This is a genomic window from Pedobacter terrestris (genome assembly GCF_052343045.1).
GTDB lineage: Bacteria > Bacteroidota > Bacteroidia > Sphingobacteriales > Sphingobacteriaceae > Pedobacter.
On the sequence record NZ_CP180264.1, the window covers coordinates 747,868 to 863,210 of the forward strand.

90 protein-coding genes (2 of these 90 only partly in view) are annotated in these 115,343 nt (G+C 38.6%); 30 read left to right on the forward strand and 60 right to left on the reverse strand.

Going from position 1 to position 115,343, the window contains the following annotated elements; translation table 11 throughout:
• Positions 1 to 39: the 5' end (the start) of an aspartate-semialdehyde dehydrogenase gene (locus ACJVDH_RS03280; protein ID WP_443946146.1), read on the reverse strand. Its footprint begins 951 nt before the window's first position; the window shows 39 of its 990 coding nt (coding positions 1–39); the start codon lies at positions 37 to 39; its stop codon lies beyond the left edge, outside the window.
• A 50-nt stretch (positions 40 to 89) separates the two neighbouring features.
• Here ACJVDH_RS03280 and ACJVDH_RS03285 point away from each other — a divergent pair, with 50 nt between their 5' ends.
• Complete coding sequence (locus ACJVDH_RS03285) at positions 90 to 2,693, forward strand: lamin tail domain-containing protein (protein ID WP_443946147.1); 2,604 nt, start codon at positions 90 to 92, stop codon at positions 2,691 to 2,693.
• 89 nt (positions 2,694 to 2,782) lie between these two features.
• Here the strand turns inward: ACJVDH_RS03285 and ACJVDH_RS03290 are convergent, their stop codons facing one another.
• From ACJVDH_RS03290 to ACJVDH_RS03355, 14 genes are all read right to left on the reverse strand, one after another.
• Positions 2,783 to 3,652, reverse strand: a complete 870-nt coding sequence (locus tag ACJVDH_RS03290) for a TIM barrel protein (protein ID WP_443946148.1) — start codon at positions 3,650 to 3,652, stop codon at positions 2,783 to 2,785.
• Between the two features lie 11 nt (positions 3,653 to 3,663).
• On the reverse strand, positions 3,664 to 4,554 hold the full coding sequence (locus ACJVDH_RS03295) for a hydroxypyruvate isomerase family protein (RefSeq protein ID WP_443946149.1): 891 nt from the start codon (positions 4,552 to 4,554) through the stop codon (positions 3,664 to 3,666).
• Positions 4,555 to 4,556: 2 nt separating this feature from the next.
• The gene (locus tag ACJVDH_RS03300; RefSeq protein ID WP_443946150.1) at positions 4,557 to 5,795 is read right to left on the reverse strand and encodes a nucleoside permease; all 1,239 of its coding nucleotides are present in this window, start codon (positions 5,793 to 5,795) and stop codon (positions 4,557 to 4,559) included.
• A gap of 97 nt (positions 5,796 to 5,892) precedes the next feature.
• Positions 5,893 to 6,573 carry a 3-keto-disaccharide hydrolase gene (locus ACJVDH_RS03305; protein ID WP_443946151.1) on the reverse strand — a complete coding sequence of 227 codons (681 nt, stop codon included), beginning with the start codon at positions 6,571 to 6,573 and terminating at the stop codon, positions 5,893 to 5,895.
• Positions 6,574 to 6,622: 49 nt separating this feature from the next.
• The gene (locus tag ACJVDH_RS03310; protein ID WP_443946152.1) at positions 6,623 to 8,080 is read right to left on the reverse strand and encodes a Gfo/Idh/MocA family protein; all 1,458 of its coding nucleotides are present in this window, start codon (positions 8,078 to 8,080) and stop codon (positions 6,623 to 6,625) included.
• A gap of 34 nt (positions 8,081 to 8,114) precedes the next feature.
• On the reverse strand, positions 8,115 to 8,498 hold the full coding sequence (locus ACJVDH_RS03315) for a c-type cytochrome (protein WP_443946153.1): 384 nt from the start codon (positions 8,496 to 8,498) through the stop codon (positions 8,115 to 8,117).
• 69 nt (positions 8,499 to 8,567) lie between these two features.
• The gene (locus ACJVDH_RS03320; protein ID WP_443946154.1) at positions 8,568 to 9,626 is read right to left on the reverse strand and encodes a sugar phosphate isomerase/epimerase family protein; all 1,059 of its coding nucleotides are present in this window, start codon (positions 9,624 to 9,626) and stop codon (positions 8,568 to 8,570) included.
• 5 nt (positions 9,627 to 9,631) lie between these two features.
• On the reverse strand, positions 9,632 to 10,789 hold the full coding sequence (locus tag ACJVDH_RS03325; protein ID WP_443946155.1) for a Gfo/Idh/MocA family protein: 1,158 nt from the start codon (positions 10,787 to 10,789) through the stop codon (positions 9,632 to 9,634).
• Positions 10,790 to 10,870: 81 nt separating this feature from the next.
• The gene (locus ACJVDH_RS03330; protein WP_443946156.1) at positions 10,871 to 12,571 is read right to left on the reverse strand and encodes a GMC oxidoreductase; all 1,701 of its coding nucleotides are present in this window, start codon (positions 12,569 to 12,571) and stop codon (positions 10,871 to 10,873) included.
• A 24-nt stretch (positions 12,572 to 12,595) separates the two neighbouring features.
• Entirely contained in the window at positions 12,596 to 13,180 is a 585-nt protein-coding gene (locus ACJVDH_RS03335; protein WP_443946157.1) for a gluconate 2-dehydrogenase subunit 3 family protein, read from the reverse strand.
• Positions 13,181 to 13,457: 277 nt separating this feature from the next.
• Positions 13,458 to 14,363 (reverse strand): TIM barrel protein, encoded by a 906-nt coding sequence (locus ACJVDH_RS03340; RefSeq protein ID WP_443946158.1) that lies wholly within the window; start codon positions 14,361 to 14,363, stop codon positions 13,458 to 13,460.
• Between the two features lie 49 nt (positions 14,364 to 14,412).
• A complete protein-coding gene (locus tag ACJVDH_RS03345) occupies positions 14,413 to 17,343 on the reverse strand; it encodes a TonB-dependent receptor domain-containing protein (protein WP_443946159.1) in 2,931 nt (976 codons plus the stop codon).
• 180 nt (positions 17,344 to 17,523) lie between these two features.
• A complete protein-coding gene (locus ACJVDH_RS03350) occupies positions 17,524 to 18,537 on the reverse strand; it encodes a FecR family protein (protein WP_443946160.1) in 1,014 nt (337 codons plus the stop codon).
• 96 nt (positions 18,538 to 18,633) lie between these two features.
• On the reverse strand, positions 18,634 to 19,194 hold the full coding sequence (locus tag ACJVDH_RS03355) for an RNA polymerase sigma-70 factor (protein WP_443946161.1): 561 nt from the start codon (positions 19,192 to 19,194) through the stop codon (positions 18,634 to 18,636).
• A 198-nt stretch (positions 19,195 to 19,392) separates the two neighbouring features.
• Between ACJVDH_RS03355 and ACJVDH_RS03360 the strand changes: the two genes are divergently transcribed.
• Together ACJVDH_RS03360 and ACJVDH_RS03365 are read left to right on the forward strand one after the other, a co-directional pair.
• Positions 19,393 to 20,337, forward strand: coding sequence for an NAD-dependent epimerase/dehydratase family protein (locus tag ACJVDH_RS03360; protein WP_443946162.1), 945 nt, complete (start codon positions 19,393 to 19,395; stop codon positions 20,335 to 20,337).
• Between the two features lie 164 nt (positions 20,338 to 20,501).
• Complete coding sequence (locus ACJVDH_RS03365) at positions 20,502 to 21,230, forward strand: YebC/PmpR family DNA-binding transcriptional regulator (RefSeq protein ID WP_443946163.1); 729 nt, start codon at positions 20,502 to 20,504, stop codon at positions 21,228 to 21,230.
• A 72-nt stretch (positions 21,231 to 21,302) separates the two neighbouring features.
• Here ACJVDH_RS03365 and ACJVDH_RS03370 read toward each other — a convergent pair whose 3' ends face one another.
• The 11 genes from ACJVDH_RS03370 to ACJVDH_RS03420 form a co-directional block, all read right to left on the reverse strand.
• On the reverse strand, positions 21,303 to 22,082 hold the full coding sequence (locus tag ACJVDH_RS03370; RefSeq protein ID WP_443946164.1) for a prolyl oligopeptidase family serine peptidase: 780 nt from the start codon (positions 22,080 to 22,082) through the stop codon (positions 21,303 to 21,305).
• A 64-nt stretch (positions 22,083 to 22,146) separates the two neighbouring features.
• Positions 22,147 to 24,447 carry a beta-glucosidase BglX gene (gene bglX, locus ACJVDH_RS03375; RefSeq protein WP_443946165.1) on the reverse strand — a complete coding sequence of 767 codons (2,301 nt, stop codon included), beginning with the start codon at positions 24,445 to 24,447 and terminating at the stop codon, positions 22,147 to 22,149.
• A gap of 21 nt (positions 24,448 to 24,468) precedes the next feature.
• A complete protein-coding gene (locus ACJVDH_RS03380) occupies positions 24,469 to 26,223 on the reverse strand; it encodes a family 43 glycosylhydrolase (RefSeq protein ID WP_443946166.1) in 1,755 nt (584 codons plus the stop codon).
• 15 nt (positions 26,224 to 26,238) lie between these two features.
• A complete protein-coding gene (locus tag ACJVDH_RS03385) occupies positions 26,239 to 26,640 on the reverse strand; it encodes a hypothetical protein (protein WP_443946167.1) in 402 nt (133 codons plus the stop codon).
• A 46-nt stretch (positions 26,641 to 26,686) separates the two neighbouring features.
• Entirely contained in the window at positions 26,687 to 28,045 is a 1,359-nt protein-coding gene (locus tag ACJVDH_RS03390; protein WP_443946168.1) for a glucoamylase family protein, read from the reverse strand.
• Positions 28,046 to 28,193: 148 nt separating this feature from the next.
• The gene (locus tag ACJVDH_RS03395; protein WP_443946169.1) at positions 28,194 to 29,666 is read right to left on the reverse strand and encodes a RagB/SusD family nutrient uptake outer membrane protein; all 1,473 of its coding nucleotides are present in this window, start codon (positions 29,664 to 29,666) and stop codon (positions 28,194 to 28,196) included.
• A gap of 11 nt (positions 29,667 to 29,677) precedes the next feature.
• The gene (locus ACJVDH_RS03400; RefSeq protein ID WP_443946170.1) at positions 29,678 to 32,689 is read right to left on the reverse strand and encodes a SusC/RagA family TonB-linked outer membrane protein; all 3,012 of its coding nucleotides are present in this window, start codon (positions 32,687 to 32,689) and stop codon (positions 29,678 to 29,680) included.
• Between the two features lie 259 nt (positions 32,690 to 32,948).
• Positions 32,949 to 35,831 (reverse strand): ligand-binding sensor domain-containing protein, encoded by a 2,883-nt coding sequence (locus tag ACJVDH_RS03405; protein ID WP_443946171.1) that lies wholly within the window; start codon positions 35,829 to 35,831, stop codon positions 32,949 to 32,951.
• Positions 35,832 to 35,950: 119 nt separating this feature from the next.
• The gene (gene trhO, locus ACJVDH_RS03410) at positions 35,951 to 36,898 is read right to left on the reverse strand and encodes an oxygen-dependent tRNA uridine(34) hydroxylase TrhO (protein ID WP_443947596.1); all 948 of its coding nucleotides are present in this window, start codon (positions 36,896 to 36,898) and stop codon (positions 35,951 to 35,953) included.
• 75 nt (positions 36,899 to 36,973) lie between these two features.
• Positions 36,974 to 39,427: a DUF5686 and carboxypeptidase regulatory-like domain-containing protein gene (locus ACJVDH_RS03415; protein WP_443946172.1), complete on the reverse strand. Its 2,454-nt coding sequence runs from the start codon at positions 39,425 to 39,427 to the stop codon at positions 36,974 to 36,976.
• A 90-nt stretch (positions 39,428 to 39,517) separates the two neighbouring features.
• Positions 39,518 to 41,965: a DUF5686 and carboxypeptidase regulatory-like domain-containing protein gene (locus ACJVDH_RS03420; RefSeq protein WP_443946173.1), complete on the reverse strand. Its 2,448-nt coding sequence runs from the start codon at positions 41,963 to 41,965 to the stop codon at positions 39,518 to 39,520.
• 226 nt (positions 41,966 to 42,191) lie between these two features.
• Between ACJVDH_RS03420 and kbl the strand changes: the two genes are divergently transcribed.
• The 4 genes from kbl to ACJVDH_RS03440 all read left to right on the forward strand — a co-directional run bounded on the left by kbl (position 42,192) and on the right by ACJVDH_RS03440 (position 45,575).
• Positions 42,192 to 43,379, forward strand: a complete 1,188-nt coding sequence (gene kbl, locus ACJVDH_RS03425; RefSeq protein ID WP_443946174.1) for a glycine C-acetyltransferase — start codon at positions 42,192 to 42,194, stop codon at positions 43,377 to 43,379.
• A 162-nt stretch (positions 43,380 to 43,541) separates the two neighbouring features.
• Positions 43,542 to 44,582 carry a phenylalanine--tRNA ligase subunit alpha gene (gene pheS / locus ACJVDH_RS03430; RefSeq protein ID WP_443946175.1) on the forward strand — a complete coding sequence of 347 codons (1,041 nt, stop codon included), beginning with the start codon at positions 43,542 to 43,544 and terminating at the stop codon, positions 44,580 to 44,582.
• 1 nt (position 44,583) lies between these two features.
• Positions 44,584 to 44,997, forward strand: a complete 414-nt coding sequence (locus ACJVDH_RS03435) for a hypothetical protein (protein ID WP_443946176.1) — start codon at positions 44,584 to 44,586, stop codon at positions 44,995 to 44,997.
• Between the two features lie 2 nt (positions 44,998 to 44,999).
• Positions 45,000 to 45,575: a TetR/AcrR family transcriptional regulator gene (locus ACJVDH_RS03440; RefSeq protein WP_443946177.1), complete on the forward strand. Its 576-nt coding sequence runs from the start codon at positions 45,000 to 45,002 to the stop codon at positions 45,573 to 45,575.
• Between the two features lie 20 nt (positions 45,576 to 45,595).
• Here ACJVDH_RS03440 and ACJVDH_RS03445 read toward each other — a convergent pair whose 3' ends face one another.
• From ACJVDH_RS03445 to carA, 5 genes are all read right to left on the reverse strand, one after another.
• On the reverse strand, positions 45,596 to 46,279 hold the full coding sequence (locus ACJVDH_RS03445) for an XAC2610-related protein (protein ID WP_443946178.1): 684 nt from the start codon (positions 46,277 to 46,279) through the stop codon (positions 45,596 to 45,598).
• Between the two features lie 51 nt (positions 46,280 to 46,330).
• A complete protein-coding gene (locus ACJVDH_RS03450; protein WP_443946179.1) occupies positions 46,331 to 47,290 on the reverse strand; it encodes a Fic family protein in 960 nt (319 codons plus the stop codon).
• A 102-nt stretch (positions 47,291 to 47,392) separates the two neighbouring features.
• Positions 47,393 to 48,538, reverse strand: a complete 1,146-nt coding sequence (locus ACJVDH_RS03455; protein ID WP_443946180.1) for an ABC transporter permease — start codon at positions 48,536 to 48,538, stop codon at positions 47,393 to 47,395.
• 93 nt (positions 48,539 to 48,631) lie between these two features.
• Positions 48,632 to 49,396 carry an ABC transporter ATP-binding protein gene (locus ACJVDH_RS03460; protein WP_443946181.1) on the reverse strand — a complete coding sequence of 255 codons (765 nt, stop codon included), beginning with the start codon at positions 49,394 to 49,396 and terminating at the stop codon, positions 48,632 to 48,634.
• A 186-nt stretch (positions 49,397 to 49,582) separates the two neighbouring features.
• Positions 49,583 to 50,695, reverse strand: coding sequence for a glutamine-hydrolyzing carbamoyl-phosphate synthase small subunit (carA, locus tag ACJVDH_RS03465; protein ID WP_443946182.1), 1,113 nt, complete (start codon positions 50,693 to 50,695; stop codon positions 49,583 to 49,585).
• A gap of 414 nt (positions 50,696 to 51,109) precedes the next feature.
• Between carA and panB the strand changes: the two genes are divergently transcribed.
• Both panB and ACJVDH_RS03475 read left to right on the forward strand, forming a co-directional pair.
• Positions 51,110 to 51,925: a 3-methyl-2-oxobutanoate hydroxymethyltransferase gene (panB, locus tag ACJVDH_RS03470; RefSeq protein WP_443946183.1), complete on the forward strand. Its 816-nt coding sequence runs from the start codon at positions 51,110 to 51,112 to the stop codon at positions 51,923 to 51,925.
• A gap of 116 nt (positions 51,926 to 52,041) precedes the next feature.
• Entirely contained in the window at positions 52,042 to 52,728 is a 687-nt protein-coding gene (locus ACJVDH_RS03475) for an RluA family pseudouridine synthase (RefSeq protein WP_443946184.1), read from the forward strand.
• Positions 52,729 to 52,736: 8 nt separating this feature from the next.
• Here the strand turns inward: ACJVDH_RS03475 and ACJVDH_RS03480 are convergent, their stop codons facing one another.
• From ACJVDH_RS03480 to ACJVDH_RS03570, 19 genes are all read right to left on the reverse strand, one after another.
• Positions 52,737 to 53,201: a hypothetical protein gene (locus tag ACJVDH_RS03480; protein WP_443946185.1), complete on the reverse strand. Its 465-nt coding sequence runs from the start codon at positions 53,199 to 53,201 to the stop codon at positions 52,737 to 52,739.
• 100 nt (positions 53,202 to 53,301) lie between these two features.
• The gene (locus ACJVDH_RS03485) at positions 53,302 to 54,729 is read right to left on the reverse strand and encodes a glycoside hydrolase family 30 protein (protein WP_443946186.1); all 1,428 of its coding nucleotides are present in this window, start codon (positions 54,727 to 54,729) and stop codon (positions 53,302 to 53,304) included.
• Between the two features lie 44 nt (positions 54,730 to 54,773).
• Positions 54,774 to 57,068: a glycoside hydrolase family 3 N-terminal domain-containing protein gene (locus tag ACJVDH_RS03490; protein WP_443946187.1), complete on the reverse strand. Its 2,295-nt coding sequence runs from the start codon at positions 57,066 to 57,068 to the stop codon at positions 54,774 to 54,776.
• Between the two features lie 54 nt (positions 57,069 to 57,122).
• A complete protein-coding gene (locus tag ACJVDH_RS03495; protein WP_443946188.1) occupies positions 57,123 to 58,547 on the reverse strand; it encodes a RagB/SusD family nutrient uptake outer membrane protein in 1,425 nt (474 codons plus the stop codon).
• Positions 58,548 to 58,558: 11 nt separating this feature from the next.
• Entirely contained in the window at positions 58,559 to 61,471 is a 2,913-nt protein-coding gene (locus tag ACJVDH_RS03500; protein WP_443946189.1) for a SusC/RagA family TonB-linked outer membrane protein, read from the reverse strand.
• 273 nt (positions 61,472 to 61,744) lie between these two features.
• The gene (locus tag ACJVDH_RS03505; RefSeq protein WP_443946190.1) at positions 61,745 to 63,607 is read right to left on the reverse strand and encodes a 7TM diverse intracellular signaling domain-containing protein; all 1,863 of its coding nucleotides are present in this window, start codon (positions 63,605 to 63,607) and stop codon (positions 61,745 to 61,747) included.
• Positions 63,608 to 63,759: 152 nt separating this feature from the next.
• Positions 63,760 to 65,073, reverse strand: coding sequence for a sensor histidine kinase (locus ACJVDH_RS03510; RefSeq protein ID WP_443946191.1), 1,314 nt, complete (start codon positions 65,071 to 65,073; stop codon positions 63,760 to 63,762).
• 23 nt (positions 65,074 to 65,096) lie between these two features.
• Positions 65,097 to 65,774, reverse strand: coding sequence for a response regulator transcription factor (locus ACJVDH_RS03515; RefSeq protein ID WP_443946192.1), 678 nt, complete (start codon positions 65,772 to 65,774; stop codon positions 65,097 to 65,099).
• A gap of 55 nt (positions 65,775 to 65,829) precedes the next feature.
• On the reverse strand, positions 65,830 to 67,038 hold the full coding sequence (locus tag ACJVDH_RS03520; protein ID WP_443946193.1) for an aspartate aminotransferase family protein: 1,209 nt from the start codon (positions 67,036 to 67,038) through the stop codon (positions 65,830 to 65,832).
• 28 nt (positions 67,039 to 67,066) lie between these two features.
• Positions 67,067 to 67,786 (reverse strand): LytR/AlgR family response regulator transcription factor, encoded by a 720-nt coding sequence (locus ACJVDH_RS03525; protein ID WP_443946194.1) that lies wholly within the window; start codon positions 67,784 to 67,786, stop codon positions 67,067 to 67,069.
• A gap of 248 nt (positions 67,787 to 68,034) precedes the next feature.
• On the reverse strand, positions 68,035 to 68,466 hold the full coding sequence (locus tag ACJVDH_RS03530; RefSeq protein WP_443946195.1) for a hypothetical protein: 432 nt from the start codon (positions 68,464 to 68,466) through the stop codon (positions 68,035 to 68,037).
• Between the two features lie 4 nt (positions 68,467 to 68,470).
• Complete coding sequence (locus tag ACJVDH_RS03535; protein ID WP_443946196.1) at positions 68,471 to 69,124, reverse strand: hypothetical protein; 654 nt, start codon at positions 69,122 to 69,124, stop codon at positions 68,471 to 68,473.
• A gap of 33 nt (positions 69,125 to 69,157) precedes the next feature.
• A complete protein-coding gene (locus ACJVDH_RS03540; protein ID WP_443946197.1) occupies positions 69,158 to 69,718 on the reverse strand; it encodes an RNA polymerase sigma factor in 561 nt (186 codons plus the stop codon).
• A gap of 127 nt (positions 69,719 to 69,845) precedes the next feature.
• Positions 69,846 to 70,805: a transketolase family protein gene (locus tag ACJVDH_RS03545; protein WP_443946198.1), complete on the reverse strand. Its 960-nt coding sequence runs from the start codon at positions 70,803 to 70,805 to the stop codon at positions 69,846 to 69,848.
• Between the two features lie 122 nt (positions 70,806 to 70,927).
• Entirely contained in the window at positions 70,928 to 71,773 is an 846-nt protein-coding gene (locus tag ACJVDH_RS03550) for a transketolase (RefSeq protein WP_443946199.1), read from the reverse strand.
• A gap of 57 nt (positions 71,774 to 71,830) precedes the next feature.
• Positions 71,831 to 72,295 carry a thioredoxin-dependent thiol peroxidase gene (gene bcp / locus ACJVDH_RS03555; protein ID WP_443946200.1) on the reverse strand — a complete coding sequence of 155 codons (465 nt, stop codon included), beginning with the start codon at positions 72,293 to 72,295 and terminating at the stop codon, positions 71,831 to 71,833.
• Between the two features lie 124 nt (positions 72,296 to 72,419).
• Positions 72,420 to 74,156, reverse strand: a complete 1,737-nt coding sequence (locus ACJVDH_RS03560; protein WP_443946201.1) for a M23 family metallopeptidase — start codon at positions 74,154 to 74,156, stop codon at positions 72,420 to 72,422.
• A gap of 3 nt (positions 74,157 to 74,159) precedes the next feature.
• Complete coding sequence (locus ACJVDH_RS03565; RefSeq protein WP_443946202.1) at positions 74,160 to 74,771, reverse strand: fumarylacetoacetate hydrolase family protein; 612 nt, start codon at positions 74,769 to 74,771, stop codon at positions 74,160 to 74,162.
• 78 nt (positions 74,772 to 74,849) lie between these two features.
• Entirely contained in the window at positions 74,850 to 75,332 is a 483-nt protein-coding gene (locus tag ACJVDH_RS03570) for a T9SS type A sorting domain-containing protein (RefSeq protein WP_443947597.1), read from the reverse strand.
• A gap of 231 nt (positions 75,333 to 75,563) precedes the next feature.
• Between ACJVDH_RS03570 and ACJVDH_RS03575 the strand changes: the two genes are divergently transcribed.
• On the forward strand, positions 75,564 to 77,522 hold the full coding sequence (locus ACJVDH_RS03575) for a KUP/HAK/KT family potassium transporter (protein ID WP_443946203.1): 1,959 nt from the start codon (positions 75,564 to 75,566) through the stop codon (positions 77,520 to 77,522).
• Between the two features lie 2,478 nt (positions 77,523 to 80,000).
• Here ACJVDH_RS03575 and ACJVDH_RS03580 read toward each other — a convergent pair.
• Positions 80,001 to 81,950, reverse strand: coding sequence for an amino acid permease (locus ACJVDH_RS03580; RefSeq protein WP_443946204.1), 1,950 nt, complete (start codon positions 81,948 to 81,950; stop codon positions 80,001 to 80,003).
• 281 nt (positions 81,951 to 82,231) lie between these two features.
• Between ACJVDH_RS03580 and ACJVDH_RS03585 the strand changes: the two genes are divergently transcribed.
• Positions 82,232 to 83,452, forward strand: coding sequence for an MFS transporter (locus ACJVDH_RS03585; RefSeq protein ID WP_443946205.1), 1,221 nt, complete (start codon positions 82,232 to 82,234; stop codon positions 83,450 to 83,452).
• A gap of 4 nt (positions 83,453 to 83,456) precedes the next feature.
• Here the strand turns inward: ACJVDH_RS03585 and ACJVDH_RS03590 are convergent, their stop codons facing one another.
• The 4 genes from ACJVDH_RS03590 to yihA form a co-directional block, all read right to left on the reverse strand.
• Complete coding sequence (locus tag ACJVDH_RS03590; RefSeq protein ID WP_443946206.1) at positions 83,457 to 85,868, reverse strand: TonB-dependent receptor domain-containing protein; 2,412 nt, start codon at positions 85,866 to 85,868, stop codon at positions 83,457 to 83,459.
• A 175-nt stretch (positions 85,869 to 86,043) separates the two neighbouring features.
• Positions 86,044 to 87,750, reverse strand: coding sequence for a M3 family oligoendopeptidase (locus tag ACJVDH_RS03595; RefSeq protein WP_443946207.1), 1,707 nt, complete (start codon positions 87,748 to 87,750; stop codon positions 86,044 to 86,046).
• Positions 87,751 to 87,814: 64 nt separating this feature from the next.
• On the reverse strand, positions 87,815 to 88,672 hold the full coding sequence (locus tag ACJVDH_RS03600) for a UbiA-like polyprenyltransferase (RefSeq protein ID WP_443946208.1): 858 nt from the start codon (positions 88,670 to 88,672) through the stop codon (positions 87,815 to 87,817).
• Positions 88,673 to 88,700: 28 nt separating this feature from the next.
• Positions 88,701 to 89,327, reverse strand: a complete 627-nt coding sequence (yihA, locus tag ACJVDH_RS03605) for a ribosome biogenesis GTP-binding protein YihA/YsxC (RefSeq protein ID WP_443946209.1) — start codon at positions 89,325 to 89,327, stop codon at positions 88,701 to 88,703.
• 166 nt (positions 89,328 to 89,493) lie between these two features.
• Here yihA and ubiE point away from each other — a divergent pair, with 166 nt between their 5' ends.
• The 14 genes from ubiE (at position 89,494) to ACJVDH_RS03675 (ending at position 103,726) form a co-directional block, all read left to right on the forward strand.
• On the forward strand, positions 89,494 to 90,225 hold the full coding sequence (gene ubiE, locus ACJVDH_RS03610) for a bifunctional demethylmenaquinone methyltransferase/2-methoxy-6-polyprenyl-1,4-benzoquinol methylase UbiE (protein WP_443946210.1): 732 nt from the start codon (positions 89,494 to 89,496) through the stop codon (positions 90,223 to 90,225).
• The gene (porT, locus tag ACJVDH_RS03615) at positions 90,222 to 90,992 is read left to right on the forward strand and encodes a type IX secretion/gliding motility protein PorT/SprT (RefSeq protein WP_443946211.1); all 771 of its coding nucleotides are present in this window, start codon (positions 90,222 to 90,224) and stop codon (positions 90,990 to 90,992) included. The genes ubiE and porT overlap by 4 nt, the downstream gene beginning before the upstream one ends.
• An 83-nt stretch (positions 90,993 to 91,075) precedes the next feature.
• Positions 91,076 to 91,834 (forward strand): SDR family NAD(P)-dependent oxidoreductase, encoded by a 759-nt coding sequence (locus ACJVDH_RS03620; RefSeq protein ID WP_443946212.1) that lies wholly within the window; start codon positions 91,076 to 91,078, stop codon positions 91,832 to 91,834.
• A gap of 106 nt (positions 91,835 to 91,940) precedes the next feature.
• Positions 91,941 to 92,387 (forward strand): GatB/YqeY domain-containing protein, encoded by a 447-nt coding sequence (locus ACJVDH_RS03625; RefSeq protein ID WP_443946213.1) that lies wholly within the window; start codon positions 91,941 to 91,943, stop codon positions 92,385 to 92,387.
• A gap of 169 nt (positions 92,388 to 92,556) precedes the next feature.
• Positions 92,557 to 93,321, forward strand: a complete 765-nt coding sequence (locus tag ACJVDH_RS03630) for an alpha/beta fold hydrolase (RefSeq protein ID WP_443946214.1) — start codon at positions 92,557 to 92,559, stop codon at positions 93,319 to 93,321.
• Positions 93,321 to 93,983: a CBS domain-containing protein gene (locus ACJVDH_RS03635; RefSeq protein ID WP_443946215.1), complete on the forward strand. Its 663-nt coding sequence runs from the start codon at positions 93,321 to 93,323 to the stop codon at positions 93,981 to 93,983. The genes ACJVDH_RS03630 and ACJVDH_RS03635 overlap by 1 nt, the downstream gene beginning before the upstream one ends.
• 9 nt (positions 93,984 to 93,992) lie before the next feature.
• Positions 93,993 to 94,874, forward strand: coding sequence for an NAD kinase (locus ACJVDH_RS03640; RefSeq protein ID WP_443946216.1), 882 nt, complete (start codon positions 93,993 to 93,995; stop codon positions 94,872 to 94,874).
• 2 nt (positions 94,875 to 94,876) lie between these two features.
• On the forward strand, positions 94,877 to 95,674 hold the full coding sequence (gene porG, locus ACJVDH_RS03645) for a type IX secretion system protein PorG (RefSeq protein ID WP_443946217.1): 798 nt from the start codon (positions 94,877 to 94,879) through the stop codon (positions 95,672 to 95,674).
• Between the two features lie 19 nt (positions 95,675 to 95,693).
• Entirely contained in the window at positions 95,694 to 96,434 is a 741-nt protein-coding gene (locus ACJVDH_RS03650) for an isoprenyl transferase (RefSeq protein WP_443946218.1), read from the forward strand.
• Between the two features lie 151 nt (positions 96,435 to 96,585).
• Entirely contained in the window at positions 96,586 to 99,132 is a 2,547-nt protein-coding gene (bamA, locus tag ACJVDH_RS03655) for an outer membrane protein assembly factor BamA (protein WP_443946219.1), read from the forward strand.
• A gap of 96 nt (positions 99,133 to 99,228) precedes the next feature.
• Positions 99,229 to 99,759, forward strand: a complete 531-nt coding sequence (locus ACJVDH_RS03660) for an OmpH family outer membrane protein (protein WP_443946220.1) — start codon at positions 99,229 to 99,231, stop codon at positions 99,757 to 99,759.
• Between the two features lie 57 nt (positions 99,760 to 99,816).
• Positions 99,817 to 100,401, forward strand: coding sequence for an OmpH family outer membrane protein (locus tag ACJVDH_RS03665; protein WP_443946221.1), 585 nt, complete (start codon positions 99,817 to 99,819; stop codon positions 100,399 to 100,401).
• A 127-nt stretch (positions 100,402 to 100,528) separates the two neighbouring features.
• Positions 100,529 to 101,350, forward strand: coding sequence for a glutamate racemase (gene murI / locus ACJVDH_RS03670; protein ID WP_443946222.1), 822 nt, complete (start codon positions 100,529 to 100,531; stop codon positions 101,348 to 101,350).
• Positions 101,351 to 101,824: 474 nt separating this feature from the next.
• Entirely contained in the window at positions 101,825 to 103,726 is a 1,902-nt protein-coding gene (locus ACJVDH_RS03675) for an amidophosphoribosyltransferase (protein ID WP_443946223.1), read from the forward strand.
• 393 nt (positions 103,727 to 104,119) lie between these two features.
• Here ACJVDH_RS03675 and ACJVDH_RS03680 read toward each other — a convergent pair whose 3' ends face one another.
• Positions 104,120 to 104,746, reverse strand: coding sequence for a LysE family translocator (locus tag ACJVDH_RS03680; protein WP_443946224.1), 627 nt, complete (start codon positions 104,744 to 104,746; stop codon positions 104,120 to 104,122).
• A 150-nt stretch (positions 104,747 to 104,896) separates the two neighbouring features.
• On the opposite strand from ACJVDH_RS03680, the gene ACJVDH_RS03685 reads away from it, so the two are divergent.
• The 5 genes from ACJVDH_RS03685 to ACJVDH_RS03705 all read left to right on the forward strand — a co-directional run bounded on the left by ACJVDH_RS03685 (position 104,897) and on the right by ACJVDH_RS03705 (position 111,223).
• Positions 104,897 to 106,504: an MFS transporter gene (locus ACJVDH_RS03685; RefSeq protein ID WP_443946225.1), complete on the forward strand. Its 1,608-nt coding sequence runs from the start codon at positions 104,897 to 104,899 to the stop codon at positions 106,502 to 106,504.
• Between the two features lie 60 nt (positions 106,505 to 106,564).
• Complete coding sequence (locus ACJVDH_RS03690; protein WP_443946226.1) at positions 106,565 to 107,020, forward strand: deoxycytidylate deaminase; 456 nt, start codon at positions 106,565 to 106,567, stop codon at positions 107,018 to 107,020.
• A gap of 187 nt (positions 107,021 to 107,207) precedes the next feature.
• Positions 107,208 to 108,737, forward strand: coding sequence for a glutamine-hydrolyzing GMP synthase (gene guaA / locus ACJVDH_RS03695; protein WP_443946227.1), 1,530 nt, complete (start codon positions 107,208 to 107,210; stop codon positions 108,735 to 108,737).
• A gap of 110 nt (positions 108,738 to 108,847) precedes the next feature.
• Positions 108,848 to 110,044, forward strand: a complete 1,197-nt coding sequence (locus ACJVDH_RS03700) for an ABC transporter substrate-binding protein (RefSeq protein ID WP_443946228.1) — start codon at positions 108,848 to 108,850, stop codon at positions 110,042 to 110,044.
• Between the two features lie 18 nt (positions 110,045 to 110,062).
• Positions 110,063 to 111,223: an RsmB/NOP family class I SAM-dependent RNA methyltransferase gene (locus tag ACJVDH_RS03705; protein WP_443946229.1), complete on the forward strand. Its 1,161-nt coding sequence runs from the start codon at positions 110,063 to 110,065 to the stop codon at positions 111,221 to 111,223.
• A gap of 234 nt (positions 111,224 to 111,457) precedes the next feature.
• Here the strand turns inward: ACJVDH_RS03705 and ACJVDH_RS03710 are convergent, their stop codons facing one another.
• The 4 genes from ACJVDH_RS03710 to ACJVDH_RS03725 form a co-directional block, all read right to left on the reverse strand.
• Complete coding sequence (locus ACJVDH_RS03710) at positions 111,458 to 112,024, reverse strand: MarC family protein (RefSeq protein ID WP_443947598.1); 567 nt, start codon at positions 112,022 to 112,024, stop codon at positions 111,458 to 111,460.
• An 87-nt stretch (positions 112,025 to 112,111) separates the two neighbouring features.
• Positions 112,112 to 113,446 (reverse strand): porin, encoded by a 1,335-nt coding sequence (locus ACJVDH_RS03715; protein WP_443946230.1) that lies wholly within the window; start codon positions 113,444 to 113,446, stop codon positions 112,112 to 112,114.
• An 87-nt stretch (positions 113,447 to 113,533) separates the two neighbouring features.
• Positions 113,534 to 114,991, reverse strand: a complete 1,458-nt coding sequence (locus ACJVDH_RS03720) for an amino acid permease (RefSeq protein ID WP_443946231.1) — start codon at positions 114,989 to 114,991, stop codon at positions 113,534 to 113,536.
• A 134-nt stretch (positions 114,992 to 115,125) separates the two neighbouring features.
• Positions 115,126 to 115,343: the 3' portion of a sodium-translocating pyrophosphatase gene (locus ACJVDH_RS03725; RefSeq protein WP_443946232.1), read on the reverse strand. The gene runs 2,029 nt beyond the window's last position; only the last 218 of its 2,247 coding nucleotides appear in the window; its start codon lies off the right edge, out of view — the gene reads right to left on this strand; it ends in the stop codon at positions 115,126 to 115,128.

A 115,343-nucleotide genomic window follows, 5' to 3' on the forward strand; every position in this document is an offset into this window, starting at 1 on the left:
GCCAACCAAACCGGTTGCACCTACAACTGCTACTTTCATTTTGAATTTTAATTATTTATATTTAATTGTTTAATGATATAAGTCCAAATATGAAAATTTTTTTGGTTATATCCCTATTCTTGATCCGCAATATTGCATTTTCCCAAATTATAGAACATTTTGACGACGGTGATTTTACCAGAAACCCTGTTTGGCAGGGCGATGTAGGTTACTTCGAAATCAATACAGAAAACCAATTACAGAGCCGTGGGCCGCAACTGGCTTCGCAAATCTTTAGCTTATCAACGGCAAATACACTCGCTTCAAATGTAAGCTGGTCGTTTTTTGTAAGATTAAATTTTGATCCAACAACAACAAACTATCCAAGGATTTATTTGGTTTCCAATAATGCCGATCTGACGGCTAGTTTAAACGGATATTTTATCCAGATTGGCGAAACAGGATCTACAGATGGGATTCATTTGTACCGGCAAAATGGAACTTCAACCTCGCGGATTATAACCGGAAACCCTAAAACAAGAACAAGTACAAGCGTATTTTCTGCGCGGATAAAAGTTACCCGCGATACTGATGGCAATTGGCAGGTATTTTCTGATGTTTCTGGAGGAGAGAATTTTATACTTGAAGGTGAGGTAAATGACGTTACACACAATGCGACAAACTATTTTGGTGTGTATTGCCGCTATGCAACAGCATCGAGGTACAACCAATTTATTTTTGATGATTTTATTGTTGACGATCTAGTTCCCGATAGCATACCACCTTCGCTTGTTTCCGTAAAAACAGTCAGTGCAAATGCATTCGATCTTACTTTTTCTGAAGCAATAGATTCTGTATCGGCTTTACAATCTTTTGCCTACATGCTTTCTGGTGGTTTTGGCTCGCCGATAAATGTGCAATCTACTGCAAAAAATAACGTGTACAGATTAGCTTTTACCAACGATTTGCCTTCTGGAAATTATTTTTTACAAGTAAATATGATAGCAGATTTAAGTGGGAACATCATTTTTCCGAATAGCCGTCTCGATTTTTTATTTATTAAGCCCTATTTAAGACAACCTGGAGATATCGTGATAAACGAGATATTTGCCAATCCTACAGGCAATCAGAATATACCTGCAGAAGAATTTGTAGAACTTTGGAATACAACAGACGAATATCTGATTACAGAAGGATGGAAGTACTTTGATCAAACCTCTACTGCAACTTTTGGTTTAGATACCATTGCACCAAACCAATATGTTATTTTGTGTGCCCGTGCAGATACGAGTTTGTTTAAATCTTTTGGAAAAACAATCGGGTTAATGCCTTGGCCAAGTTTAAATAACGGCGGTGATGTGATTACACTTACAGATTCTGCAAATATTGTGATTGATCAGGTTGCGTATCTCCAGAGCTGGTATAAAGACGGTACTAAAGATGAGGGAGGTTTTAGTCTGGAATTAATTGATCCGGAGAATATTTGTTCAGGGATTCAGAATTGGCAGGCCAGCATAGATGATGCTGGTGCAACGCCCGGAAGAGAAAACTCTGTTTATCGCAGTCAGTTGAGTAATTCAAATCCTAAACTTGTTCGGTATACTTTACAAGACTCCATTACAATCGTTCTGGAGTTTTCTAAAGGTCTGGACAGTTTATCTGCCGTTCAGGCTGCCAGTTATTCGTTTAACAATAACGCTATGACTTTGCAGCGGATTGTTGCTGTACAACCTGTGTTTACCACCGTAATTTTAACCTTAGCAACTCCGATTGTTCGCGGGATTGATTATACAATAACATTAAATAATTTAAGCGATTGTGCGGGCAATCGTATTGACGAAAGCAAAGTTGATGTTTTTCTGGCGGAGAAAATTGGTGCAGGAGATATTCTGATTTCTGAGATTTTATTTAATCCCAAACCAGATGGAGTCGATTTTGTAGAAATTTACAACAATAGCAATGCCGTTAGAGATTTGAGAGACTTGCAGATTGCGCACCTGAATTCTAGTGGTGTTCTGGCAAATATTAAAGTGATCTCCGCAGATCAATTGATAATTCAGCCCGGTTCATATTGGGTGCTTACAACCAATTCTCTTAATATTCAAAGCAATTACGACGTTCCATATCCGCAAAGGATAATTGAGCTGGGGAGTTTGCCCGCCTACAACAATGATCGTGGAACGGTTTTTTTACTAAACGACACCATACAAATTGATCGTTTTGATTATACTGAAGATATGCATACAGCAGTTGTTCGAGATGTTGATGGCATATCGCTTGAGCGGATTTCCTTTACAAAAGATGCCAATGCCACCGGAAATTTCAGATCTGCAGCGGCGAGTGCAGGTTTTGCAACACCAACTTATAAAAACTCTCAGGGAGCAACCAACGGTGATGAATTTGTGGCTTTGTCTTCTAAAACATTTTCGCCAGATGGCGATGGTTATGAAGATTTGTTGAGGCTGAACTATCAATTAAATACACAGGCCAGTTTAGCCACGGTGCAAGTATTTACAGATAAAGGAAAATTGGTGCGAAGGCTGATTCAAAACCAAACCGTAAGCACGGTCGGGAGTTTAGTTTGGGACGGATTAAATGATGGCGGCCAACGCCAGAAAATTGGTATTTATGTTGTTGTTTTCGATGTTTTTTACCTGGACGGTAAACGGAAAAGTTTTAAAAATACCTGCGTACTTGCCGGTCAACTCAATTAAAAAAATCCAACGGTGTTTTTCCGTTGGATTTTTTTTCAAAATTTATCAAGATCCAGAAATTTTGTTTCCAGATGCAGAATCAATTCATTCTAAAGAATTGATTTTTTAATGTATGCACAACTTGCCGCTACAGATGCCATTGGATTTGGCTTGTAATTGGTTTCGTGTTCTACAAAAAAGTGTTTCATTCCAGAAAGTTTCGCTTGCGCAAAAATTGCTTTAAAATCAATAGAACCGGTTCCTACTTCTGCATTTAATGCAGGCTTGGCTTTGTCCATATCTTTAACATGCCACATGGTAAAACGGCCAGGATGTGCTTTAAATAATTTAATCGGGTCATTTCCTGAACGTACTGCCCAGTATAAATCCAATTCAAAATCTACAAGTGCTTTATCGGTTTCTTTTAGCAAAATATCATAACCGGTAACTTCTCCAAATTTTTCAAATTCGAAATTGTGGTTGTGGTAAGCCAGTTTTAAACCTGCAGCTTTACACATTCTTCCGGCTTCATTCATTTTGGCAGCGATTTTTTTGTAACCTTCAGCGCTTTTGCGGAGGCTTTCGTCTAACCACGGAATAGTTACATATTCGCTTTTCAGAATTTTTGCTGCGGCGATTGAAGCTTTCAATTCGGCTGTATTTCCATCTGTCAGATAAGAACCCAATGAAAAGTGGCCACTTGGAGATTTTAAACCATTGGCATCCAATAATTTTTTAAACTCTGCCGGTGTCATTCCCCAGAATTGGTTTTTAATAGAGAAACCATAAGTTTCAACCTCTTTAAAACCTGCTTTTGCAACTTTTTCAATGGTGCCTTTTACATCTTTCGGAAGTTCATCCCGTAAGGAATACAATTGCAGACCAACTGCTTTTGAGTCTGCGGCGAATACCATTTTCGGCGCCAGAAAGGCAGCTGCCAATACCGCGCTACCGCTTACAATAAAATCTCTTCTTCTCATATGTTAAAATTTTATACATCACAAATAGAAATGGCTTTTTTAAGTGAGGCCAGTTTATCGGTGTTTTTTGGTGTAAATTCTTGTGCAACAAAACCTTTAAAGCCGGTTTTGACAATAGCTTTCATAATGGCAGGGTAGTACAGTTCCTGGGAATCGTCTATTTCGTTTCTTCCGGGTACGCCCGCTGTATGGTAATGCGCAATATACTGATGATTTTCTTTAATGGTACTGATTACGTTGCCTTCATCAATCTGCATGTGATAAATATCATACAGCAGTTTAAAGTTTTCAGACCCCAACCTTTTGCACAATTCTGCGCCCCAGGCGGTATGGTCACATTGGTAATCCGGATGGTTTACTTTACTGTTTAGCAATTCCATCACCAGAACAACTTTATGTTTTTCTGCAAGCGGAATTAGCTTTTTTAAACCTTCTACGCAGTTTGTCCAGCCTTCTTCATCAGTTTTATTGCGTCTGTTTCCACTGAAACAGATTAAATTGGTGTATCCGGCTTCCGCCACTTTAGGGATCATTTCAGCATACTGTTTAACCAAAGTGTCGTGAAATTTTTTATCATTAAAGCCGTCTACCAGATTAATTTCTGCACCGTTACACATGGTAGATAACAAACCGTGTTTTTTGAGTGTAGGCCAATCTTTTGGTCCAACGAGATCAATACCGGTTATGCCCATTTTTTTTGCTTCGGCGCAAAGGGCATCAACTTCCATATCGCCAAAACACCATCTGCAAACAGAGTGCTTAATATTGCCTTTTAGAGCAGTGTTTTGTTTGTCATCAGGATTGTTCATGGCGAGGGCAGATAGGTTTGCAGAAACGCCAATGGCTGCAGTTCCTGCTATAATATTTTTTAGAGCGCTGCGTCTGTTTAAGTTAGAGGACATAATTAAACGGTTTGAGCTTCTACTTCAGATTTATTTTTATCGTTAAATAACAAAGTAAATAGTAAGAATACGGCCGCTGCAATTCCTGCCGGGATAATCCAAACCATTTTCCAATCGGTAAAACCGCCAGCTTTGTACATATCGGTAATTAATCCGGCTACTTTAAACCCAATTAACATACCAACACCATAAGTTGCCAAAGTGATTAAACCTTGGGCAGCGCTTTTAAATTTCTCTCCGGCTTTTGAGTTTGTATAAATCTGGCCAGATACAAAAAAGAAATCATAACAAACGCCGTGTAGCGCGATCCCGATAATGAGCATAAAACTTAAATCTCCGGCATTACCGAAAGCAAATAAAACGTAGCGGATTGCCCAGGCAAGCATACCAACCAAAATGGTTTTTTTGAAACCGTATTTAGAAAAGAAAACGGGAATTGCCAATAAAAACAAAGCCTCTGAAACCTGTCCGATTGCCATTTTTCCTGTTGGATTTTCTACTTTGATATCTGCTAAAAATAATCCGGCATTTTGATAATAAAAAGCCAATGGAATACAAATAAGAATAGAAGAGATGAAGAAAATTGCAAAGTTTTTGTCTTTCAATAATTTAATTGCATCTAAACCAAGAATATCACTAACCTTAATTTTTTCGCCTTTAGCCACTTTTGGAGGCGTTGCAGGTAACGTAAAGCTAAATAATCCTAAAATGAAAGAAACGATACCTGCCATTAGGAAAGTGCTTTTAAGTAAACCAGCCTGAATGCCTTCAGGAGAATCCCAATGGAAAGCATAGCTGATTAATAAACCTGCAATAATCCATCCGATGGTACCAAATACACGAATATTTGCGAACTCTTTTTCAGGATCTACCATTTGGTTAAACGAAACCGAATTTACTAAAGCCAATGTTGGCATAAAAAGGATCATATATCCAAGAACATAAGGATAAAAAACGCTTACATCTGTGGCGTTGTACATCTGGTACATTAAAATTGCACCGATGATGTGCAATACGCCTAATATTTTTTCGGCATTGAAATACCTATCGGCGATAAGGCCGATGATAAACGGTGCAATAATAGCGCCCCAGGATTGTGTTGAAAACACTGATCCGGTTTCTGCGCCTGTAGCATGCAGGTTTTTGTCGAGAAATGTTCCTAAGGTAACGAACCAGGCACCCCAAATAAAAAATTCGAGGAACATCATGGTAGATAGTTTGAAGCGAGTAATGGTATTCATTTGGTTTATATATGGTTATTAAAGGTAAAAGGTTGAAGGCATAAGGTAAATCGAAAGAAAAATCTTTATCCTTTTACCTTACACCTTTCACCCTTTTTTACAGTTCTTTTATGCTTAGGTTTTTGTACCAAACCTCATCTCCGTGATCCTGAAGTGCAATTTTTCCGGTTTTGAACGTTCCCCAGTTTTCCCATGTTGCAAATTTGCTTCCGGCAACAAGTTTTTTCCAGTTATCATCCCACAAGGTGGTTTCCACTACTTTAACTCCGTTTAGAATTAAAGTTAATTTGCCGTTTGAGCTGATGATTTCTGCTTTATTCCACTCGCCAACCGGTTTTACTGGTTCAGAAGTACTTTTAATTAAGTCGTACAAATCGCCTGCACGGTGTTTTGTAATTTTTCCATCGGGATGGCCATCATTGTCCAAAACCTGCATTTCCAACCCTGTTGAATAGGTAGCATGGTATTTTGGCTCTTCGTGCACGTAAAAAATTAAACCGCTATTGGCTTTTGGTGCAACTTTCCATTCGTATTTCAAATGGAAATTGGTGTATTCTTTATCGGTAACCAAATCGCCACCGCCATCTTTTCCTTTGGCTTTCGGATCAAGGTGTAAAGCACCATCTTGTGCCTGCCATGCGCTGCCAACCGTTGTTTTATTGTACGTGTGCCAGCCTTTAGTTGTTTTGCCATCAAACAAAGGTTTGAAACCTTTCTGGGCATTTGTGATCTGTGTAACTGCAATTACGAAGCATGCAGAAAGCAATATTTTTTTCATGTGGTAAAGGTTAAACCCCAAACTGTTTCAGATTGGGGTTAATGATTTTTTATAGAGTTAAATTGTTCCAGCCTTTGCGGTATTCGCGTTTAACAAACTGGTTGGCTTCATCAAAGTTGGTGATCTTCATGTTGTCGTTATCCCAAAGCATTTTCATATAGCGGCCAGGATAGCTGGTTTTTCCGTTTGTGCTTTTCTGAATATCGAAACTTCTGATGGCCAGATTTGCCATTAATAACGCTTCTGTTAACGGACCAGCAATTTCGAAAGGCGAACTTACGGGTTGTTTGCCATAACCTGCAATTGCCGCTTCTACCCATTGGCGGTAGTGGCCATTTGCACCATCTTTAACGCGGGCAAGTTTTTCAGGAACTTTGATGTCTTTATTGCGGCTTAAAGGCAATAATTTTGGATTTGCGCTGTAGGTTTCGCTCATCATTTTACCTTTTGTTCCGATAAATAAGGTACCGTTACCACCATCACCAAATGTTTCATTGGCTTCCAGTTCTTCCGGGCGTTCTGGCTGTATACCTCCGTCCATCCAATGTAACGTTACATCTCCTTGTGTTTTATCGGTTTTAGGGAATTTTAATGTTACGTGACTTGAAGGCGGGCAACTTTCTGGGAAATATCCACGTTTAAACTCGTCAACATATACAGAACCAACACTGGCTTCAACTTCTTTTGCGTATTTAAGATTTAAAACGCTGAAAGGTGCTTCAATTAAGTGACAGCCCATATCGCCAAGTGCCCCGGTTCCGTAATCCCACCATCCGCGCCAGTTAAAAGGTACCAATTTATCTACATAGGTCTGTTCAGGCGCAGTTCCTAACCAAAGGTTCCAATCCAATTCTTTAGGGATTTCTGCTTTTTGCGTTGGCCATGGAATTCCCTGAGGCCACACCGGGCGGTTTGTCCATGCGTAAACAGTATGTACATCGCCAATTAATCCGGCATCATACCACTCTTTCATCTGGCGTGGGCCATCATTAGACGCGCCCTGATTGCCCATTTGTGTAACCACTTTATATTTTTTTGCGGCTGCTGTTAAAATGCGGGCCTCATAAATATCGTGAGTAAGTGGTTTTTGAACATAGACGTGTTTACCCAATTGCATTGCTGCAAGCGTTTGGATTGCGTGGTTATGATCTGGTGTTGAAACAGAAACAGCATCAAAATTTTTATGCTCTTTATCCAGCATTTCGCGCCAGTCTTTGTAATATTTTGCTTTTGGAAATGCTTTCACGCTATTTGCTGCGCGGCGCGAGTCTACATCGCACAAGAATGCAATATCGGCTTTGCCACTTTTTGCAAACATATCAATATCACTTTGGCCTTTACCGCCAACGCCAATACTGGCAATAAGTAAACGATCGCTTGGCGCCAGAAAGCCTGGTCCGCCCAAAACATGTCTGGGTACAATCATAAATGCAGCCGCAGCAATAGCGCTGGTTTTGATAAAATCGCGTCGGTTAGTCGCGGTTTTATTTTCTTGCTCTGTTTTCATATTAGTTAGAAGGGATTATAATTTCGATAGGAGATTATTTTTTCTTGAGTGATAAAATATACTTCACCATCAGCTTTGCATCGTCTTTTTTAACAGTTGGATGCGCTGTCATTGGCATTTGGCCCCATACGCCTGTACCACCTTTGATGATTTTATCTGCAAGGGTATTGATGTTTTTTTCTGTTGCAGGATATTTTTTTGCGATATCCATGTACGATGGGCCGATGATTTTGTTCACCTTATTGTGGCATCCAATACAGTCAGATTTGTTAATTAACTTTTCACCTGCGCTCATTTGAAATTCGTGCACTTTCACCGTTGCCGTTCCTGTTAAAATTTTCTCTTTGCCTAAATCAGCTTTAGAGAATGATGCCATAAATATGACTACGGCACCTAATACTAAAAATGTTCTTTTCATGTGTGTTGTTGTTTATGGAGATGACTACGCCACATACATTTTACTGTTTGAGGCTTTCAAATTTTCCGTTTAACTGTCTAATCCTAATATTCTTTTATTGAAAGCGCTATCGCTGCCCGATGCAGCAAAATCATCAAAGGCTTTATCGGTTACTTTGATGATGTGGTTTTTTATAAATTCGGCACCTTCTCTGGCACCATCTTCCTGGTTTTTAATACAACATTCCCATTCCATAACTGCCCAACCTTTAAAGTCATATTGAGCCAATTTACTGAAAATAGTTTTAAAATCAACCTGTCCGTCACCTGGTGAACGATATCTTCCGGCACGATTTGCCCAGCTTTGGTAACCACCAAAAGTACCTTGTTTACCGGTTGGATTAAATTCTGCATCTTTTACATGGAATGCTTTTATCCGTTCGTGATAAAAATCTATGTATTGGATGTAATCCAGTTGTTGAAGTACAAAATGGGATGGATCATACAATAAACATGCACGTGGATGATTATTGGCTGCGGCCAAAAACATCTCATACGTTTCGCCATCAAAAAGGTCTTCACCTGGATGAATTTCGTAGCAAACATCTACACCGCTTTCATCAAAAGCATTCAGAATTGGCGTCCAGCGTTTCGCAAGTTCTGCAAAACCTTCTTCTACCAATCCTTGTGGGCGTTGTGGCCAAGGATGAAAATATTGCCAAAGCAAAGATCCGCTGAAAGTTGCATGTGCATTTAAACCTAAGTTTTCTGAGGCTTTTGCTGCATATTTAAGTTGTTGTACAGCCCATTCTGTACGTGCCTTCGGGTTTTTGTGCAATTCTTTCGGCGCAAAAGCATCGAAAAGATCATCGTATGCCGGGTGTACAGCTACCAGTTGGCCTTGCAAATGCGTAGAGAGTTCGGTAATTTCTAAACCATAACCGGCAATTTTTCCTTTTAACTCGTCTGCATAGGTTTTGCTTTCTGCAGCTTTTTGAAGATCGATAAATCTCTTGTCTAGCGTAGGCAACTGGAAACCTTTAAAGCCCAAACTTACTGCCCATTCACATATATTTTCCAGCGAGTTAAAAGGCGCTTCATCGCTGATGAATTGCGCCAGAAATACTGCAGGTCCTTTGATCGTTGTCATAGTTGTTAAATTTTAAAATCCAACCATTTTTCTGACGATTGGCTAGATGCAACAGCATTTTCTATGAAAGCCATACCGCGTATTCCGTCATTCACATTTGGAAAATCAAGCATTTCTGCACTCGGTGTTTCCCCGTTTAATTTGGCACTTACGGTTAAGGTGAAGTTGCGGTAAATGTTTGCGAATGCTTCTAAGTAACCTTCCGGGTGGCCGCCGGGTGTACGCGTATTGTGCGATGCAGCTGTGCTCAGATAGCCGTTACCGGCACGATAAATTTGTGCAGGTTCTGATTGCCATTTAACAATTAAGGTATTTGGTTCCATCTGGTGCCATTCTAAGCCACCTTTTTCTCCATATACTTTTATTTTGAGTGCATTTTCTTCTCCGGCAGCAATTTGCGTAGCAATGAGTACACCATTTGCGCCGTTATCAAATTTTAGTAAAACATTTCCGTCATCATCAATCTGTCGGCCTTCTACAACAATATTTAGATCTGCACAGATTTTGGAGATGTTTAAACCAGAAATATATTCGGCAAGTTGAGCGGCATGTGTACCAATATCGCCCATTGAACCACTTTTACCAGATTTTTTTGGATCTGTACGCCACGCGGCCTGTGCATTGCCTTCTCTTTCAGAAAGCGTGCTTAACCAGCCTTGCGGATATTCTACCATTATTTTTCTGATTTTACCCAGCGCACCATCTTTTACCATCTGGCGTGCCTGCTTAACCATCGGATAACCAGAATATGTATGTGTTAAACACAATGTAAGCCCAGTTTCATCTACTTTTTGTTTAAGCGCTTTGGCTTCTTCTAAAGTAAGGGTAATTGGTTTTTCAATAACTACGTTAAAGCCGTAATCTAAAGCAAGCATTGCCGGTGCGAAGTGGGCAAAGTTTGGCGTTACAATGGTTACGAAATCAATTCTTTTATCTTCCGGAAGTTCGCTTTCTTTTTTGAGCATCTCCTCATAATTGAGGTAAGTGCGTTCTTCATCCAAAAACAATATTTTTCCGGATTCTATGGCAGTTTCTGGGTTTACGCTTAGTGCACCAGCAACAAGTTCTATCAGGCCATCCATATTGGCGGCCAAGCGGTGAACGGCTCCGATAAATGCATCTTTACCACCGCCAATCATGCCCATTCTTAGTTTTCTGTTCATACGGTTCAAGGTTTTAAGGCAAAAGGTTTAAGGTATAAGGTTGCCCTCATACTTTAAACCTTTGCACTAATCCCTATTTGATTAAATATTGTTCTTTTTCAATTCTTTCACAGCGTAATCTGCCGCACGTGCGGTAAGCGCCATAAAAGTTAACGATGGGTTTTGGCAAGCGATCGATGGCATACAAGATCCGTCTGTTACAAATACGTTGCTTACTTCGTGCATTTGATTCCATTTGTTCAGTACAGAAGTTTTTGGATCATTACCCATTCTGGCTGTTCCCATTTCATGGATCGCCATACCAGGATAGCAGTCATTATCGTAGGTTTTGATGTTTTTCATGCCGGCCTTTTCTAACATTTCGGCTGCATCATTCATCATATCTACACGCATTTTTTTCTCGTTTTCTTTGTATTCGCAATCAATTGCAAGTACAGGCTGGCCCCATTTGTCTTTTTTGGTTTTATCGATGTAGACTTTGTTTTCGTAATAAGGCAACATCTCTCCAAAACCACCTAATCCCATGGTCCATTTTCCTGGTTTAGTCATTTTTTCTTTCAAACCAGAACCGAAAGAAAGTTCGGCTACATCACTTTGCCAGTTAGATCTGCTGGCACCGCCCTGATAACCGAAACCACGTAAGTAATCACGTTTGTCGTTTCCTACATTCTGATATCTAGGGATGTAAATTCCATTTGCACGGCGACCATAAGTGTACTTATCATCAAAGCCTTCTGCTTCTCCTGATGCGCCACAACGGAAGTGGTGATCCATCAAATTGTGACCCAATTGTCCGCTGGCATTACCCAGGCCGTTTGGATGGGCTTCTGAAGTAGAATTTAGTAAAATGAAAGTTGAACCCAATGTAGAACCATTTACGAAAACGATTTTCGCATAAAACTCCATCGTTTCGTTGGTTTGTGCATCAATCACCATTACACCTTTGGCTTTCTTGGTATCCTTATCGTGAATAATGTGATTTACGATAGAATATGGTCTGACCGTTAAACGGTTGGTTGCCATTGCTGCCGGTAGGGTAGAAGATTGTGTACTGAAATAAGCACCAAAAGGACAACCACGGCTACACAAGTTACGGTATTGGCAATTGCCCCTTCCTTTGTGCGGAACAGTAAGGTTAGCAACCCTACCTATCATCATGATGCGTTCTCTTTTATAATGATCTTCGATTCTTTTTTTAACCGATTTTTCTACGATGTTAAGATCCATTGGAGGTAAGAATTCTCCATCCGGACAAAGTGGCCAGTTTTCTTTCGAACCGCTGATGCCTGCAAATTTTTCTGCATAGTCATACCATGGTGAAAGTTCTTTATAACGTATTGGCCAGTCACTTCCGTGACCGTCTTTTAAATTGTCTTCGAAATTGTGATCGCTTAAACGGTAGCTCTGGCGGCCCCACATTAAGGATTTACCACCAACGTGGAAACCACGGTACCAGTCAAAACGTTTATCTTCTGTATACGGGCATTCCAAATCGTTTACCCACCATTTTTCATTTGCTTCCTGATAAGGATAATCGCGAATCTGTACCGGGTGTGTGCGTTTTTGTTCTTCGGTTAATCGGCCTGCATGTTTAAATTCCCAGGGGCTTTTCATTGCAGTTTCATAACCTGTAATGTGCTCTATGTTCATACCACGCTCTAGCATCAGTACACGAAGACCTTTTTCTGTAAGTTCTTTTGCTGCCCAGCCGCCACTAATCCCCGACCCTATAACAATAGCATCGTAAGTATTTTCTGCCTTTAGATTTGTATTTAAATTCATGATGTTTTGTTTTTTGGTTAGAAATTAGGTTGCCCAGGATTTTTGACCTGGTTTTAGCTTAGCATTTCCGTCGTATCGTCCGGGAACCAAAACATACTCACGGGCTTTTGTACAGCCAATTTCTGAAGAATAATAACCTAAAAGGGTCAAATCCCTTGCTGTAACGAAGAAATAAATCAAGTCTTTGTTTTCTTCAGAAGGGGTTTCTTTTTGTGCAATTGCCATCAACCTAAGGTCGACCATCAACTGTGTTTTTTGCGCAACGGTTAAGGCAAGATAGTTTTTGCCAAAATCTTTCATGGATTTATCCTGAAGTTCTTTAAACCCTTTAGCGAATGATGTTTGCATTTTTGCGGGGTAGCAGTCTTTCATCATCATCGGGATGAATTTGCCTAAACCGGCCGCTTTTGCTCCAGCAGAAGATTTTGTTGTTGGCACAATAATATCGGCAAATTCAGCAAAAATCTTTTCATCGTTTACTGAAAACGATACGAAATTCTTCTCGTTTTCTGGGAGGGTAAAACTTTCAAATAAAACGCCCATGGTACTCGCAGAGATTGCTCCCCCAAGTAAAAATGCAACGTTTCTCAGTGCTTCTCTTCTGTGCATCGTGTTTGTGGTTTTATATATTGGTTATATCTGTGTTGAATGAGTAATATTAGAAAAAATATAACGGAAACCTCAAATTTTTACATTTAATTTACTGGTATGCAATGCGATTGTTACTGGATAGAATTGTTCTAAATAAAACTATTTTCGGGTTTCTAAATGGATTTACCAGCCATATTTTTGCTCAAATCACTTCGTGTATATTATACATTTAGTATATATGAATGTTGTATTTACTAATAAATAATGTTTGGCTTCTTTTTTTAATGACCTTTGGTTAGATCAGGTTGTTTTTGACGTAATCGTAGCTTTCTTTAATACTGGTATATGGGTCTTTTCTAATCAGATCCTGCTCTGTAAAAATGTAGTCTAAACCGGCAGTTTTTGCAGCGGCAAAAATTTGTTTAAAATCAATCCGGCCAGAACCAACTTCTGTAAAAACAGCTTTATCGGTTTTGTCCATATCTTTAACATGGAACATATTGTAACGCCCTGGGTTTTTGTTAAACATCTCTACCGGATCAAGGCCTGCATTTACCGCCCAAAAAATATCCAGCTCAAAACCCACCCGTTTCGGATCAGTTTCTTTAAGGAGTACGCTATAACCGGTTGCGCCATTGCCCTGATCTTTAAATTCAAAATTATGATTGTGATAGGCAAGTTTCAATCCGTTTTTGTGGCAAAGTTCTGCCGCAACATTGAAACGTTCTGCCATTTTTTTATAATCGTCTATTGTTCCGTTTGTTCTTACATCTGTAGGTAAAGCCGGGATAACGAAGAATTTTTGTCCTACGCTGCTGGCTACTTCTATGTGTGTTTTCAGTATTTTATCATCACCGGTTGATAAAAATTCTGTTGTATTGTAATGTCCGCTTGGAGATGTAAGGTTGTTGTTTTTAAGTAGTGTATTAAAATCTTTGGCTTCTAAACCCCAAAAACCTTTCACTTCGTATTTACCCGGATAACCGTAATAAGTTTCTACCTGGTTGTAACCGATTTTGGCCACATGTTCTATAGTTGCTTTTACATCCGCTGTAAGCTGTTCACGCAAGGTAAATAAGCCAATACCAATCTGAGAAATTTTGGCTTTCTGTGCCAAAGCTGAGGCAATTGCTGATGGGGCGATAAAAGCGGCGGCAGTGGCCAAACCTGCTTGTTGCAAAAAAGATCTTCTTGTTGTCATGATATTTGTTGAATTAAAAAGCCGGAGGTAAATTCCCCCGGCTCTGCTGTTAAAATGAATAAGCTAATGATCCCCAGAAAGTACGTTGAAGTAAAGTTCTGCCAATCATTAATGTGCCAGGAGCAATGGTTGAGAAATTCCGGAATTGGTCTCCTCTAACATCGCCTTCTGTCAACACTCGTGCATTTAACAAGTTGTCTGCCCAAAATCTTATTGATACTTTTTTAGTAAAGTTGTAACCTGCACCTGCTTTCATTACTACGTAAGCTGGTAATTCGTAACTTTCGCTAGGCGAAGTAAAACGGCTGCCTACATAATTTGCAGCGATATACAGGTTGAAGTTTTTATAATCGTAGTTTGCACCAAGCTCAGTATTTAATACCGGTACACGTTCTGTTCTGTTGCCGGTAAAGCTGTATATGCGGTTTCCAAATTCTGCAGCTACGGCAGCATTTCCACTGGTATTTGCTTCGTAATCTGTGTATTTAGAATCTTGTAAAGTTCCGGTTAATCTTAAACTTAATGGTTTAGCAACTTTGTAAGAAATTTCATACTCTGCACTCCAGGTACGTGTAGAACCGAAAGCAACAAGTGCTTGCTGACCAGCAGCTACAGTTGGTACGTTGATGGTCAGTGAAGTGTTCTTAATTGCAGAGTAACTTCCTGAAGCAAAAATTGCAAGGTTGTTTTTCGCATATTTGAAGCCAATTTCTCCTAAATAAACCGGGCGTTTTTTAATGTTTGCAGCATTGTATGCAGAAGCATTGTAATCGCCGATATTTGGTGCATTATAGGCTTTGGTTGCACGCGCAAACATGCTTGATGTAGAACTGATTTTGTAGTTGGCACCAATTGATGCAGCCCAGTTGGTTAAGGTTTCATTGTAGCTGGTGTAACCCAAAATATTCGGTGTTGCAGCCGCTGCAATATTTACCGTTCCGTTTGTGTTAAGTGCATAATATGGTCTTTCGCCTTTAACGTTTTGGTTGTCAATACGCGCACCAATATCTAAACGCCATTTTTCTGAAAGTTTTACTTCATCGCCAGCATAAGCAGAAAGTGTTCTGGTGTCGCCAATAAAGGTGTTTTTGGTTTGAACTGTACGCTCTAACGCTGTTGGAGATTGAAGGATAATACTTGGATGTTCCTTAAATTCTGTGAAAGAACGGAAAGCGTAGCGCAAATCGTCACGGTTATACTGGTGTATACCTGCACCAATGCTTAAACTGTGGTTTTTAACCGTTTTTTTCAAATCCAGGTAATCTACAATCTGAACGTCGCTATTGATTTGTCCGTTTGCATTTGAAGTGATTACGTAATCGCCGGCAACAAAAGGTGCAACGGCTCCTCCCGGATAATAATAAGGCGTAGCTGCAGTTCTTGCCGTAATACCTGCAGGCGCAGTATATGTACTGTTGGTGTGTGTATTTTGGTAACGGAAATTGTTAACAATCTGCCAACCGCTATCGGTTAAGTAATTGAATTGAAAACCACCTGATCCCAGTTTAGTATGGATACCATCCGTTAAACTGAAGTTGTGAACACCTGTTGCCGGATCGTTATAACTCCATTCTGTTTGTTGCGGAATGATAGATTGTGTAGCCATATCGTAATCGCGATACGTTCTTGGTTTTCCGGTACCATCATATGGATAATAACTGGTTAATAAAAACTGTACTTTATCATTCAGGTATTTACCATACACGCGGATGAAACCTTTATTGTTTTTGAAATTGAAGGTCATGTTTCCTTTAATCTGACCACCTTGATTGGCCGGATTAAAACCTTGATCTACAACGCCATTATCTGTACGGTAAAATCCTCCGATGTTGTATTTAACATGCTCGCTGATTTTTCCACCGGTGTTTCCGTCTACACGGTACAATCCTTGAGAAAAACCAGTAGTGAATTTGAATGAACCATAAGGTTTATCTGCGCCTACGTAACTGATGTTGTTTACCACTGCACCAGGCGTGTTCGCTTGAATAATAGATGCATTACCACCACGTACGGCTTCAATATTCTGGATTGTTAAATCCGTTTTATAATACTGATCGATAGATGGGTTGGTATTGAAACCTGTAGGCAACAAAGGCAAACCATCTTCCTGGATACCTAAGAAGATATAACCACCTTGTTGCGGAAATCCCCTTACCCATACGTTACCCGGACCATCACCACCCGTACTTTCAACGGTTAAACCTGGTATAGCTTTTAATAAATCTGTACTGTTTAAAGGTGCTCTGTTGGTAATGTCTTTATTGCTTACAGAAGTTAAAGCCACACTGCTTTCCAACTTTTTCTTTGGATTGCCACCAGTTACCATTACACTTTCCAACTGAAGATTATCCTCTGATAAACTGATTGAAAGGTTTTCATCGGCATTGCCCGGAGATAAAGTAACTTCTTTAGAGATAAAACCTACATAACGCACCACAAGAACGCGGCTATCTACAGTTAAACCTTTTAAAGCAAACTTTCCGTTAATATCTGTAGTTGTACCAATTGTTTTGCCTTTTACGGTAACCGATACACCTGGCAAAGCTTCGCCTTTACTGTCTGTAACTGTTCCGGTAACTGTTCCGTCGAAAGCTTTCAGTAATTCCAGATTGTTGTTTGCTGGTATAGAGTATAGTAAAATCTGGTCTTTCACAATGCGGTAACCTACATCGTACTTTTTCAAAGAATTTTCAAGAAAATATCTTAATTTTTGGTTTACCACATTAACCGAAACCTTGCGGTTAGAGTTAATTAACTGCGGACTGTAAACGAACTTTACATTGGCCAGTAATTCGGTTTTTTCAATAATGGTTTTAATGTCGGTTTGCTCGGCCTTCAGAGAAATTTGTTTATTCAGAAACTCTTGTGCGTCAACATTTTTAGCTAATGCGGCACAGCTGAATATAGTAATGGCTAATATTTGGTAAATCGAATTTCTCATTGCAAAAAGAGCGAGCGAAATAAGTTGATTTTTTTTCATAAATTTGGTTATTGTTCATTAAATGATTGGATTTATTGGACATAGAATTTCCAGTATACATTCTAAATGTATTCAACATGCCGACAACCCCCATTGTCGGTTTGTTTTTTTATGGATGTGCTGGTTTGTGCCGCTACGGGCTTGGTTGGATAAAAGTTTTTCTCATATTATTTTATTTGGTTAGTTTTTATTGGAAACTACAATTGAAGTTCCCTGTATTGAATATTTGCTGGATATTGACCCGCAAACCAGATCAAGCTGCTCGTAAAGCTCTTTCCCGTTTAAATCGCCGGTGAATGTGTAACTTAAAATTTCGTTGTTATTGGATTGAATACTAATTCCGTAATCTTTAGCCAGTTTATTAAAAATGTTTTTTAACGTTTCTTCGCGGTAATTGTAATCGCTTTTGTTTGGCAAATCATACGCTACAGACAACGGAATAGGTTTCTCAACCAAAGTTTTCTTTAATTGATGTTGTGTAAAAACTCCTTTTTGGTTTGGTGTAAGCAAAATAGGTTTTGCAGATTTTTCTTTAGCCACTGCAAAAAGTGAAGCTTTACAGTTTTCATTAACCTGTACTTTTCCCGTACGCACAGATACTTGTGCTGGTTGGTTTTTCTCTGGTGCTTTTACAAAAAAGCTGGTTCCCAGAACTTTAACCACAATATTTTCATTATAAACCAAAAAAGGTTTTTTATGATTTTTAGTTACCGCAAAGAAGGCATCACCCTCAAGATAAACCGTTCTTTTATTTGATGAGAACGTTTTTGGATACACAATATTCGCATGCGGCGAAAGTGTAACCTTACTGCTATCGCTCAAATAAACCGAAATATTCTCTTCAGTATCATTCGCTGCCGAAAGTAAAACAGCATCGCTATTCTCGCTTTTGTAGGCCTGAAGTGCTCCATTATAATTGTAAAAATACAAACTGCCCAAAACAAAAGCTGCGGTAACCGAAGCTGCAATGGCAAACTTCATTGATATTAACTTCAACTTTTTAGGCTGCGGCAATGAATATAAATTCTTCGAAATGTTTCGTTGCATTTCGTTGATTTCTTCTTCCGATAAATCCTGAATATTTTTTTGATTGATATTGTGGTACCACTTGTCTACCCAAAGCCGTTCACTCTCTGTGCATTTCCCATCCGTGTAGCGGTTAAGCAAGTCTAAAAAGGCTTTTTGGTTCATCATAATATTTGGTTTATATCTACAAGTAACCTATCTAAGCGCAATCCCTAAAGCTATTTCGAAATAAATTGAAATAAAATGTAAGTGATTGGGTTTCAGTTACAAAAAAATGTAGAAATTTTTGATGTATTCTTTAATCCGTTTAATGGATCTGGTGATATGGTACTCTACCGCCTTTTCAGAAATATTGAGTTCGTTAGAAATGTCTTTGGTAGATTGATGCTCGTAACGGCTCAATCTAAAAATTTCCTGTGTTTTTTCTGGCAGCGATTTAATGCCTTTTTCAATAATGTTAGACAGATCATGCAGTTCTACCTGGTTGCGCGTATCGTCATCGTTTTCAGTGTAATACATAGATTTGTATTCCATGTATTTATGTTGCACCACCAAACTTCTAATGTGGTTAATGACACTCAATTTTAACGCACCAAATAAATAAGCCTGTATATTGTCTATATTAAGGTTTGCGCGTTTCTCCCAAAGGGAGATGAAAATGTTCTGTACAATTTCTTCAGCTGTGATTTTATCGCCGGTTTTTTTGTATGCTGCAATAATTAATTCTTTACTGAAATGCTGGTAAATATTTTCATAAGCTTGCGTATCGCCAGATTTTAGGCGCTCAGTTAGATGCTGAAAATGTGCAGGCTCTTGGAGACTCATTGTTTTGGTTGTAACAAGTATAGTAAATGTAATATTTATTTCCGTCCGATTTTCAATTTATATTCTTGTTGTGATTGTTTTTTACGGCCCGAATGGCTTATATCAAAACATAAGGCCCATAAAAGCGAAGCACTTAGTGTAAATATTTTACAGGCTTTTAGGTCATTTTTTTACCTTTGCGAAATCTCTAGAAAAACTATGCAGGAAAATATAATTGTTTTGGGCTCAAACGGCCAGATTGGTACCGAGTTGGTAACCATGTTGCGTAAAATATATGGCGATGATCATGTGGTGGCTTGTGATATCCGCAGACCCGATTATGACATCAAAAATTCAGCACCTTTTGAATTTGTGAATGTTCTGGACAAAGAAATGGTAAAGGGCATTTTTCAGAAATATAAGCCTACACAAGTTTATCTTCTGGCTGCATTATTATCTGCCACAGGCGAACAAAATCCTAAGCTGGCCTGGGATTTGAATATGAATGGTTTGTTAAATGTTCTGGATCTGGCACTTGAGTTTAAAACAGCGAAAGTGTATTGGCCAAGTTCTATAGCCGTTTTTGGACCAAATTCTCCTAAAGATCAGACGCCACAATTTTGCACAATGGACCCGAATACGGTTTATGGAATCAGTAAACTTGCCGGAGAGCGTTGGTGCGAATATTATCATCAGAAGTATGGCTTAGATGTGCGTAGTATCCGTTATCCGGGATTAATTAGCTGGAAAGCGGCACCAGGCGGAGGAACAACAGATTATGCCATCCACATCTTTCATGAAGCACTGAAAAAAGGTAGCTACCAGAGTTTCCTTAATGCAGCTACAGAGTTGCCTATGATGTATATGGAAGATGCTATTCGCGGTACAATAGAATTGATGGATGCGCCTGCCGATCAGATTTCGGTGCGTAGCAGTTACAATTTCGGTGGTGTAAGTTTCACTCCAGAAATTCTTGCAGCAGAAATCAGAAAACATATTCCGGGATTTACCTTATCTTACGCAGAAAATGATCCGCGACAGCAAATTGCGAACAGCTGGCCTCGCTCTATTGACGATAGTGTTGCCACAAAAGACTGGGGATGGAAACCGGAGTTCGATTTATCGAAACTGACAATAGACATGTTAAATAATTTAAAAAAATAAGGTAAAAGGTTAAAGCTGAAAGGGGAAAGCTCGAAGCGCCATGCTTGAGCACTAGATCTTGGAGCAAATATTTTAAATTTAAAACAAAATAATATAAAGTAAACGGTTGGAAGGTTGAAGACTTAAAGTCTGAGATCGGAAATCTGATATCTCAATACTACACAATGGGAAGAGCATTCGAATTTAGAAAAGAAAGAAAATTTAAGCGTTGGGCCAAAATGGCGGTTCAGTTTACGCGTATTGGTAAAGATATTGTAATGGCTGTTAAGGAATCGGGGCCTCACCCAGAAACCAACTCGCGTTTGCGTACAGCGATGCAAAATGCGAAAGCCGTAAATATGCCTAAAGATAGGGTAGAGGCGGCAATTAAACGTGCTTCTGATAAATCTATGGCCAATTACGAGGAAATTGTTTACGAAGGTTATGCACCGCATGGTGTTGCCGTTTTAATTGAAACTGCAACAGATAACACCAACCGCACGGTAGCCAATGTACGTAGCTATTTTAATAAAACAGATGGTTCTCTAGGTAAAACCGGATCTTTGGATTTTGTTTTTAACCGTAAATCTATTTTCCGCTTTGTGCCGGCTGAAGGTTTAGACCTGGAAGAATTGGAGTTCGAATTAATTGATGCTGGTTTAGAAGAACTTTACGTAGAGGCTGATGAAGAAGGAAATGATATTGCGGTAGCACAAGGTGCATTCGAAAACTTTGGTTCTTTACAAAAAGCTTTGGAAGAGAAAGGCATAGAGTTAAAAAGTTCAAAATTGGAGCGTATTGCTTTATCTCACCACGAGGTAACAGAAGAGCAGGCAGCTGATGTAATGAAATTAATTGATAAACTGGAAGAGGACGATGATGTGCAGGCGGTTTACCACAATATGGCCGAGTAATTTTTGGCGAATTCTAAAATAGAAAAAGCTCCGAAAAAATATTTTTTCGGAGCTTTTTTGTGTTTTATGCCCTTACTTCTGGTGCGAAAATAACCAGGGCAATAATTGTGGCTCGGCGAATGCGCTGTCCCAGCTGTTGTGGTTGTCTTTAGGGTAAATGGTCAGTTTTACTTCTTTGCCTACATTTCTTAATCGCTCTGCAACAGCCATTGAATAGGCCGGATCCACGATGTCATCTTTTGCGCCGTGGAAAATCCATAAAGGTGTTTGCTTATATTTTCTGATGTTGTTGGTATTGTCTCCGCCGCAAATGGCAAATGCCGCCGCAAAGGTACGGCGCTTCCGGCGCAACAATTCATATGTACCCATACCGCCCATAGATAAACCGCCTACATACACCTGATGTTTGTTGATGTATGGTTTCTTTAGCATGTCTTTTACCATACCCAGCAACGCATGCATAGCTTTGGTTGGTTCTCCACCTTCAACAAAACTGAAATTACGTTTTCCGTTCGCATTGGTGCTGATGTTTACATTTGCCCAATAACTATCTACACTGCATTGCGGGAACACGATAATAGCAGGAAAGTTTTTGCGTATATCGGCTTTCAGGAACAGATTGGCGCCATGTGTTAATTGTTTCTCATTGTCATTTCCGCTTTCTCCACGTCCGTGAAGCACAAAAATAATGGGATATTTTTCTGTTGGTTTAAAGTTTTCGGGAAACAATATTCGATAGCTGATGGAGTCTTTGCCCTTAATAAAACTGCCTCTATCGTATTTTTTTAAATCCTGAGCCTTGATAATTAAAGCGAAAAATAGAATTTGTATGGTAAGAAAAATTTTCTTCATGCAACAAAAATAAAAAACCCCAGCTATTTTTCAACAGACTGGGGCGTACATTAATCTAACTGAGCTATTTTAAAGTAAAAGAAGCTTCCTTTACATCGTGTGAATTTGTGCCGATATATACTTTGAAATCGCCAGGCTCGGCTGCAAATTTCAAATCGGAGTTGTAGAATTTTAAATCTTCTTCAGAAATTTTAAAGGTGATTTCTTTGCTTTCGCCAGCCTTTAGGTTAACTTTTTGGAAACCTTTAAGTTCTTTTACCGGGCGTGTAATGCTTCCTACCAAATCCTGAATATAAAATTGAACCACTTCTTTCCCTTCATATTTACCGCTATTCGTTAAAGTTACAGATGCCGTAATTGTTTTTCCTTTTGATAACGTGTTTGCACTTAATTTAACCGCGCTGTAATCAAATGTGGTATAACTTAAACCATATCCGAATGGATATAAGGGTTCATTGCTCACATCTAAATAATTAGAACGGAATTTCTCGAACCATTTTCCTTCTGCTAATGGACGGCCAGTATTTTTGTGTGCGTAATAGATTGGAACCTGACCAACATTTTGAGGGAAAGTTGCACTTAGTTTTCCGGATGGATTTACATCGCCAAAAAGTACATCGGCAATAGAATTTCCTGCTTCGCTACCCGGAAACCATACGTTCAGGATTGATGGAAGGTTTTCTTTTTCCCAGTTTAAAGCCAATGGTCTACCAGTAAACAATACCAAAACAACAGGTTTGCCAGTCTTAGCTAAAGCTTTTAATAGGTTTTTCTGTGTTTCCGGAATCTGAATGTCGGTTACACTGCTGCTTTCTCCGGTAAATTCAGAACCTTCTCCAACGGCCGCAACAATCACATCTGATTTTTTGGCTACTTCCAAAGCTTCTTTAATCATTTCCGCTTCCGATCTCGGATCGCGTACATAAGTTGGATTGTGCACATTAACATAGCGGTGTTCCATTACAGAATCTGCCAGGAAATTAGCACCTCTGGCGGTGATAATTTTTGCATTGTTGCCTACAGCGTTTTTTAAACCCTGAAGTACCGTAACCGATTTATCGAACAAGGCAGCAACACTCCAGGTTCCGTACATGTTGGCCGTATTGTCTGCCAATGGACCAACCAAACCAATTGTTCCAGATTTTTTTAATGGTAAAACCTGATTGTTATTTTTTAACAGAACGAAACTTTCTGCTGAAATTTTACGTGCGATATCGCGATTTTCTGCGTTGAAAACTTCTTTTTCTGCGCGTTCTGTATTGCAAAACTTATACGGATCGGTGAATAAACCAAGTTTATATTTTGCTTGCAATACCAATCGGCATGCGCGGTTGATTTCATTAATAGACACTTTTTTCTCTGCAAGAGATTTTTTCAATGTACCCAGAAAACCTTCGCCAACCATATCCATATCTACACCTGCATGAAGTGCCAGGGCAGAAACTGTTTGCAAATCGCCCATTCCGTGCGCAATCATTTCCGGTATTCCGGTATAATCGGTCACCACGAAACCTTTAAAGCCCCACTGGTTACGCAAAACCTCGGTCATTAACCATTTGCTTCCTGTAGCAGGGATTCCGTCTACTTCATTAAAAGAAGCCATAATACTCGCAGCACCTGCATCAACGGCTGCTTTATATGGCGGCAAATATTCATTATACATTTTTACGCGGCTCATATCGGTTGTATTGTAATCGCGGCCGGCTTCTGCAGCACCGTATAAAGCGTAATGTTTTACACAAGCTAAAATTTCGTTATTGGCCTGAAGTTTACCCTGGTAACCAATAACCATTGCTTTTGCAATTTGCGAACCCAAATAAGGATCTTCGCCATTTCCTTCAGAAATGCGGCCCCAGCGCGGATCTCTGGATACATCTACCATAGGTGAGAAAGTCCAGTTGATACCACTTGCACTTGCTTCAATGGCAGCAACACGCGCAGATTTCTGCACAGCATCCATATTCCATGTCGCGCTCATTCCTAAAGGAATTGGAAAAACGGTATTGTAGCCATGAATCACGTCCATACCAAAAAGCAATGGAATTTTCATCCGACTGTTTTCTACAGCAACTTTCTGTACCGCTCTGATTTTTTCGACACCTTTAATATTGAATAATCCGCCAACCTGGCCAGATTTAATTTTACTTCCGATATCAGAACTGTTTGCCTGCCCGGTGGTAATATCACCCGAACTTGGCAAATTTAGCTGCCCGATTTTTTCATCAACCGTCATTTTTGCCATCAGGTTGCTGATAAAAGTGTTCATTTTTGCTTCTTCAGCAGAAACGGCTTTCTTCGTTTGTGCAGATGCGCCTAAGGCCATTAAGACCATCAGACTGCATGCTATACGCGCTCTTCTTTTCATTATATATGTGTTTATTCTTTTTTAATCTACTTTTTTTACCGCTGTTTTTGTTGATGTTCCATTCTGATTGATGGCCTCTATTGAGAAATAATAGGTTTTTTGGCTGTCCATTGCTTTAAACCAATATTCATTTACATCGTGTATCATGATGCTGTTGTACAATTTATCTGGCGCGGTGCCATAATAAAGGTTATAGGCGTAAGCATTATTTACAGGTTGCCATTTGATGTATGCGCTGCGCTTGTCTTTTTCTGTTCTCAACACAATCAGGTTTTTAACTTGCTGCGGTTTTTCGCCTTTGCCGAAACCAAATACCCGGAGTCCGCTGATGGCAAATTTTCCGGTTGGCATGTGGATGTTCACCATTTTAATAAAACGGGTTTGAACAGGTTTTTCAAGCTCGATATAATCGTGCGGTACATCGGTTTTGTTTTTGCTTTTATCCACAAGAAGCGACCACTTTTTCCCATCTGTTGAAGTGAAAATCTGATACTGGTGGAAAATTCCGATTTGTTTTCCCATAAATTCTGCATCCTGATCGGCGTAATTAATTTGTATTGCATGTACCGTAGAGATTTCGCCCAAATCGCTCTGAATCCATTCTCCTTTATTGGCCGTTTTTGCGCTCCAATAAGATTTAATGCTTTCATCAACAGCATAGTTTGGTTGAAAAGTGCCCAAAGTTGATGAAACGGTAACTGGCGTTTTGTAGTTTAGCAACATCCACCCGGGGCCCGCGGGGCCATTGGCTTTTCGCTCAGAAGGTAAATACAAAGGATAATCGCCGAAGGCAGTGTTGCACCACATTACGTCATCCTGGTCAAATCCCGATGGCCAGATGCCAATACGGCGTTCCCAGGTATTTTTTACGCAAATAATGCTTGTAGAAACGTGCCAGTAATTTTTCGCATTGTCTTCAAAAGTAGCACCGTGACCTGCGCCTCTGGAAAATCCACCTGCTTTGAAACTTAAAGGATCAGACTGAGGCGTTGCCGGACTATTTTCAAACAATGGATTTGAGCCTACAACAACACCATCTGCATAACCACTAAATTCGGTTCCGGGAGCGCCATATTGGAAATAATATTTTCCGTTGTGTTTGGTCATCCAGGCACCTTCAATAAATGGATCGAGAAAAGTATTGTCCATATTTTCGCCGAAGCGTTGCCAGCCGTAACGCCAGTCTTCTAATAAATACATCGGTACGCGCGTACCAATTGGTTTAAAGGTTTTCCGATCTAGCTCTACTCCATAAACCGGATATTTATTGCTGCTGCCATTGTACATGTAAAAACGCCCGTCGTCATCTGTAAAAAAAGCGGGATCCCAGCCACCAATTTCGAGCGAGTCTACCAATGGAAACCATTTGTTGTTTTTTGGGTCTGTGCTTCCCCAAAGAGTGAAATTTTTAGAATATGTACTGCCAAAAACAACAAGCGTATCGCCAATAATGCCAACACCAGGCGCACAAAGTTCATCCATAACTTTATTCCACGGACGAAGGAATTTCTTTTCATTAAATTTCCAGTTCAGCATATCGCTGCTTTGCCAGTAGCCCCACTGGTTGGTGCTAAAAAGGTAAAAATCGCCTTTGTAGTTTACGATTACCGGATCGGCAGTGGCACGGTGTTTCCCCCATTCTGCAAAACTTGGGAAAGGTGTATATCCGTAATCTATATTAATGGGATTGCAATAAGTTTTTTGTTGGGCAGCTAGTTGCTCAATCCAACAGAAAAAGAAGAAAAATAAAAGTATTTTGAATAAATGCTTAGCCATTGAATCGTTAAATGATTAATTAAAGATGTCTATACGGGCACAACTGTTGCAGCCCAGCGCCATGCCGGTTACAGTAAAGCTAGAAACCTGTGTTCTGTGTTCCCAATAAATCCACATATCGTGGGCGCGGCCAGTAGAGGTCAACTGAGCGCTATAGATGTCATTGTTTTCTGGAATCTGTCCGATAACCGTTCCACTTGCTGTATTTGGTGGAACGAAAAAGCTATAACTACCGCCAGATGTGGTGTTGGTTAGCACCACATAAACACCATCGCTGGTGCTGTTGCTTGCCGTAACATTTACATTGGCAAATTTTGAAAATTTAGCGGTACTTGTATTGTTGTGTACACTTGTAAAACCGGAGTTTAGAATAACAGATCCGATAAGTGCCGTTAGAATTAAAATTACTTTTTTCATGGTTTTAGATTTTAGATGTAATTATTCAATGGCTAAGACATTTATATTATTTGCTGATTTGAAAATCTAATTTTTGAAGGCCGCGTTGCACATCAGGATTGCCCATAAACAGTTTCCAAAGTAAACCTGAGCGATAGTTTTCTAACATGACCACCATTGGTCCCTGGTCTATTCCTAGATATCGTTTAGGATACCAGTTGTCTGTTTCGGAGAAGGCATCATAAAAACCATATTCGCCCCAAACTTTATCCCCAAGGTCTTCATACAAATGCCTGATTACTTTGATAGATTCTTGTGGGGTATATGGAATAGATGAAATTGCTGCGGTAGGGGAGATGACACCAAGGTCTTCGTTAATGTTGTGTGCCGCATATCCCTTTACAGAATAGCTGGCGGTTAAGCCCCAACAGTTTTCGGCATAACCTTTAAATTTCTTCGGATTGGCCACGCAGTAATCGCGTGTAGCTAAAGTTTGATTGACGTTATTTTGCCAGTAATCGGCATAACGGTCTTTAAGTCCTTTCGGATTTAAACCCAGATAGGAATAGTGTGCCCAGAATAGCGGACCAATACTGTTTTTCTGACCTTGATAATCCAAAGTAAACGGATGACCATACACTTCATAGCTGGTTTTAATTGCGCCGTTGCGTGCCCAACCATTGCGGTACACCGATGCCGGCACGGTATGCGTTGGTGACGATGCAGCCAAAACATACATAATTAAACATTCATTATAGCCTTTTACGGCAAAATTCATTTCCCATTTATATTCTGGAGACCAATGCCAGAACAATACATCCTGACCATTTTGATACCAGCTGAAATCGATTCCTTTCCAAAGATCGTCTGCTTTTTTTGCAAGTGCTTTTTCTTCTGCACTGCCATTTTTATAATATTCGTTGATGCAAATCAGCGATTGTGCAACAAATGAAGTTTCGACTAAATCTCCACCATTGTCTTTTTGTCCGAAAGGGCGTACTTTTCCGGTTTCTCCGTAAAACCAATGCGGCCAAGCACCATGAAAACGATCGGCACGCGCCAAAAAGTCAAGAATTTTATTTAGTCTTTTGAGTCCATCTTCTTTACTTACATATCCACGATCTATTGCGCTGATGATGGCCATTAATCCAAACCCGGTTGCGCCTGTTGCAACTGTATTTTTATCATTTTCCGGGTAAACATTATCAGAATGAAAGCGTTCGCGTGCAGCACCCGAAGTAGGTTCTGCACCATCCCAGAAATACTGGAAAGTTTGTTTCTGAACAAGATCAAGCAATTGCTCATCTGATAAACCTTTTTGGATTTCGATTTTCGCCGGTGCGGATGTATTTTCCGTTGTTTTATTTTCTTTACAGGAAAAAAAAAATAGTGAAATTCCGGTAGCAGTAAGGAAAAGTTTTTTCATAGTGATCTTTGCGAGTGCGCTTATGAAAGGATGGTTTTGAAAGCTTCTTTCTACATTGTGGAGAAGAAAGAAGCTTCAAGGGTTCTAATAGATAAACCCAATGATAAATTTAATGGCTGCTGGTCGCAGCAGCCATTATTAATTGTTTTTAGTAACCTGGATTTTGTTTAAGCAAACCTCCGCTCAGGTCGATTTCTGTTTGAGGAATCGGCCAAACTTCATTTTTATTCGCTTTCCAGCCTTTAGGTCCGAAAACCTCAAGCGCTCTTCCCTGGCGGATTACATCGAAGTAACGGTCATTTTCCATTGCCAATTCTACTTGTCTTTCTTTGTAAATTGCTGTACGTAGAGCTGCCTGAGCTGTTGTTGTTACATCTGGTAATATTGTTGTATTTGTACCTCTTGCACGTGCTCTAACCCGATTTAAAGAGGTTAAGGCTTGAGTTGGGTTACCCAATTCATTTGCAGCTTCGGCATTCATTAAAAGAATATCAGCAAATCTCAAAACTCTAAAATTTTGTTGTGCACCTTCATTAAATCCAGAAACTCTGGTATTGAAAGGCACATATGATTTTTGATTATAGCGCTCATTAGGAACTGTTGTTGGCACAACATCATTTTGAGGAGTTGTTTCGCCTCTGAAAAGAATTGTTGCGTCTCTTCTGGGGTCTCCAGTTTCAAAAGCAGCAGCTAATTCTGCAGATGGAGTATTAAAACCCCATCCCATTACACCAGCAACACCTTGCACCTGGCTATATTGTGAATTGGATGCAGCAGCATTGTTTGGAATTAACGCTGCCTGAACTTCAAAAAGAGATTCAACGCTGTTCTCATTTTCTACACGGAAACCTTTTTCAAAATCTGGAAATAAGCTATAACCCATACCCATAACCTGATTGGTTAGAGATAAAACATCTGCCCATTTTTTCTGATACATTGCTACTTTAGCCTTCATTCCTAATGCAGCACCTTTGGTTGCTCTGCCAACATCAGCTGCAGCATAAGTTTGCGGTAAAACAGCTGCAGCTTCTGTCAAATCCTTTTCAATTTGCGCGTAAACAGCTGTTTTGTCTGATTGTGGAATGTTGTATTCGCTATTATCAGCAGGAACAGTTAATCGAAGCGGTACATTTCCATATGCTCTTACCAGTCTGAAGTAAGAATAAGCACGTACAAATTTAGCCTCAGCAAGGTATCTCGCTTTTAACGATTCGTCCATTGTAATGTTTGGAACATTTGTCAAAACCTGATTGCAAAGGTTAATGTTTTGGTATTGACCGGTCCAGAAACCTTGAAGACTGCCTTGTGTAGAGGTTACTGTAAACTGATCGAACAGATTAAAGAAAGTTGCATCTGTAGGTGTACTGCCTTTATCAGCTTCATCAGATCCTGTACTTTCAATAGCAATAGCATTAAAAGCAATATTATCCCAGCTTCTTAATTGTGCATAAATAGAGTTTACGCCTTTAAGCGCATCATCAGGCGTTTTCCAGAACGTAGCGGATGGTTGTTGCCCTTGAGGGGGAACATTCAAAAAGTCTTTTTTACAAGATGCAGTAAAAAGCATTGCACCCATTGCCGCAGCGATAACGCAAGACTGTATGTTTATATTTTTTTTCATTGTGATGTCGATTAGAAAGTTACGTTAACGCCGAAGTTATAAGTTGCAAAGAGCGGATAAACATTGGTATCTATACCTGCATTCGTTGGTGTTCCACCAACTTCCGGACTGAAACCTTTATAGCCGAAGAGGTTAATTGCATTTTGAGCATTTACGAAAAACCTAAGTCTTTGAAGCTTCATTTTTGCACTTACAGCTTGAGGCAAAGTATATCCAAGCTGGATATTTCTTAAACGGATGTAATCTCCTTTTTCAACATAAAATGAGTTAGGGGCATTATTTAAGCCTCCAGCCAAATTAGCTGATGCATAGGTATTAGAAGTTCCAGCACCTGTCCAGCGGTTATTAATGAAATCTTTAGTGTAGTTTTCGTTTCCGAAACGATTGGCCAAATTGGCATTGAATACGTCAACATCAGCCACACCTTGAATGTCTAAGGTCAAATCGAAGTTTTTGTAAGCAAAATTGGTATTCACACCATAAGTGAACTTAGGATTTGGATTTCCAAGTACTACACGGTCTTTTAAGTCAATTACACCATCTCCGTTAATATCGGCATATTTAAAATCACCTTTTTTGAAACCTGGCCATGCACTTGCTTCTGCATCTGTTTGAAAAACACCAACAACTTGGTAACCAAAAAACTCTCCGATAGGGCGATCAATAACTGTACGAGTTGCCAAATATCCACTAGTTAAACCAGCACCACCCGTGTAAATTGGGTTAGAACCTGAAGTAACGTTTAAAACTTTGTTGTTGTTTATACCTACGTTTCCACTGATTGAGTAGGAGAATCCGCTTTCTGAACGATCTGCCCAAGTTGCCATAAATTCAAAACCTCTGTTTTGAATATCTGCCTGATTGGCGATAATTTTACTGTTTGATGTACCCAGACTTCCAAGAATTGGAATGTCAAAAATTGCTTGTTCTGTCTTCTTGTTGTAGAAATCGGCTTCGATAGTTAATTTATTATTCAGAAAGCCCATTTCCAAACCTAGATCAGTACCTGCACTTCTTTCCCAGAAAAGAGTAGGCGGTACAAGAGTGGTAATATTTGCGCCTGTAACCGGAACGCCACCAATTATAGCAATTAATCCTGGTGTTTGCGAAACGATTTGAGTAGAAGGATTTAAAGGAACACCTGCATTACCTACTTTACCCCAACTTGCTCTCAACTTCAAATTGCTGAAGATTTTTTGGTTTTTCATAAATTCTTCGTTGCTGATTACCCAGCCACCACCAATTGATGGGAAATTACCCCAAAGGTTGTTAGAACCGAAGAACTGTGAAGCGCCATCTCTTCTGAATGAAGCATTCAATAGATATCTGTTTTTGAAGCTATAATTTACTCTGGCGAAATAAGAAGAGAAAGTTGATAACGTACCAGAGTCTTCAATACTTCTGGTTGCACCATCACCTAAACTTAGATATAAATCTCCATCTGTTGTATACGGAACATTAAGAGCGTACGCATTCAAGGTATACATCTTGTTGCGCTGAGCTGTTTGCCCTACCAAAACTGTTAAACTGTGATCATTCCATTTTTTATCATATGTCAAAGTATTTTCAATGATCCAGTTTCTGTTTTCTACACGGTCTACATCCAGGCGACTGTTTGTGTTTTGCTGTGTATTACTCGCTTTATAAACGGGTACATAACCGCGAACTTCTTCCTGAGCAAAATCACCACCGAAACTGGTTTTGAAAGTAAAATCTTTTAAAAATTTCAATTCAGCAAAAACGTTTCCGGTCACTTTATATCTGGTCGTATTTTGATTGAAGAAATCTAAAGTAGCCTGAGGATTCATGTTGCTACCATTACCCAGATTAAATGCATTTGGATCCCCGTAACTTCCGTCTGCATTAAAAACAGGCACTACAGGAGATGCTGCATATAAGGCTCTGAATATGGAAGTAGGCGCGTCGTTTGATTTGCTTGAGGTAGCCGTAACATTATACCCAACTTTTAACGGCTCTAGAATTTGGAAATCATTAGATAAACGAGCAGTATATCTTTTATAATTGTTGCGTTTTACAATACCATCCTGATTAAGATATCCTAATGATAAGTTGTAGGTCGATTTTTCTGTACCTCCACTAATAGAAAGCTGATGATTGGTTACTAAGGCTTCTCTTAAAATTACGTCATACCAGTTTGTACCTTCACCAAGATTTGTATTGGCAAAAAGTGGCGCAACTGCAGGGACCTGTAAGCTGTATGCTTCATTAACAGCTGTTGCATATTCTGTAGCATTAGCCATTTCTACCTGGTTGGTAATCTTTTGAAAACCTACAGTTCCGTTATAATTAATTACTGCATTACCTTTTTTCCCTTTTACAGTAGTTACTAATACCACACCATTTGCTGCGCGGATACCGTAAATTGACTGACTTGAAGCATCTTTTAAAATACTGATGTTTGCAATATCGGCAGGATTCAGGAAGTTAATGTCGTCATACCACACACCATCCACAACATATAGAGGCCCGGTATTTCCATAAATGGTTCCCGTACCGCGAATAGTAATGGTTGGTGATCCACCAGGTGTACCAACGTTGGTAATAGATACACCAGCAACTTTACCTTGTAATGCACCAACCGGATTAACAGATGCTTGTTTGGATATGTCTTCACCTTTTACAGATGCTACAGATCCTGTTACATCAATTTTTCTTTGCGTACCATATCCAACTACCACAACCTGCTCTAATTGTTGGGTTTCTGATGCTAATGATACGTCTAGTGTAGTGCGGTTGTTTACAGGCTGCTCTTGCGCTGTATAACCAATAAAGTTAAAAACGAGGGTGGCATTTGCCGGTGCGCTAATGGAGTAATTACCATTTGCATCTGTTTGCGTCCCATTTTGAGTTCCTTTAACCAGGATAGTTACGCCCGGTAACGTGGATTTGTCTCCACCGTCTACCACCTTACCTTTTACAGTAATGTTTTGCGCAATTGCTACGTTAATTGTTAGCAAACAAAATGCAGCGAGAACAGAAATTCTTGTAAAGATTCTTTTCATGCTATTATTATAAATTTAGTTTAATTGTTGATTAAAATTGGGTTTGTTTTTTGGTTTGTGCAAGTGTAAACACCTCAACTTTAATACATCAAATAGCCAAAAATTGTTTAGTGAGTAACAATACCAAATGCGAAATCAGCCCAAAAACACAGTTTTTATGTAAAAGGAACAATAGAACAACTACATCAAAGTGTGATTTTTACACTAAGCTTTTTGTAGGGTCTCAAAATTGGCTTATGAGAGGTAATGATGTAGTACCTTAAAGCTCCATTAAGAACTCTGTGAGGTTTTTATCATGTGGAACACCTAATTTTTTGCGCAATCTGTAACGGCGGATTTCGACCCCCCGAAGTGTGATATTTAATAAGGAAGACATCTCTTTACTGCTCATGTTCATTCGTAGATAGGCACATAATTTCAGGTCGTTCGGAACCAGATCCGGATGTTGTGCTTTTAGTTTTTTAAAGAAACTTTCATGTGCTTCATTGAAACTGTTTTCAAAAAGATTCCAATCGCGTTCATCATTCATGCCATCGTTAATTACTTTCTGAATTTTGCGTGTTTGGTCTTCTGAAAGTTTTTTGCCAGTCTCATCTTTCAGTTTTGTAATCTCATCGCTTAATTTTTGCAGCAATTCATTTTTGTAAACCAGAGTCATTGCAGAGTTGGCAAGTTCCCGGTTTTTTGAGGCCAGTTCTGCCTGTAACTTTTCAGTTCTCAAGCGGATAATCTGTTTTTCATTTGCTTCGGTTTCCAGCTTGATAATTTCTTCCTGTTCTGTCTGCAAGCGTTTGCTGATTTTTAAACGATCTGTCTCCAGTTTGCGTTCGTATATTTTTTTGCCTAAAATAAGTACAATTGCCAATGCAATCAGGTAAAAGAATATAGCCCAGTTGCTCAGATACCAAGGGCGAAGGATGGTAAATTCGAAATTGCTGATTTCTGTTACGGTACTATCATCCAGCTTTGCGCGCACCTTAAATGTGTAGGTTCCACTGCTCAGGTTCGTAAAATCTTTCTGCGTAGCAAAATTCCAGTCTGACCATTCTTTAGAATAACCTTCCATGTAAAACTGGTATTTGATTTTAGATTGCCGATAATAGGGCAGGGAATAAGAAATGCGAATATTGTTTCTGCTGTTGATAATCTCTACTGCTGCATCGCCATTTCCAACCTCACTGATAACATGAAATTTGTCGGTAATGTCATCAATATGGCGAATCAGAACGCTTGGAAGGACAATTTTTGCAAGTTGTTTGTTCTGTAACGTATTGTAAATAACGAAGCCGTCATCAATACTAATCAGATAAATAGAATTGTTAATGCGACTGATGTTTTCATAATACTGCACCATTCGGCCGTCCATCAAACTAAACTGATTGGAGTCAATTTCAATTTTTCCGGCTTCAGCAAAATCAACCAACGCAGTTTTTCCGTGGTTAATAAACCAATATTTCCGTTCGCCGGCTTTAATAATTTTATTTGAGGTTGAAAAAGAACCCAGGTTTTTGTTTAAAACCTCGTATTTGGAAAACTTGTTGCTGAACTCGTCATAAGTATAAAATCCACTATCGGATGAAAAAACAATTCGATTTTCGAGATTGAAAATATTGATGTTGTAATTTCCGGGCAAACCATTCTTTTCATCAAAATATTTTTTGTTGATTACTCTTTTATAATCCGGACTTAAAATAAGTTTGTATAAACCTTTATATGCGTGGCTGGCCCAAATATCGCCTTTGCTGTCTTGCTCTACGTAGCGAGAGGGCGCATCAAAACCGGTAATTTTAGAAATAAGTTTAAGAGAACTTCCGGCAGGTTTACTAAATAAAGAAACGCCGTTATAATTGCCTTGAATATAGAAATTGGGGTTTGTGTTGAGTTTTTTTATCGTCCATCCTCCGCCATAAGCAGAAATTTTTTCAATGCGATCGCCAATTACTTTAAATGTTCCGCTGTTGTGCCCGCAAATCAACTCATCATCAATTACCGATAAATCCCAGACCTGTCCCTGCGAGTTGGGGATTAAACGGAAATTAAAGGGCAGCAGTTCCTTATCTGTAGACCAGTCGCTGTAAAATAATCCCTGGTTTGTACCCAGATAAATTTTATTATTAAAAATTATACTGCTGTAAACTGTTCCGAAAAGGCCGGTTTTATCGAAATAAAAATACAAAGGTGAGTTCAGCTCAATCCGGTCTATTCCATTATCAAGTCCAGTCCAAAGGTTTTGATCGTTATCTGCATAAATACTTAGTACAGTATTGTTTTGCAAACCGCTTGATTTATTGATGCGCTGTACAACGCCTCCATTTTCATCGATAATAATCAATCCGTTCAGGATGGTTCCGAAGGCGTAATATTTCCCTAAACGAACACCATTATTTAACTGGTAGGTTTTTAAAAAGCCATTTGCAGCAGAGTTTAGCGGAATAAAATCCCCACCGTTATAAGTAAATAAACCATTTTTGCTGGTGCCAATCAAAAAGCCGTTATTTTTATACGGCAAAATAGAAAGTACGCCTTCTTTGCCAAGTTTTTCACTGCTTTGCAAATGAACCAACTTATTTCCAATCAATTCAAAAAGGCCTTTTTCCAGCACTTCAATAATAAACCGGTTGTTCACTTTGTGTAGAAACAAAAAAGACGACGGCGATTTTACCACTTCAATCTTATTGTTTTTAAGAATGATGATTTTGGAAAAAGATTGAAAAATTACGCGGTCTTTGTCTACATAAATTTTCCAGATCTCGTCTGTAACCGATGTCCCTTTTGGCAGTTGCCCAACTAAAGAATGGTATTTAAGTTTATTGTTTTTAACGGCCCAATATCCAAATTCGCCAAAACCACCTGCGTAGATTTTACCTTTTCCATCTGCTGCCACCGCCCGAACAATTTGCCGGTTTGGCATCTGATGTTTTTGCCAATACTTACCATCAAAAACCAGCAAGCCATCGTTATTGCCAAAATACATTAAGCCATTTTTATCTTTGGTAATGCTCCAATTCTGGTTTCCGGCAGCATAAGTAGATTTAGAATGGTTTTCTATATAAGGAACACCAATACTTTTTATATCAAGGGCATGAAGCTTTACAGAAATAAATACTAGAATTAAGATAAAAAGCTTCTTGATATTTGGCATAAAAGGGACGGATTTGACTGTTGCAAAATAACTAAAAAAAATCCAATCGGTGACCTGGCACAATCATACGGTTTTAGGGCAAAAAAAAATCCGCATGATTTGCGGATTCTTTAAAAATTTTATTTGGACAATTCTACCTGTTTGCCAATTGGTTGTGGCACTTTTACATAGTAACCAGTACCGTCATAAGGTCTTTTACGTGGGTTTGTAGTGCAAGCTTCAGAGCAACAACCTTGCAACTGATCGCCGCATTCATCGCACTGCGTAATGTGCTCATTACATTCCGGATTTGCACAGTTAATCATTTTTGGCGTGGTTTTACCGCAATTGTAACAAACCGAAACCACTGTTGGATTTACTGCATTAACATCTACCGCAATCCGGTTGTCAAAAACATAACATTTGCCTTCAAAATCTTTACCACCAGCTTCTTTACCGTATTTAATAATGCCACCGTGCAATTGGTAAACATCGTTAAAACCATGGTGCAACAACAATGCAGATGCTTTTTCGCACTTAATACCGCCGGTGCAATACGTAAGGATCTTTTTGTCTTTATATTGCGCCAGTTCATTGATTTTTTCGGGGAAATCCCTGAAATTTTCAATATCTAAAGTCACTGCATTTTTAAACTTTCCGAGGTTGTGTTCGTAATTTGAACGTACATCTAAAATGATTACATCTTCATCATCTTTCATCGCCATAAAGTCTACAGGTTCCAAATGTTTACCGGTTTTTTCATTTGGATTGATGATCGATGTATCGCGCAAACCAGAATGAACAATTTCTGATTTATAGCGGCAATGCATTTTAATAAAAGAAGGTTCTTCAACATTGTCTATTTTAAACTCTGTTTTGGCAAAACGTTCATCTGCATGTATGGCGTTCATGTATGCTTCACAAGCTTCTGGCGTTCCGGAAACGGTACCGTTTAAACCTTCATCGGCAACAATAATGCGGCCAACTAAACCTAGTGATTTACAAAATTTAAGATGATCTGCGGCGAATTGTTCGCCGTCTGCTATGTGACTATAGCAATAATAAAGAAGTGTTTGATATTTCATAATCTGCGCTGATACCGCTGCAAACGGCGTTTAAAGCGTTGCAAAGATAAGCAAATACTTTTATCGGTAAAAGTGCAATTAATTAAAGCCGTAAGAGATTTTGAAACCTTGTTTTATCCGTTTATTGGCATCAAAAGCATAACCATAATCTATCCGGAAATTTAACCGTTTAAACCCGAAATAATATTCGCTGTAATTTCTTTTTTCTGGCGATGATAAATACGCGCCGCCAATAATTTCTTCGAGTTTTAAGTTCCGCAAAAGTGGGATTTTGCTGATAAAGAAAGAACCAAAATTATGTTGGAAATGGGCTTCGAAATATTGCTTCGTGGTACTGAACAGATAAAAATCAAGAAAATGAAAATTGCGTACATCTGCATCAAATATCAAAGATCGGTTTGCTCTGAAATGTTTCCAGTCCGGATAATACAGTTGTTTGGTGTTCAGGAATTTTCCGGCACCAATTAATAATGAGGATTTTCCCATCAGCAGCCAGTGTACATCTTTCTGGAAAATTTCTGCCGAAATGAAATCGTAATTGACGTCAGAGTTGAATACATTCGGGATTCCTTTTTTATAGTTAAATTCTATTCTGGGAAATTTGCTTTCTATATAAAAGCGGCCGTCGGGGCGTGTAATGTATTTCTGAGCAATGGTGTACGCCAGCATTCCAGTCAATACGAAACCAGTATGTTTTGGGAAAAGATAACTCTGATCATCTGTTGGGTTAAATGGATCGTTTGACGTAAACTCATTTGTTTTTCTGAAAGTTTCATAACTGGAGTTTAGCAAAGCTTCGCGCTCTGCGTAATCTGCTGTGATCTTAACTTCAAAACTTGGCGCAAATTCCCTGCTGATTTGCACATTTAAGTACCTTCTTTCATAAAATTTAGAGAAATTTTTGCCAAAAAGTAAAGCATTTAAGCTGTTTCGGAAGAGATTGGTGTTGCGCAGCGGGCTTAAATTGGCCACTTCGCTACCAAAACCTACAGAGATTAATCCGTTCCGAATAGGATCATAAAAATATTTAGCGTTAATGCTTCCATTAAAATGTTTGTTTGAAAAACCATAACGGGCTTCCGGCCTCACAGAATAATATCGTCCATCATCAAAACCCTGCCGTACCGTAACGCCATATTTTAAAGCCACACCTTCTACAGTATTGTAAAAAACGCTGGCCGCCAAAGGATCGTAAGTGATACTTTTTTTATTATAACTCTTGTAGAAAATGTAAGGTGTAATTAGTATTTGCGCCAGATTAAACTTGTTTTTGATATTATCTACTGAGTCGAGATATTTTTTTGACGATTTATATTGACTTACACTGTCCTTTTTAATGTAGTTGATGCTTTCTTCGCGCGTTAAAGGAACCGGCCTGGATTTGGCCCAATACAAAGAATCGCGTTTGTTTGAAGATGCATTGATCTTTAAAATTTCATTAGTGAAAAAGCGTTTGTTGAAAACGGGTTTTACATCGTAGTTTTTATACACGCCAACCACATAGCCAGAAAATTTAAACCCGAAAACTTTTCCTTTAATATCAAACTGAACAGATGAAGGCACATAAACATCATTCACATCTACCAGTTGTTGTTTGATGTTTAATGTATCAATAAATTCTATTCCCGATTTTTTGGTTAGATAAAGATTTACGGAATTTAATCGCCACGTATCGTTTATCACATAAATTTCGCCGGTAAATGCCGGATCATTTTCTCGTTTCGGTGTAACCTGTATTTTGCTGATGATTTGGTTTCCGGATTGGCTGGTACCGATCAATTTAAAACGATAGTAAGAAAAAGCATTGTCCGCAATTGGCGACACAAAACCCCGTACATTTAGTTTATCTTCTAAAACGACATTTTTGTAAAAATTGATGGTAAGATCAGATGCTTTGTTAAAACTGAATCCATTGTCGTTTCCGGCAATTTTTGAGGAAACCATTACCTCTTTAATTTTATTTTCCCTCTGGAAATCGAGTTTGGATTCTGTTTCTGATAAGTAGATTATACCTTGTCCTTTTTCGTCCAGATCCAGTATTTTAGCAACATCTCTACCAAAAAAACGACGCGGAGAAGAGAGCAACTTTTGCATAGCTTTGGTATATACTTCACAGGTAAATGCATCTACCTCGTCCAGATAGTCTTTACGGTTTTCGATCACTTTTCTGATAATCTCATCTGCAGGATCGCTGGATTTTCGCCGGCCAACAGTAACTTCATTCAGCATAAACACCTTAGGCGTTAAACTGAGATTTAAGGTGGTATCTTTGCTCAGGTTTACCGTAACCAGTTTTTCTTCAAAACCAATTGCCGTAAATAATAAATCAGATTTTCCTTTCGGGAGATTAATCCTATAACTGCCCTCTACATTAGAAGACGTACCTTTAGTTGTAGAGTTTACATACAAACTTACAAATGGAATAACATTGTTTTTGCCATCTGTAATTTTGCCCGTAACTGTAAATTGTTGTGCGTAAGTGTTAAATCCCCCCAGAAAAGCCAAAAAAAGCAGCTTTAAAAATATCCTCATTCGTTCGTGTCAAATCGTCGTCATGAAATATAGTAAAAAGTTTCAGTGAACGAAAATAAATTGGCTTTTGCAAATTAAAACGCCACATTTTTAAAAACCATAGCTCATTCTAATGCCTTGTGCAATTTTCTTATTTCCATCGTAAGCAAAGCCATAACCAACTCTGAAAATTAGACGTTGCAAACCAAAGTATACTTCTTTATAATTTTTCTTATCCGGTTGCGTTAAGAAACTTCCGCCCAGATACTCTTCTAACTTGAGCTTTCTTAACAATGGAATTTTATTGGTGAAAAAGCCAGAGAAATTGTGCTCCAGGTGCGCTTCTATATATTGCTTGTTGGTACTGAACTGATAAAAATCCAGAAACTGGAAGCGTTTTAGATTTGGCGGAAAAATTTTGGAAATGTTTCCTTCAAAATGTTTGTAATCCAGGTAATACATTTTGCTGTTATTGAGGAATTTTCCTGCGCCAATCATTGCAGAAGTGTAACCCCACAAACCAAAGCTAAAACGGTCTTGCATCAGCTCAACTTTTACAAAATCGTAATCTACATCACTTCCTAAAATTTTATCAAATCCCTTTTTGTAGAGCAAAGTAACTTTAGGATATTTGGATTCAGTATAAAACTTGCCATCAGGACGCGTAATAAACTCTTGGTGAATGGTATAGGTTACGCTTGCAGTTGCGCTAAGGGAATTGTAAGTTGGGAAAAGTGGTGTCTCTGCATCTGGTGAAAATGGATTGTTGGAGCTGAAAACCCGATTTTTATCGTCGAAAAATTTAAAATCAGAACTGTTGGTTAAATAGGTATTCCGACTGTAATTCAGGCTCAGATTTCCTTGTAAACCGTTTGCCAGTTCGCGAGAAGTTTCCAGATCTACAAATGCTTTTTCATAAAATTTAGAGAAGTTCTTTTCATAAAGCAAAGAGTTTAAAGAATTGCCCAGCAAAGTCATAGAGCCAAGGTTGTTTAAATCAAAAATTCCATTTCCAAAAGCTACGCCAACACTTGCACGTTTTTTCGGATCATAAAGGTATTTACCGGTTAAACTTCCGGTTAATTTTTGATTGGCAAATCCATAGCGCAACTCTGGCCGGATAGAGTAACTCACGTTGTTTTCAAAATCCCGCTTATATGTTAAACCATATTTAAAAGCAAAACCTTCTACTGTGTTGTATAAAATGCCGCCCAAAATGGGATCGAAACTGTAATATTTTTTATTAAAACGATTGTTTACACTATAGCCGCGCAGCAAGAGTTTTCCGATGGTAAATTTATTGTTCTCCTTTTCTAAAGAATCCAGATAGTGCTTAGATTCTTTACGTTTGGCAATACTGTCTTTTCTAACGTAGTTCAGGCGTTCATCTAATGTTAATGGAATTGGGCGGTTATTTTTCCAATAAAGTGAATCTTTTTTGTTCACCATTTCTGTTACGCGCAACAACTCGCCATTAAAAAAACCTTTTTCAAAATTTGGATTGATGTCATAATTGCTGTATACGCCCAAAAAATATCCCGAAAATTTGAAGCCCAATACATTTCCGTTAAACTGAAAATTGATGTTGGTTGGCATATAAGTCTTTTCTACCTCAGTAAATTGTTGGTTAATGTTTAAGGTATCAATAAAATTAATGCCGGCTTGTTTAGTTAAATATACATCTGTATTGTAGAGTCTGTAGCCTTCTTCCATAATATAGATGTTGCCTCTGAAAACCGGATCATTTTCCCTGCGCGGAATCACTTGAATCTTATAAATTGTGGTGCCGTTTTCCTGCGTTTGTCCAATCAGTTTATATCGATAATAGAAAAGTGCGTTATCTGCAATCGGCGATACAAAACCACGCGAACTTAATTTGTTTTCCAATAGCAAATTCTGATAGAAATTGATAATCAGATCTGAAGCTTTGTTAAAGCTGAAAGCATTGTTACGGCCGGCAACTTTAGAAGAAATCATTTCTTCATGAATATCATCCGGTTCCCGGAAATAAAATTTACTTTCAGATTCTGATAAGTAAATAATTCCGTGACGATTGGTGTCCAACTCCAGAACTTTTTGAATATCTCTTCCAAAAAAACGTTTCGGTGCACCATTTAAACGTTGCGCGCCTTTTATATAAACATTGCAACTGTATGCTTTAATTTCATCGAGATGTGTTTTACGCTTTTTGATGGTATTTCTGATAATTTCATATGCCGGGTCTTCTGCATTTGCTCGGATGGTTACATTGCCCAACGTATAACTTTCTGCTTGTAAGGTTACATTTACATTACTGTTGCCTGTAACCTCTATATTCTGATCTTGCTGTTTATATCCAATTGCCCTGAAATTAAGCGTATAACTGCCCTTATCTAGTTTAAAAACGTACTTGCCATCTACGTTAGCGGATGTGCCTTTAGTAGTGTTTTTAATGTAAACCGATACAAACGGAATGGCTTGTCCATCGGTATCTTTAATGGTTCCGTTTACTGTAAACTGTTGCGAAAAAGCAAGGTTAGCGAGTGCGCAGAAAAAGATAAGCGTATAGGTTTTTAACATAGTTTAAGTGGGAAATCTAAAATTATAGATTATTTATCATATACACCTGCAGAGGCACTAAAGTTTTAGCAATCCAAAAAATATTATTCAAAGGCATAAAAAACAATCCATTGTTTTCTACAACGCAATGAAATGGCCTGTAACTTTGCCGCGATTGGCGCCTCCAGACTAGGAGAATATGCATTTTTTTATAACTTTGAATGCCAATATCAACCATAAAAAGACAATGTATAAAACCCTAAAACCTGTACTTCAAAAAGAACTTGAAGAAATAGAGCAAGCCGGATTATTTAAACGCGAACGGATTATCGTAACTCCGCAAGGCGCAGATATTAAAGTGAGTAGTGGCGCAGAAGTAATCAATTTCTGTGCAAATAACTATCTCGGTCTTTCATCGCATCCAAAAGTTATTGAAGCGGCCAAAAAAGCCATTGATGAACACGGTTACGGAATGTCTTCTGTACGCTTTATTTGTGGTACACAAGATGTACACAAAGAACTTGAAGCTAAAATTTCTACCTTTTTAGGTACGGAAGATACCATTTTATATGCCGCTGCATTTGATGCAAATGGCGGTGTTTTTGAGCCTCTATTTAATGCTGAAGATGCCATTATTTCTGACGAATTAAATCATGCATCAATTATTGATGGTGTACGTTTATGCAAAGCACAACGCTTTCGCTATAAAAACAGCGACATGGAAGATCTGGAAAAGCAACTTATTGCTGCTGCAGGTTGCAGGCACCGCATTATCGTAACAGATGGCGCATTCTCTATGGATGGATCTGTTGCTCCTTTAGATAAAATTTGCGATCTGGCTGATAAATATGAAGCATTAGTAATGATTGATGAATCGCATTGCTCTGGTTTTATCGGAAAAACCGGCAGGGGGACACATGAACATTTTAATGTAATTGATCGTGTAGATATTATTACCGGAACTTTAGGCAAAGCTTTAGGTGGTGCATCTGGCGGTTTTACTTCGGGGAAAAAAGAAATTATTGATATGTTGCGCCAACGCTCTCGCCCATATTTATTCTCCAATACATTGGCGCCATCTATTGCTGGTGCATCAATTGCAGTTTTGGATATGCTGAGCGAAACTACTGCCTTGCGGGATAAGTTGGAAAGCAATACCAAATATTTTAGAGAAAAAATGACTGAAGCTGGTTTTGATATTAAACCTGGTTTTCATCCAATCGTGCCGGTAATGTTGTACGATGCTAAAATTGCGCAAGAGTTTGCCGCAAAAATGCTGGATGAAGGCATTTATGTAATCGGTTTCTTTTATCCGGTTGTACCACAAGGCAAAGCACGTATCCGCGTTCAATTGTCTGCCGCGCATGAACAGCATCACCTGGATAAGGCTATTGCTGCTTTTACTAAAGTTGGTCAAGCACTTGGTGTAATTTAATCTGACAAAAAAATATTTTAATCCCGTTCTTTTTTGAATGGGATTTTTTTTGACATGCATTTTTTTTGCGCTTAGTTCATTTTCTTGTAATAATGAATTACAGGTCGTTTTTTGAACCCGATTGACTAAAAAAATACCAAAAAAAAACCGATATTTGAAGCCATGTTACAGGATAAAATAACACAATACACAGAAGAGATCAATGCATTTGTAACAGACAAAGCAGATGAACTTGAACAATTCCGGATCAAATTTTTAGGCACAAAAGGCATTATAAAAGATGTTTTTGATGAGTTTAAAACGGTTTCTGTAGAAGAAAAAAGATCGTTAGGAAAGGTATTGAATGAATTTAAACAACTTGCCGAATCTAGATATCAAACCTTAAAAGACACCACAGAACAAAATGCAGGCAAAGCCGAAAATTTAAGGCTTGATTTAAGTTTGCCTGGCGAAGGCTTTGAAGTTGGCTCGCGCCATCCATTAGCTTTAGTGAGAAGAGAAATTGTAGAAATTTTTGCAAAGCTTGGATTTACTGTTGCCGAAGGCCCTGAAATCGAAGACGATTGGCATAATTTCTCTGCGTTGAATTTTCCGGAAGAACATCCGGCAAGAGATATGCAAGATACTTTCTTTATCAAAAAAGGTGGCGAAAAAGGAGATATCGCTTTGCGTACACATACTTCATCTGTACAGGTCAGAATGATGGAGCAGGGGCAACCGCCGTTTCGGGCAATTATGCCGGGCCGGGTGTATAGAAACGAAGCCATTTCTGCACGTGCACACTGTTTTTTTCACCAGATAGAAGGTTTGTATGTAGATGAAAACGTTTCTTTCGCAGATTTAAAACAGACTTTATTTTATTTCGTTCAGGAATTATATGGCGAAGGAACTAAAGTGCGTTTCCGTCCTTCATATTTCCCCTTTACAGAACCTTCTGCAGAAATGGATATTTCTTGTACCATTTGTAAAGGTGCAGGTTGCCAATTGTGTAAATACAGTGGTTGGGTAGAAATTTTAGGCTGCGGAATGGTAGATCCTAATGTTTTGGAAAACTGTGGTATAGATTCAAAAAAATATAGCGGATTTGCTTTCGGTATGGGAATAGAACGGATTGCGAATTTGAAATATGAAATTAAAGATTTGCGATTGTTCTCTGAAAATGATGTCCGTTTTCTTAAACAATACAAATCTGCATTAATTTAATATGAAGTATTTATACGGTCTTCTGTTGGCAACAATGCTCTTTTCGGGTTGTGGAAAAGGCGATAATTTTGTACCCGATATTGCCGTTAACTTCACCATGCCACTCACAGATCCGCGATTAAGCAGATTAAGCAGTGCCGGCGGCGCAGTAACAATTGATGGTTATGGGATTGCAGGTTTAGTGCTTTACAGGCGAACCGATAATAGTTATGTAGCTTTCGATCGGTGCAGTACTGTAAATCCGGATCAACGTTGTGCGGTAACATTAGACAACCCGACGATTACCGCAACCGATCCTTGTTCTGGAGCGAAATTCTTGCTCGAGGATGGAAGTCCGGTTAAAGCACCCGCAACACGATCGCTAAGACAATATACTGTAACAATTGCAGGAAATAATTTACGAGTAATTAACTAGCAATGGAAGCAGACAAAATTAAGGAAACCGTTAAAAAAGCGGCTAAAGAGCTTTTTAGAAAATATGGTTACCACAAAACAAGTGTTAATGAGATTGCCAAAAAAGCGCGTATTGCCAAGGCAACAATCTATAAGTATTTCGAAAGTAAAGAGCAGGTTTTAGATAGCATTCTGATGGATTATCTGGATCAAAACTTAAATGAAATCCTGCACAACAAAGTAAGCTATTCTTCTGAAGAAGAGTATCTGAAAGCATTGGTGATGAAAACCAGCCGATTGTCTTTTACCGCTTGCAATGAATTTATTGGTTGGGATTTTGTGCGTGAAAATGCCAATTCTCAAGAGTTTCTAAAACACCTTTCAGACCAGTTAGAAGCTTTATTGCTGGCTGCGTATTTGGAACTCGATAACTTTAAAAATAATCCGGCCAGAAGAGAAGGTTTAGCATTTTTGCTTAAAGCAAGTAAAAGTATTGTGTTTTCTTTTGCTTTTACCTCGGTAAGCGATTCTGACGTACGCAAAAATTTTGTAAGTTTTCAGAAAGAGATTTTACCTTTCCTGGTAAAAGCTGCACTTTAAAATATATTAAAATCAAGGAATTATTTTTTGTAATAATCCTTGGTTTTAAATTTTTCTACTGTTCTCTTTATTTTTCCGTCTACAATGGCTTGCGTAATTACGGTAACGTAATCTGTAACGCTTAAATCTTCAATAACCGACGAAACTTCTATCCATTGTAGTTTATCATCCAATTGGAAGTGAATTGTTTTGTGAACGCAACAACCCACTTCTTGTTCCACTGAAAGCTGTTTGTTTGCTTTATCAACCAAAAACATACCCATATAGGTACGCGCCAATTTGGTAAGCTGAGGATCTAAAACAAAATTATCTGCAGATTTATACAGGTATATATCATAAGCTGGACTATTACTTTCACTATTGGTTCCATTGCGCACAGCGATGTCTTCATTACCATCAAAATCAAAGTCGCCAAAAATCATCGGACTTTGATATTTCCCAAGCTCCAGCCAGCCCAGTTTTCCATTCTGCTTTTCATTTAAAGTAAAAATCAGGTTTTCTGAATGGAAACTTTGCACTTCGTGGTTTGTGACTTTATCGTATATGATTATCGTTCCTTTCCCGCTGCAAATGTTTTTGTCGTAATCATTCACAAAAACTTTTGCATCATATTGGTTTGAAGCATTTGGTGCCAAAAATTTATACTGACCAAAAGATGCCGTATACATTACAGATGATAATATGATGATCAGTATTCTTTTCATTTCTATAGTGCAAAAATACTGGATTCATCCAGTTTGAGATGTTAAAAATCGTTAACGTTTCCGCTTCCTGTTTTGAATGTAATCCTGGACCGCAGATTTTGTGGTCAGCCAGTCTTTCCCTTCTTTATATGCGTCTATTTTGCCTTGCCTTGCCAAAAGACTAATGTATTCTTGCCCGTAAGGTATTTCTGGTTCCTGAACAATATTTACAATGGGCTCATAATCTGTATAGTCATTTCCCGGAAGTGCAGCAATGTAAATATTTAACGAACGTTCAAGTGCCTGAATCATTAACAGACAGAGTTTTTTATAGCTGCCTTTGTTGGCCTGGTTTAAAGCCTCGTAATATTTTTTCCTGTCGTTCTTTAAAATAATGGCTGGAGGAAACCCTTTTCTCATAAGTAAAAGATTCATCGCTAAACGCACTGTTCTGCCGTTTCCATCAAAGAAAGGATGAATCCAAACCAGGCGGTGATGAAATACCGTTGCCAAAACAACTTCATTTAAACCTAAAAGATTTTCGTTGGTAAACTGAATCAGATCGTCTAAGAAGTCAGAAACTTTATTGGCATTTGGAGGTGTGAAGTTTGCGCCAACAATTCGTACACCGCCATTACGGATTCTCCCAGCAAAATCATCTTCAATACTGCGAAGTACTAGACCATGCAGCGACAAAATATCTATGCTGCGCAAAGTATAACTTTCATTTACCAGACCATATAAATAATTAATTGCCTTTTCGTGATTGTAGGCTTCGAAATGTTCTCTTAAAGATTTTCCTTTAATGGTTATACCTTCTTGAAGTACGAGCTGGGTTTCCCTTAAACTAAGTGTATTGCCTTCAATACTGTTTGAGTTGTATGTCCATTCGAGTGCTAAGTCGTCTTTTATACGATTTAATGAACTGCTGGGTAATGGACGCGAAGCGGCAATCCGAGCCTTTTTCTCATAAAGCCGGTCTATTTGTGAATCAAATTCTTCAATATCATTAAGGTCGATTTCCCATAACATTCTCAAATATACTAATATCGTTTTGATATTTATAATACCGTACCGATATTAAAAAATTAGACAAAATAATAGAGATCGTTTTTTGATCTCTATTATTTTAATTTATTCCCATTTGAAAACCTTAACAGCTACGGCGTAAATACCAATTCCCCAAAGCAGTAAAATCATAATTTGAAATTTAACATCCCATAAACCCATCCCTTCAAAAGCTACTTTTCGCATCGCATCATTTAGGTAGGTGAGTGGGAGCGCCCGACTAATAGGTTGTAACCAGGTTGGAAAAGCTTCAATAGAAAAAAATGTTCCTGATAAGAGGAATTGTGGTAAGGTAACAATATTAGAAATTGGGGGAACCATACTTTCATTTTTTGCAATACCTGAAATGATAAAGCCAAAGCCCATAAAAACGATAATCCCGATAGTAGCTAAAATTAACATATTCAGCACCGTGAGCGCTCCATGAACCAGCGTGAAATGAAAGAAAAAATGACCCAATAAAATGATAAATAGTGCTCCAATTAATGCAAAGCCTATTCTGGCAATACCTTCGCCAATTACAATGCTTGAGCGCCTTACTGGCGTAGCAAAAAAACGTTTAATAACCAGCGTTTGGCGCAAACTCAAAAACACAAATGCAGTACCGAAAACACCAGTGCTTAGTAAAGAGAAGCCCAATTGTCCGGGTAAAATAAAATCGATAGTTTTATATTGACGGCCTTCTACCGTACTTTCTCTAATTTCCGCAACAGAGGGTTTAAGGGTTTTATCATAAAAAAGGTTGTTTAAAACGGATTTCAGAATGCCGCCTTTATCTCTCGATGCAGAAGTATAAACAACTTTTACAGAATACGCTTGAGAACTGTTTTTCCGTTGGATATCAATCATGGCGTCAACATTGCCTTTCTCAAGCAGTTTAGCAAAATCTTCTGCCGATTTATCTTTTACCAAACGAATCATTCCGGTATTTTCCATTGAGGCTGTAATTGGATTGTTTACATCAGAACCAGGTGTAATACCTACATCTATTCGAGTACCACCGCCGCCAAGAAAACCGAAAACTAAAATGAAGATAAGTGGAAAAGCAAGCGTAAATACAACTGCCGATGGACTACGCATTATAGAGCGAAAGCTTGCTTTAGCTAAAGCAAGAGTAGCTTTTGTGTTGCTGTAACCTCTGTTTTTTTCGGGCGAAGCTGAATTTTTCACTCCTAAATCCCCTAAAGGAGACTTTTCCTTTCTATCGTCCATGCTATTTGATCTATTCGATTTGTATTATATAATATTTTTCAATAATCCTGCTTTACCACTATGCTTATTGCTCCACCTTGAGGGGGCCGGGGTTTATTCCCTCCACTCTTTGCCTGTTAAGTGGATAAAAACATCTTCCAGATTGGCCTTTTTAACTTCCTTTTTTCGCTCGAAACCACTTTCAACGAGATTATCAATTAGTTTATCGGGCGTATCCAGTGCGATAATTTTTCCCCGCTCAACAAAAGCTACCCGATCGCACAATTGTTCGGCCTCGTCCATATAATGCGTGGTTATAACTACTGTAGTTCCATTGTTGCGAATTTCAGTAATCAAATTCCATAAATTACGTCTTGCCTGAGGATCTAAGCCTGTTGTCGGCTCGTCAAGGAAAATAATTTTTGGTTGGTTAATCAAAGTCGTCGCAATAGAAAAACGCTGTTTTTGTCCGCCAGATAAAGCTTTGTATTTTGCTTTTGCTTTATCTTGAAGATTTACCTTCTCCAACATTTCCATTGGTTTGATATTCGCGCCATATAAGCCGGCAAAAAGTTCAATCAGTTCAATCAGGTTTAGGTTTGGATAATAACCTGCAGCCTGCAGCTGAACGCCGATTATCTGCTTAATTTCGTGCGCATTTTTATCAACAGAAAATCCATCTACAACAATTTCTCCAGAGGTTTTATCCCTAAGAGTTTCAATAATTTCCAGTGTAGTGGTTTTACCCGCACCGTTCGGACCAAGTAATCCGAAAATTTCATGTTCAAAAACATCGAAACTTATGCCTTGAACAGCGTTAAAATCTTCGTAATTTTTAACCAGGTTGTTTACGCGGATAATGGCTTTTCTTGTTTCCATGTTGCGAATGTATGAAGCTTAGAATGAATAGAAAATGAATTTACACACGATACCTCGAAAATGTCGGTAAGATGATGTTTTTTATTCTGGAAAGTGATACTAAACAAAATCTGCGAACCAGTAGCAAATTTTACCACTCATCCGCAGATTTGATATCGAGTTAAACGTTCTGTTGAACGGTATGATTTACCAGCTCAGTTTTCCGGTGATTACATCTACGAAATCATCAAAAAGATAACGAGAATCATGCGGGCCCGGAGAAGACTCTGGGTGATATTGTACAGAGAAAGCTTTTTTACCTTTTACACGGATACCTTCAATAGATTGATCATTTAGGTTGATGTGGGTGATTTCTACCTTTTCTGAATTTTTTACTTCGTCCGGAATCACACCAAATCCATGATTCTGAGAGGTTACTTCGCAATGGTTTTTGATGATGTTTTTAACCGGATGGTTTAAACCACGGTGGCCATTAAACATTTTCATTGTACCAATACCATTTGCCTCTGCCAATAGTTGATGCCCCAAACAAATACCGAATAGCGGTTTGTCTGCAGCTAAAATTTCTTTAATGGTTTCTACTGCATAAGGCATTACCGATGGATCGCCAGGGCCGTTAGAAATGAAATAGCCATTTGGATTAAATTTTTCCATTTCTGCAAACGTGGTTTTTGCAGGGAAAACCTGAACATAAATATCGCGGTTTTCAAAGTTGCGCAAAATATTTTTCTTGATGCCTAAATCTAATGCTGCAACTTTTAAAGATGCCTCAGGGTTTCCATAAAAATAAGGTTCTTTAGTGCTTACTTTTGATGAAAGCTCCAAACCTTCCATTGATGGAACATCTGCAAGTTTTTGTTTCAACTCTTCAAGATCAGTAATTTCAGAAGAGATAATGGCATTCATCGCGCCTTTGTCTCTAATGTGTCTTACCAACGCACGGGTATCAATATCCGAAATGGCAACCAGATTATCGTTTTGAAAATAATCCTGAATAGATTCTTTTGCTTCTTTACGGCTGTAAACAATGTTGTAGTTTTTGCAAACCAAACCAGCAATTTTTATTGAATCCGATTCAACCTCGTCTGTGTGGATACCATAATTACCAATATGGGAATTTGTGGTTACCATAATCTGGCCGAAATAACTCGGATCGGTAAAAATCTCTTGGTAACCTGTCATTCCTGTATTGAAACAAATTTCGCCGGTTGTTGTCCCTATTTTTCCGGCAGCTTTTCCGTAAAATACAGTGCCATCGGCAAGTAATAGAATTGCAGGTAACTTGGTGTAGTTAGTCATGATAAATACAATATGGATTTTTATTTAAAAAAGAGTTGAAAAAAGGGTGGCTTTCGGCATTAAAGCCGATTTTGCAGGGTGCAAAAATTGATGAACTAATCCCTTCCATTTCGGGGTACAAAGATAGATTTTTAGATTCGAAAAATAAAGAGAAAAATGAAATAAGAACAAACAGATAGGCGAAACATGAGGAGGCATTAGAAAGGAGAGCAGATTTAGGATAAAAATCTGGAAATGCCGTCAACACAAAGTCTTGTTTCAATTAGGAAATGTTATAAGAAGAAACCTATAATCAGCGTCAATCTGGGAATTTACTTATGACTGTAAAAGTATCAACATGTCTGCAGTTTAGTCTTTCCCCTTTAACCTTATTTCAATAAAAAACGATACTTTTGGAACCACAAAACAATTATAATGTCGGTACATAAAGAAATAAAGCGGGTTACTACGCACATTTTGCAGGCTATGAAGCAACGTGGAGAAAAAATTTCCATGTTAACTGCTTATGATTATTCTATGGCAACTATTCTGGATGATGCCGGTTTAGATGTATTACTGGTTGGAGATTCGGCTTCAAACGTAATGGCTGGCCATGAAACCACTTTGCCAATTACTTTAGATCAAATGATTTATCATGCATCTTCAGTAATCAGAGCTGTAAAACGCGCTTTTGTGGTTGTTGATTTACCTTTTGGATCTTACCAGGGAAATTCTAAAGAAGCGTTAAATTCTGCCATCCGGATTATGAAAGAATCTGGCGCACATGGCGTAAAACTTGAAGGCGGAGAAGAAATTGTAGAATCTGTACAACGCATCATTGCAGCGGGCATTCCGGTAATGGGGCACTTGGGTTTAACTCCTCAATCTATCTATAAATTTGGTACCTACACTGTAAGAGCAAAAGAAGATGCTGAAGCCAATAAATTGAAAACGGATGTGCTTGCTTTGCAGGCCGCAGGTTGTTTTGCTATTGTGCTAGAGAAAATACCTGCAGCATTAGGCAAAGTGGCAACAGAAAGTCTGAGTATTCCAACTATCGGAATTGGCGCAGGTCAGCATTGCGACGGGCAAGTATTGGTGGTAAACGATATGATTGGATTAACTAAAGGATTTAAACCTCGTTTTTTACGCCAGTATGTAAATCTTTACGAAGAAATCTATGGCGCTGCGCAAGCTTATATTCGCGATGTTAAAGCCAATGACTTTCCAAATGAAAAAGAGCAGTATTAATACAGCCATCATCTGGCCGGAAAAACAATATTACAAGACAAAAAAGGCAGATCAGTTATTAATGAATTGATCTGTTCTGTAGAAAATAAATTCACCTTTTGGGGGCGGAGGATATAATGCCAATTACTGATAAAGACGTACTTTTTGAAGACAACCATCTTATAGCTATTAATAAACGGGCCGGAGATATTGTGCAGGTGGATGAAACCGGAGATGAACCTTTGGATGAACAAGTTAAAAAGTACATCGCTAAAAAGTATGAAAAACCAAATGGTGCGTTTCTAGGCGTAGTACACAGATTGGACAGACCGGTAAGTGGCGTAATACTCTTTGCCAAAACCAGTAAGGCTTTAGAACGGATGAATGCGGCTTTCAAAAACCGTGAGGTTAAAAAGACGTACTGGGCAGTTGTTAGAAACAAACCTGAAAAGCATTCTGGTACCCTAGTACACTGGTTGGTGAAAAACCCTCAAAAAAACCTGGTTACACATTACAAAACTGAAGTTACAGGTAGCCAGCGTGCAGAACTTTCCTATCGTTTAATTGGACAAGTTGGAGATTTTTTTCTACTCGAAGTTGATCCGTTAACAGGCAGATCACATCAAATCAGAGTACAGCTTTCTAGTATGGGCTGCCCAATTGTTGGCGACAATAAATATGGTTATCCGCGCGGAAGCAGAAAAGGAAGTATTTGCCTCCACGCAAGAAGACTTCAGTTTTTACATCCTGTAAAAAAAGAACCCGTAAATATTTTTGCTAAACTCCCGGTTGATGGTTTTTGGGAGCGTTTTGAAAATCTTTAAAATAGGCGCTATTTGCAATCTGTTTTTTCAAAAATAAGAGATTTATCAAACCTCAGTTTCGCATAGTTTTTGAAAACAGCTTTGCCTTTTAAGTCTTCAACATCGCCGTAACCTTCTTGTAAGCTGTCGCCTTTTGTAATCCAGGCAACTTCTCTTACAGATGTTGTTCCTTCTGCATTAAAGGTATAATCGGCAAGTAAAGTATCGCCTTTAACAATACCTGCAATTGTACCTGCATTTTTATCTTTCTCAAATAAATTATAATTCAGCACACCCGTAAATTTATCACCATCAAAGTCAATTTTCAGGTTTGCGGTATCTCTGTTTTTAATGTAGCTGTAACACTGCGTTCGGTTAGAAATGCTTTTCATTGAAGTATATGCAGAGTCCAATTGAGTTTTGTCTTTATTTTCACTAGTACAAGCACTTAGCGCAACCATTGCAAGTGAAAGTATGGTTATTGTATTTTTCATAAGTATGTATTTAGTTGTATTTAGCAAAGGCCTTGCCAAAAATCCCTCAGAAACAGGAAAGCCCCGCAATGCGAGGCCAACCAACAATTAAACTTAAACCTTACCATACATAAGTTCCTACCGCACCTTTTGGCAAAGATGTAGAAACTTGTTTTCCATTGTATTTAATGTTAAAAACCGTGTTGTTATTATTTCCATTGCAAACAATAAGAACAAATTTGCCTTCAGGAGTTTTAAAAGCTACATTTTGCAGGTTATTGGTAATGTTTGACGCAATACGTACAGAACCCGGGCGAACGAATTTTGATGCGTGGCCGATGATAAAAAAGGCAACATTCCGATTCACCTTTGGCGCAATAGTAATGGCACCTAAACACGATGTACAGCCACCTTGATCGGTATGCGGACCGTAATTTGAATCTGCCGCCAAATTCCATTCCAATACATTGCGACTCCAGTTTCTCGTAGCGCCAACTATAAGCGTAGACACGTGCCATTTTAAATCTTCTGCAAAGTTACCTGGCCCACCAACCCATTGCTCAGTGAAGTAAACGTTTTTATCCGGATGTGCATCATGAACCTGAGACAAAGCCGAAATATTACCAGCATAAAGATGGAAAGCAGAACCATCAACATATTTTTTTGTGTCAGGATCATTTAAAATGGTTAAAGGGTAATCTGGCCGATCAGCATTATGGTCATAAACAATAATTTTTGTTTCAATGCCCGCTTTTTTAAATGCCGGACCTAAAGCTGTTTTAATAAATACACTCTGATCTGCAGCTTCCATATACATGCTTGGGTTATTACCCGGATGTAAAGGCTCGTTTTGTGGCGTTATCGCATCAATCACAATCCCTTCTTTTTTCATCGCCTGAATATATTTAACCAAATAACTGGCATAAACCTGATAATATTCTGGTTTCAGGCTTCCACCTTTAAAGCTATTATTGGTTTTCATCCAGGTAGGAGCTGTCCACGGAGATCCTAAAAACTTGATTTTAGGGTTTATTGCAACAATCTTTTTTAAGACAGGAATCAGATCCGCCTGTTCTTTTGCTATTGAAAAACGGCTAAGCTTTTCGTCTTTTTCTCCTTCCGGTAAATCATTGTACGTAAACGGTTCTGCACTTAAGTCAGATCCCCCAATTGTAACACGTATATAACTTACACCAATTGCATTTTCTTTAAGGGAAAAAAGTTCATTTAATAACTGATCCTGTTCCGAAACAGGTAAAGCATTAATCAGCGTAGCACTTCCTCCGGTGAGCGTATAACCAAAACCATCAATTGACTGGTATGTGGTTTTTGCATCTATCTCTATTGTAGGAAATGTATTTGGTGCCGGAGAAAAATTCAATGCTACATTTTGTTTGGTAAGCAAAGCCGATTGATCCCCGGTGGTAAGCCAAAAAGCAACTTCACTTGGAGCTGATGCTCCACTATTTTGAGTATGGATTGTTTTTTTACTTGCACAAGCCGATAAAAGCAATGCAGTGCCAAACGTAATTTTATGTATAATTTTCATAGTTAAACTATAATTAAGGACCGATAAAACTGGCCTTCAGGATATTAATTTGTGTAATTAAAATTTATTTTTTGATCTCCAACCTGAATTTTAAATTCACCATTTTCAGTTGTTTTTTTTCCATCGAGGTTAACTACAGAAAGATCTTCGGCTTTAAGCATAAAATTTAAGGTTTGGGTTTCGCCAGGTTTAAGTGAAATCTTGTCAAATCGACGTAAACGCTTTACATCTGGCGTGATAATGCTTGCTACCAAATCTGAAGTGTACACAAGTACAGATTCTTTTCCCGCTATTTTTCCTGTGTTGGTAACGTCAATAGATATTTTTAAAGTCTCACCGTTTTTCAACGTATTGCTGTTCAGTTTTAAGTTGCTGTATTTGAATGTGGTGTAACTCATTCCATGTCCGAAAACATATTGCGGATTGTAATCCGAATCGTAATTGTAAACACCTTCTACGGTTTCACGGGCTTCTGATGGTTTATGGTAATATGTGAATAAAGCATTTGGAAACTGCGGATAGGTGTAAGGCAATTTTCCTGATGGATTTTCATCTCCAAACAAGATTTCAACCAAGGCATCTGCTCCATAATTTCCCGGAAGATAAGTCTGCACAACAGCAGTCATCTTTTTCTCAAATTTGCTGATAATTCTTGGGCGTCCTTCATTTAGTATCAGAACAACAGGTTTACCTGTGGCGGCAATTCTTTTCGCAAGTTCTGTTTGGTTGTCCGATATGTAAAGGTCGCTCAGGTTACCCGGAGATTCGGTATACGTATTTTCGCCCAAACATAAGATCACAACATCTGCATTTTTAGCTGCAGCAATTGTTTCTTCGAGTTTATCTTCAAAATCTTCGAAATATTTTCCATCCATCTTATAGCTTACTCCAGGTACAAAAGTCACATTCGAAACTCCGTTTTTCTTTTGAAGGGCTTCAACAATTGTATTATAATCTTTAGCAAATTCCTCTACCTTTTCGCCTTGCCAGCTATACGTCCACGCTCCATTTAGCGTACGCATTGAATTGGCGTTCGGGCCAGTCACCAGCAATTTCATTCCTTTTTTTAAGGGAAGTATATTATTGTCGTTTTTCAATAAAGTAATGGATTCCAGAGCGGCACGATAAGCTGCATTTTGAAATTCTTTTCCGCCAAATTTTGGATAGTCTTTTGGATTTGTTGTTGGTTTTTCAAATAAACCGAGTGCAAATTTGACTGATAATATTCTTTTCACCGCATCATCAATACGCTCTTGTTTCACTTTGCCTTCTTTTACCAGTGCCACAAGATTATCGCAGAACACCTCATAATTATAGGCGATCATGCTCATATCTATTCCGGCATTAATGGCAATCATAATAGCTTCCTTGTCATCTTTTGCAATATGGTCTCTTTTGAAAAGATTTTCAATATCTCCCCAATCCGTAACTACCAAACCTTTAAAACCCAATTCTTCTTTAAGCAGTTTGGTAATGATGTTGTAATTTGAATGCACAGGAACGCCATTAATAATTCCTGAATTAATCATCACTGTATGTGCACCGGCTTCTACCGCAGCTTTAAAAGGTGGCAAATGATATTCGCGGAGCGCCTGGTCAGAGATGAAAGCGGGCGTTCTGTCTTTACCCGTAGTGGGAACCTGGTAACCCAAAAAATGTTTTAGTGAGGTTGCAACCTTATATGGGTTTGAAACTTTATTATTATCGCCTTCTGCGCCTTTTACAGCCTGTACCCCGAGTTCCGTAATCAGATATGGATCTTCTCCGAAACTTTCCCACTGCCGCGGAAAACGCGGGTCTGCACCTAAATCAAGAATGGGCGAAAAATTCCATGGAATAGAACTTGCGCGTGTTTCATACGCTGTAATGGAAGCACCCTCTTTTACCAGTGCTCGGTTAAATGTTGCAGCCTGGCCAATTTGCTGCGGAAACATGGTTGCGCCTGCAGTGTACGTTGCTCCATGAACTTCATCCACACCATAAATAACAGGAATTTTGTTTTTTCCTTGCTTGATGGCTACATTCTGAATGTCGCTTATAATTTTATACCAGACCTGGGGAGTTCTTGCACGGTTGTTTGAAGTGTTTAATACAGAACCCACATGGTATTTGATCAATGCTTTCTGCATTTCTGCCTGGTCAAGTGTGAAAGGCTCGTCGCTTTCGAAACGGTTTTTCCCTTTACCAATTACATCCAGTGTTATTTGCGCCATTTGACCAACTTTTTCTTCCAGGGTCATCTTAGATAGAAGGGCATCAATTTTGGCTTGGTTTTGCGCTTGTGCGCTTAAAATTCCGGCCACAGCGAGAAGCGTCACGAACGGTTTTTTGAGTTGCATAAAAAAAAGGTATAAAACAAAGGCGACAAGCGCCGCCTTTGTTTTGGATGAATATTAACGAATGTTCGGGTTTCGATCCAATTCTGTCTGCGGAATTGGGAAAAGTAGCTTTGCAGCCGTAACATTATAGTTTAATGGAGCGCCACTTCCATTTGTCTGCGCATTCATAACTGCAATAGCTCTGTTGGTTCTCAGTAAATCAAACCACCTGTGCCCTTCAAAAGCGAGTTCTAAACGGCGCTCATTTTCAATTGCAAGTCTCATCGTGGCCTGGCTGGTTGCAGTGGTTGAACCCAGGTTTACGCGGTTTCGGATTTGATTAACCAAAGGTGCTGATGCAGACCATCCGGAAGCACTCAATTCATTTAGTGCTTCTGCTTTCAACAAAATAATATCAGCCAACCGAATAATATAAGAATTTGTTAAGTCGTCATTTCTGTATTTATTGATATAAGGAAAACTTGATTTTGGCCAGTAATCATCTGACCAGCCTTCAGTACTTGCATTCTTAAATGTAACACTTGAATTTTTACGGATTAAATCACCTTGTGCATCGTAAGCTGCAACAAGATCATTGCTTGGCGTACAAAAACGTTTCCAGCCTGTTCCTACAATTACACTTGGCATCCAGTTTCCACGTCCGGTAGGGCCGCCATAACCGTCATATTGCATTTCCCAGATCGATTCGCTGTTGTTTTTGTGATTGCCATCAAACAATTGATCGAATGAACCCAAAAGACTATATCCGCCAGAAATTGTCGCATCTGCATATTGCTGCACTTTTGCCCAATCTGGTGTAGGTTTGGAAGCGTAAACTTTAGCGAGCAAAGCATTCACAATTCCCTTAGTAATTAATCCTTTATTCGGAGCAGAAGTTCTCACATTTGCCAGCGCAAATTCAAGATCTTTGATTATCTGTGCATAAACCTCATCAACAGATGAACGCGGTTTCTGCATTTCTTCAAGCGTTGTTGGCGATTTGAGTACCAAAGGAACGCCACCCCATAAACGTACCAGATGGAAATAAAAGTACGCGCGCATTGCGGAAGCTTCGCCTAAAATCTGGTTTCTTCTTCCGTTTGCATCTAAGGCTGCGTCTTGGATATTTGGTACATTTTCCAATACCTCATTGGCATTTTTAATATTTGAATATAATCCGCTCCAGTCTCTGCTCACATTACTGTTTGTAGAATTTGTAGTGAACAAATCGATCTGAATGTTTGCCGGATTGTCTCCGCCTGCATAAGCATTATCTGCAGTTACATCTCCGTTAATCATATAATCCCAGATATGATAATCGTTGTACATGCCACCGTAAGTACCTGCAAGTAATTTTTCGGCTCCAGCTGCTGTAGTAAAAGCAACATCGCTTGTAACCTGATTAAAAGGTTGTTTATCCAGAAAATCCTTTTTACATCCGGTTTGTAAAGTAATGGCCATTGCGGCCACCGCTGCGAGTGTGTATATCTTTAATTTCATCTTTGTTTTTCTTAAAATCCAACATTAACACCGAATAATAAACTTCTTGATTGTGGATAGGTTCCATAATCTACACCCATAGACGGGCCATTTGCCGAGTTTACATTTACTTCAGGATCTAAACCCGAATATTTGGTGAAGGTTAATAAATTGTAGCCGGTTGCGAAGATTGTTAATTTGCTCATTCTTAATTTTTCAAGTGCTGAAGACCCGAAACTGTAAGATAATGTTGCCGTTTTTAAGCGTAAATAAGATGCATTTTCTACAAAACGGCTTGATGTTAATGAGTTTTCAGAACTGCTTCTCAATGCCTTTGGTACACTCGTAATCTGACCAGGAGTGGTCCATCTGTCTAGAACTGCTGCAGACTGATTTTTAGAGTCGAACATACCTTCAAGGTCGATTCTTGATGCATTAAACAATTGGCTCCCTTGAACACCCTGGAAAAAGATATTTAATCCCCAGTTTCCGTAAGTCAGGTTGTTGGTTACTCCGTAAATGAATTTTGGTTGTGCCGAACCGATAAATGTACGATCGCCAGGATCTGCAGAACCAGTAACTCCATTTCCGTTAATGTCTGCATATTGTGCAGCGCCGGTTTGTGGATTTACGCCTGTAAAAACATATCCGTAAAAACTTCCCAATGGCTGGCCGGTTACAATTCTTACAGCAGCATCACGTTCGTAAATTGTCGCGAAATCCAGCGACTGGGTGGTGCTGCCCAAATCTGTTACTTTATTTCTATTTAAAGAGAAGTTCATATCTGTACTCCATTTGAATTTCTCATGATCGAAGTTTTTTGTCGACAATACAAATTCCAAACCTTTATTTTCCATGGCGCCAACATTGTAAGCCTGACTTCCAAAACCTGAAGAAGGTGGAAGCTGAACGTTAATCAACAAGTCGTTGGTTTTTTTCAGGTACGCATCGGCAGTAAATGTGATTCTGCTGTTGAACATACTTAAATCTATACCAATATTTGTTTGCGTTGTTTTTTCCCATGAAAGGTCGTTGTTTGCTGGGTTCTGAAGATTATATTCGCCCTGCGCATTTACGCTATAGAGCTTCATATACGCGTAATCTCCAATTCCTTCATCATTACCAACTTTACCCCAGCTTCCGCGAAGTTTTAAATCATTGATGACTTTGCTGTCTTTCATGAAGTTTTCACCCGAAATTCTCCAGCCTGCAGAGAAGGAAGGGAAGTATCCGAAGCGATTTGATTCTGCAAAACGGGATGATCCGTCGGCTCTGAAGTTCGAACTGAAGAGGTATTTACTGTCGTACGCATAAGTAATTCTTGCCAGATAAGATTGCTTGGTCCATTGCGCGCGCTGCGGAATGGTTAATGCAACTGAAGGAGAAATGGCATTACCGGAAGTGTCGTAAAACCGGGTTAGTTCATTGTTGTTATACTGGTAATCTGAAGATTGGATGGTGTATCCGCCTGTTGCAGTGAAAGCATTTTTACCCACATTTTTTGTGTAATTCAAGATGTTTTCATTTAACCAAACACGGTCTAGTGTGGTATTATCGCGGTAAACGCCACGTTCCTGACGTCCGTAAGTAGTTAAGAAATTGTCAGTAAAATAACGATAGAAATTGCGGTTTGCGTTGGTACTGATTGTAGATTTCAGGTAAAGATCTTTTGTGAAGTTCAACTGTGCACCGAATGCACCAATAAATCTAAAGTTCCTGTTTTTATTGTTAGAGCCAAATGCTAACGCAAGTGGATTATCCCAACCGCCCGCGTTAGGGATTGTTGTATATTGTCCGTTTGGTTCGAAAATTCCTATCGTTGGCGGTGTTGTTAATGCACCAAGAATTACACCTCCGCGAGAAACACTGCTGTTGTCGCCAACGTCGATAGAATTGCTGGAAGTCAAAACAGCATTTCCGGTAATTTTTAACCAAGGTGTTATGTTTTGAGATCCATTAAAATTCGTTGTTAAACGGTCTAGTTTTGCAGGCGCAACTACACCTTTGTCTTGCTGATAACCTGTAGAGAAATAGTACTGACCACCTTTCACACCACCAGATAAAGAAACCTGATATTGATTTTGCGTTCCTGTACCAAAAGTTTCCTTCTGCCAGTCGGTATTGTTGTTCCCTCCAAAAGTAGTGTAACCCAACTCCCGCATCAGAGCTACGTATTGCTCGCTATTAAGCACGTCTTGTGTCTGCCAGAAATTTGAGAAGCCAGTAAATGCATTAAATCCTACTTTAAGTTTGCCGGCAGAACCTTTTTTTGTCGTGATCAAAACAACACCATTTGCACCGCTTGATCCATAAATGGCGGCTGCTGAAGCATCTTTCAAAATAGTCATCGATTCAATATCATTCGCATTCAGAAAGCTTGCATCGCGGGAGGTTACGCCGTCAATTACGTATAACGGGCTATTAGAAGCCGTGATGGACGTATTTCCCCTGATACTAATAGAAACCCCAGAGCCTGGCTTACCAGATTGTGAACTTACCTGAACACCTGCAGCACGGCCTTGTACGGCTTGCAGCGGATTGGTGATCGGTTGGTTTTCCAAATCTTTCGAAGAAACAGAAACCACCGCAGTTGTCAAATCTTTTTTGGTCGTGGTTCCATAACCGATAACGACAACTTCATTGAGTTGCTGATTGTCATCTGATAAGGTAATATTTATTGTTGTTCTGTTATTCACCGGCTCTTCCAAAGATTTGAAGCCAATGAAAGAAAATTCTAAAATCGCATCTTTTGCCGCGTTGATGGTGAAAGTACCGTTGTCTGAAGTGGAGGCGCCTTGGTTAGTTCCTTTTACTTTTACAGAAACGCCTGGAAGGGATAATCCTTGCTGGTCTTTTACCTGTCCCTTTATGGTTATATTCTGTGCCATACCCAAAGAGATACAGCCAAGAATACACGCCATAAGCAATGTAAACTTTTTTCTCATAATTTTTGCTCTGTTAAATAATATGGTGTAAAGTTAACACCGAATTAACCTTATTTACAAGTTTTTTACGCAAAAAATTAAACGTAAATCATTGATAAGCAGGTGTTTGTGTTGTTTTCGATACGCTTGAATACCGTAGTCTTATTCAGGGTTTTACTGTTGATAATCAGCGATTAATCGCACAAATGGAATAGTTGGGCGGTATGAAAATGATACGCTTAAATACCGATCAATTTTGATTGGATAAAAAACAAAAAATACTTTATTGCAGTGCTAAGATTCGATTACAAGCTGGCTCCATCCATTTTTTCCACTTTTCTTGAGCACTTTTTTCCGGTCTTCCATTACTTTTTTTATGCGGCTTCCGAAGGTCCAGCAAGTACTCTGGCGAATAGAAAGTAATTCCGATAATTTATGAGATGAAATTTTTCCTTTAGATGAATAAATCAGAAAAATCATATAAAAGGCCTTATTAATCGGAATCCTTGTGCCGTGGAAGATGGTGTATGTGGTCACAGATTCCTCATAGCCACATTTGCTGCAACGCCGGCTATTTAAAATATGCCCGCTAAAATAATGTGCATTGTTGCATTTCTTGCATTGATAACCTTTTGCCCATTTTAAATCGGCTAAAAAGTTATAACAACTTTCTTTGTCCGGATAAATTCTGCTAAACTCTTCAAAATCTACTTCCGTATTCATTACGCGATCAAGACTTACCCGTTCTACACTCGTTTGCAGTTCTTCATTGTCCTGCTCAAGCAAAACATTCATTCTTGAAATTTCTTCAGCCTGCTGTTGAAGTAATGCATTTGCTTCTTCCAGTGCGTGGTTTTTGCTCTCAATGATTAAGGATTTGTGGTAAACCTCTCGCGTACGTTCCTCTACCTTACTTTCCAGCTCCTGATTTAGCGTATCTTTGAGCTTGGCATTCAGCGCCATCTGCCGGATCATTTTATGCTGAGCCTTATCTTTTTTTATTTTTAGAATCCGGACCTTATCGCCAATGGCAAGCGATAAAAAAACCATTTCCAACACAAAACAGAAACTTAAACTATAATAACTCACTACGCCAAAATTTAACCATGATATGCCGAGCATAATGAGAAATTTTAGTGTGAAACCTAAAAAGAGAAAGCTGTAGCCCAATACAAAAAAACGTGCAGGCTGATACCCATTTTTGTAAATATAGATTCCCGTAAAAAAAGCAACAGATAGCGGAATGGCTTCGATAAATTTATAGCTGAATAAGGTTTGATCCAGGAAATAACTGTACACAAAAAATAAAAGCCGTAAAACAATTATACCAGCAATTAATTGATTGAGCTTTGGTGCTTTTGCCTTCACAAATAACAGTTCTTTGGTAAATAAAAGAGCAAAGATGCTGGTTGCACAAAGCGCAAAGGCATAAGAAACCTGGTTCCAGCCTGGCGCATTTGGCCAGAGATATTGATAGGCAATCCCATCAGAACTCATCTCAAAAAAACCTAAACTCAAATTATACAGTACGTAATACAAATATTGTTTTTGCCTGATGGCCAGAAACATAAGTAGGTTATAAAAGCTAAATACGAGAATCATTCCATAGAAAATTCCGAAATAGAAGTATTCATTCAATGCATAGGCAATAAACCATTCAGTGCTGCGCAGTACGATGATTACGTCTGATATTTGCGAAGACTTTATTTTGAAGTAGAAAATCTGTGTATCTTTCGAATGGTTCTCCAGCGGAATTTCGAAGTTTTTGTGGTTGATCAGCCGATGCCTGAATGGATTTGAATCACCCAGCTGCTCGATTTTATATCTGCCGTCTTTTTGAGGAACATAAGCGCTGATTTGGTCTATCGTCTGATCAAAAAACTCAAGCAAAAACGTTTTTTGTGCTTCGGGATTTGGTTGTATCCGAATTTTAAACCAATATGTTTTATCCAACAGAGTTGTTTGAGGCGTACTTTTTAAACTTGCTTTAAATCGTCCTGCTAGTTTTTTGCTCTTGACTTCATCAAACGACAGTTTCCCAGACGGATCTTCTAAAATTTCAATTTCCTTAAAGGTGAAAATGTGTTGGGGAACGGAATCCTGTATACTTACTACCGTTTGTGCGTTGGCAACAAATGCCGTCAGAAACGATAGCAAAGATACAAGACGAGTTATTTTTCTATACAAAGACGGCTCAAACATGGGTTTACAAATCTACAAAAAGGAATGGCTTTGCCGAAGTTAAATCCTTCAATGCGTGTAAGATCCCGCAAATTTGTTTTCTCTGTTCGTTAAATAACCAGAAAAACTTACTTTGATTGGAAGGTTAATGAAACATGTGTTCCTTCGTTTATTTCGGATTTAATGCCGATCTCTATTTCATGAAATTTTGCGATACTCTGTACTATTGCTAAGCCAAGTCCAAAACCGCTTTCTTCCGTATTTCCGCGTTTAAAACGATCGAAAGCATTTTCCACCAGTGCTTTGCTCATGCCAGTACCGCTATCTGAAATGGTTAGTATATAATCGTGATGTGAATATTGGCCATTCACCTTAATTAATCCATTTTCAACATTGTACTTTATAGCGTTGTTAACGATGTTAACCAAAAGTGTGTGGATCAGCGCTTGGTTTCCTTTAAAATAAAAATCGCCATCTATTTTGGTTTCGTAACGAATGTTTTTATCCAATATACGATCTTCCAAATCTTCGTAGATATCGCTCAATTCCTGGTTTAGATTTATTTCTTCGGTTTTGAGATATTGATTGTTTTCAACTTTTGATATCAATAGCAAGCTGTTGATGATCAGTTTTAAACGGTTTAATGTTTTTAAAGATGCGTATATTTTATTTTCGTGATCTGCCGGTATTTCCGGTGTATTCAACATATTTTCAAAACGCGTACTCAGTATAGAAATTGGCGTAAGCAACTCATGAGAAACGTTGGCAATAAACTGCTTTTCCAGTGTGAAAAGCGTATTAATTTTGCGCATGAGCAGATTGATACTGTTGTCTAAAAGCCTGAAATCGTCTGTGTTGGTGGGAATATTTTCGTAATCAAAATGACTGGGATCATCAACTTTGTTGAGTTTTTTATCAATTATCTGATAAAAGGGGCGCAGCAAAAAAGTAGAAAAGGTAAAATCGGCAATGAGTGTAAAAAACAAAGCAACAACAAGAACCACCAACATATAGAAACGAATAGAGTTTTTAATAGACTCTAAGGCCGTCATGGTTTCGCCGATTTCCAAATTGTACCAATTTGTGTGGTATTTAAACTTATAATTTAGAATTCGGTAAAATTCTATGTCGCCTTCAATTTCCCGCCTTTCAGTATTTATTGACAAGGTCGAGTCGGGTTGATTGTCTGGAATGTCGGTTAGGATAATAAATTCTTCTTTAAGAATATTGTAATCCGTAAAGGATTCTTCATTATTCAGTAAGCTGTCAATCTCTTTATTATTCAGGCTTTCAATGATTTTGCTTTTTTTCTTTAAAATCCTGCTATCCAGTTGATTGTAAGCCAGTCGGTTTAGTGAAAAAAGAATAATTGCGCCTAAAACTACAATGATGGTAATCTTTGTGATGGCATTGTAAAGAGAAAATTTGACCTGTAATTTCATGCCGGTAATATGAAAACGAACAACTAGCAATTAATACGATAACCAATACTACGTACGGTTTCAAACCAATCAATCTGATTTACCAAAGCAAGCTTTTTCCGAAGGTTTTTAACATGTACATCAACAAAGTTAGAGTCAGAATTGACTTCTAAAATATCGCCCCAGACGTGTTCTGTCAAACTCATACGAGATACCACCCGGTTTTTATTCAAAACCAGATAATTGAAAATTTCAAATTCTTTTTTGGTTAGGTTTAACCGCTCATCTCCAAATGAAACTGTTCTGTTTTGAATATTTAGTAGAAAGTTATGGATGCTGATTTCATTTTTATCCAGTTTGTGTTTCCGCCGGATAATGGCGTGCATCCTGGCCAGCAATTCATTTAATGAAAATGGTTTTGGTAAATAATCGTCAGCACCTTCATCCAAACCTTTTATACGGTCATCAACAGTACTTCTGGCGGTTAAGATAATAACGGCATCATCACGATTTTCCAAACGTTTAAGCTGTTTTAGAACGTCAAATCCATCGCCATCAGGCAATCCCAGATCAAGGAGGATAAAATCATAATTGTTAACAAAAATTTTTTCTTCTGCCGATGATTTTTTCCAGGCGTGCTCTACAATAAACCCTTCTTTGCTCAGAAATTCATCCATTTCTAAAGCCAGGCTTTTTTCATCTTCAACAATAAGTACGTTCATTTTAGTTCCGGTTTTGAGTATCGGGTAGTCAGGATTTGTTTTAAGCAGTACAAATTTACTTTATGTCTTCGGCTGCTTTCATTACTAAATTAATATTTTTTAAGACAATAGAACAGGCTTCTTCAATTTCTTCGTTGCTGATGATTAAAGGCGGTGCAATTCGCATAGAATTGCTGCAATGTAAAAACCAGTCGGACAATACGCCATCTAAAATACAGGCATCTATTATTTTTTTGTTGATTTCAAAACTTTCAAATTCAACCGCCAGCATTAGTCCTTTACCACGGATTTCTTTAATTGCCGGATGTTGGAGCAGTTTTTTAAACAATTGTCCTTTCTCTTCAACCTGTTCTACAATGTTCTGATCTACTAAAGTTCTCAAAGTGGCGAGACCTGCAGCACAGCATACCGGATGGCCGCCAAAGGTTGTCATATGACCAAGAATTGGAGAATGGGAGAGTACCGACATAATTTCTAGTGAACTGATAAAAGCACCGATAGGCATGCCACCGCCAATGCCTTTTGCCAGTAACAATACGTCCGGAATGATGTCAAAATGTTGAAAGGCAAACATTTTGCCGCTTCTTCCAAAGCCAGATTGTATTTCATCAAAAATTAGTAAAGTTCCCGTTTCTGAACATTTAGCGCGGAGCGCTTTCATATAGCCTATATCGGCAACACGGATTCCGGCTTCTCCCTGGATGGGTTCGATAAAAACAGCGGCAATTTTGGTAGTAATCTTTTCCAAATCACTAATGTTGTTGTGTGCTATGAAATCAACATTCGGTAGAAATGGGCCATATCCAGATGAGTAGAAGTCGCTTTCCATTAAGCTTTCTGCACCTTGCGTACTGCCGTGATACGCATTTTTACAGGCAATAAATCCTTTTCTGCCGGTGTAACGCTTGGCCAGTTTCATGGCACCTTCTACAGCTTCAGTTCCAGAGTTCAGAAAATACGTACAGCTTAAAGATGGCGGTAAAATATCAGCTAAAGCCTTAGCAAAATTAACCTGCGGACTTTGGACATATTCGCCGTAAACCATTAGATGCATGTAGGTTTCTGCCTGTTTCTGTATGGCTTTTACCACCAATGGATGGCAGTGTCCAACATTGCTTACGCCAATACCAGCAATTAGATCAAGATGTTTTTTGCCGGATGAATCAAAAATGTAAACACCTTTTGCCCGAACAAATTCGAGCAAAAGTGGTTCTGGTGAAGTTTGTGCATTATGTTGTAGAAATAATTGACGTTGAGTAAGCATGGCGCAAAAATACGCAAAGCAGCTCAAATCATATTTCCGAAAGTTCGTTTTTATAAATTTTCTCCAAAAAATAGTTTTTGTAGTTTCTACCGATTGGAATTTTATAGCCTTCTTTCAGTACAATATGTTTCGATTGTACTTCAATAATCAAATCTTCTGCTACAATAAATGAATGATGGCAGCGAATAAAACCATTGTTTTCTGCTAAAACCTGCAAACGTTGAAGGGTATCGTAAACCTGTATACTTTCCGCCTGAGTATGTATTTTAATATAATTGCCGAAACCCTCAATGTACATGATTTCGCGGTAGCGGATTCTGGAAACTTTGCGTTTCGCTTTTGCCTGTTTTACAATCAGATATCTAGACTTGTCGTCTTCTACAAGGTGCAATTTATTTTCTACACCAACTATTTTTTGCAGTGTATTGGTAAATTTGGAAAAAGGAAAGGGTTTAAGCAGGTAACCATCGGCATCTATAGGGGTTTTCAGTTGGTTTTTAAAGCTGGTTATTAAGATCAGTTTGGAGACTTTTTTTCTGAACTGCGCAGAAATTTCCATGCCATTTGCTTCAGGCATTTCTATGTCAACAAAGACAATGTCTATATGATCCAGTTTTTGGATTTCTTTTAAAGCTGTAAGCGGATTTGTAAACGTTTTGAGGAGTTTAAGATCAGGCGTTAAGCTGATATAATCCTTTAAAATTTCCAATGAAGAGAAATCATCATCAATTGCTATGCATGTATACATATTAAAAAAGTTTAAACTTTTTAATTAATTGAGGATGACTTTGCTAAAATATTAGTTTTAAATTAGAATCACAATTTCTTAATATCGAAAAAATAAAAAAACATTATCCTTTCAGGTTATCTGGTTCATTTTTAGACTGTTTTGTGGACTGGTAATCATGACAAAATAAGGCAAAACTTTTGGTAGACAAATCCAAAGCCAGTTGAATAATTGCAAAAAAAAAGACCAGCATATTTGCTGATCTTTTTTTACTGCTTTCTATATCGGTTCAGGAGTTCCCTTTTAAAAGCTTCCTCTGCCCGATAGTACTTGCCGACAACTTTTATCGGCAGTGCCGATTTTAATTTATAATAATATTTTTTTTCAAGATTAAGGTCTTTCTGTCTGATGTCAAATTCACTGGTAATCAGGCTTTGCACCTGAGCATCTGTCAAATTATCGATCTCGGCCACTTTTCGGAATGAGATCATTTTCTGCGCACGTTCTTTGCGTAAACTTTGATGTTCAGCCTGCATATCGTTGTAGATTGGCCAGAATATTTTAGCTTCCTCCGGAGAAAGATCAAGTTTCTGAGTGAAATACGCAATTTTAAAAGATTCAATTTCTTCTGCCTTTGGGCGTTGGGCCAAAACTACTGATGGCAGTAGCAGAATTAAAAGTGCGAGAAATAAGTTTTTCATTTTTTTAGTTATTTAAAGCCTGAGACAAATCGTTAGAAGAGAAATTACTCAGGATGTAGTTTTCCATTTCTGTATCTGAGGCAGAAATTTTATTTGTATTTGTTGTGGTTTGCTGTGCTTCAAGATGTTCGATAATCATACCTTCATCAATATCATACAGTATTTGTTCATTACCTAAATCGACCCTTTCCGCAACGTTAGGCACCGTCGATGAATTGTTCTGATAAAAGAATACACCGAAAGATGCTATAATTAAAAAACAAGCTGCGCTGGCAAACTTAATCATTCTACTGCTCCATAGTTTTACTACTTTCGCTTCTGATTTTGGTGTTTCTGCTGCAATTTTTGCCTGGATTCTGCTTTGTAAAGTATCAAAATAATGCTCAGGTAAACCGAAAGCTTGCTGAGCGTTGCGTTTTTCCAAAAGAGAAATTTGAATAAGAATACGCTCCGTTAACTCTTCAAAATAATTTTCTGGAATGTCAAAATGTTCTCTCTTGGTTTTTTCTTTTAACTGTTCAAGAAAAACTGAAGAATGAATATCTGCGCTACTACTTTCAAAATAGGCATCGGGAACGACAAAAGGATTGCGCTTTTTCATTGATGCAAGTACGGGTGCATCGTTTATCCAATCGTTATTTACTAAATTTTCATTCATCACAGATATATGATACAATTAATAGAAAAAGGTTTAATAGTCAATTTCATCATTTGTAATAAAAGCTTCTATTTTTTTTGCCGCGATGTGAAATGAAGCTTTTAAAGCGCCAACAGACGTGCCTAAAACCTCAGATATTTCATCATATTTCATATCGTCAAAATATTTCATGTTGAAAATAATGCGTTGTTTCTCAGGTAGCGTTAATATCGCTTTCTGGAGTTTAAGCTCAAGCTTATCTCCGTTAAAATAAGATGAAGCTACCAGATTTTCAGCGAGCTCTGATGAAACTTCATCCAAAGGTGTGTTGTTTCGCTGTTTTTGTTTGTTGAGAAAGGTGATGGCTTCATTCGTGGCAATGCGATAAATCCAAGTGTACAATTGGGAATCGCTTCTGAATTTATCCAGGTTTTTCCACACTTTAACAAACACTTCCTGAATGAGGTCATCACAGTCGTCATGGTTCAGTACCAATCTTCTGATGTGCCAGTAAATTTTCTGCTGATATTTTTTTAAAAGCAGATTAAAAGCCTCGTTACGCGTACTCTCGACGGCAAACTTTTCCAGAATTTCTGAATCTTCTACTTGTTTCATCGAGATTTTTTAATGGCCGGTTGGAATAGTTATACCAATAGGCTTTCCGTTAATAGTTAAAATACAAAAGGCACAAAAACCACCAAGACGCATCTTCGTGATTTTTGTGCCTCTGTACTTATTTATTTTATGCTTTCTTTCTGCCAATTACTTTTTGTGCAGCTTCAACAATGTTTACTGCATCCAAACCGTATTTTGACATGAGTTGATCAGGTGTTCCGCTTTCTCCGAAAGTATCATTTGTAGCTACAAATTCTTGTGGAGTTGGCAACTCTGTTGTCAATAACCGTGCAACACTTTCGCCTAAACCACCAAATTTATTGTGCTCTTCGCAAGTTACCACACAACCTGTTTTCTTTACCGATTTTAAGATCGCTTCGTCATCCAAAGGTTTAATGGTGTGGATATTTATAATTTCGGCATCAATTCCCAATTCAGCAAGTTTTTCACCAGCTTCGATTGCTTTCCAAACCATGTGGCCTGTAGCGATAATGGTTACGTCAGTACCTTCATTTACCATCCATGCTTTTCCAATTTCAAACTTCTGATCCGGATCTGTAAATACAGGAATAACCGGACGGCCGAAACGTAAATAAACCGGACCTTCATATTCTGCAATGGCCAAAGTAGCTGCTTTAGTTTGATTGTAATCGCAAGGATTGATTACGACCATGCCAGGCAACATTTTCATTAAACCAATATCTTCCAAAATTTGGTGTGTTGCACCATCTTCGCCTAAAGTCAAGCCCGCGTGTGAAGCACAGATTTTTACGTTTTTATTTGAATAGGCAACCGATTGGCGGATTTGATCGTAAACACGACCAGTAGAGAAGTTGGCGAAAGTTCCGGTGAAAGGAATTTTTCCACCAATGGTCATACCTGCTGCAATACCAATCATATTTGCTTCGGCAATACCTACTTGTGTAAAGCGTTCGGGAAAATCCTTAATGAAGGCATCCATTTTAAGCGAGCCAACCAAATCAGCACATAAGGCTACAACGTTTTCATTCTTTTTTCCTGCTTCATGTAAGCCGGCGCCAAATCCTGAACGTGTATCTTTTTTTTCTGTATATGTGTATTTTTTCACGTCTTTAATGTTTTTATTTGAGGGTGTTCAAGCTTGCTTCGCAGGTTTTCATAACCCCAAACCCCTAAAGGGGCTTTTTTGTTAATGTGAAATTTAAAATTTTAATTTCCCCTTTTAGAGGATTAATAGTCGCCCAATGTTTCTGGCAATTGTGCCAATGCGGCTGCAAGTTGCTCATCATTAGGTGCTGTACCGTGCCATTTGTGGGAACCCATCATATAATCTACACCAGCACCCATTTGTGTGCTCATTAAATTCAAGATTGGTTTACCTTTGCCAGCTAAAGTTTTCGCATAATGTAAACCCTCTACAATGGCTTGCATATCGTTACCATCAGTATTGATTACGTGCCATCCAAAAGCTTCAAATTTATCCTGCAAACTATCTAAAGACAAAACCTTGTTTGTAGGTCCGTCAATTTGTTGACCATTGTAATCAACGGTACAAATCAAATGATCTACTTTGTGGAAAGGCGCAAACATTGCCGCTTCCCAGTTTTGACCTTCCTGTAGTTCGCCATCGCCATGCAAAGAGAATACGAAAGATTTATCGCCGTTAAGCTTTTTGGTTAATGCTGCACCAATTGCTACAGACATACCTTGGCCTAACGAGCCAGAAGCTATACGGATTCCTGGTAAATGCTCATGCGTGGTTGGGTGTCCTTGTAATCTGGAATCCAACTTACGGAAGGTAGCCAATTCACTTTTGTCAAAATAACCTGAGTGTGCAAGCGTGCTATACCATACTGGCGAAATGTGGCCATTAGAAAGAAAGAATAAATCTTCTCCAACGCCATCCATACTAAATTCTTTGTTGTGATTTAAAACCTCAAAATATAAGGCAGTAAAAAAATCGGCGCAACCTAATGAACCGCCTGGGTGACCAGATTGGCATCCGTGAACCATTCTTACGATATCTCGTCTGATTTGCGAGGCAATATCTTCTAGCTCTTTAATTGTATGTTTCATTAAAATACGAGGTTGTTGTTACATAGCAAAGTTAATATTTTACTTGCTATATCATAATTACTTGTTGATTAAATCGAGTACTTGTTGAGTAGCATTTTTTGTGTCTACTTTTTTGATAATGTGCGCAATTTTACCTTCTCCATTAATGATGAATGTAGTGCGCACAGTGCCCATATATTTTTTTCCATACATGTTTTTTTCTGCCCATACACCGTAATCATTTACGATTTTTTGATCGGTATCTGCAAGCAATGTAAAAGGCAAGCTGTGTTTAGTAATGAATTTTTGATGCGATTTTTCATCATCTACGCTTACGCCTAAAACCACAATATCCTGAGCCTGCAAGCCCTGGTAATTGTCTCGAAAATCGCAGGCCTCGGCTGTACAACCTGGCGTATCGTCTTTCGGGTAAAAATAAAGTACTACGGTTTTTCCGCTATAGTCGCTTAGCGAAATTTCACTGCCGTTTTGGTCTTTTGATTGAATTGCAGGTGCCTGATCACCTTCTTTTAATTCGGCCATATGTATTAGGATTGAATTTTTTTGTATGTTAACACTGAATGTGCAATTTAAACAGTTCGGTTGTAATACTGTTTAAGCTTGTTTAAAATATGACAATGGAAAGTTTTACAAACAATGAAACGGTTTACCGGTAAAAATTAATTTTGAAACGTTTGGCGTTGTCTTTTGCATCTGCCACAATAAGCTCTAATGTATGTTTTCCTGAAGTGGTGCGTTCATCAAAACTATGCCATAGCGTAGCAGTTTTGGTATCAAATTCCATCAGTACCCATTGTCCGTCTACGTAACCGTTAAAGCTTTTAATTCCTGATAGATTATCGCTAATCCGGAAAGTCATTTTAGAAATGCCTTTCATGCTTTTACCTTCGGTAACATTTAAAGGTACAATCCTTGGCGAAACTGTGTCTGTTGCGATGTAAAAACTCCCAAAATTTTTCGGTGTGGCTTTTACATAACCATCTTCGTAAATGCCACCCTGATTAGATCCGCCGGTGCTTACTATAACGGCTTTACTGCGCAAATTTTCAGGGAGGTTATCCGCTTTAATCCATAAATTGAAACCTACATGTAAAGGAGTATATCGGTTTTGAAGCTGATGTATTTCAGACCAGGCATTGCCACTTGGTTTAGGTAATTTTTTATAGTTAAAAACTAAATCGTTGTAAAGTGTGCCTTTCGGGAAAATTACTTTTATATCTGGTGTATTGTATTCGTTTACCTGATTGTAGGAAAAAATTGTTCCCGCTGGTGCGGCAACCGGCGCAACAACCGCTGCAGAACCCGCATTTACAGTGAAAGGCAAAACAGACGAGTTGCCTTTTGCATCGGTTATGATATAACGCAGCTCATGTTTGGCGCCATCATTAAACGTAACTCTACCATTATTAATCAGATTGCTATAAATCTGAAGTGGATTTCCGGGATCAACAAAACTTTTCTGTATACTTCTTTTCGTGTTCAGGTAGGCTGGATAATCGATGTGTGAATTGATGGCTTTACTGTTCTCAAAAGCAAAACGTTCCAGCGCAGAGGTAAAAATCACTTTGCCATCCAGTTCAAGCTGAATAGAATAAACACCATTGGTGCCAGACATTCCATTATGACGATCTGTAGTTACAATTCCAAAACCCACTTCTCCAGTTAAGCTCAAAGGGGCATTCGTTTTGTATTGGCCGTTTGCACCAGAAATTGGGATGGCATCTTTCTGCGTAAACTCATTAAATGTTTTGCCATTTAGGCGATATACATACAAGCCGTGAATTACCGGCGGAATATTATCTGGAATATTGATACCAAAAAACTGTGGATTTATAGTTTCTTCGGTTTTGGTATCGCGGATTTCGAAATGCAAATGCGGCCCTCCAGAACTTCCACGGTTTCCAGACCAAGCAATAATATCACCTTTGTGTACCGGAATAAGTGTGGCATCAGGAAATTCATCAATCTCAAATGATTTTTTTTCGTATTCCAGATCTTTTACAATTCTGGCAATTTTCGGCGCGAAACGCTGAAGATGTCCATATACTGTCGTAAAGCCATTTGGATGATTGATGTAAAGCGCCTGTCCAAATCCGCTATTCTGAACTCTTAATCTGGAAATATAGCCATCTGCAACCGCATACACCGGATAGCCTTCCCGTTGGTTTGTTCTAAAATCTACACCAGAGTGGAAATGGTTGGCGCGGATTTCGCCGAAAGAACCGGCAAGGGCAGGAGGTGTAATATCTAAAGGCTGCCTGAAATCGGTTATCGGGTATTTATTTTTACTGAATATCTGCTGACTAAAGCTTTTGTTAAAACAGAAAAGCAAAAAAACGGATAGGGAGATTCTAAAAAAAGTCAGGATTGAGGATTTAATCATTCGCTATTTAACATCAAAATTTAAGAGTTGTTTTCCTTCAAGCCAAGCTTCAATTTTATCGCCTTGCTCTGTTTTTCCAACACCTTCCGGTGTTCCGGTAAAAATGAGATCGCCTTTTTTAAGTGTAATGTACTGAGATACAAAACTTATTATCTTCTCGAACGAGAAGAGTAAATCCTTAGTATTCCCATTCTGCCGGGTTTCTCCATTTACTTTCAATTCGAAATTCAGATTGTAAAGGTTTTCAAAATCGGTTTTAGGCTGAAATAGGCTTATTGGTGCAGAGTTGTCAAAACTTTTGGCAAGTTCCCAGGGAAGTCCTTTTTCCTTGTGTTTACTTTGGATATCGCGGGCAGTAAAGTCTATGCCCAAACCAATTTCATCAAAATAATTTGATGCGAACTTCTCTGCAATATGTTTACCTTCTTTGCAAATTTTCAGAACAACTTCGCATTCAAAGTGAACATCTTTAGAAAACTCTGGTAAATAAAATGGTTTGTTGTCTTTTAAAACCGCTGTATCCGGTTTCATAAATATTACCGGAAGAGTTGGTATAGGGTTGTTTAATTCTTTTGCATGTTCCGCATAATTGCGGCCAATAGCTATAATTTTCATCTGTTTTCGAATATGGAAATGACACAATAAAGCGAGCCCGAAAGCTGCATCGAATCAAAAATAGAAAAGATATTGGTGTTATAAAACCGATATGCGTTTTACTTGGCTTTCGCCACCTGCTACAATGCGCAGAAAATAGATGCCAGGGTTTAACCGACTGGGAATGGTGAAGTTTCTAGTTTGCTCGCCAGCGTTTAGGCGTTCATTTGCTAAAGTGACTACTTCATTACCTAAAAGATCAATAATTTTAATAGTGGTTTGCGTACCATCTTTACCGATATTTAGTGTAACGTTTAACTGGTCTTCAACAGGATTTGGGTAAATCTTTAAAACGGTAAGCAACTTGTCTTTATTAATACTTACTCCTCCAGTTTTTGTTGAAGTTGTAGGAGTGCCAAATAAATTTGAACCTGCACCCGAAAAATAAAAAGGTTTATAAGGTTGAATATTGGCTTTAATGTCTGAAACTTTGCTGGTTTTTTTTGTCCTGTTTTTCAGACTGATTCGAATGCTATCTGATTGCTGAGCTGAAGCAAAATTAACCCCGCACAAAAAAACCATGCACAAGATGCAGCAAAGTTTTGTGAGGAACGTTATTTTAGCGTAAAGTTTCATCAAATTCGTAAACAAATGTATTAATTTAAAACAAAGAAATTAAACATTTTGTTTAAAAGCCATATTTTAACACAATTTAACAATACAGGTTTAAACAATAACTGTGCTAAAAAACACAATAATTTGGTTGTTAATTTGTTATAGTTGTTTACTTTTGCCGCACTAAAACATTAAGAAGTGTCAAGTCATAAAAATGTTAATGCATTAACAGCAAGCGGAGTTCTCATCAGTTTAGGTATAGTGTTCGGAGATATTGGAACATCACCATTGTACACGTTAAATGCGATATTCACCACTATTTTAGGTGGACATCAGAATATCAATCCATTAAATGTTCTTGGAGTACTTTCCTGTATCATTTGGACACTCACACTCCAAACTACCGTAAAGTATGTAATTATTACCCTTCGTGCCGATAATAAAGGAGAGGGCGGAATATTCTCTTTATTTTCTTTAGTACGTAAAAAAGCCAAATGGTTGGTGTTGCCTGCAATTATCGGAGGCTGTGCTTTATTGGCCGACGGGATCATCACGCCCAGTATCACGGTTACTTCTGCAATTGAGGGTTTAACGAAAAAATTCGATGTACCTGTTATACCTATTGTGATAACCATCCTCACGGTTCTGTTTATTATCCAACAGTTTGGTACTAATCTGGTAGGGAAGCTTTTTGGCCCGGTTATGTTTGTCTGGTTTGCCGTTCTCGGTGTACTCGGTGTTTCTTTTATTATTAAAGATTTTAGCATATTAAAAGCTTTCAATCCTTATTATGCCATCCATCTACTGACAACAAATAATCTTGCCTTTTTAATCCTTGGAGGTGTGTTCTTGTGTACAACCGGGGCAGAAGCTTTATATTCTGATTTAGGTCATTGCGGTAGAAATAACATTCGCACAAGTTGGATTTTTGTAAAGCTTACCTTAATTCTGAATTATCTGGGACAAGGCGTTTGGATTTTGCAAAATAGCAGCACCTATGTGCCGGGTGCAAAAATGAATCCATTTTTCCAGATTGTACCTGATCAGTTTCAGATTACGATGGTAATTCTGGCAACAATGGCGGCCGTAATTGCAAGTCAGGCTTTGATCAGCGGGTCTTTTACATTAATTGCCGAGGCGGTGAGGTTAAACCTCTGGCCGAAAATACGTATCGTTTATCCATCGGTTTCAAAAGGTCAGCTGTACGTCCCTTCAATAAACTGGATGCTGTGGATTGGCTGCTGCGGGATTGTTTTCCTGTTTGAAAAATCTGAAAAGATGGATGCGGCTTATGGTTTGTCTATCACCATCGCAATGCTGATGACCACCATTCTAGTGAGTTTTTACTTACGAAGCAGGAGATTGCCAAAATATATTATCGCCACATTTTTCTTAACGTACGTAGTTATTGAAGGCACTTTCTTAATTAGTAATTTAACTAAATTTTTGCATGGCGGATGGGTAACTGTAATGATTGGTTCGTTATTGTTTACCATTATGTGGAGCTGGTTTGTAGCCCGGAAGATAAAAAACAGATTTGTAAAATATGTTGAAATAGAGGATTACTATCAAATTCTAAGTGAACTGAGCAATGATGAAAGTGTTCCGAAATATTCATCTCAACTCGTTTATCTTACCAGTGCAAATTTTAAAACGGAAATAGAATCTAAAATTATCTATTCCATTATACAAAAAGAACCAAAACGGGCTGATGTATATTGGCTGGTGCACGTAGATGTTATGGACGAGCCATATACTATGGATTATAAAGTTGAATTTTTGATTCCCGGCAAACTCATTCGCATCGATTTCAAACTCGGTTTTAGAGTAGAACAACGTGTTAATTTGCTGTATAGAAAGGTTGTTGAAGAATTGGTTAAAAATGGAGAAGTGGATATTACAAGTCAGTATACTTCCCTAAATAAACATAAAATAGCAGGAGATTTCAGATTCGTCTTATTGGAAAAGCACCTTTCTAAATTTACCAAGCTGAGTTTGTATGAACGCACAATTATGGATTATTATTTTGTTCTTAAACGCTTGAGTTTATCTGAGGAAAGAAGTTTTGGATTAGACAGTAGTTATGTAGATGTCGAAAAAGTTCCTTTGATCTTTGTTACTCCTGATGATATTGAACTTCATAGGTTAGCCGTTTAAATGCTTAAGAATATTCTAATTCTGGTTGCAGTTTTGTTTTTTCTGGCTGGCCCAACGAGTAAAGTAATGCATTTGCCTGTTGGCAACGTCGGCCTTTACCTGTCGGTTGTAGGATTGCTGTTCCTAAGTGCAGTTCCTTTTATAAAATCAAAGTAGTTCTTCTATCGCATCAAGATTTATTTGTGTTTAGCCTATTGGTGGTGCGGACACCTACCAGTAGGAAACCTCTATCGGGTTGGTGTCTTCACCGACCGAAATCTGGTATAAGTAAGTATGTGCTGGTGGGTGGGGACACCAGCCAGTAGGAAACCTCTATCTGTTGGTGTCTTCACCGACCGAAATCTGGCATAGGTAAGTATGTGCTGGTCGGTGGGGACACCAACCAGTAGGAAACCTCTATCTGTTGGTGTCTTCACCGACCGAAATCTGGCATAGGTAAGTATATGCTGGTCGGTGAGGACACCAATCAGTAGGAAACCTCTATCGGTTGGTGTCTTCACCGACCGAAATCTGGCATAGGTAAGTATATGCTGGTCGGTGAGGACACCAATCAGTAGGAAACCTCTATCGGTTGGTGTCTTCACCGACCGAAATCTGGTATAGGTAAGTATGTGCTGGTGGGTGGGAACACCAACCAGTAGGAAACCTCTATCGGTTGGTATCTTTATCAACCGAAATCTGGTATAGGTAAGTATGTGCTGGTGGGTGGGAACACCAACCAGTAGGAAACCTCTATCGGTTGGTATCTTTATCAACCGAAATCTGGTATAGGTAAGTATGTGCTGGTCGGTGGAGACACCAACCAGTAGGAAACCTCTATCGGTTGGTGTCCTCACCGACCGAATCTGGTATAGGTAAGTATGTGCTGGTGGGTGGGAACACGTACCAATAGGAAACCTCTATCGGTTGGTGTCTTCACCGACCGAGATCTGGTATAGGTAAGTATGTGCTGGTGGGTGGGAACACCTACCAGTAGGAAACCTCTATCGGTTGGTGTCTTCACCGACCGAGATCTGGTATAGGTAAGTATATGCTGGTCGGTGAGGACACCAACCAGTAGGACACCTCTATCTGTTGGTGTCTTCACCGACCGAAATCTGGCATAAGTAAGTATGTGCTGGTCGGTGGGGACACCAACCAGTAGGAAACCTCTATCTGTTGGTGTCTTCACCGACCGAAATCTGGCATAGGTAAGTATATGCTGGTCGGTGAGGACACCAATCAGTAGGAAACCTCTATCGGTTGGTGTCTTCACCGACCGAATCTGGTATAGGTAAGTATGTGCTGGTGGGTGGGAACACCTACCAGTAGGAAACCTCTATCGGTTGGTATCTTCATCAACCGAAATCTGGTATAGGTAAGTATGTGCTGGTCGGTGGAGACACCAACCAGTAGGAAACCTCTATCGGTTGGTGTCCTCACCGACCGAATCTGGTATAGGTAAGTATGTGCTGGTCGGTGAGGACACCAACCAGTAGAAAAAGTATGTGCTTGTCGTTGGGGACACCAACCAGTAGGAAACCTCTATCGGTTGGTGTCCACAGCTACCGAATCTGGTGTAGGTAAGTATGTGCTGGTCGTTGGGGACACCTACCAGTAGGAAACCTCTATCTGTTGGTGTCTTCATCAATCGAAATCTGGTATAGGTAAGTATGTGCTGGTCGTTGGGGACACCTACCAGTAGGAAACCTCTATCTGTTGGTGTCTTCATCAATCGAAATCTGGTATAGGTAAGTATGTGCTGGTCGGTGGGGACACCAACCAGTAGGAAACCTCTATCGGTTGGTTCCTTCACCGACCGAAATCTGGTATAGGTAAGTATGTGCTGGTCGGTGGGGACACCTACCAGTAGGAAACCTCTATCTGTTGGTGTCTTCATCAATCGAAATCTGGTATAGGTAAGTATGTGCTGGTCGGTGGGGACACCTACCAGTAGGAAACCTCTATCTGTTGGTGTCTTCATCAACCGAAATCTGGTATAGGTAAGTATGTGCTGGTCGGTGGGGACACCTACCAGTAGGAAACCTCTATCTGTTGGTGTCTTCATCAATCGAAATCTGGTATAGGTAAGTATGTGCTGGTCGGTGGGGACACCAACCAGTAGGAAACCTCTATCGGTTGGTGTCTTCACCGACCGAAATCTGGTATAGGTAAGTATGTGCTCGTCGGTGGGGACACCTACCAGTAGGAAACCTCTATCTGTTGGTGTCTTCATCAATCGAAATCTGGTATAGGTAAGTATGTGCTGGTCGGTGGGGACACCAACCAGTAGGAAACCTCTATCGGTTGGTGTCTTCACCGACCGAAATCTGGTATAGGTAAGTATGTGCTCGTCGGTGGGGACACCAATCAGTAGGAAACCTCTATCGATTGGTGTCTTCACCGACCGAAATCAGGTTTAGGTAAGTATGTGCTGGTCGGTAGGGACACCAACCATTAGAGAATGAACTCCAGTAGGATTGTGTTGACAAGTATTTTTTAAATCTCGGCATTGGCCAGTTTACTGTTCTTGTAACCGTAGGCAAAATAAACAACTAAGCCGATTACCAACCAAATTCCGAAGCCAATCCAATTTGATATGCCAAGTTCGCACATCATATATAAGCAGCTAATCAATCCCAAAACCGGGATGATAGAGAGATTTTTTGTTATACAGTAATAGCAGATTACCACACAGATAATCAGGAATATCCACATCGGAATTTTATGTTTAAAAAGACTCCAGCCACTTTCGTATTTTTTTTCAATGGAAACTCTGGATGATGCGATAAACTGTTCATATCGATCGCCGGGTAGCGCACTTAGATAAGATTCAGCATCTACTTTATCTGTGAGGTTTAATTGTGGCGCCGCATGTTTAATGATTTCTTCTTTAACAATTTTTAGTTCATCACCATTTAAAGAAGTAACAAAGCTCACTGTCTGAATGGTTTTTGGTGTGTTTAGGAAAAATGCACTCGTTTCTTTTCCATATTGAGTAAAAGCAAAAACAAGTGCTGCTATAAAGCCAATAGGAACTATAAACTTACTGTTTAAGTAAGGGATTTTAAATTTGCCACGTTGTACATCCGGTCGGTTTTGCAACACTAAAACGCCTGCACAAACCAAAACAAAAGCAAATAAGGTACCTATGGAACATAAATCTGTAACAATGGTCAGATTCATAAATAACGATGGAACCGCCACTACAAAACCCACAACAATTGTTGCGAAAGAAGGCGTCTTATATTTTGGGTGTATTTTGGAGAAAGATTTCGGTAACAAACCATCACGACTCATACTCATCCAGATTCTGGGTTGCCCCATCTGGAAAACCAGTAAAACGCTAGCCATCGCAAATACAGCACTAACAGCAATAATGCCGCTCATCAGTTTTAAATCAATTTGATCAAAAACAAAAGCTAAAGGATCGCCCACCGCTAACGTATCAGACTTTACAATTCCGGTTAAAACAAGTGCAATTGCCACATACAAAATGGTGCAAATAATGATTGCCCACATCATTCCGCGTGGTAAATCGCGTTGTGGATTGCGGCACTCTTCTGCAGTTGTAGAAATGGCATCGAAGCCGATGTATGCAAAAAACACTGCAGAAACACCTTTTAAGACGCCAGAAATTCCGTTAGGTGCAAAGGGATTCCAGTTTTTGGTATCCACATAAAAAACTCCGACAGCTAAAACCAATAAAATTACCGCAAGTTTCACCACAACCATAGCATTGCTCGCGTTTCGACTTTCTTTCATACCGCGGTAAATTAGCCAGGTAATTAAGATGATAATACCCAAAGCCGGAATATCTGCAACAAAGTGGAAACCGCCTAAAGTTGGTGCAGTTAACCATGCATTATTAGCAATAGCTGTTGCAGCATCTAAATCTGCTAGTTTCTTACCTGCTGCAAGCAAAGCCTGTGCATGCTCATGACCATTGTACGCACTTAGATAATCCATCGTCATCCAATCTGGAATATGGATACCGTTAATGCCTAAAAAAGGAATTTTTATTGTGGTGAGTAAGCCTGTAAAATAATCAGACCAGGAAATGGCTACGGTAATATTTCCAATTGAATATTCCATAATGAGCGACCAGCCAATAATCCAGGCAATTAATTCCCCAAAGGCCACATAGGAATAGGTGTAAGCACTACCAGAAACAGGTACCATAGAGGCAAATTCTGCATATGCAAAGGCAGCGAAACTACAAGCAACAGCGGTGAAGATAAAAAGAAAAATTACCGCCGGACCTCCGTCTGCACTGGCCTTACCAATGGTACTGAAAATCCCAGCGCCAATAATCGCTGCTATTCCAAAAGCGGTGAGATCTCTGACGCCTAATGTTTTGTGTAGAGAACTTTCATGGTCGCCATATCCCTTTGCTGCATCCTGTAATATCTTAGAAATGGACTTCTTTCTGAATAGCTTTTCGAACATTTGTTTGCTTGTTGTATTCTTCAAACTTAAAAAAATATCAGTTAAAAACGTTTAAAGCAATATATTAATTTCATTAAAGCCAATTTTAAACCGAAAAACGCTACAAAAATAAAGCATTTATCGGTAAAGCGTCAAAAATCAGAAATGTTTGCTCAACATAATCCTTTATTTGATTCTAATAATTTTATCTCTGTGCAATGGTGTACTTTTACGCCATTCTTACAGCGAATCATACTGAAATGATTTGTTAGGATGTTTGATTTGAATATAAACACAAAATAATGAACGTTATTCGTCCGCAGATAAATTATTTAAAACCCGAAAATCAACAGATTGCAACATGGTTAGCATTTGCATTATTACCGCTTTCTGGGTTTGCTACAGATGTTTACATCCCATCACTGCCAAGCATGGCAAGTGAACTTCAGGTTTCTAATGTTCAGGTTCAGTTAACGCTGAGCATTTTCCTCATCAGTTATGGCGTTTCTCAATTGTTTATTGGCAGTTTATTAGACAGCTTTGGGCGATATAAAATCAGTTTTTATTCCATATTGATTTTTGCAGCAGCAAGTGTGGTTATTGCTACAACGCATAATATTTATCTAATTTATTTGATGCGCGTGATTCACGGTGTAACTGTAGGTGCAATTATTGTGGCAAAACGAGCCTTTTTTGTTGATGTTTACCAAGGTGACCAACTAAAGCATTACCTGAGCTTATTTTCCATCATTTGGTCTACAGGGCCAATTGTGGCGCCATTCGTTGGCGGATATTTGCAAAGCCTTTTTGGCTGGGAGTCCAATTTTTATTTTCTGGCAGGCTTTGCCGTTGTATTTGCATTTCTGGAATACTTTTTCAGCGGAGAGAGCCTGAAACATTTTACTGATTTTCAGCTGAAAAAAATCGGCATAATTTATTTAGATATGATTAAGACGCCAAGTTTTACTTTGGGAATTGTAATGCTTGGTTTGGCGTATTGTATGGTAATGGTATACAATATGACAGGACCGTTTATTATTGAACACCATTTACACATGTCGCCGGTAATTGCCGGATACAGCTCATTGGTGTTGGGATTTGCCTGGATGGTGGGTGGATTTATCGGTAAAGCAACCATTAATCGGCCATTTTTTAAACGCTTAACCATTAACGCAGTTACACAATTGGGTTTTGTTGTACTGATGATTTTGAGTTTAAGCTTAATTAGTAACCTTTACTCAATGATTTTCTTCGCTTTTATCATCCATGTTTGCGCAGGTTTTACGTTCAATAATTACTTCACATTTTGTTTAAGTAAATTCCCGAACAATGCAGGTATCGCAGGAGGATTAACGGGTGGAATTACTTATGTGATTGTTTCTTTTTTGAGTTACATCATTGTAAATGTTGTGCCAGCCAAAGACGAAGCGAATTTGAGTTATAGTTATTTGATTATGATTGTGTTATCACTCTTGATCATGGGGGTTATTTTAAGAATCAGAAAACGAGAAACAGTAGTCTAACTAATTATTGCCGCACTCTCGATTCTGCATCTGTGGCGCCGGTTGTACGTGTTCTGCTTGCTTTAACTGTTGTGCTTCCCAAGTTGTAATTGAGGGTAAGCCTAAATACCCGGGTTTCTAATTTCTGATTCAGATTATAATTCAGGTTGTTAAGGGCACTGCTAATTCTTGCTTTGCGCGTGTCTAAAACATCAGTCAGCGCCAATTTTAAAGTCAGCTTTTTCGATAAAAAAGTTTTTTTGATTCCGAGATCCATTCCATAATATGGTTTGATGGCATAAGTACCGTAAATCTGATCAGACTGGTAATCACCAGATAATTCAATATCTGTTGACGCATTAAGGGCGATAACTTGCGTACTATTGAATTGGAAATTCAACTTTCCTCTGTTGTAAGGGAACCCGCCGAGGTCTGCGGCATTCACCTTATTGTATGTTGAAATGAGGGAATAGTCCATCGACCAGAATTTTCCGATAGAAACAGGGTAGGAAAGTGTTAATGAATAAGCGTTTTGAAAATTAAGATTTTGAATCGTCTGGTATAATGCATTGCTTTTTACGTCTTCTAAAAAAACATCCATAATTAAATTATTGGTTCTGCTGTAGCTAAAACTGGCATTAAACTTTTTTTTGTATTGATAAGACAGATCGAAGTTATGGCTGTATTCTGGGTTGAGAAAAGGGTTTCCCTGTACAAAGGTGTACAAATCAACAAAATATAAAAATGGATTTAAAGATTTGTAATCGGGTCTGTTGATTCTGCGGCTGTAGGAAAAACTGAGATCATGATTATACGATAGGACCTGACTTACAGAAATATTGGGGAATAGATTCCAATATCCTTGTTTTACCACGCGGTTATCGGTAATGGAATTGCCGGTAGAATTGGTTTGCTTGAGTCTTAAACCAAGCTCAATATTTGTTGCGCCAGGATGATACTTGAATATTCCGTACGCGGCGTTTATGTTTTCGGTATATACAAACTGGTTGCTTCGTGTTAGATCATTTAACCATTCGCTGCCGACAGCATTTTCGAAAATAAAATTATTATCTGAACGCACCCAACTGCTTTTTAAACCGAAATCCAAACTTCCTTTTTGAGAAAATGGTAGAGTATAATCGGCTTTTGCCGTCCAAATTTTAATGTTTGTCGGCGTAGTATTTCGGAAGTTTTGCATCCGGTAAGTATTTCCTGAAACATCTGCAAAGTTATTGTTGTAAACGATATTTTCCTCACTGCGGTAGCGTACGAAGTCTAAATCAAAAGTAAATTCCTGTCCTGAAGTATCAATTGCTGATTTATAATTGAGGTTGTAGGATTGATTTCTGTACAGGCTTGTAGTTGGATTATCCGCAAAAACCGTAGAATCGATCGTATTAAATGTGGAGCCAATATCTGTACGGCCGTTAGAAATGTCATGACCACTATTTGAATAGCCTGAAGTTAAAAAACCTAAAGTGTTTTTTGGATTGAATAAAAAGTCTAATCCAACTTTATAATTGTAATTATGAACGGTTCTGGTTTGTGCATTTTCCTGCTGAAAGTATGTTGATGATGAGGCACCTTCCGAAATGCGGCTAACGCTTAAGTTCTCATCTTGCTTTGTATAATTATTGGAAAGCTGCCCATATATATTCAACTTATCCGTTCGGTGATTTAATGAAATTCCGAAATCACTTTTCGCGTTCTTGCCGTAACCATAACTCGCTTCGAGTGTTCCGTTTGTGCCGGAGTTCTCATTCTTTTTAAGTTTGATGTTAATGAGACCTGCAGTGCCTTCGGCGTCAAACCTCGCAGATGGATTGCTGCTAAGTTCGATCAGTTTAATTTCACTACTGTTTAGCGACTTTAATCTTTTTGAAAGTTGTTCTGCAGATAGATAGGTAGATTTTCCATCAATAAGTACTTGTACGCCAGATTTTCCATTTACATTAATTGAGCCGTTTTGGGCAATCGTAACACCTGGCATTTTAGCCAGCAGATCAAAAGCCGAATTGCCGGCCGCAATTGCGCTGTTTTCTATATTCATCGTTATTTTTCCACCACTTCGCTCAATAAAGGGTTTCTTTGTGGAGATCTGCACGCTCCTGAGTTGATTGATTTCTTCCAGAAGAATAAACGTGATTCTGTTCTCGCTTAGCTCCAGATTTTTGCGTACTTTCTGATATCCCAAAGCACTAATTTCAATGAGAATAGATTTATAAGGAATCGAACTAAATTCAAACCTGCCGATACTGTCTGTACGCGTTTGATTAATGAAAGAAGAATCCGAGGCGCCGATGATTTTAATTGTGGCACTTAAGGGCATTCCGTTTTCATTATTGACTAATCCGAGTAAACGATTGTAAGACTGGCTGTATCCAGGCTGAAGATAAAAGATAGAAAAACAAGATAACAGAGCAGATAGATTTTTCATTTCAGTAGTAAGAGTCTTGAGCGGTTATAGATAAAACCCTTTCACTAAACTACTGAAAACCAAATAGTGCATATCTTTTTTAACTTAGTTTAACATCGGGCGATAAAAAATCAGTGCACAAAAAATGGCTGCAAATTTTCATTTGCAGCCATTTTTAATTTGGTGTGGTATTCGTTTAGTTTAACTTTTCCAATTCATCTTTTACAAAACTCGCGAGCTCTTTCACATATTCTTCGCTAAAATCAAATTTGATTCCGGCGGTTTCATAGATTTTGTCCATTGGTTGCGTATATCCTAAAGATAATGCTGCCAGGTATTGCTCTAGCGCTTTTTTAGGATTTTCTTTATAATTTTTCCAAACGGCAATGGCACCCAATTGTGCAATTGCATATTCGATGTAATAAAAAGGAACTTCAAAAAGGTGAAGTTGTTTTTGCCATACATTTCCAAATTCATGATCAAGTTCTTCCCAATTGGCAAAACCTGCTCCAAACCTGTTGTAAATCTGTTTAAAAGTTTCCTCACGATCTGCAGCTGTATGCTCCGGATTGGTATAAATCCAATGTTGAAACTGATCAATTACAGCCACCCAGGGTAAAGTTTTAAGTACATCGGCAAGCTGTTCTTTTTTTGCACGTTTAAGTTCTTCAGCATCACTAAAATAAACGTCCCAGTTGTCCATAGAAATTAATTCCATACTCATAGAAGCCAATTCTGCAACTTCAGAAGGGCAGTGTTTGAAATCATTTAATTCCAGGTTGGCCGTTAAAAATGTATGAATGGCATGTCCACCTTCGTGTACCATTGTAGTCAAATCACGTAAAGAATTTGCCGAATTCATGAAAATAAAAGGTGCACCAGTTTCTGCAAGCGGATAATTGTAACCGCCCGGTGCTTTGCCCTTACGGCTTTCTACATCGAATAGGTTATTCTCTTTCATCGTTGCAAGTTTTTCGCCCAACGCAGGATCAATCGCATTAAAGCAGGCAATACTTTTATCAATAAGTTCTGCTCCGTTATTGAAAGGTTTTAAAGCAGCTTTTCCACTAACACTTACTTCAAGATCCCAGGGTTTTAATACTTCAAGCTGTAATGCTTCACGTCTTTTTTCAGCCTGTTCTTTTAAGATCGGAACAATTTCTTTTTCTATCGCATTGGCAAAATCATAACAGTCTTGCGGCGAATAATCAAAACGGCCCAAAGCCTGAAACATGTAATCTCGGTAATTCTCGAAACCTGCATTTAATGCAACCTGATTTCTGAGTTTTATCAACTCATCGAACAAGATATTCAAATCGTCTTTATCGACCAAACGGCGTTGCTGAATGGTTTTCCAGGCATTTTCACGTACTTCCCGATTCAGGTCTTTTACAAAAATCGAAGCTTGTTCAAGCGTGTATTCCTGCCCGTTAAGGGTTACGCTCATTGCGCCGGTTATACCCTGATATTTTTGTTGTTTTACCTGTAGCTGAGTAAACAATTCAATGTTTTCATCCCGGTAAATTTCCAGCGCTTTTTTAATCGCTCTGCTGTATACGAAGTATTTTTCTTTATCCAGATCATCCATAAATGGACTGGCAACAAATTTTTCGTTCAACGCGTTAGATAAGGGCGAAATTTTAGGCTCAATTTCTGTTGCGAAATACTGGAAATTTTCTACCAGTTTTTCATTTGCCGTATCGCAACTCATTTTAATGTATCGCCATGCGAAATCTTCTTCCAGCGCAGCTTCAAGCTCAGAACGGTCTTTTAACCAACGCTCTAAATCATCTTTACTGTTGATTTCTCTATTCTGAAGTTCTGCAAATAACGGAGATAAACTTTCCCAGGTTATCGTCAAATCTGCTGGGATAAATGTTCTTGGTTTCTTATTTAGAATCATGTTTTGTTATTGAGGAAATTAATGTTTCTTTGAATCAATTTTTGAACATTCAAAAATCAATCCTTTATTTATGTCTAAGGTAAGCGTCAATTAAAAAACACAAGGCGAAGACCACAGATGCATAACCGTTTAAGGTTTGGAACGCTCTGTTTACTCTGCTGATGTCATTGGGTTTTACCAATAAATGTTGATAAATCAACATGGTACAGAAAAACACAATACCTACGTAATATACCCAGCTAAAAGATGTAAAAAAGACCGGTAGAATTACACAGAGTGCCGATAATAGGTGCAATAAAACAGAAACATTTAATGCATTTTTTATGCCAAGGGCAGATGGGATAGAATGAAGTTTTTCTTCGCGATCAAAATCCTCATCTTGTAGTGCATAAATAATATCGAAACCGCTAACCCAAAACAACACGGTAAAAGAGTACAATACAGGAACAAGCGCAAATTGCCCGGTTACGGCAATATAAGCACCAATCGGCGCAAGCGATAAACCCAAACCTAAAACCAAATGGCAAAGTGCCGTAAACCTTTTTGTATAACTGTAAAATAAAACCACAAAAAGCGCAACTGGCGATAAGTAAAAACACAGTGGATTGATAAAATACGTTGTTGTGGCAAAAAGAAGGCAATTGATAATCACAAAAGTTAATGCTTCTTTAGCCGAAACTTTGCCCGCAGGGATATCGCGCATTTTCGTTCGAGGGTTTTTGGCATCAATATTTCGATCCAGATAACGGTTAAACGCCATAGCTGAATTTCTGGCGAAAACCATACACAACAAAACCAATATAAGTTTATACCACGAAAATGGGTTATCTGTAGTAGTTACACCCAGGAAAAATCCAATCATAGCGAAAGGAAGTGCAAAAACCGAATGCGCAAATAATACGAGTGAAAAGTATTTTTTCATTTTATGAACTAATGTCTGTAGCTGTTTTTTAACTGAATTTTTTGTAATCGGCAGGACGAACAAAATCTTTATTTACTTCGTGGATGAATTGCAGTACTTCATCTTTTCCAACTGCTTTTTCTGCCGAACTGATAAACGTAGCCGGAATTTCTTCAAACCACTGACCTAATTTTTTCTTAAAGGCAGCGACATTTTTCTGCGTAGTTGTCATGCCCTGTTTATCTGCTTTAGTGAAAATTAATGAAAATGGAATTTGCTTTTCGCCAAGCCAGTAACAAAATTCTAAATCAATTTGCTGCGGTTCAAGTCGGCTATCAATCAGCACAAAAACACATTGTAAACTTTCTCTTTTGGTGATATAAGCCCGAATAAATTTTTCCCATTTCTCTCTGCTTGTTTTAGAAACTTTAGCATAACCGTAGCCAGGCAAATCGACAATATACCAGCTTTCATTGATTAAGAAGTGATTGATCAGTTGAGTTTTACCTGGCCTTTGAGATGTTTTAGCCAAACCATGCTGATTAACCAACATGTTAATTAGAGAAGATTTACCCACATTAGAACGTCCGATAAATGCATATTCGGGCATTAATGGTTCGGGCAAAGCCGATACTTGGGTGTTGCTGCAAACAAATGTTGCCGTTTTGATAACCATGTTGCAAAGGTAGGGTTTTGAGTCCGAAGTCGGAAGTCGGAAGACGGAAGTCCAGATTGTTGGTCTTTTATCGTTTTAATTTTTGACAATGGACTGAATACTTTGCGCCAAGTCTTCCGACTTCCGAGTAAAGACCTCCGACTTTTTATCTATCTTTGCCCATATCATGAATCAGAATATCACTCCATATCAGGTTGCAGATGCAACAAAGAAAGAACAGGTTGCAAATATGTTCAATAATATTTCGGGCACATATGATTTTTTAAATCATTTTCTTTCATTGGGTATTGACGTCATCTGGCGTAAAATGGCAATTAAAGAGTTGGTTTCTATTCATCCCAGAATCTTATTAGATGTAGCTACCGGAACCGGAGATTTTGCTTTTGAGGCCATTAAAAAACTGCATCCGGAGAAAGTAATTGGCGTAGATATCTCTGAAGGTATGTTAGATGTTGCCAAAAAGAAGATTAATGAGCGCAGTTTAAACGATGTTTTTTCGGTTCAGGTAGGCGATTCTGAAGGCTTGCATTTTGAGGAAAGTACGTTTGATGCCATTACTTGTGCATACGGCGTCCGGAATTTTGAAAATCTTGAAAAAGGATTATCAGATATGTACCGTGTGCTAAAACCCGGAGGCAAAATGGTAATTCTTGAATTTTCTAAACCTCGAAAATTCCCGGTTAAACAATTGTATAACTTCTATTTCAAGCATATTCTTCCATCATTTGGGAAATTATTTTCCAAAGACAACCGCGCATATACGTATTTGCCAGAATCTGTTGCGGCCTTTCCAGACGGAAAAGATTTTACTGTGCTGATGGAAAAAATCGGTTTCAAAAGTACCAAACATAGAATTCTTACGTTTGGAATTAGTTCGATATACACCGGCACCAAATGATAAAAAAATTAAGCCTCACACTTGTATTATCTGTCATTTTTACTGTATCTGCCTTTTCCCAAAATTGGGGTGGCGGTGTAGACGATGAAGATTGGACTTGGGGCTTTAATTTTCAATACATCTCTGCAGAGTATAAAATTCTAAAGAACACCAATTGGCGCGATGTTTTTTATGATCCTGTAGATGGTACGCAAGTTACTCCGAAACTGAATGCAATTTCCAGCGTTCCGTCTCAGGGTTTTGGACTTGGTTTTGTAATGAACAGAAGACTTAGCGATAATTTTGATATCCGGGCAACGCCGTCATTAATTTTTAGCGATAGGGTAGTGCGTTATGATTATGAAACGCTTCCATCTATAACTCTACCCAACGGACAAACCAAAAGTTATCAAACTTCTATAGATAAAAAAGTTCAGGCAACCATGTTTGAATTTCCCTTAGGCATTAAAATTAAATCTAACCGTTTGAATAATTTTAGAGCATACTGGCTTGGCGGCGCAAAATATTCAATGGATATTGCCTCCAAAAAGAAGACTTTTGATGAAGGTGAAACCGCTATAAATAAGCTGCTTAAAAATGACCGGAAGTATTTTTCTTATGAAACCGGAATTGGTTTCGACTTCTATTTCGAATACTTTAAAATGTCGCCGGAAATCAAATTGTCGTACTCCACAAGTGATCTTTTGCAGCATGACAATACAGCCTATGCAAATCCAATCGATCAGTTAAAACTGCGTCAGCTCACTTTCAGTTTAATTTTTCAATAACCGCCAAGCGCAAAAAAAACTTACCTTTGTTTTGGATGGCGCAGATCAACTGAAGCATCATTCCGAACCCAAAATTCATAAAAATGTCTAAAATTGCATTGATTACTGGCGCAACTTCAGGTATTGGAGAGGCCTGTGCACATATATTTGCCCAACAAGGCTATCAATTGGTACTGTTGGCCAGAAGAGCAGATCGCTTAGCAAAGCTTGCACACCATCTTGAAGATAAATACGCCATCAGTATTCAGCAGGTAATTGCTGATGTACGCGAAAAACAAACCTTGAATGAAGCGCTTGAAGCCTTACCAGATACCTGGAAAAAGGTAGATGTATTGATTAATAATGCAGGTTTAAGTCAGGGTTTAGATCCAATCGATCAGGGAAATACAGACGATTGGGACACTATGATTGATACCAATGTGAAAGGCTTACTGTACGTAACCAAAATTGTTTCCAACTGGATGATTCCTCATCAATCGGGCCATATTGTAAATATCGGTTCTATTGCCGGAAAAGAAGTTTACCCGAATGGGAATGTATATTGTGCAAGTAAACATGCTGTTGATGCATTAAATAAAGGAATGCGCATAGATTTGTTGCCGCACGGCATCAAAGTAACGGCCATTAATCCGGGAATGGTTGAAACCGAATTTTCGGTTGTACGTTTCAAAGGCGATGAAGATAAAGCCAAAAAAGTATACGATGGTTTAGAACCCCTTATCGCTGATGACATTGCCGACGCAATTTGGTATGTTGTTAGCCGGCCAAAACACGTAAACATAAACGATATGCTGATTATGCCAAGTGCACAAGCTACAGCGACAATTGTAAAAAGAAATTAATTCATTAGTAATTTGTTCATTAGACATTAGTTCAGAAGGCAACATTATTAGTCGGCAATTGAACTAATAAACTATTGAACAAATGAACCATTTAACAAACTGAAGAATGATATCAACAACAATAGATCAGGAAATAAAAAAAGCCATGTTGGCTAAAAACGATGCTCAGCTTCGCGGATTGCGCGCAATTAAAGCTGCGATATTATTGGCGAAAACTGAAAAAGGTGCGAGCGAAGAACTTACAGAAGAAGGTGAATTGAAAATCCTTCAGAAGTTAATTAAACAACGCCGAGAATCTGCAGACATTTACAAGCAACAAAATCGCGAAGATTTGTTTCAGGTAGAGCAAGAAGAAATTGATGTAATTAATCAGTTTTTACCTAAACAACTGGATCGCGAGGAAGTTACCTCAATAATTGAAGATGTGATCAAACAATCTGGTGCAACTTCGGTTAAAGATATGGGCAAGGTTATGGGCTTGGCGAACAAAGCATTAGCCGGAAAAGCCGATGGGAAATTAATCGCTGAACTGGTAAAGGAAAAATTGGCGTAGATCTATTTTTAATCAACTGGATTTGAAATTTTTATTCCAAAATATGGCTTTAAATGATCCAAACACTGTTTTTATACCGTTTCGCATTTTATTTCATAAAAATGGCATATAAATGCAGAAATTTAATTTTACTCTACTAACTTAGTAGCAGAATACCACCTTAGAACATATGAATTACCAGATAACTGAAGAAGAAGGATTTAAATACATAGAAGCTGGAAAAGGCGAAACGCTGGTATTGCTGCATGGCCTTATGGGTGAATTGAGTAACTGGGAGCCTGTTTTAGACGAGTTTAAAGATCGTTATCACGTTGTGGTACCCATTTTACCAATATATGAATTGCCAATTTTAACCTTAGGCGTTAAAGCATTATCCAGATATATTCATCGCTTTTTAAAATTTAAAGCCTTAAATCAGGTTGTGCTTGTTGGCAACTCATTAGGCGGGCACGTGGGTTTGGTATTTACAGTAGCGCATCAGGAATTTGTGAAAGCGCTGGTACTTACCGGAAGTTCTGGTTTATACGAAAATGCTTTCGGTGGTTCTTTTCCGCGCCGCGAAAGTTACGATTACATAAAAGAAAAAGTAGAGTTTACGTTTTATGACCCTGCAACAGCCACTAAAGAACTGGTTGATGATGTTTTTGCTACGGTTAACGATCGTTCAAAAGTAATTCGTATTCTTACTATGGCAAAATCTGCAATTCGGCATAACATGGCCAAAGACTTATCCAAAATTACCATCCCGGTATCATTGATCTGGGGTAAAAATGATAAGGTTACGCCGCCAGAAGTTGCAGAAGAATTTCATGAATTGCTACCCAATTCAGAACTCAATTGGGTAGACCAGTGCGGGCATGCACCAATGATGGAGCATCCCGAATTGTTTAATAGTTTGTTGCAGAAATTTTTAGATCGGATTTTATTAAAATAATGTTTGCACAAGAAATCATATCATATGGCATAACCGAACTGAAGCCCGATGATACGGTGCAGAAAGCTTTAGACCGCTTGAATGAATACAAGCTAAAGCATATGCCCGTAGTAAGCGACGCTGCGCTTTTAGGTATGGTAAATGAAGATGAACTTCTTAATATCCGCGATCATAATGTTTTAATTAAAAATATTGCTTCTGGCCTTTTAAATGTTTTCATTCTGAGTGACGCACATACGTATGATGTGATCAAAATCATGGATCATTTAAAATTAACGGCCCTCCCAGTATTGGATCAAAACAGGAAATATCTGGGCATTATTTCTACCAACGAGATTATGCATGCTGTTGCAGAACAGTATGCAGTGCATGAACCGGGAGGAATCATCGTTTTGGAAATTAGCAACAGAGACAATTCACTCGCACATATTGCACAGGTAGTAGAAGCCGATAATGCCCAAATCCTTTCTTCGTATGTAAATTCATTCGAAGATTCTACACGCCTTGAAGTTACCCTGAAAATCAATAAAACCGAAATTAGTGCACTGGTTGCATCTTTTGAACGGTATAACTATGAAGTTAAAGAAGTATACAACAACACTCAGGTTGATAGTGGGTCTCAAGACCGGTACGATTCTTTAATGAACTATCTTAATGTTTAAACTGCAGTAATGAGAATTGCAATTTACGGACGCGATTTTAACGATACGGTTTTGCCTCATGTGCAGGAAGTATTTAACCATTTGAGCAATCTGAATATCCAACCGGTTGTGTATTCAAAATTTAAAAACTCTTTAGGTGGAAAAATCAGACTTCCAGAAAATACGCTCGTTTTTCACAACCATAAAGAACTTACTAAACAGGCAGATGTATTGCTGAGTTTGGGTGGCGATGGTACACTTCTGGATACACTTTCGCTCATTAGAAATTCTGGCATTCCGGTTATTGGAATCAATTTTGGACGTTTGGGCTTTTTGGCGAGTATCAATAAGACCGCTATAGAATCAGCATTGAAAGCCCTGGTAAATGGAGAGTACTCTCTCGACTCAAGATCTTTACTTACTCTGGAATCTGAAAATGGATTGTTTGGGGAAGAAAATTTTGCCCTGAATGACATTACTATTCATAGAAGAGATAACTCGGCTATGATGATTATTCATGCATCTATGAATAATGAGTTTATCAACTCTTATTGGGCAGATGGTTTAATTATTGCCACACCAACAGGTTCTACAGCATATTCTTTAAGTTGCGGTGGCCCTATAATTTATCCCGATTCGCAGAATTTTGTAATTACGCCAATTGCACCACATAACTTAAATGTAAGACCGGTAATCGTCCCGGATCAATACTCGCTATCGTTCGAGGTAGAAGCCCGCGAATCTAAATTTCTGGTTTCTTGCGATAGCAGAACCGTTACTGTAGAACGATCGGTAAAAATTACCATCAAAAAAGCAGATTTTTGTGTAAATCTGATCCGCCTTAACAATGAAACGTATTTAAACACGTTAAGGAATAAATTATTATGGGGGATAGATACCCGTAATTACTAAATATGGCGCCCAACAAGCTTCTCCTAATTTTGTTTACCATAATCATGTCTACTGCTTATGCACGTGCACAAGAAGCCACATGGGAATTGGGTTTATCCGGAGGGGCGGCAGGGTATATGGGCGATCTGAATCAAAATAACCCTTTGTCTATCAGTGGCATTTCTGCAGGGTTGTATGCAAAACGCAATTTCAATCAATATTTAGGACTGAGAGTTAACTATACCTACGGACGAATCCAGGCCAAAGATTCACAATCAAGTAACGCGCAATTTGTAGAACGGAATTTAGCATTTAAAACTTCTCTCAATGAATTTAGTGCTTTGCTGGATTTGAACCTGTTTGATTTTAAACTTGGCGGTGGAAACCGGTTCTTAAGTCCTTATCTTTTCGCAGGTGCCGGATTATTGGTTTTTAAACCCACATTTACCTGGGATGGAGAAACGTACCGCTTAGACCGGATGGCTACAGAAGGGCAGGAAAGCGGATATAAAAATGCTGTTTTAACCATTCCTTATGGAATTGGAATCCGGTATAACTATAAAGATACCTGGTGTGTTTTTACCGAAATTGGGTACCGAACACCGATGACAGATTATCTGGATGATGTAAGCGGAAAGTACCCGGATGTACCTGTAGTGATTGGAAACCAACAAAATCCTTATAATTTATCAGATCCTTCACTCAACAAAATAGGTGTCGCCGGCACACAAAGAGGAGATTTTAGAAAAAGGGATACTTATCTATTTGTTAGTGTTGGCATATCTTTTACCTTTGTAACCTCAAAATGCTACTCTTTTTAAGCTGATTTTGAAATAATTAATGGGATTTAAAGAATTGATAGATATAAGTCGTTTGCCAAAACACGTTGCTGTTATCATGGATGGTAACGGTCGTTGGGCAAAAGGACAAGGTAAAGTGCGTGTTTTTGGGCATGAGCAAGGCGTACTTTCAGTGAAAGACATTGTTGAAGGCTGCGTAGATATTGGTATCGAATATTTGACTTTATACGCGTTTTCAACGGAAAACTGGAATAGGCCGAAAGAAGAAGTAGATGCGTTGATGCAAATATTGATTTCTACAATAAACCAGGAAACAGCCACATTAAACAAAAATAAGATTAAGCTTAACGCTATTGGAGATATTGCCTCTTTGCCGCAACAATGCATTTCGGATCTGAATGAGGCAATGGAAAAAACGGCACATAACGATAAATGTACGTTAACGCTGGCATTAAGCTATAGTGCAAAATGGGAAATTGTTGAGGCCGCACGTAAAATCGCGCAAAGTGTAAAAGATGGCGAACTGCAAATTTCTGATATTGATGAACACCTTTTTTCATCCAAATTAACCACCGTAAATATTCCTGATCCGGAGTTGATGATCCGCACCAGTGGAGAGCATAGAATAAGCAATTATCTGCTTTGGCAAATGGCCTATACAGAGTTTTATTTTACCGATGTGCTTTGGCCGGATTTTAGACAGGAAGATCTTTTTGAGGCAATTGTAGACTACCAAAAACGTGAGCGCCGCTTTGGTAAAATTAGTGAGCAATTAAACTAATTTTTCTTTTAACACTTTTTAACAAGCCTTTAAACTAACTTAGCACCACTTTATAAGATAGATAAACCAGAATTAGAAAACCAAACTACGGTACAAAATTTACGCGCTGTTATGCTTTTAATCTCTGGTTATTACTGAACAAATTATTTTAATGAAAAGAATATTTCAAGTTTTAATCCTACTAGTTTTTACTACTCCGGCCTTTGCCCAGATTCTTCGCCCTCAGCAGGGCCAACCGCAGGCAACACCATCTTTAAAAGTTGGAGGTTTAGATCTCGATTATTTTAGTCCAAGAGAATATATCATTGGTGGTACAACGGTTTCCGGAACCCAGTATCTGGATAAAGAGGCATTGGTTACGGTATCAAAATTAATTAAGGGAGATAAGATTACGCTACCTGGCGATGTAACTTCTGATGCGATTAAAGCATTGTGGGGGCAAGGCTTGTTTGATGATGTAAAGCTTAACATCACCAAATTTGTACAAGACTCAGTTTTCTTTGAAATTGAAGTAGTAGAACGTCCGCGTTTAAGTGGAATTGAACTTAAAGGGATCGGTAAATCTCAGCGAACTTCAATTATGGAAAAGCTTACCGATAAGAAAGGAATTGTAAACGAAAACCTGTACAATACAACTTCTGCGGTAATCCGCAAATTTATGCTGGATAAAGGATATTTCTTTACCAAAATTGATTACACTACCCGTAAAGATGCAAACGAGGAAAATACAGTGGTGTTGGTGGTGAACATAGACCGGGGGAACCGGGTAAAAGTACAGCACATTGATTTTACAGGAAACAAAGATTTTAAAGCGAAAAAACTGAGAAAGTTTTTGAAAAGCCCAAAACAATTTGCCTGGTGGCGTTTGTGGGGTTCAGGAAAATTCTCTAAAGAAAAATACGAAGAAAATAAAGTAAAGATGGTAGCCAAAATGCATGAAAAAGGTTACCGCGATGCTGAAATTATTAAAGATTCAGTTTATCAGCACAACGATAAAAAAGTAAACATTAAAATTGATCTTTTTGAAGGTAAAAAATATTACTTCGGTAATATTACATGGGCAGGTAATGCCATCTATCCGGATAGTGTTCTGAGTAAAGTACTGACTATTGAAAAAGGTGATATTTTTAGTGAAGAGCGCTTAGGTAAAAAATTAAATGGTGGTGGCGAAAACGGTGGAGACATCAACAGCTTATACACCGATAATGGATACCTGACCTTTAACATTGATCCCGTTCAAACCCGCATTTATGGCGATACAGTTGATGTAGAGTTGAGAATGTATGAAGGTCCGCAATACACCAACAACAGAATCACCCTGGTTGGAAATACGATTACCAATGATAAAGTTGTAATGCGCGAAATCCGTACTAAACCAGGACAGAAGTTTAGTAAAAGTGATTTGATCCGTACCATCAGAGAGATTGGTCAATTGGGTAATTTTGACGAATCTAAAACTGTTCCTACACCTCGCCCTAATGCGGCAGACGGAACGGTAGATATTGAATACAGAGTAGAAGAAAAACCTTCCGACCAGGTAGAGTTATCTGGTGGTTTTGGCGGTGGCCGTATTATCGGTACATTAGGTTTGACTTTTAACAACTTCTCGCTTCGTAATTTATTTAATCTGAAAGCATACAAACCGCTTCCGAAAGGCGACGGACAAAGATTGAGTTTGCGTGGACAAACCAATGGTAAATATTATCAGTCTTACAGCTTCTCTTTCTCGCAACCTTGGTTTGGTGGAGAGAAACCGGTAAGTTTTGGAGTAAGTGCATTTACATCGTTGCAAACAAACGGTTATGATGCAAGCAGTGCATCTTATCAGAAAATTCGTTTGAATGGTGTAACCGTTAGTTTGGGTAGAAGATTGAACTGGCCAGATAACTATTTCCAGTTAACACATGCCATCAACTTACAACAATATATTCTAAACAATTACACAGGTTATTTATTTAGTTCTGGTACATCTTATAACTTAAATCTTTCACAGGAGTTAAGCCGGGATTCGAGAGATTCACCGATTTATCCTAAATCAGGTTCATTCATTCGTTTCACCATTCAGGCTACGCCTCCTTTCTCTTTGTTGAACAAAACGAACTATGCAACAGCATCTGATAAACAGAAATACAAATTCACGGAATACCATAAATGGAAATTTGATTCTCAGTTTTACCAACGTGTAGCAGGTAATCTGGTTATTAAAGCACAGGCTCAATTTGGTTTCTTAGGTATCTACAATAGTGCCGTTGGTCAATCTGCTTTTGAGCGTTTCAAACTTGGTGGTGATGGTATGCAGGGATATGATTATTTGCAAGGGTCAGAATTGATCGCTATGCGTGGTTATTCAAACAATACGGTTATCCCGGCAGGATCAAATGCAACTATTGCTCAAAACTCTGGTAGCCCGATTTATACTAAATATGTTTTAGAGGCTCGTTATCCGGTAATTTCCAGTCAGCAGGCAACAGCATTTGCACTTGTATTTGCTGAAGGTGGTAACACATGGAATAAATTCAGCGATTACAATCCATTCAACATTAGAAGATCTGTTGGTGTGGGCGCAAGAATTTACCTTCCGATATTTGGTTTACTGGGTATTGATTATGGTTATGGTTTTGATGCCATCCCAGGATTACCAGATGCGAATAAAGGACAGTTCCACTTCAGTATCGCACAACAATTAGGTGGATTTTAATTGATAAAGAGTAAAAAAATAATTAATTATGCAATAAAACAACCCAAGTAGAGTTTTAACAAAGCTTAGGTTAGCTATCATTAAATACACACTCAAATGAAAAAGTACATTTTTATCGCATTCTTACTTTGTTCAGGCTTTGGTGCATTTGCCCAGAAGTTTGCTTACATCGATACCGAATATATTCTGAAACAATTGCCAGAGTATAAATCGGCATTAAGCCAATTGGATGTTGCATCTAAACAATGGCAACAACAGGTTGATCAGAATTTTTCTGAAATTGACCGCATGTATAAAGCTTATCAGGCAGATCAGGTTTTATTAACTGACGATATGCGCAAACGCCGCGAAAACGATATTATCGAAAAAGAAAAACAAGCAAAAGAATTTCAGCGTCAGAAATTTGGCCCTGATGGAGAACTTTTCCAAAGCCGTAGCAGATTGTTGAAACCTATTCAGGATAAAGTTGCTGATGCCGTTAAACAGATTGCAAAAGCAAAATATCTGGATTTCATTTTCGATAAAAGCAGCGAAGCAACAATGATGATCTACGCCAGCAGTAGTTACGACCTTAGTAATGACGTTATTGTAAAATTAGGTTATAAGCCTTCAAATGCAAATAATTAATTATATTCGGCCACGAAATTAAGAAAACACAATAAAAAAATAAAAGTAGAACAGAAGATGAGAAAGTTAATTAACGTATTCTTTGTAGCAGCGGGGTTATTGTTTACAGTGAATATGGCAAGTGCACAACAAAAAATCGGGCACATTAATTCTGAAGAAGTATTTGCAAACCTTCCTGAAGCCAAAACAGCTCAAGGTACTTTAGAGACTTTGCAAAAACAAAAACAAACTGAGATTGATGGCATGATCAAAGAATACCAAACTAAAATGTCGGCAGCTGAAGCAAAACAAAAAACGCTAAGTGAAGCCAACAAAGACCAGGTAGGTAAAGAATTGCAAGCTGCAGGTCTTGAATTACAAGATCTTGAAAAACGCATCAATGATGCACGTACTAAAGCATCTCAGGATATCGGTACTAAACAAGGCGAATTGTTCCAACCTATCCAAACTAAAGTTGCAACAGCAATTTCTGCTGTAGCTAAAGAAAAAGGGTTGGCTTATGTTTTTGATATCGCAAACGGACAAGGTGGAAATAACTTAGTTTTCTGGGATGGTGGAGATGATCTTACTGCAGCAGTAAAAACTAAATTGGGTATTTCTGCAACTGCCGCTAAACCAGCTGCAGCAGCACCTAAAAAATAATTCCGGAAAATTTTATATTTTTCCAGATTAATAAAAAAGCGAAGTTGAGTGTACTCAATTTCGCTTTTTGCTTTTACCCTGTTTTACTTTAAGCAGTTTGTTACCTTTACCATTCACAAAAAAAGATATGTCAAAAAATGCACCAATTGGTATTTTTGATTCGGGTTACGGAGGATTAACCGTTTTTAGGTCTATTGCCGATGTATTGCCTGAATACGATTATATTTATCTTGGCGATAATGCCAGATCGCCATATGGCGATCATTCTTTCGATACCATTTATAAATATACTTTGGAGTGCGTGGAATGGCTTTTTAGCAAAGGTTGTAATTTGGTCATATTGGCTTGCAATACTGCTTCTGCCAAAGCACTAAGAACCATTCAGCAGAAAGATTTGCCTGCAAAGTATCCGGATAAGCGTGTTTTAGGTGTTATAAGGCCAACTGCAGAGGTGATTGATCAATACACCCGCAGTAAAACGATAGGCATAATGGGTACGCGCGGAACCGTAAATTCACAATCTTACCTTCTTGAAATCCAAAAGTTTTTTCCTGAAATAAAGGTGTTCCAGCAGAGTTGCCCAATGTGGGTTCCATTAATCGAAAATAACCAGCACATGCAACGAGGCGCAGATTTTTTTATACAGGAATATTGTGATGCACTACTGTCTCAATCAACTGATATAGATTGTGTACTGCTCGCTTGCACGCACTATCCATTATTGTTGCCTAAATTGAAAACAATCTTCCCGGATTATATTGAAATACTTAGCCAGGGAGAAATTGTTGCGAGGAGTTTGCAGGACTATTTAAAACGTCATCCGGAAATTGAGCAGAACCTTGTCCGAAATGGTGCAAGATCATTTTATACCAGTGGAGAACCTGCTGCCTTCGATGCTCAGGCATCCATCTTTTTCGGCGAGAAGCTATGCGCTGAGAAGCTTGGGTAGTTCATCATTTATAATGAAATCAACCGAATACAAAAAAAGCGACTGCATAACCGTCGCTTTTTTTTTGATATGTATTTTTAGCCAAAGCTTAATCGATTCTGAGAAAAAGCGGTATTTATTCGGGTCATAATGTCAGAACACCGTCAAATGCCCGACTGAAACCCCTGCAAAAGGCGTATTAACTGTATATATACAGAAGTGAGGGCTATTTTATCCCAAGCCTATAAAATACTTTTCGAAAAAATGTGAAGAGCACGGTAAAGTACTGTTTTTTAATTGTTAATGCTCTCGGTTTAAGTTTGCGGACATCGATGTTATGGGAGATTGTAGGCGTAAGAATTGAATCTTATATGGTACCATTCGATATATGATCTTCTGTATCTGTCAAACAAACCTCATCAATTTAAAAAGAAAACATTTTTGTTTAGGTTGTGATAGGTTAAAAGGATAACTTTGCACCTTCAAATCCACACAATGAGTGATCAGATAAAACACGAATGCGGCATCGCGTTTATTCGACTGTTAAAACCACTTTCTTACTACCAGCAGAAATACGGTACTGCCCTTTACGGCCTAAACAAGTTATACCTTTTAATGGAAAAGCAACACAACCGCGGCCAGGATGGCGCAGGTATTGCAACCATTAAATTAGACATGAAACCTGGCAGCAGGTACATCAGCAGGTATCGAAGTATGGCATCAAATGCAGTTGCAGATATTTTTGAATATGTACAGAATAAGTTTGTCGATATTCAAGAGAATACGCCTGAACTAATGCAGGATACGGAATGGCTCAAAAACAACGTCAGCTTTATTGGCGAAGTTTTATTGGGCCATTTGCGTTATGGTACACACGGAAAAAACAGCATTGAGAATTGCCATCCTTTTTTACGTCAGAACAACTGGATGACCCGTAACCTGGTTATTGCCGGTAACTTCAACATGACCAATGTAGACGAGCTTTTAGAGCAGTTGTACGAATTGGGGCAACATCCGAAAGAAAAAGCAGATACCGTTACGGTTTTAGAGAAAATTGGACACTTTTTAGATGATGAAAATCAGGATTTGTTTGATAAATACAAAAAAGAAGGCCACGACAATGTTGCCATCACACATAAAATTTCCGATCATTTAGATATTGCAAACATCCTTCGCCGTTCGGCAAAAACTTGGGATGGAGGTTATTCTATTTGCGGAATGGTTGGAAACGGCGATTCTTTTATCATGAGAGATCCGGCAGGTATTCGTCCGGCATATTATTATTATGATGACGAGATTGTAGTTGCGGCTTCAGAGCGACCTGCTTTACAAACAGCCTTTAACATTCAGTTTAAAGACGTGAAGGAAATCGATCCTGGTCATGCTTTAATCATCAAGAAAAATGGTGAGGTAAGTATGGAGCAGTTCCGCGAGCCTACAGAAAGATTGTCTTGTTCATTTGAGCGCATTTATTTCTCTAAAGGGAGCGATGTAGAAATTTACCGCGAGCGTAAGCAATTGGGCCGATTGTTAAGCGATAAGATTCTGAAAACGGTTAACTATGACCTTAAAAATACAGTTTTCTCTTTTATTCCGAATACTGCAGAAGTTGCCTTTTTTGGGATGGTAGATGGTGTACAGCAATATGTGCGCAACCATCAGAAACAAACTTTATTGCACAATAAAGAACAGCTTAATGATGAGCAGTTAGATGAATTACTTTCACTGTCTCCGCGTGTAGAAAAGCTGGCGATAAAAGACGTCAAGCTCAGAACTTTTATTACGCAAGATGCAGATAGAGGTGAAATGGTTGCCCATGTGTATGATACCACGTACGGCATCATCAACAACCATAAAGATACCATTGTAGCCATTGATGATTCTATTGTTCGTGGTACAACTTTAAAACAAAGTATCATCAAAATCGTGGATCGTTTGCATCCTAAAAAAATCATTATTGTTTCTTCAGCTCCGCAAATCCGCTATCCGGATTGCTACGGAATTGACATGAGCAGAATGGGGCAGTTTGTTGCTTTTGATGCGGCCATACAATTGCTTACTGAGCGTGGCATGTGGCAGGTAATTGAAGATGTTTACGAAAAATGTCTGGCTTCTCTGGCTTTGCCAAAAGAAGAAATTATCAACCACGTGAAAGAGATTTATGCACCGTTTACGCCTGAAGAAATTTCGGCTAAAATTGCACAGATTATCACACCAAAAGGTACGGTTGCAGAAGTAGAAGTCATTTACCAAAGTTTAGAGAACTTGCATATCGCTTGTCCGAAAAATAAAGGGGATTGGTATTTTTCTGGTAAATATCCAACACCAGGCGGAAACAAAGTGGTTAACAAAGCTTTCATCAACTGGAAAGAAGGCAACAACCAAAGGGCTTATTAAGCTGTAGAAAATTTTACTATTGAAATTTCTCTCATCGCTATAGAAAACAGCTGTAACCTGAAGGTTATGGCTGTTTTTGTTAAAGGTTAAGATGTCTCGGGCTCAGTTCTGAAACTTCTAACTGAATCTTCGAAGGACGTTGACTTTGGAGGAGAAAATAGAATATTTAGAAGTTAGCGCTTGTTCTAGAAGCGCAAAAGCAGTTCAATTGACAAAGTTGGTTCCCTTTTTTCGCTATACGCTTCACATCGTCGTGCCTCCTCGCTGCAGGGTATCGCTTCAACCGGGGCTAGTTACTAAAAACTGTATTTTGCTTTAACGTTGTGGCACAGAAAAATGTGCTTTGCTAAAATTGGTTTTGTTGCTTTCCGCTTTTCGCCCCACGCTTTCCGCTTAAGCGTAAAATTTAAGGTAAGTTTTAACAATGAGCCATATCGCGAAGAAGATGATGACTACACCGGCAACTTTATTAAGCGTTTTTAGATTGTCTTCCTTTATTTTGTAGCGGAGTTTGCTGGAATAGAAACTTTTGGCACCGTCTATACTGAGTTGTGTGGCCATGGCAATTACAAAGCACACCAGTTTTTCATTCAGCATATTATTAAGTTTTACAGAAATAATTCCGCTTACAATAATCCAGAACATTAGCGTAGAAGGCGTGAGGATACACATTAAAAAACCTTTCAGTATATAATTGCTCCGGTTAATTTTTTTAAGCTTGTTGGTTTCGTAATGTATACTGATTTTGGATAGGAGATAGTAAATCCCGACAGCTAATAAAAAGGCGCCACCAATAGTGCCCACATATTTATCAAACTCTGACTTGTATTCGAAAAACTGACTTCCGAATAAAACGATACTGATCAGAATTACGTCACTTATAATTACACCAATGGCCAAAGAAAACCCGGCCATAAAGCCACGTTCTATACTGGTTTTGATCATTGCAAAAAATACCGGACCTGTTAAAAACGATGAAATAATCCCTGCCCCTATCCCTAATATAATGGCTTCAAACATGCATTGTATTGTTTAATGATATGCGAATATGCAATTTTAAACCTTAACATGGCACATTTATTTTTGTTGTTTGCATTAAGTAAAAGTTGCATCAAGTTCATTTTTTTTAATTAAGTTTAGCCCACAAAAAAATAAAACCAGATACATAGAATGACAACAGATACTAAGAAAAATTATGGTACAGCATTGTATACCATTATTACAGTATTCTTTTTTTGGGGATTCGTTGCGGCATCAAATGGTATTTTCATTCCATTTTGTAAAACGCATTTTAACCTGACCCAATTTGAATCCCAACTGATCGATTTTACCTTTTATGGTGGATATTTTATCGGTTCTCTAATCCTTTATTTCGCTTCTCAAGCCAGTAAAGTAGATATCCTGAATAAGATAGGTTACAAAAATGGTATTATAGTGGGCTTAGTCGTATCTGCGGCAGGCGCGCTTTTAATGATTCCGGCTGTTCATTCAGGTTCATTTATTTTTATTCTTTTCTCCTTCTTTGTTATTGCCCTTGGATTCTCTCTGCAGCAAACTGCCGCAAATCCATTTGTTGTGGCACTCGGGCCTGCAGAAAGTGGTTCGCACAGGCTTAATTTTGCCGGTGGTGTAAACAATTTTGGAGGCTTGATGGGGCCGGTTATTGTGAGTGTGGTATTGTTTGGTACCGCAAACGATGCCGTAGCCAAAGTTGTAGAAATTTCATCTATCAATAACCTGTATTATATTCTTGCGGGTTTATTTATCGCAGTGGCGATATTTTTCTGGATTTCTAAATTGCCAGATGTAACCAGCAATGAAAAGATTGAGGCCAGCACAAAGCCAACATCATCTCTAATTGTTATGATTGTTGGTTTCTTAATGGTTGCCGCAGCAGGTCCGTTGTCTAATCTTACCGGCATCAGTTCATCCATTTTCGTGTATTCCTCTTTAGTGATTATTCTAGGCGGTTTGTTTTTCGCTTATCTGGCCAAAAAAGATGATGCCGCTGGTTGGGGTGCAATGCAATACCCACAATTGGTATTGGGTATGCTGGCCATTTTCATGTATGTAGGAACAGAAGTTACCATTCAAAGTAACCTTGGTGCTTTGCTAAAACTCAAAGATTTTGGAGGTTTGGCCGATAAAGACATTAAACCTTATATTTCTCTTTACTGGGGAAGTATGATGATTGGCCGATGGACTGGCGCAGTAAGTGCATTTAACCTGTCTAAAACGGCTAAAAATATTCTTACAGTAATTGTTCCTTTTATCGCATTTGGCGTCATTCTGTTGGTTAATCACGCAACTGGTACAGATGTGGGCAACTTATATGTGTATGCAATTTGCATTGCATTAATGGTTGTGGCCTTTTTCATCGGCCAGGAAAAACCAGCTAAAACTTTAGCTATTTTTGGTACGGTAGGCGCCATCGCGATGCTTACAGGTTTGTTTACAACTGGCCATGTGGCTATTTTTGCATTCGTGAGTGGCGGTTTGTGTTGCTCAATTATGTGGCCGTCTATTTTTGCTTTGTCTATTACCGGATTGGGAAAATATACTTCTCAAGGTTCATCATTCCTGATTATGATGATTTTGGGTGGTTCCATTATTCCGCCAATTCAAGGCGAACTTGCAGATAGTGCAGGCATCCACAATTCATACATTGTTCCGGTAATCGGATTTGCCTATTTAATTTTCTTCGCATGGAAAGTAAGTGGTGAATTGAAAAAACAAGGAATTGACGTAGAAAATATCGAAGCCGAAGGCGGGCATTAATCTTTAAAAAAACTAATTTTGCAGCCACAAAGATCAGTCTTTGTGGCTTTTTTATTTTACATGACAGAGAAACCTAGTTTTGATACCATTTTTATGAATCTGGCTACAGATTTAGCCGCCAGATCGCATTGCGTTCGTGCACATGTTGGTGCGGTACTGACAAAAGATACACGCATCATTTCCATCGGCTACAACGGCCCACCCGCCGGAACACACAATTGTGATGAAGAATGGCCAGAACATGGTTGTGCCCGCGATAGTAAAGGCAGTTGTTCACTTGCGTTACACGCAGAAGAAAATGCCATTTTGTATGCCTCAAAAAACGGTTCTAAAATAGAAGGTTGCACGCTGTACACTACGTTGTCTCCGTGCATCGCCTGCGCACGTTTAATTCTCTCTTCAGGTATTAAACTGGTATATTATTCTAAGTCTTATGCCGCATACAAAGGCTTGGCAAGTGATGAAGGGGTAGATTTTTTACGAAAGTTTGGTGTAGAAGTTAAGTTGTTGTCTTAAAGGTTGTTGTTTGCTGGTTGAGTAGTCATTGGTACATTTGTATTTTGCATATGTAAACTTCAATGGTATATGCTTAGTATTTTAAATATAATTTAGCTTCGAGGTTCTGGTCTCTGAATGCTAATTTTAGCTTTAAAAATCTCAAATCTATCGTCTTAAATCTCATATCTAATTGGTAGCTTTGCGGATGCAAGAAAAAATCATTATCGTCGATTTTGGTTCGCAATTTACACAACTCATTGCCAGAAGAGTTCGCGAACTAAATATTTACTGTGAAATATATCCATATAACAATTTGCCGGAAATTACTCCTGATGTTAAAGGTGTAATTTTTTCTGGAAGTCCTTTTTCTGTTCGCCAGGAAGATGCACCTCAAATTGATTTATCAAAATACCATCTTAAATATCCTTTATTGGCAGTTTGTTATGGCGCGCAGTATATCGCTCAACATTCGGGCGGCGCTGTACAAGCATCCTCTACACGTGAATACGGACGTGCAAAACTGAATTTTGTTAACCAGGAAAATAAACTCTTCAAAGGAATCAATATTGATTCGCAGGTTTGGATGAGCCATGGCGATACCATTACAGATATTCCTGCAGATTTTGAATTGATTGCAAGTACAGACAGCGTGAAAGTTGCTGCATACCACATTAAAGATTCAGATACTTACGCTATCCAGTTTCACCCAGAGGTTACACACAGCATTGATGGCAAAATATTATTGGAAAACTTCCTTGTAGATATTTGCGGCTGCAACCAGGATTGGACATCTTCTGCTTTTGTTGAAACTACAATTGCAGAATTACAAGCGCAGTTAGGTGATGATAAAGTTGTTCTGGCGCTTTCTGGCGGTGTAGACAGCAGCGTTGCTGCAGTGTTGTTGCATAAAGCTATCGGTAAAAATTTACACTGTATTTTTGTAGACAACGGTTTGCTTCGTAAAGATGAATATGCAAGTGTTTTAGAACAATACAAAGATTTTGGATTAAACATTAAAGGTGTTGATGCAAAAGATAAATTTCTCGGTCAGTTGGCTGGAGTAGAAGATCCGGAGCAAAAACGTAAAATCATCGGCCGCGTATTTATCGAGGTTTTTGATGAAGAATCGCACTTGATTCAGGATGTAAAATGGTTGGCACAAGGCACTATTTATCCTGATATCATCGAATCCGTTTCAGTTAAAGGTCCATCGGCAACAATCAAATCTCACCATAATGTTGGCGGTTTGCCGGATTTTATGAAGTTAAAAGTTGTGGAGCCACTTAAAACTTTATTTAAAGATGAAGTAAGAAGAGTTGGAACAGCGCTTGGATTAGAATCGTTTATTTTAGGACGTCATCCTTTTCCGGGCCCGGGTTTGGGTATTCGAATTATTGGAGAAGTTACACCAGAAAAAGTGGCTATCCTTCAGGAAGCCGATCACATTTATATCAGCAATCTAAAAGAAGCAGGCTTATACGATAAAATCTGGCAGGCGGGCGCAATTTTTCTTCCGGTAAGATCTGTTGGTGTAATGGGCGATGAGCGTACATATGAAAATGTAATTGCGCTTCGTGCAGTAGAATCACTTGATGGAATGACAGCAGATTGGTGTCACCTTCCATACGATGTTCTGGCTAAAATCTCTAACGATATCATCAATAAAGTAAAAGGAATTAACCGCGTAGTATACGATATCAGCTCTAAACCGCCAGCAACTATTGAGTGGGAATAAGCAATTTATACGACCAAATGGTTTTCTGATTTTGAAAGCCGCCAAATAAATATAAACATGCTAGCAAGGTGGAATAAACTTTGCTAGCATATTTTGTTAAATGACCTACCATGTTTAAAAAAGAAAATTGGATTTTTATTGCCTTTGCTTTGTTTTTTGCTGGCTGCTCGCCAAAGGTGAGAACGCCAAAACCAAATGAACCGAAAAAGGAAGACAAAGAGAAAACAGGCGATAAAAAAGCAATTAAGAAATTTTCTAAAGCCAATGTTTCTTTGCTTGTTCCTTTCAGGCTTGATCAGTTAAATCTTAAAACAGCTACAAAATCTGAAATTGAGAAATATGCCATGCCGATTGACTTTTATCAGGGTTTTAAACTCGGATTGGATTCTGCGGCCGCATCTGGTTTAAGTTTTAATTTAAACGTTTTTGATACACAAGATGACAATACCCATATTGCTTCTTTATATAAAAATGAGAAATTTAAACAAAGCAATCTTATTGTTGGTCCGGTTTTTCCTGATGGTTTAAAGTACATTACGCCTTATGCAAAAGAAAGCGATCAACTCGTTGTTTCTCCGCTTGCAGCATCAGAACCATCAGATTTTAATAACCCAAATCTGATTTCTATTGTCAATAATATTACGCTGCACAGCCAACGTATTGCAACTTACATCACCAAAAATTTTAATGCAGAAAATACCATTGTGGTATTGATCAATCCAAAGAAGACAGAAGATGAGCAGTTTGCTGCGCCTTTACGCAGTTATTTTCTATCACAATCAAAATTTGCTTTCCAGGAGTATGCTTCGGCTTTTACGTTCGAAACCAAGCTGGTGAAAGGAAAATCTTACGTGGTTATTCTAACTTCGTCAGACCGTGCTTTTGTTGCGCCAACAATCGATAAACTGTATAAAATTAAGACAAATTACAACTTGAGTCTTTTCGGTCATCCCAACTGGATTAAACAAAATTACCCGACAGATAAGCTGCAAGCATTGAATACCATCATCAGTTCATCGTACAAAATTGATTATAAAAACACTGGTACGGTGAATTTTATTAAGCGATACCGCCAACGCTATGGCTTTGAGCCCGGCGAATATGCATTTAAGGGTTTTGATATTGGTTATTACTTTGGGAAATTGCTTTCTACTTATGGCGAAGATTATCGTGAATACTTAACCAAAGAAAAATATAAGGGCTTGCACAACAATTTTGCTTTTATATATGATGAAAAATTGGGCTATATTAACACCAGTTTGTGGTTGTTAAAGTACAAAAACTTTGCGCTTGAAATTGTCCAGTAACCTTTTTTAAATTCCCGAATGAGAGTAGAACATCAGTTAAAATCTTTTGAACAAATTCTGGCCAGTTATGATGGCGCTTTTCCTTTGCACCGGTTTTTACCCGCATATTTTAAGCAGCACAAACAAATGGGATCATCAGATAGAAGATGGGCAACCCGTTATGTATACAGTTATTTTAGATTAGGGAATGCTTTAAAAGAAATTGATCGTGAACAAAGATTAAGCGTAGCTGATTTTTTATGTCACGGCACCACAAGTTTAATTGTAGAGAAAAACCTGCCTGATTTTATTTCCTCTATAGCTTTGCCTTTGGAAGAAAAACTGGTCTTAGTCAAAGATAAATATCCGGAATTTTTATTGGAAGATGTGTTTCCTTTGCATTCACACCTTTCTGCTGATCTGGATCAGACTGGTTTTCTGGCTTCATTCTTTCGGCAACCAGACCTGTTTATTCGTATACCGGAAGGAATAAATGCAAAAATATCCGGCGCGCTTGAAGCTGCTGGTGTTGCGGTGAAAAAAATATCTGATACGACATTGGCTTTACCCAACGGCACCAAGCTTGAAAATATCTTGCCTGAGGGAAGTTATCAGGTGCAAGACCTCAGTTCGCAATATACAGGCAATTTTTTTGAGCCGAATAAATGGGATAAATGGTGGGATTGCTGTGCTGCAAGTGGCGGCAAAACCCTTTTGTTGCATAGTTTAGAGCCTGCAATTGATATTTTGGTAAGCGATTTACGCGAAAGTGTGTTGAACAACCTGGACGAAAGATTTCGCCTGGCCGGGATAAAGAAATATCAGAAGAAAGAACTGGATTTGTTGCAGAATAACGATCAGGTATTGCATCATTATGCTTTCGATGGGATTCTGGTAGATGCACCGTGTACCGGTTCCGGAACCTGGGGACGTACACCAGAAATGCTCACTTTTTTTCAGGAGCGGAAAATCAATCAGTTTTCTACCATACAAAAAGGTATTGTACAAAATGTTGTAAAGCATCTAAAAGAAGGTAAACCACTTATTTATATCACTTGCTCTGCATTTGCAGAAGAAAACGAACAGGTTGTAGAATTTATGTGCGAGAACCTGCCTTTAAAATTGGAAAAAATGGAACTGATTAAAGGATATCATAATCTGGCAGATACGATGTTTGTTGCGCGTTTAATTAAGATTTAGACATGCTTAAACCAAGCCCTGACTTTTTTTAAGAAATATTTGGTGCCTTCAATTAAAACAGCTAGCAACCCGATAATGGCCGTATATTCTTCGAACTTGTTCATGGCACTTTGTTGATTAGACGGTACCTGCTACTAAATGTTACAATTATAGTATGGGGAAGGGCAATTTATTCATCCGTTCTGCAAATGACAAATGATTAAGGACAGATGAACCAATAAAGGAATAAAGCTTTTAAAGTCCGGTATTGTTTCTGAACAGTTTAATTGCAATAGCCAATAGAATAACACCAAATGCTTTCCGCAAAATGTTCAGTCCAGATTTTCCAAACAATTTTTCCAGTCTGTTGGTGTTCTTCAGAACAAAATAAACAAAAAGCATATTCAGTACAATACCGACCAAGATATTTTGTGTTGCGTACTCCGTTTTGAGGGACAATAACGTTGTCATGGTTCCTGCTCCGGCAATTAAAGGAAAAGCAAGAGGAACAATGGATACGGTTTCTGGAGCTTCTTCTTTAAAAATGGTAAGTCCGAGAACCATTTCCATCGCAATAAAGAAGATCACAAAAGAACCGGCAATGGCGAAAGACTCCACATCCAGACCAATCACTTTAAGTAAAGATTCTCCGAGGAATAAAAATAGAATCATTAATCCTGCTGCAACCAATGAAGCTTTTTCGGATTGTATGTGTCCGGCTTTTCTACGCAATTCTATTACCACGGGTATTGCACCTAGAATATCGATGATTGCGAATAATACCATTGTCGTAGATAGAATCTGACTGAGGTTAAACTTCATGAAGTCGAATTTCATAACCGTGGATTTTAAATCAAAAGTAGTTTAATTTAAGGAAAATAGCGGATCATTTGATCAATATTGGCAAAACTAAAAATAGAATTGAGTGCGTAAGGTTAGAACATTGTCTTTCCTGTTGCTGGTATATTCCTCAATTGCGGTAGATTCATTCCGAATTACGTCATAATACAAGACAGCTTTAAAATGTGTATTAAAGTGATGTAGAAAACCAAATCCAATTGTGTCAAAACGAACGTCGGCAGCAGACAAACCATTGGTCTCAGAAACCTCCTGTCCTTTGACTTTTGTATTTGGATCGTACCAGTCATATTTCAAAATCAGCTGGTTATCGGTACTGTTTAAAGTTTGCACAAATGTAAAGTACGCACCATTAAAATTTCTGGTATAATAGGGTAAAGGAAGTGCTTTGCTATCTGTAGGGTAAGAGCCTGGTGTAGTAGACGTTAGCGCTGTACCGGTTTGCAGGCCTGAGATAACTTCTGCACGCAATTCTGATTTCCAGCTTTTTTGATTCGTTGCCAATTGAATATCTGCTCCGTAATACCGCCGTGGTGCAACTTGATTGATATTTGCAACAGATGAATCTCGTTTCATCTGCCAGGTGCCATTTAACTGATCCATTTTATAACTTACCGGAAGGCGGTGATTTAATCCGCCCTGCAGGGTGCTGATGCCACCTGCGATTGTCAGGTTCATATTTTTGATTTTAACCTGTTTGTGGTTCAGGCGGAAGATAAAATCTTTACTATTATCAAATTCTCCGGATCCGGCTAAACCCTGTCCATTGTAAATCCCCAGGTCCAAAGAAATATTTTTAAGTTTAGCGTTTTTCCAGCGCGGATTTAGTGTAAAGGTTACGCCGAGGTCTCGTTCGGTTTTCATCAGTATCTGTGACATTCTGCCTCTTTCAGGAGCTTCACGAACAGATGAGGAAAGTTGCAGTTCATTCCCAAATGGCCTGCCTGATAAACCAAGTGTTACAGAAAGGATTTTCCATTTATTTTCATAGTAACGACCCCAAAAATCACGAATGGCTACGCCTTGTTCAGTTCCGTCAAATTGGAGGACGAAATAAGTGGAAGGATCACCTTCATCGGTAAGCAGCATATAATCTGCACGTAGTCGGCCTCGTCTAAGCCTGAAACGGTTGTTGGTATATTCGCCAAAATTACCACCCTGATATTCTGCAAGGGTACCATTGGTTTGAGCGGCCTGGAATTGCGGTTGTAAGTATCCACTAAAAGATAAGGCACCATATTTTTTGGAAATGATAAGTAAATGGTTAACCGTAGTGGAATCCATAATATCATTAATGGTTCGCTGAGCTACAGACTGTAGCGTGAGCATCAAAAAGCTGAACAACAGCGTATACTTAAAAAGAATCTTTCGATTGTCCTTATCCATATCTGATTTTCGGCAAATATATTTCGTTTACAACGTAATCCAAAAAAAAACACCGCAAGTGCGGTGTTTTATGTATTAATTATTTTTCTATAATTCTGGTTTAGGAGGATCTACCGGAGGAACAACTTTTCCTTTGTTCCGTAGAACTGAGTTTCCTTTTCCGTAAAAGAAATAAATTGCTATACCTAGAGCCATCCAGATGGCTAAACGAATCCATGCTTCAAGTGGTAATGAGGACATCAGATAAACGCAAACAATAATACCCATAATTGGAACAAAAGGAACCAAAGGTGTTTTGAATGGACGAGGCCTATCCGGATCTGTTTTACGCAGCAACATTACGCCGATACAAACCAGCGAGAAAGCAAATAAAGTACCGATAGATACCATATGACCTAAATCTGTTACTGGAACAAAACCAGCGAAAATGCTCACAAAAATCATGAAGAAGATGTTGGTTTTAAAAGGTGTTCTGAATTTAGAGTGGATGTTACTAAAGAATTTTGGTAATAAGCCATCTTTAGACATGGTATAGAAAACCCTTGATTGGCCCATTAACATCACTAAAATTACCGAAGTATATCCGGCTAAAATGGCGATGATAAGTCCCATTTGCAACCAGTTGTAACCTGTAACCTTGAACGCTGTAGCTGCCGGAGATGCATCACCTTTAAATACACTATACGGTACTAAACCTGTCATAACGTGTGCAAAGAGCACATATAAAATAGTACATACCACTAATGAACCTAAAATACCGATTGGCATGCCTTTCTGCGGGTTCTTTGCTTCCTGAGCAGCGGTAGAAACGGCATCAAATCCGATAAAGGCGAAGAATACCAAAGCGGCACCTGCTGCAATACCAGATATTCCAAATTCTCCTTTAACACCTGTGTTTGCAGGGATATATGGTGTGTGGTTTGCCGGATTGATAAATTTCCATCCTAAAGCAATGAAAATAATTACCACAGCAACTTTTACGATTACCAGGATATTATTTAAACTGGCAGATTCCTTTGTGCCGCGAATAAGCATTAACGAGAGTAGCGAAACGATTACTACTGCCGGAAGATTTATCCCGCCGCCATCAACTTCTGCGAAAGACTTGGTTAAATACAGGGGCATCTCCATTCCAAATTCATGGAGCAGCTTATTAAAATATCCAGACCATGAAACACCTACCGTAGCTGCACCAAGTGCATACTCCAGTACCAGATCCCATCCAATAACCCAGGCCATAAACTCGCCCATAGTTGCATAAGAATACGTGTATGCACTACCTGCAACCGGAATCATTGATGCAAATTCTGCATAACATAAACCTGCAAAAGCACATCCTACGGCAGCCAGCACAAATGACAATGTTACGGCAGGGCCGGCATGGTCTGCAGCGGCAATACCAGTTAAAGAGAATAAACCTGCGCCAATAATAGCTCCAATACCCAGAGCAACAAGACTTGTGCTGCTTAACGTGCGTTTTAGCGTGCCCTCTCCACTTTCAGCAGATTCTGCTATAAGCACATCAATAGGCTTTTTTAAATTCATAATTTGTTTAGTCTTTTATGTTTGTTGATTTTTTATAAAATAATAAACCGTAAACCTAAATAAAAATTAGCAAAAAGTAAAAAGCAACTCTTTCATTTACCCCTTTTAGCTTTATTATATCTATGATTTTACAACTAATGCTTAATGGTTTGCGTAGAATTGATCAATGTGTCTGTAATTGCCCTGCCGGATTCGTCTATTTTTTTCTCAATCCTGATTTCTTTCCTAACTTCTGAGTTTTCTGTGCCCGAAATTGCCTTTACTGCAATGTAAGGTGCGATTACAAGTGAAACAATAGACATCAATTTGATTAATATATTCATGGAAGGACCTGATGTATCTTTAAATGGAT

Coding starts and splice junctions, on each gene's coding strand:
- ACJVDH_RS03285 (WP_443946147.1), top strand. CDS start 90: ATGAAAATTTTTTTGGTTATATCCCTATTCTTGATCCGCAATATTGCA.
- ACJVDH_RS03290 (WP_443946148.1), bottom strand. CDS start 3,652: ATGAGAAGAAGAGATTTTATTGTAAGCGGTAGCGCGGTATTGGCAGCT.
- ACJVDH_RS03295 (WP_443946149.1), bottom strand. CDS start 4,554: ATGTCCTCTAACTTAAACAGACGCAGCGCTCTAAAAAATATTATAGCA.
- ACJVDH_RS03300 (WP_443946150.1), bottom strand. CDS start 5,795: ATGAATACCATTACTCGCTTCAAACTATCTACCATGATGTTCCTCGAA.
- ACJVDH_RS03305 (WP_443946151.1), bottom strand. CDS start 6,573: ATGAAAAAAATATTGCTTTCTGCATGCTTCGTAATTGCAGTTACACAG.
- ACJVDH_RS03310 (WP_443946152.1), bottom strand. CDS start 8,080: ATGAAAACAGAGCAAGAAAATAAAACCGCGACTAACCGACGCGATTTT.
- ACJVDH_RS03315 (WP_443946153.1), bottom strand. CDS start 8,498: ATGAAAAGAACATTTTTAGTATTAGGTGCCGTAGTCATATTTATGGCA.
- ACJVDH_RS03320 (WP_443946154.1), bottom strand. CDS start 9,626: ATGACAACGATCAAAGGACCTGCAGTATTTCTGGCGCAATTCATCAGC.
- ACJVDH_RS03325 (WP_443946155.1), bottom strand. CDS start 10,789: ATGAACAGAAAACTAAGAATGGGCATGATTGGCGGTGGTAAAGATGCA.
- ACJVDH_RS03330 (WP_443946156.1), bottom strand. CDS start 12,571: ATGAATTTAAATACAAATCTAAAGGCAGAAAATACTTACGATGCTATT.
- ACJVDH_RS03335 (WP_443946157.1), bottom strand. CDS start 13,180: ATGCACAGAAGAGAAGCACTGAGAAACGTTGCATTTTTACTTGGGGGA.
- ACJVDH_RS03340 (WP_443946158.1), bottom strand. CDS start 14,363: ATGACAACAAGAAGATCTTTTTTGCAACAAGCAGGTTTGGCCACTGCC.
- ACJVDH_RS03345 (WP_443946159.1), bottom strand. CDS start 17,343: ATGAAAAAAAATCAACTTATTTCGCTCGCTCTTTTTGCAATGAGAAAT.
- ACJVDH_RS03350 (WP_443946160.1), bottom strand. CDS start 18,537: ATGATGAACCAAAAAGCCTTTTTAGACTTGCTTAACCGCTACACGGAT.
- ACJVDH_RS03355 (WP_443946161.1), bottom strand. CDS start 19,194: ATGAGTCTCCAAGAGCCTGCACATTTTCAGCATCTAACTGAGCGCCTA.
- ACJVDH_RS03360 (WP_443946162.1), top strand. CDS start 19,393: ATGCAGGAAAATATAATTGTTTTGGGCTCAAACGGCCAGATTGGTACC.
- ACJVDH_RS03365 (WP_443946163.1), top strand. CDS start 20,502: ATGGGAAGAGCATTCGAATTTAGAAAAGAAAGAAAATTTAAGCGTTGG.
- ACJVDH_RS03370 (WP_443946164.1), bottom strand. CDS start 22,082: ATGAAGAAAATTTTTCTTACCATACAAATTCTATTTTTCGCTTTAATT.
- bglX (WP_443946165.1), bottom strand. CDS start 24,447: ATGAAAAGAAGAGCGCGTATAGCATGCAGTCTGATGGTCTTAATGGCC.
- ACJVDH_RS03380 (WP_443946166.1), bottom strand. CDS start 26,223: ATGGCTAAGCATTTATTCAAAATACTTTTATTTTTCTTCTTTTTCTGT.
- ACJVDH_RS03385 (WP_443946167.1), bottom strand. CDS start 26,640: ATGAAAAAAGTAATTTTAATTCTAACGGCACTTATCGGATCTGTTATT.
- ACJVDH_RS03390 (WP_443946168.1), bottom strand. CDS start 28,045: ATGAAAAAACTTTTCCTTACTGCTACCGGAATTTCACTATTTTTTTTT.
- ACJVDH_RS03395 (WP_443946169.1), bottom strand. CDS start 29,666: ATGAAAAAAAATATAAACATACAGTCTTGCGTTATCGCTGCGGCAATG.
- ACJVDH_RS03400 (WP_443946170.1), bottom strand. CDS start 32,689: ATGAAAAGAATCTTTACAAGAATTTCTGTTCTCGCTGCATTTTGTTTG.
- ACJVDH_RS03405 (WP_443946171.1), bottom strand. CDS start 35,831: ATGCCAAATATCAAGAAGCTTTTTATCTTAATTCTAGTATTTATTTCT.
- ACJVDH_RS03415 (WP_443946172.1), bottom strand. CDS start 39,427: ATGAGGATATTTTTAAAGCTGCTTTTTTTGGCTTTTCTGGGGGGATTT.
- ACJVDH_RS03420 (WP_443946173.1), bottom strand. CDS start 41,965: ATGTTAAAAACCTATACGCTTATCTTTTTCTGCGCACTCGCTAACCTT.
- kbl (WP_443946174.1), top strand. CDS start 42,192: ATGTATAAAACCCTAAAACCTGTACTTCAAAAAGAACTTGAAGAAATA.
- pheS (WP_443946175.1), top strand. CDS start 43,542: ATGTTACAGGATAAAATAACACAATACACAGAAGAGATCAATGCATTT.
- ACJVDH_RS03435 (WP_443946176.1), top strand. CDS start 44,584: ATGAAGTATTTATACGGTCTTCTGTTGGCAACAATGCTCTTTTCGGGT.
- ACJVDH_RS03440 (WP_443946177.1), top strand. CDS start 45,000: ATGGAAGCAGACAAAATTAAGGAAACCGTTAAAAAAGCGGCTAAAGAG.
- ACJVDH_RS03445 (WP_443946178.1), bottom strand. CDS start 46,279: ATGAAAAGAATACTGATCATCATATTATCATCTGTAATGTATACGGCA.
- ACJVDH_RS03450 (WP_443946179.1), bottom strand. CDS start 47,290: ATGTTATGGGAAATCGACCTTAATGATATTGAAGAATTTGATTCACAA.
- ACJVDH_RS03455 (WP_443946180.1), bottom strand. CDS start 48,538: ATGGACGATAGAAAGGAAAAGTCTCCTTTAGGGGATTTAGGAGTGAAA.
- ACJVDH_RS03460 (WP_443946181.1), bottom strand. CDS start 49,396: ATGGAAACAAGAAAAGCCATTATCCGCGTAAACAACCTGGTTAAAAAT.
- carA (WP_443946182.1), bottom strand. CDS start 50,695: ATGACTAACTACACCAAGTTACCTGCAATTCTATTACTTGCCGATGGC.
- panB (WP_443946183.1), top strand. CDS start 51,110: ATGTCGGTACATAAAGAAATAAAGCGGGTTACTACGCACATTTTGCAG.
- ACJVDH_RS03475 (WP_443946184.1), top strand. CDS start 52,042: ATGCCAATTACTGATAAAGACGTACTTTTTGAAGACAACCATCTTATA.
- ACJVDH_RS03480 (WP_443946185.1), bottom strand. CDS start 53,201: ATGAAAAATACAATAACCATACTTTCACTTGCAATGGTTGCGCTAAGT.
- ACJVDH_RS03485 (WP_443946186.1), bottom strand. CDS start 54,729: ATGAAAATTATACATAAAATTACGTTTGGCACTGCATTGCTTTTATCG.
- ACJVDH_RS03490 (WP_443946187.1), bottom strand. CDS start 57,068: ATGCAACTCAAAAAACCGTTCGTGACGCTTCTCGCTGTGGCCGGAATT.
- ACJVDH_RS03495 (WP_443946188.1), bottom strand. CDS start 58,547: ATGAAATTAAAGATATACACACTCGCAGCGGTGGCCGCAATGGCCATT.
- ACJVDH_RS03500 (WP_443946189.1), bottom strand. CDS start 61,471: ATGAGAAAAAAGTTTACATTGCTTATGGCGTGTATTCTTGGCTGTATC.
- ACJVDH_RS03510 (WP_443946191.1), bottom strand. CDS start 65,073: ATGAAATTACAGGTCAAATTTTCTCTTTACAATGCCATCACAAAGATT.
- ACJVDH_RS03515 (WP_443946192.1), bottom strand. CDS start 65,774: ATGAACGTACTTATTGTTGAAGATGAAAAAAGCCTGGCTTTAGAAATG.
- ACJVDH_RS03520 (WP_443946193.1), bottom strand. CDS start 67,038: ATGCTTACTCAACGTCAATTATTTCTACAACATAATGCACAAACTTCA.
- ACJVDH_RS03525 (WP_443946194.1), bottom strand. CDS start 67,786: ATGTATACATGCATAGCAATTGATGATGATTTCTCTTCATTGGAAATT.
- ACJVDH_RS03530 (WP_443946195.1), bottom strand. CDS start 68,466: ATGAAAAACTTATTTCTCGCACTTTTAATTCTGCTACTGCCATCAGTA.
- ACJVDH_RS03535 (WP_443946196.1), bottom strand. CDS start 69,124: ATGAATGAAAATTTAGTAAATAACGATTGGATAAACGATGCACCCGTA.
- ACJVDH_RS03540 (WP_443946197.1), bottom strand. CDS start 69,718: ATGAAACAAGTAGAAGATTCAGAAATTCTGGAAAAGTTTGCCGTCGAG.
- ACJVDH_RS03550 (WP_443946199.1), bottom strand. CDS start 71,773: ATGAAACATACAATTAAAGAGCTAGAAGATATTGCCTCGCAAATCAGA.
- bcp (WP_443946200.1), bottom strand. CDS start 72,295: ATGGCCGAATTAAAAGAAGGTGATCAGGCACCTGCAATTCAATCAAAA.
- ACJVDH_RS03560 (WP_443946201.1), bottom strand. CDS start 74,156: ATGATTAAATCCTCAATCCTGACTTTTTTTAGAATCTCCCTATCCGTT.
- ACJVDH_RS03565 (WP_443946202.1), bottom strand. CDS start 74,771: ATGAAAATTATAGCTATTGGCCGCAATTATGCGGAACATGCAAAAGAA.
- ACJVDH_RS03570 (WP_443947597.1), bottom strand. CDS start 75,332: ATGGTTTTTTTGTGCGGGGTTAATTTTGCTTCAGCTCAGCAATCAGAT.
- ACJVDH_RS03580 (WP_443946204.1), bottom strand. CDS start 81,950: ATGTTCGAAAAGCTATTCAGAAAGAAGTCCATTTCTAAGATATTACAG.
- ACJVDH_RS03585 (WP_443946205.1), top strand. CDS start 82,232: ATGAACGTTATTCGTCCGCAGATAAATTATTTAAAACCCGAAAATCAA.
- ACJVDH_RS03590 (WP_443946206.1), bottom strand. CDS start 85,868: ATGAAAAATCTATCTGCTCTGTTATCTTGTTTTTCTATCTTTTATCTT.
- ACJVDH_RS03595 (WP_443946207.1), bottom strand. CDS start 87,750: ATGATTCTAAATAAGAAACCAAGAACATTTATCCCAGCAGATTTGACG.
- ACJVDH_RS03600 (WP_443946208.1), bottom strand. CDS start 88,672: ATGAAAAAATACTTTTCACTCGTATTATTTGCGCATTCGGTTTTTGCA.
- yihA (WP_443946209.1), bottom strand. CDS start 89,327: ATGGTTATCAAAACGGCAACATTTGTTTGCAGCAACACCCAAGTATCG.
- ubiE (WP_443946210.1), top strand. CDS start 89,494: ATGAATCAGAATATCACTCCATATCAGGTTGCAGATGCAACAAAGAAA.
- porT (WP_443946211.1), top strand. CDS start 90,222: ATGATAAAAAAATTAAGCCTCACACTTGTATTATCTGTCATTTTTACT.
- ACJVDH_RS03620 (WP_443946212.1), top strand. CDS start 91,076: ATGTCTAAAATTGCATTGATTACTGGCGCAACTTCAGGTATTGGAGAG.
- ACJVDH_RS03625 (WP_443946213.1), top strand. CDS start 91,941: ATGATATCAACAACAATAGATCAGGAAATAAAAAAAGCCATGTTGGCT.
- ACJVDH_RS03630 (WP_443946214.1), top strand. CDS start 92,557: ATGAATTACCAGATAACTGAAGAAGAAGGATTTAAATACATAGAAGCT.
- ACJVDH_RS03635 (WP_443946215.1), top strand. CDS start 93,321: ATGTTTGCACAAGAAATCATATCATATGGCATAACCGAACTGAAGCCC.
- ACJVDH_RS03640 (WP_443946216.1), top strand. CDS start 93,993: ATGAGAATTGCAATTTACGGACGCGATTTTAACGATACGGTTTTGCCT.
- porG (WP_443946217.1), top strand. CDS start 94,877: ATGGCGCCCAACAAGCTTCTCCTAATTTTGTTTACCATAATCATGTCT.
- ACJVDH_RS03650 (WP_443946218.1), top strand. CDS start 95,694: ATGGGATTTAAAGAATTGATAGATATAAGTCGTTTGCCAAAACACGTT.
- bamA (WP_443946219.1), top strand. CDS start 96,586: ATGAAAAGAATATTTCAAGTTTTAATCCTACTAGTTTTTACTACTCCG.
- ACJVDH_RS03660 (WP_443946220.1), top strand. CDS start 99,229: ATGAAAAAGTACATTTTTATCGCATTCTTACTTTGTTCAGGCTTTGGT.
- ACJVDH_RS03665 (WP_443946221.1), top strand. CDS start 99,817: ATGAGAAAGTTAATTAACGTATTCTTTGTAGCAGCGGGGTTATTGTTT.
- murI (WP_443946222.1), top strand. CDS start 100,529: ATGTCAAAAAATGCACCAATTGGTATTTTTGATTCGGGTTACGGAGGA.
- ACJVDH_RS03675 (WP_443946223.1), top strand. CDS start 101,825: ATGAGTGATCAGATAAAACACGAATGCGGCATCGCGTTTATTCGACTG.
- ACJVDH_RS03680 (WP_443946224.1), bottom strand. CDS start 104,746: ATGTTTGAAGCCATTATATTAGGGATAGGGGCAGGGATTATTTCATCG.
- ACJVDH_RS03685 (WP_443946225.1), top strand. CDS start 104,897: ATGACAACAGATACTAAGAAAAATTATGGTACAGCATTGTATACCATT.
- ACJVDH_RS03690 (WP_443946226.1), top strand. CDS start 106,565: ATGACAGAGAAACCTAGTTTTGATACCATTTTTATGAATCTGGCTACA.
- guaA (WP_443946227.1), top strand. CDS start 107,208: ATGCAAGAAAAAATCATTATCGTCGATTTTGGTTCGCAATTTACACAA.
- ACJVDH_RS03700 (WP_443946228.1), top strand. CDS start 108,848: ATGTTTAAAAAAGAAAATTGGATTTTTATTGCCTTTGCTTTGTTTTTT.
- ACJVDH_RS03705 (WP_443946229.1), top strand. CDS start 110,063: ATGAGAGTAGAACATCAGTTAAAATCTTTTGAACAAATTCTGGCCAGT.
- ACJVDH_RS03710 (WP_443947598.1), bottom strand. CDS start 112,024: ATGAAGTTTAACCTCAGTCAGATTCTATCTACGACAATGGTATTATTC.
- ACJVDH_RS03715 (WP_443946230.1), bottom strand. CDS start 113,446: ATGGATAAGGACAATCGAAAGATTCTTTTTAAGTATACGCTGTTGTTC.
- ACJVDH_RS03720 (WP_443946231.1), bottom strand. CDS start 114,991: ATGAATTTAAAAAAGCCTATTGATGTGCTTATAGCAGAATCTGCTGAA.